Origin of the sequence: Bacillus cereus group sp. BfR-BA-01523 (genome assembly GCF_022662615.1) — a bacterium.
GTDB lineage: Bacteria > Bacillota > Bacilli > Bacillales > Bacillaceae_G > Bacillus_A > Bacillus_A mycoides.
The window spans coordinates 1-115,343 of sequence record NZ_JAKUDX010000003.1 but is presented as its reverse complement, the minus strand read 5'-3'; the positions used below and the strand labels follow the sequence as shown (position 1 = coordinate 115,343).

Sequence of the window (115,343 nt, the reverse complement as noted above, 5' to 3'; positions counted from 1 at the left end):
TCCAGAAGCTTGGGGCGGAGACACGATTTTCGTACCAATTTCTGCGATTCAAGGCGAGGGAATTGACAACTTACTAGAAATGATCCTTCTTGTGAGTGAAGTAGAAGAATATAAAGCAAATCCAAATCGCTATGCAGCTGGTACTGTAATTGAAGCACAGCTTGATAAAGGTAAAGGAACTATCGCGACATTACTTGTTCAAAACGGTACACTTCGAGTTGGAGATCCAATTGTTGTTGGAACATCATTCGGTCGTGTTCGTGCAATGGTAAGTGATATTGGTCGTCGTGTAAAAGTTGCTGGTCCGTCAACTCCTGTTGAAATTACAGGTTTAAATGAAGTGCCACAAGCGGGAGATCGTTTCATGGCATTCGCTGATGAGAAGAAAGCTCGTCAAATCGGTGAATCACGTGCACAAGAAGCGTTAGTTGCACAACGTGGTGAGAAATCTAAATTCAGCCTGGAAGATTTATTCCAACAAATCCAAGAGGGCGATGTAAAAGAAATTAACTTAATTGTGAAAGCAGACGTACAAGGTTCTGTAGAAGCAATGGCAGCATCACTTCGTAAAATTGATGTTGAAGGCGTAAAAGTAAAAATTATCCATACAGGCGTAGGTGCGATTACAGAATCTGATATTATTTTAGCTTCTGCATCTAATGCAATTGTAATTGGATTTAACGTACGCCCAGATGTGAATGCGAAGCGTACAGCTGAATTAGAGAAAGTTGATGTTCGTTTACACCGTATTATCTATAAAGTAATCGAAGAAATTGAATCAGCAATGCAAGGTATGCTGGATCCAGAATTCGAAGAAAAAGTAATCGGTCAAGCGGAAGTTCGTCAAACATTCAAAGTAACAAAAGTTGGAACAATCGCAGGTTGTTACGTAATAGACGGTAAAATTACACGTGATAGTGGCGTTCGTATTATCCGTGATGGCGTAGTAGTCTTCGAAGGAAAACTTGATACGTTAAAACGTTTCAAAGACGACGTAAAAGAAGTTGCACAAAACTATGAGTGTGGTATTACAATTGAGAGATATAATGATCTTAAAGAAGGGGACATCATTGAAGCATACGTTATGGAAGAAGTGAAGCGATGATTATCGCTTCACTCTCATTCGAGTGTATGATTTACGATGTGCATTCTTTAAAAGAGAAACGAGCAATTTTGCAACGTGTGTTAACTCGTGTGAAACAGCGCTATAATGTAGCTGTTTCTGAAGTTGGGCATCAAGATGTATGGCAACGTACAGAAATTGCAATTGTTTCCGTATCCTCAAATCGTGTTGTCTGTGAAAAAGAAATGAATCGTGTACTTGAGTATATCGATTCATTTCCTGAAATTGAACGTACGATAACACATTTGGAATGGTATTGAATGAGGTGAAGAGTTATGAAATTACGTGCGAACCGTGTGGGCGAGCAAATGAAAAAAGAATTAGGCGACATTATCAGTCGTAAAATTAAAGACCCACGTATTGGATTTGTTACAGTAACAGATGTACAAGTGAGTGGAGATTTACAAATTGCTAAAGTATACATTTCTGTTTTAGGTGACGAAGAACAGAAAGAAAATACATTAAAAGGTTTAGCGAAGGCAAAAGGCTTTATTCGTTCAGAAATTGGCCAACGTATTCGTCTTCGTAAAACACCAGAAATTACCTTTGAGTTTGATGAGTCTATCGGATATGGTCATCGAATTGATACACTTTTACATCAAATTAATAAAGACGGTAAACGTGAAGAATAATGGATAGACATTTGTCTATCCATTTTTTCAATGTAAAATAAGTTTTGCATAATTGCAATTACTACAAAAGAATAATGATGAGGTGAGTATATGGAAGGTGTAGTATTATTACATAAGCCAAAGGGAATGACATCACATGATTGTGTGTTCAAATTAAGAAAGATATTGCGTGAGAAACGAATTGGTCATACAGGGACACTGGATCCAGATGTAACAGGAGTATTACCTATTTGCGTTGGGCGTGCAACAAAAATTGCGCAATTTTTAACAAGTGAAACAAAAACATACGAAGGTGAAGTGACATTAGGATTTTCAACAACAACAGAAGATGCTTCTGGTGAAGTTGTGGAGAAACAAGATGTAAATCGTGTCATTACACGTAAAGAAGTAGAAGAGGTACTAGCGGAATTAACAGGGACAATTGAACAAATGCCGCCGATGTTCTCAGCTGTAAAAGTTAACGGAAAAAAACTATACGAATATGCAAGGGCAGGACAAGAAGTTGAACGTCCAGTTCGTACAATTACAATTCATGAATTTGTATTACTTGATGAACGTGAAGTTTTTGAAGGGGAAAATATTTCATTTCGTTTCCGTGTAACGTGTAGTAAAGGAACATATGTAAGAACACTAGCAGTAATGATAGGTGAAAAACTTGGATTTCCATCACATATGTCTCACCTTGTAAGAACAGCATCTGGTGAATTTTTACTAGAAGATTGCATATCATTTGAAGAAATTGAAGAAAACGTGCAAAATGGAACAGTAGAGTCTATTTTCATCTCAATTGATGAGGCGCTAAGTAAGTTTCCAAAAATGGTTGTAGATGAAAAGCAAGCTGAAAAAATAAAGAACGGTATGTTCTTAAACAATGAATTAGAAACAACAGCACCATTTATTACAGTATTTGATAAAAATGATCGTTGCTTAGCAATTTATGAGCATCACCCAAAACACCCTGGAATGCTAAAGCCAATGAAAGTACTTGTGAATAATCAAGAACTAAAGCTATAATGAATTATTGGAAGGATTATTACAGAAAAAGGTGAATTCAAGCGTGAAACTTATTCATTTAACTCATCCACATGAACAAAATAAAATAGAATTACCACCTACTGTAATGGCATTAGGATATTTTGATGGCATTCATTTAGGACATCAACGTGTGATTCGAACAGCGAAAAGAATAGCGGATGAAAGAGGATGTAAAAGTGCTGTCATGACGTTCCATCCACACCCATCTGTTGTATTAGGAAAAAAAGAAGCGCATGTGGAGTATATTACACCGATGCGCCTTAAAGAAGAAATCATCGCAAGTTTAGGAATTGATATCTTATATGTGGTGAAATTCGATGAGCCATTTGCTGGATTATTACCACAGCAGTTTGTCGATGAGTATATTATTGGTTTAAATGTAAAGCATGTAGTAGCAGGCTTTGATTATTCATATGGACGTTTAGGAAAAGGGAAGATGGAGACTTTACCATTTCATGCAAGAGGGGAGTTTACACAGACCGTGATCGAAAAAGTTGAATATCAAGAAGAAAAGGTAAGTTCTACTTCATTACGAAAGTTAATTCGAAACGGTGAAATGGAACAAATTCCATCTATTTTAGGGAGAGCTTACACGGTAGAAGGAACAGTTGTACACGGTGATAAGCGTGGACGTCAAATTGGTTTCCCAACTGCAAATGTAGGTTTAAGTGATGAATATTTGTTGCCACCTGTAGGTGTATATGCGGTAAGATTGAAGGTTCATGATGAATGGCATGATGGTGTATGTAATATCGGATATAAACCAACTTTCAAAGAGAATGAGCGTCAATTATCTATTGAAGTGCATCTATTTGAATTTAATAAAGACATATACGATCAAAGTGTTACAGTGGAATGGCACATGCGTATAAGAGAAGAAAAAAAGTTTAATGGAATTGATGAGTTAGTTGCTCAAATCGCTCAAGATAAAAAGGTTGCCCAAGAATATTTTGCGAGCGTAAAGAATATACTTGCTTTTTCAAATGAAAAGTAGTATTCTATGTTATGTACTTTATGACAACCATTACTTGGCATTGCGACTCACCGATGCTTGCTAGGTAACTGGGGGTTTAATTAATAGGAGGTGAAATAGGATGGCTTTAACACAAGAGCGTAAAAATGAAATCATTGCACAATTTAGAACTCATGAGACTGATACTGGTTCTCCAGAGGTTCAAATTGCTGTCCTAACGGAGCAAATTAACACTCTAAACGAGCACTTACGTACTCACAAGAAGGATCATCATTCACGTCGTGGTCTATTAAAGATGGTTGGTAAGCGTCGTAACTTACTTACTTACCTTCGTAATAGCGATATCACACGTTACCGTGAATTAATCACAAAGCTTGGCTTACGTCGATAGTCAAAGAAGCGGGAATATTCCCGCTTTTTTGTTAGGTAAAAATATATCTTCTACTCTTTATAGCTTACTTAATTTTCGGCAATACTAGAGGAAAGAATATTATGATATACTATCCATTTACATAGAAGAATTGAATATTTTAAATTGAGAGGGGTACTTAAATGAGTCAGGAAAAGCAAGTCTTCTCGATAGATTTAGCTGGTCGTCAGCTAACAATTGAAACAAGTCAGCTTGCAAAACAAGCAAACGGAGCAGTATTAGTAAGATACGGCGACACAGCAGTTCTATCTACAGCAACTGCATCAAAAGAGCCAAAAAATGTAGATTTCTTCCCGCTTACAGTAAACTATGAAGAGCGTTTATATGCAGTTGGAAAAATCCCAGGCGGTTTTATTAAGCGTGAAGGCCGTCCAAGTGAAAAAGCAATTTTAGCAAGTCGTTTAATTGACCGTCCAATCCGTCCACTTTTCGCAGATGGTTTCCGTAATGAAGTACAAGTTGTCAGCATCGTAATGAGTGTTGATCAAGACTGTTCTTCTGAAATGGCAGCTATGCTTGGTTCTTCATTAGCATTATCTATTTCAGATATTCCATTTGAAGGTCCAATCGCAGGTGCGACAGTTGGTCGTATTAATGGCGAGTTCGTTATTAATCCAACAGTAGAACAGCAAGAACAAAGTGATATGCACCTTGTTGTAGCTGGTACGAAAGATGCAATTAACATGGTTGAAGCAGGAGCGGATCAAGTACCTGAAGAAACAATGTTAGAAGCAATTATGTTTGGACACGATGAAATTAAACGTCTAATTGCATTCCAAGAAGAGATTGTACAAGCTGTCGGTAAAGAGAAAACAGCAGTGAAACTTTATGAAGTGGATGCTGATTTGAACCAAGCTGTACGTGAAATGGCTGAGACAGATATGCATTCTGCAATTCAAGTGCACGAAAAACATGCACGTGAAGATGCAATTAGCGTAGTGAAAAAGCGTGTAATTGAGCATTACGAAGCTGAGGAAGCTGATGCTGATACATTAGGACAAGTAAGTGAGATTTTATATAAAATTGTAAAAGAAGAAGTACGTCGTCTTATTACAGTTGAAAAAATCCGCCCAGATGGTCGTAAAGGTGACGAAATTCGTCCTTTAGCATCAGAGGTTGGCATTTTATCTCGTACACATGGTTCTGGTCTATTCACACGTGGACAAACGCAAGCATTAAGTATTTGTACATTAGGTGCATTAGGCGATGTGCAAATTTTAGATGGTCTAGGTGTAGAAGAGTCAAAACGCTTTATGCACCATTATAATTTCCCTTCATTTAGTGTTGGTGAAACAAGACCAATGCGTGGACCAGGTCGTCGTGAAATTGGTCACGGAGCACTAGGAGAACGTGCTCTTGAACCTGTACTTCCATCTGAAAAGGATTTCCCATATACAGTTCGTCTTGTATCTGAAGTATTAGAGTCAAATGGTTCTACTTCACAAGCAAGTATTTGCGGTAGTACATTAGCGATGATGGATGCGGGTGTACCACTTAAAGCACCAGTTGCTGGTATTGCAATGGGTCTAGTGAAATCTGGTGAGCATTACACAATTTTAACAGATATTCAAGGAATGGAAGACCATTTAGGTGATATGGACTTTAAAGTAGCAGGTACTGCAAAAGGTGTAACTGCACTACAAATGGACATTAAAATCGATGGTTTATCTCGTGAGATTTTAGAAGAAGCATTACAACAAGCGAAAGTTGGTCGTATGCACATTCTAAATCACATGTTATCTGTTATCGCTGAACCTCGCATTGAGTTATCTGCGTATGCTCCGAAGATTATTACAATGGCAATTAACCCAGATAAAATTCGTGATGTTATTGGACCAAGTGGTAAACAAATCAATAAAATCATTGAAGAAACTGGCGTTAAAATTGACATCGAGCAAGATGGTACAGTATTCATTTCATCAATTAATCAAGAGATGAATGAAAAAGCGAAGAAAATTATCGAAGATATCGTTCGCGAAGTACAAGTAGGCGAAATCTACTTAGGAAAAGTTAAACGCGTTGAAAAATTCGGTGCGTTCGTTGAATTATTTAGCGGTAAAGATGGACTTGTTCACATTTCTGAACTTGCACTTGAGCGTGTAGGTAAGGTAGAAGACGTTGTGAAAATCGGTGATGAGATTTCAGTTAAAGTTATCGAGATTGACAAACAAGGTCGTGTAAACTTATCTAGAAAAGTATTGCTAAAAGAAGAGCAAGAAAAAGAGGCAGCTAAAGAAGAAGCAGCTAAAGAAGAAAACGCACAAGAGCAACAATAAGTGAAAGCCAGTTTAGCTGGCTTTTTTTGTTATGTAAAAAATGTGATTCATTTAGATTTTTATGTGAGTATAGGTATAGTTTTCATCATAACGCTCAAATTAACAAAGATAAGAAGAAAATGGTTTCTTTTTTATAGTTAATGGGAGGGTTTATATGAAAGCTCGTATATTAGCGTACATATTTATATTTTCTTTATATATGGGTTGTGGCTCTTATTCCGTTTTTGCGCAGGATAACTTGTATGAAGAGATTCAAGAGCATGTAAAACAGTACGAGATTATGCCGCAAAATGCGATGATTGATAAGATTTGGAAGGCGACGCCTGGGTATAATGGAAAACAAGTGGATATAGAAGCGTCCTATAATAATATGAAGAAAATCAAGAAGTTTGATCAAAAACAACTTGAATTTAAGGAAGTATCACCGAGTGTTCACTTAGAAGATTTACCACCAGCTCCCATTTATCGAGGACATCCAAATAAAAAGATGGTGGGATTAACAATTAATGTGGCCTGGGGTAATGAGTATTTGCCACGTATATTAGAGATATTGAAAAAACATGATGTGAAGGCGACTTTCTTTTTAGAAGGACGCTGGGTGAAAGAAAACTTACGATTTGCCAAAATGATTGTCGATGCAAATCAAGAAGTAGGAAATCATTCTTACACACACCCTAATATGAAAACGCTGTCTACAGATGAAATACGAGATCAATTACAAAAAACGAATCGAATGATAGAAGCAGCTACAAATCAGAAAGTGAGATGGTTTGCTCCGCCAAGTGGAAGCTTTCGGGATGAGGTAGTAAAAATAGCGGATGATTTCCAAATGGGGACGATTATGTGGACTGTAGATACAATTGATTGGAAGCGGCCAGAACCGGGTGTGCTATTGCAGAGAGTAATGCGAAAAATACATCCAGGTGCTATTGTGCTAATGCATCCTACTTCATCTACAACAGAAGCGCTAGATACTATGATTAAAAATTTAAAGGAACAAGGATATAAAGTGGGGAATATTACAGAATTACTAGATGAAAAACGTGTGGATTAAATACATTTGCATGACATTCATCTCTAAACTTGTTATCATTAAATAATAGCAATTATTTAGAGAAACTGGCATTAGGAGGAAAGTTTTTGATTAAAAAATATACGTGTAAAAATGGTGTAAGAATTGTTATGGAGAATATACCAACTGTACGCTCGGTTGCGATTGGTATATGGATCCACGCAGGTTCAAGAAATGAAAATGAAAAAAATAATGGGGTTTCGCACTTTTTGGAACATATGTTCTTTAAAGGGACAGAAACGCGAAGTGCAAGAGAGATTGCAGAATCATTTGATAGCATTGGTGGACAAGTAAACGCTTTTACTTCAAAAGAATATACATGTTACTATGCGAAAGTGCTAGATGAGCATGCTAAATATGCATTAGATGTTTTAGCAGATATGTTCTTTAATTCAACATTTGATGAGGAAGAACTGAAAAAAGAGAAGAATGTTGTATGTGAAGAAATAAAAATGTACGAAGATGCGCCAGATGATATTGTGCATGATATGTTAACGAAAGCAACATATGAAACGCATCCGCTTGGATATCCTATTTTAGGAACAGAAGAAACGCTTGAAACATTTACAGGTGATACGTTACGTCAATATATGAAAGATCATTACACACCTGAAAATGTTGTTGTATCAATTGCAGGGAATATTGATGAAGCATTTTTACAAACTGTAGAGCAATATTTCGGTAGTTACGAAGGGACAACAAATCGTGAACAAGTACATAGCCCAATCTTCCATTTCAATAAAGTAGCACGTAAGAAGGAAACAGAACAAGCTCATTTATGTTTAGGATATAAAGGCTTGCAAATGGGACACGAAGATATTTATAACTTAATTGTATTAAATAATGTTTTAGGCGGTAGTATGAGTAGCCGTTTATTCCAAGAAGTACGTGAGCAACGCGGGTTAGCGTACTCAGTATTCTCTTATCACTCTTCTTATGAAGATACAGGAATGTTAACACTTTACGGTGGAACAGGTAGTAAACAATTAGATACACTGTATGAAACAATGCAAGAAACGTTAAATACGTTGAAAAATACAGGTATTACAGAAAAAGAGCTTGTTAACAGTAAAGAACAATTAAAAGGAAACTTAATGTTAAGTTTAGAAAGTACGAATAGTCGTATGAGCCGTAATGGTAAAAACGAATTGCTTCTTCGTAAACATCGTTCTCTTGATGAGATTATTGAAAGTGTAAACACTGTAACAAAGCAAAATGTAGACGAGTTAATTCGCAATATGTTTACCGATGAATTCTCTGCGGCACTTATTAGTCCAGATGGAAAACTGCCAAAAGGAATGAAACTTTAATCGATCTTGTAATTCATTCGCTTTCGGAAATAACCGTATCTCTTTTATATGAGATACGGTTATTTTTTTTATATATGCAGAATAAGTACTTATTATAGGATAACCTTCATAAAAAGTAGGATAGGGGGAGATTTAATGCGTTTAAGTGAATTAAGTGGCAAAGAGATTGTGGATTTAGAAAGAGCAGAAAAAATGGGAGTTTTAGGTCATGCAGATTTAGAAATTGATGAGAGAGATGGAAAAATACAAGCGCTTATTATACCTGCTGGGAAATGGGGAGGTTTTAAAAGAGAACAGCAAGAAGTGAGAGTAGAATGGAGCAAAATAAAGAAGGTTGGAAATGATATGATACTTTGCGATCTTACGAACCATTCAAGATCATAGTGAAAGATGACCATTTTGGTTGTCTTTTTTTTATCTTTATATAAAGAAGATAAATCACGTGTGCTTTTTGTTTTTCAATCACCTCAAACTCGTACATTACATATGATGTGGAGGAAAAAGAAAAAGTAGGCATTTTTCTTATAAATGAAAGAAAAAGAAGGTGAATTAGGGAATGTTGACTGAGATGCATATTGCTGTCATAGGAGGAGATGCACGGCAGCTAGAAGTAATTCGCAAGCTAGTCGAACTGGACGCGAAACTTTCATTAATAGGGTTTGAACAGTTAGATCATGGCTTCACAGGGGCAGCAAAGGAAAGTATACAAGATTTAAATTTCACTTCTTTAGATGCAATTATTTTGCCGGTTGCAGGGACGAATGCCAGAGGAGAAGTAGATACTATTTTTTCAAATGAGAAAGTTTCCATAACGAAAGAACAAATTGAAAAGACGCCAGAAAACTTCACTATATATTCAGGTATTGGTACACCTTACTTGGAAAATCTCGTAGCTACTACAAATCGCAAACTTGTAAAATTATTTGATCGTGATGATGTTGCAATCTATAACTCTATTCCGACCGTAGAAGGTACACTAATGATGGTTATTCAACATACTGATTACACAATTCATGGATCGAATGTAATGGTTTTAGGATTTGGTAGAACTGGTATGAGTGTTGCAAGAGCCTTTCAATCATTAGGAGCACATGTCAAAGTTGGAGCGAGACGTTCGGAACATATTGCTCGTATTACAGAAATGATGTTTTCTCCTTTTCATATGCAAGACATAGAGAAAGAAGTAGGTAATATCGATATTGTTATTAATACAATTCCGCATCTTGTTGTGACAGCGAATGTTCTTTCAAAAATGCCAGCTCATACGCTAGTTATTGATTTAGCTTCTAAGCCAGGTGGCACGGATTTTCGCTATGCGGAGAAGCGTGGAGTGAAGGCACTATTAGCACCTGGTCTTCCTGGGATTGTTGCACCGAAAACAGCAGGACAAATATTAGCGAATGTTCTTTCTCAGTTATTAATAGCAGATGCAATCGCAAAGGAGGATGATGAGAAATGAGTTTGAAGGGAAAACGAATTGGTTTCGGATTTACAGGGTCACATTGTACGTATGAAGAAGTTATGCCACATTTAGAGAAGTTAATTGCAGAAGGTGCAGAAGTACGTCCCGTTGTTTCTTATACTGTCCAATCAACAAATACTAGATTTGGCGAAGGGGAAGAATGGATTAAAAAGATCGAAGAAATAACCGGTTTTAAGGCAATTAATTCAATCGTTGGCGCAGAGCCACTAGGACCGAAAATTCCACTAGATTGCATGGTGATTGCACCACTAACAGGGAATTCGATGAGTAAATTTGCAAATGCAATGACAGACTCTCCAGTATTAATGGCAGCAAAAGCGACGCTTAGAAATGGGAAGCCTGTCGTATTGGCTGTTTCGACGAATGATGCTTTAGGGCTTAATGGAGTAAATCTCATGCGCCTAATGGCTACAAAAGACATCTACTTCGTACCATTTGGCCAAGATGCACCAGAGAAAAAACCGAACTCAATGGTAGCTCGTATGGAGTTACTTGAAGATACAGTATTGGAAGCGCTACAAGGAAAACAATTACAACCTGTTGTTGTAGAAAAATTCAGATATATGAATTAAAAAACGAAAAAAACGTACAATTTTTGTTGAAACCATCATTCTTACTGTAGAATATGATAAAATTAACGTTATTAAGATTAGAGGGGGCATTGTAAGCTCCTTCTAATTCTAAGTTATAGAAGGATTGGTATCTAGAAAGGGGCATAGTGATGGAAAAGCAAAAAACTTTTCATGTCGCTGTAGTTGGAGCAACCGGCGCAGTTGGTGAACAAATGTTAAATACTTTAGAGAAACGAGAATTTCCAATTGGGAAGTTAACGTTACTTTCATCTAAACGATCTGCAGGTAAGAAACTTGTATTTAAAGGCGAAGAATTTACAGTTCAAGAGGCAACTCCTGAAAGTTTTGAAGGAGTAGATATTGCACTATTTAGTGCAGGTGGATCTGTATCGAAACAATTAGCGCCAGAAGCAGCAAAGCGCGGTGCAATTGTTGTTGATAATACAAGTGCATTCCGTATGACAGAAAACGTGCCACTTGTTGTACCTGAAGTAAATGAAAATGATTTAAAAGAACATAATGGTATTATTGCAAATCCAAACTGTTCTACAATTCAAATGGTAGTAGCTCTTGAACCAGTTCGCCAGCAATATGGTTTAAAACGAGTAATCGTTTCCACATATCAAGCTGTATCAGGTGCTGGTGCGGCAGCTATTGAAGAACTTCATGAACAATCACAAGCAATCTTAAATGGCGAAGAAGTAAAGGCGAATGTTTTACCTGTATCAGGTGACGAAAAGCATTTCCAAATCGCTTTTAATGCTATTCCACAGATTGATAAATTCCAAGATAATGGATTTACATTCGAAGAAATGAAAATGATTAATGAAACGAAAAAAATTATGCATATGCCTGAATTAGAAGTAGCTGCGACATGTGTACGTTTACCAGTTGTATCGGGGCATTCCGAGTCTGTGTACATTGAAGTAGATAAAGAAGGCGTAACAGTAGAAGAAATGAAAAACTTACTTGCAAATGCAGAAGGTATTGTACTGCAAGATAATCCAGCAGAGCAGTTATATCCAATGCCAGCTACTGCAGTAGGTAAAAATGAAGTATTCGTTGGAAGAATCCGTAAAGATTTAAATAATGATAAAGGATTCCACCTTTGGGTCGTATCTGATAACTTATTAAAAGGCGCTGCATGGAATTCTGTTCAAATTGCAGAGCGCTTAGTAAAATTACAATTAGTGTAAACGGCTAAGAGAAGGTGCAAAATATGAAAATTATTGTTCAAAAATTTGGTGGTACATCAGTACGTGATGACAATGGGCGCAAGCATGCGCTTCACCATATAAAAAAATCGTTAGCTGCTGGTTATAAAGTAGTTACTGTTGTATCAGCAATGGGCCGTAAAGGTGAACCGTATGCAACTGATACGTTATTAAGTCTTGTAAATCAAGAGGAACCTAATATTTCTAAACGTGAGCAAGATTTATTATTATCATGCGGAGAATTAATCTCAGCAATTGTTTTCTCTAACATGTTGAATGAGAATGGTATAAAAGCAGCAGCATTAAATGGTGCGCAAGCTGGTTTTGTAACGAATAATGACTTTACGAATGCTAAGATTATTGAAATGAATTGCGATCGTATACATGAAGAGTTACAAAATGTAGATGTTATCGTCGTGACTGGATTCCAAGGTCAAACGAAAAATGGAGATACGACAACACTTGGGCGCGGAGGTAGTGATACCTCAGCTTCAGCATTAGGTGTTGCGCTTCATGCTGAATATATCGATATCTTCACAGATGTTGAAGGTGTTATGACTGCGGATCCTCGTATCGTAAAAGATGCACGTCATCTTCAAACTGTAACATATAACGAGATTTGTAACATGGCTTATCAGGGTGCGAAAGTTGTTCATCCGCGTGCGGTTGAAATTGCGATGCATGCAAAAGTACCACTTCGTGTACGTTCTACGTATTCTGATAGTGAAGGTACGCTTATTGCGGCATATGATGGTGCTACAAAAGGGCAGGATGTAGAAGAACGTCCTGTTACAGGGATTGCCCATGTGTCAAACGTAACGCAAATTAAAGTGCTTGCAAAAGAAACTGCATATGATTTACAACAACACGTGTTTAAAGAAATGGCTAATGAAGGGATTAGTGTGGACTTAATTAACATTTCTCCTACTGGTGTAGCTTACACAGTAAAGGATAGTGTATCAGCGCGTGCAGTTGAGGTTTTAAAGCAACTTGGATATGATCCAGTGGTGACAGAGCATTGTGCGAAGGTTTCTATCGTTGGTGCTGGAATGGCAGGTATTCCAGGGGTTACAGCGAAAATTGTCACAGCTTTAGCGGAAAAAGGTATTCAAATTCTGCAATCAGCAGATAGTCATACGACAATTTGGGTTCTTGTAAAAGAAGCCGATTTAGTGGAGGCTGTGAATGCATTACATAGTGCATTTGAGCTTTCAAAAGAAAAGCAACTGGAACAATAAGGAGTGAGATCATGATAGATTTTGGGACAATTGCAACCGCGATGGTAACACCGTTTGATAAAAATGGTAATATCGATTTTGCAAAGACAACGAAATTGGTAAATTATTTAATTGATAACGGTACAACAGCAATCGTGGTAGGAGGGACGACTGGAGAATCTCCTACATTAACATCAGAAGAAAAAGTAGCGTTATATCGCCATGTCGTATCTGTTGTCGATAAAAGGGTGCCCGTCATCGCTGGAACAGGTAGCAATAATACGCATGCTTCTGTCGATTTAACAAAAAAGGCAACTGAAGTTGGTGTTGATGCAGTTATGCTAGTGGCACCGTATTATAATAAACCGAGTCAAGAAGGGATGTACCAGCACTTTAAAACAATCGCTGAAAGCACTCCGCTTCCGGTAATGCTATATAATGTTCCAGGACGATCTATTGTACAAATCTCCGTTGATACAGTTGTTCGTTTATCAGAAATAGAAAACATTGTTGCGATTAAAGATGCAGGCGGCGATGTATTAACAATGACAGAAATCATTGAAAAAACAGCGGACGACTTTGCAGTATACAGCGGTGATGATGGTTTAACATTACCAGCTATGGCAATTGGAGCAAAAGGTATTGTTTCTGTAGCATCTCATGTTATCGGGAATGAAATGCAAGAAATGATTGCTGCATTCCAAGCTGGAGAGTTCAAAAAAGCGCAGAAATTACATCAATTACTAGTAAAAGTAACGGATGCACTATTTATGGCGCCGAGCCCAACACCAGTAAAAACAGCATTACAAATGGTGGGATTAGATGTAGGTTCTGTACGTTTGCCACTTCTTCCATTAACGGAAGAAGAAAGAATAACATTACAATCCGTAATGCAATCTATTCCTCGTTAATAAAAATGACCTAGTGTGAAACTAGGTCATTTTTATTTTGACTAACTATATGTAAGTGATGAAAATTAGCTATAGTTAATAGGCTGTAATAAGAAGGGGGTGGCAGGGGGGAGAATTAGTAAGAAACTGATTACAGAGATAAGATTTTTTTAGTGAATATCGTTTCATGTTTATGTAAAGAATTTACATGAATATTTTTCCATCAAACTCTTATTACGTAGGGAAAATAGTAAAACTGATATGAATTTTGCCCTCTTAAATTATAATCTCATTTTAGTGTCTTCTCTTGTCTTTCGCATAATTTAACTTGTGTTCTATTTCTTGTATCAGTTATAATATGGCTAAGTAGCTTAGTACGGGTATGCTTAGCAAAATTGGTAAAAATTAAGATTTAATGAAATTTTCATATCATATCGAATAAGATATTTGATTTATATAATGAAAGAGAGGTGAAACCTGGTTTAAAAAATTAACAAGGACATGATATCGCATAACGGTAAGGACATTCGTCTTGGACGGTGAATATATGGTGGTTGTAGAGTTTCCCCTGGTGTCTCTGCAATTTTAGTGAAATCAGTGTTTGCAAGATTTTTAAACCAGGCAACAACATGAAGAGAAAAGAGAATGAGTCTGTTAAAGTATTTGCTCTTGGCGGAGTAGGTGAAATCGGAAAAAACATGTACTGTGTTGAAATTGATTCTGAAATCTTTATTGTAGATGCCGGATTGATGTTCCCGGGAGATGAAATGTTTGGGATTGATATTGTTATTCCTGACATTACATATTTAGTAGAAAATCAAGAGCGAGTAAAAGGACTATTTATTACCCATGGTCATGAAGATCATATTGGTGGAATTGTTTATGTGCTTCGTAAATTATCTATTCCAGTATATGCGACGAAATTAACGGTAGGACTTATACAAGAAAAGCTTGGCGAAGCAGGAATGTTAGGCCGTGTAGACTTAAAAACAATTGACTCGAATTCAACAGTAGAGTTTAATTCAACAAATGTGTCATTCTTCGGAACGACACATAGTATTCCGGATTCTGTGGGTGTTTGTTTCCATACATCAAAAGGTGCTGTAGTATATACAGGAGACTTTAAATTTGATCAAACTCCAATCGGAAATAGTGGAGCAGATCTTGGGAAAATGGCGCAAATTGGAAATGAAGGCGTACTTTGCTTGTTATCTGATAGTACAAACGCTGAACGTCCTGGTTATACAGGTTCGGAAAAAGAAGTAGGTATAGAGATTTCTAAAGTATTCTATAGTTCAGAAGGACGTATTATTGTTGCTTCATTTGCATCGAATGTACACCGTATTCAACAAGTGTTTGATGCAGCTGCTGAAACTGGAAGGAAAGTAGCGGTAGTAGGACGTAGCATGGTGAAAGTGGTAGATATTGCAAGACGTCTTGGTTATTTAGATGTTCCAGAAGGTATGGTTATTTCATTACAAGAAATAGACAATTTCCCGGAAAAAAAGGTAGCTATCTTAACGACTGGTAGTCAAGGGGAACCGATGGCAGCCCTTTCTAGAATGGCGAAACAAGCTCATAAACAAATTTCAATTCGTAAAGGTGATACTGTTATTATTGCAGCTTCTCCAATTCCAGGAAATGAAGTATCTGTATCAAAAATTATTGACTTGTTATTTAGATCTGGTGCTGAGGTTATTTATTACGGTGAAAGAAAAGTTCACGTTTCAGGTCATGGTAGCCAAGAAGAATTAAAGCTGATGATAAATTTAATGAAGCCGAAGTATTTTGTACCCGTACATGGTGAGTTCCGTATGCAAAAAGCACATGCGTATTTAGCGGAAGATGTAGGTATTGCGAGAGAGAATATCTTTATCGTAGAAAAAGGCGATGTAATTGCTTTTGGTGACGATGAAGCAAAATTAGCTGGTAAAGTGCAAGCTGGTAATGTTTTAATTGATGGATTAGGTGTAGGTGACGTCGGTAACATCGTTCTTCGAGATAGAAAGATGTTATCTCAAGATGGAATTTTAGTTGTTGTTGTAACACTTGGTAAGGATGAAAAGAAAATAATCTCTGGTCCAGAAATTATTTCACGCGGCTTTGTATATGTTCGTGAATCAGAAGCATTAATCGAACGATCCACAGATATTGTACGTATGATTGTTGAACAATCAATTAAAGAATATACAATTGAATGGTCTATGTTGAAACAAAATATTCGTGAATTATTAGGGCAGTTCTTGTACGAAGAAACGAAGAGAAAGCCAATGATTTTACCGATTATTATGGAAGTATAAAGAAGGTCACCTTTACAGGTGATCTTTTTCTTTTTTAACCCTATCGAATGAAATTCATAACTTAAGAAATAATAGTTATATACGAGTGAAAGGGGATGCGATATGACAGAACGTGATCGTTATACAAATGAAGAAAAAGAAGCTGAGCCGAAAGAAGTTCCAAAAGAGGCTTCTATAGTGGAGAAAATTCAGCAACTTGGACAGACAAATGTACCACAAATGAATGAATCGCGTATTCATTGCTTAACAATTGTTGGGCAGGTGGAAGGTCATATTCAGTTGCCACCACAAAATAAAACAACAAAATATGAACACATCATTCCGCAAATTGTCGCGATTGAACAAAATCCAAAAATTGAAGGTTTACTGTTAATATTAAATACAGTTGGGGGTGACGTTGAAGCTGGATTAGCGATTTCTGAAATGGTGGCTTCGCTTTCAAAACCAACTGTATCTCTTGTTTTAGGAGGAGGGCATTCAATCGGTGTACCGATTGCGGTCTCAACTGATTATTCATTTATTGCCGAAACAGCGACGATGACAATTCATCCAATTCGTTTAACAGGTCTTGTTATAGGTGTGCCACAAACATTTGAGTATTTGGATAAAATGCAAGAAAGAGTCATTCGATTTGTGACAAAGCATTCGAAAGTAACGGAAGATCGTTTTAAAGAGCTTATGTTTGCAAAAGGGAATTTGACGCGAGATATTGGGACGAATGTAATAGGTGGAGATGCAGTGAAGTATGGTCTTATAGATGGTGTCGGTGGTATTGGTAGCGCACTTCGAAAATTAAACGAATTAATTGATGAACGCAAGGATAATAGTACAGAAGGGACAATGCTACAATGATTTTATATACAATTATGCCAGAGCAGCTTGTGTATCCGGCCGATTATTCACAATGCGAAAGCCAAAAAGTTGTGAATATAAATGGCGTGGAATTAGTGGTTTCTGAGGAGGATAATCAATGTTACTCTATTGTACGTGTATTAAGTACGAATCCGTCTCACTACCTAGAGTTTGAGCCTGGACAGAAAATTACCTTTTAGCAAAAAGAAGGATTTTGTTTAGGAGCTATGGTATAATATAAAAAACAAGACGGTTGAGCAGCCATGAGTAGGCTGCTTTCTTCTGTTTATTTAACATTTTACAAGAAGTGTAAAAATAGAAGATATAAAGACCTGAAAAATAGAGAGAAAGACATGTAAGTAGATCTTTTTTATAAGAAAGTTGTACTTAATTTCTAGAACACGAGGTGAAGAAATGGCAAAACAAAAGCAAAGAGGGACGAAGGCTAAGGCAAGACGTACGATAAAGCCAACTTTGTATTATGAAATCGTCGGGTTGACTCTTTTTGCACTTTCGATTATTACGATTTTACAGCTAGGTGTTGTAGGGAAATCGTTTGTGTTATTTTTTCGCTTCTTCTTTGGTGAGTGGTACATAATTGGTGTGTTAGGTGTAATAGCTTTATCTGTTGCGTTTGTAATAAAGCGGGGATGGCCCAACCTTTTAAATAAACGGCTAATAGGTGTTTATTTAATTGTACTAGCAATATTAATGTTTAGTCATATTACATTATTTAACCTGCTTACGAAAGATGGAGCTGTGCAAAATACTTCTGTAATTGTTAGTACAAAAGATTACTTCTTCCTTGAAATGAAAAAGGGCCCGGATAGTGTTCATTTAGGTGGTGGTATGTTCGGTGCATTGATGTTCGCAACGTGCTACTTCTTATTTGACGAAGTAGGGGCATATATCATTGGAATTATTTTAGTTATTCTTGGAATACTTTGTATAACAAATAAACATATTGGAGAAGTACTTGCTCCGGTAGGGAGAATTCTTAGAAGTCAGTTTCAAGTAATGCAAGGGGATTATAAAGATTGGAAATCTCAAAGGGTCGCCGAGCAAACTGAAAAGAAAAAAACAACAAGAAGCAAGAGGCGTGAACGTGTTGCTGAACAAGAAGAAGCTATTGAGCCAGTAGAAGAAATAGAAATTGGTCCACCAATTATTTCGAATTTTACTGAGAATTATCCAGTACGTGAAGAGACGGAAAAGCAGATAGAAGAAAATGATTTAATCACTCCTCCGTTTATTGAAGAGGCAGTTCCGCCTGCGCCAGAAGAACAACCTCACAAGAAACGAGGAGAAAAAATCGTTGAATCGCTAGAAGGTGAAACGAAAGCACCTCCTATGCAATTTTCTAATGTGGAAAATAAAGATTATAAGCTTCCTTCGCTTGATATATTAAAGTTTCCCCAAAATAAGCAAGTTACAAATGAAAATGCGGAAATTTATGAAAATGCTCGTAAATTGGAACGTACATTCCAAAGTTTTGGTGTGAAAGCGAAAGTAACAAAAGTACATAGAGGTCCTGCAGTTACGAAATATGAAGTGTATCCTGATATGGGAGTAAAGGTAAGTAAAATTGTTAGTTTAAGTGATGATTTAGCGCTTGCTTTAGCAGCGAAAGACATTCGTATTGAAGCACCTATTCCCGGGAAATCAGCTGTAGGGATTGAGGTTCCGAATTCAGAAGTTTCTATGGTAACGCTGAGAGAAGTTCTTGATTCAAAGGCGAATAACCACCCAGAAGAGAAGTTATTAATCGGTCTTGGACGTGATGTTACAGGAGAGGCTGTATTGGCACGTTTAAATAAAATGCCCCATTTATTAGTAGCTGGTGCGACTGGTAGTGGAAAGAGTGTATGTATTAATGGAATTATTGTAAGTATTTTAATGCGTGCAAAACCGCATGAAGTAAAATTAATGATGATTGATCCGAAAATGGTAGAGTTAAATGTATATAACGGTGTTCCGCACTTATTAACACCAGTCGTAACTGATCCGAAAAAAGCATCACAGGCTTTGAAGAAAGTTGTGAGTGAAATGGAGCGTCGTTATGAATTATTCGCGCATAGCGGTACGCGTAACATTGAAGGATATAATGATTATATTAAAGAACATAATAGCCAATCGGAAGCGAAACAACCTGAATTACCATATATTGTAGTAATTGTGGACGAGTTAGCTGATTTAATGATGGTTGCTTCTTCGGATGTAGAAGATGCGATTATGCGTTTAGCGCAAATGGCACGTGCTGCTGGTATTCATTTAATTATTGCGACTCAGCGCCCGTCAGTTGATGTTATCACAGGTGTTATTAAAGCGAATATTCCATCGCGTATTGCATTTGCTGTATCTTCCCAAATAGATTCTCGAACGATTCTTGACGGTGGTGGTGCAGAAAAGTTGCTAGGTCGTGGAGATATGTTATTCATACCAATTGGTGCATCGAAACCTGTTCGTGTACAAGGGGCATTTTTATCAGATGATGAAGTTGAGAGAGTCGTAGAATCTGTTATTGCGCAGCAAAAAGCGCAATATCAAGAGGATATGATTCCACAAGATGTTCCTGAAACAAAGCAGGAAGTAGAAGATGAATTATACGATGAAGCGGTTCAGCTTGTAGTAGAAATGCAAACAGCATCTGTTTCTATGTTACAACGTAGATTTAGAGTAGGATATACGCGAGCAGCTCGTTTAATTGATGCCATGGAAATGAATGGTGTAGTAGGTCCTTATGAAGGTAGTAAACCAAGGGGAGTACTCATTAAAGATGTGCAAGAAAAAAGTTCTTAAAAAAAGCCTAATTGTTTTTACAATTAGGCTTTTTTATATGCTGTTTTTGTTATATACTATAGTCATTGGCTAAGAAAGGGCTTACATTTTTAAGGGTCCTTTAGAATACGAATGCTTATCGTTTTGGTTTTCAAAACGTTCGATATTTAATGTAGAAAAATGTTGAAATCTGTTGACACATATGGGAGCAAGTGGTAAGATTACTTCGAAAAGAATCACTGCCTCATATAATCTTGGAGATAAGGTCCATAAGTTTCTACCTGGCAACCATGAATTGCTAGACTATGAGGGGAAAAGTGTGTAACAAAGGATGTAAGGAATCTTTGTGCCGAACTTTTTCTCTATATGAGAAATGTTTATGGTACAAAGTTTTTTTTATGGAATAAAGTGTGAAAATTTCATCTTGAAAAATTATTAATATTTATTCGATAATTACGCTTATTTTTAGTATTTAGTAATTTATACTATGTTGTAAGTTGAAAAAAGAGAAAAGAAGTCTTACATCAGAGGTCGAATAATTGAAATGCGGGGGAGTCTTATGTCAGTAAAATCCGATAGTCGTCACCTATATTTGCGGGTGATTGATCACATCAAAGGAAAAATTAAAGATGGGGCTTACAAAGAAAAACAAAAGTTACCTTCAGAGTTTGATCTAGCGAAAGAACTTGGTGTAAGTAGGGCAACTTTAAGGGAAGCACTACGTATTTTAGAAGAAGAAAATGTTGTTATTCGTAGACATGGTGTAGGGACATTTGTAAATGCGAAGCCGTTATTTTCTTCCGGAATAGAGCAACTTTCTAGTATTACAGATATGATTTCTAGTGTGGGGAAAACGCCAGGAACAATCTTTTTATCATCATCTACAACAACTTTAACAGAAGAAGAAAAAGAGAAATTTAATTGTGAAGATGCTTTTAGCGCAGTAATGATTGAACGTGTTCGTACAGCGGATGGGGAACCAGTTGTATATTGCATTGATAAACTGGCAAAAGAGATATTACCAGATTTATCGGGATACAATGAGGAATCGCTGCTTACAGTAATACATAATAATACGCACAAGCGTATCACATACGCAGTTGCTCACATTGAACCGATTGGTTATCACCCGAAAATTTCACCGATTTTAGAATGTGAACCTGAAACGGCACTGCTAGTTTTAAAACAAATGCACTATGATCAAAATGATGAGCCAATCTTATATTCTATTAATTACTTTAGAGCTGATAAGTTTAGCTTCCACGTATTAAGAAAACGTATGTAGGGAAGTTCCTTTTTAGGGAGGTGACAGCAAGAAGTAAGGGACAGCAGCGTATGAATCATTAGACAAAACATTTCAGGAGGGGTTTCTAGTATGAAGAAAAAAACAGGTCTTTTATTATCGTTAACGTTAGCAGCAAGTACAGTGTTAGGTGCATGTGGTAACTCGGATAAAGCGGATAGTGACAAAAAAGGGGATAAAGAGTTTAAGGTTGGTATGGTTACAGATGTTGGGGGCGTTGATGACAAATCATTTAACCAATCAGCTTGGGAAGGTTTAACGAAATTTGGTAAAGACAACGATTTAAAGAAAAATGAAGGATATCGTTACCTTCAATCAAGTAAAGATGCTGATTACATTCCAAATTTAACGAAATTTGCGAAAGATAATTATAACACAACATTTGGTATTGGATACTTAATGGAGAAATCAATTGAAAAGGTGGCTGAACAGTATCCAAAAGAGCAATTTGCGATTGTAGATACAGTTGTAAAGAAGCCGAACGTAACAAGTATTACATTTAAAGACCATGAAGGTTCATTCCTAGTTGGAGCTGTAGCAGCGATGACAACAAAATCAAATAAAGTTGGTTTTGTTGGTGGTGTGAAGAGCCCGTTAATTACAAAATTCGAATCAGGTTTTAAAGCTGGTGCAAAAGCAGTAAATCCAAATATCGAAATTGTATCACAATATGCTGATGCATTTGATAAGCCAGAAAAAGGATCTGTATTAGCTTCAGCAATGTACGGTCAAGGCGTTGACGTAATTTACCATGCTTCAGGTGCAACTGGTAACGGTGTATTCACAGAAGCGAAAAACCGTAAGAAAAAAGGTGAAAATGTTTGGGTAATCGGTGTTGACCGTGACCAAAATCAAGAAGGCATGCCTGAAAACGTAACTTTAACTTCAATGGTAAAACGTGTTGATGTTGCAGTAGCAAAAGTAGCGCAAGAAGCGAAAGATGGTAAGTTAAAAGGCGGTAAAGTAGAAGAGTTCGGCTTAAAAGATGATGGCGTTGGTATTGCGAAAACAACTGATAATGTGAAAAAAGTAAACCCAGAAATTTTAACAAAAATAGAAGAGTTTGAGAAGAAAATCACTGCTGGTGAAATTAAAGTACCTGCGACTGATGATGAATATAAAGCATACGAAGCTGCTCTAAAGAAATAATGATAGAGCAATAGCAAAGGTTAGTTCTTAGAACTAACCTTTGCATATATAAAAATACTTTTAATAGAGTGTAATTAGGGAGTGTTCCCTGCTAGAAGGAGGAACAAAATGGAATACGTAATTGAGATGAACAATATTACAAAAGTATTCCCAGGCATTGTAGCGAATGATGATATTACGCTGCAAGTAAAACAGGGAGAGATACACGCTTTACTTGGAGAAAATGGTGCAGGGAAATCAACGTTGATGAATGTACTGTTCGGTTTGTATCAACCAGAACAGGGCGAAATTAAAATTAAAGGAAACCCTGTAAAAATTACAAATCCGAATATTGCAAATGACCTTGGAATTGGGATGGTCCATCAGCACTTTATGCTTGTTCATAATTTTACAGTTACAGAGAATATCATTCTTGGAAATGAGCCGAAGAGAAAAGGGAAAATAGCTGTTGAAGAGGCTGCAAAAGAAATTAAACAATTATCTGAACAGTACGGTTTAGCTGTTGATCCAAATGCAAAGATTGAAGATATTTCGGTTGGGATGCAGCAAAGGGTTGAAATATTAAAGACGCTTTATCGTGGTGCGGAGATTTTAATATTCGATGAACCGACTGCAGTGTTAACTCCTCAAGAAATTCATGAGTTGATTCAAATTATGAAAAAGCTTGTGCAAGAAGGGAAATCTATCATTCTTATTACACATAAATTAAAAGAAATTATGGAAGTTTGCGATCGTTGCACAATTATTCGTAAAGGTAAAGGAATTGGTACAGTTGACGTTGCGGAAATGGATGAACATAAACTTGCAGAATTAATGGTCGGACGTCAAGTGAATTTTAAAACAGAAAAAATAGGGGCCAAACCGAAAGAGGAGGTTCTGTCTGTTGCGAATCTTGTCGTTCATGATGCACGCCAATTACCTGCTGTAAAAGGCCTTGACTTAACTGTTCGTGCAGGAGAAATCGTTGGTATTGCAGGGATTGATGGAAATGGTCAAAGTGAATTAATAGAGGCGATTACTGGTTTACGAAAAGTTGAGTCAGGTTCTATTGCAATTAAAGGAAAAGAAATAACGAATTGGCCTGTTCGAAGAATTACAGAGGAAGGAATAGGTCATATTCCAGAAGACCGTCATAAACACGGGCTAGTTCTTGATTTTTCTGTTAAAGACAATATAGTTTTGCAAACATACTATAAAAATCCATTTTCAAAGAAGGGGATTTTAAACTTTAGCAAAATCACAGAGAAAGCAAAGGCGCTTATTGAACAGTTTGATGTACGTACACCTAGTGAACAAACATTAGCGCGTGCTCTATCAGGTGGAAATCAGCAGAAAGCTATCATTGCACGTGAAGTAGATCGTAATCCAGATTTATTAATTGCAGCACAACCAACACGTGGTTTAGATGTAGGTGCAATTGAATTTATTCATAAAAAATTAATCGAGCAGAGAGATAACGGGAAAGCGGTATTACTTCTATCGTTAGAACTGGATGAAATTTTAAATGTAAGTGATCGAGTTGCTGTTATATATGAAGGGAAAATTGTAGCAATTGTCGATGCGAAAGAAACAAATGAACAACAGCTTGGTTTGTTGATGGCTGGCGGAACGGAGAAAGAGAAGGTGAATACAAATGGCTAAAAAATTTTTAACGGAGCGAACAATTAACATTTTAGTTCCTGTATTATCCGTTATTTTTGGTTTACTTGTTGGTGCCATTGTAATGTTAGTTAGTGGATATGATCCAATTGTTGGGTATGCAGCGCTTTGGGAAGGAATGGTTGGAAATCCGCAGGCTATCGGTGAGACGCTACGTACGATGATTCCACTCGTGTTAGCTGGTCTGTCTGTTGCATTTGCGTTTCGTACAGGTCTCTTTAACATTGGGGTAGAAGGACAATTATTAGTTGGATGGCTTGCCGCTGTCTGGTTTGGATATGCAGTATCGTTACCAGCATTTTTGCATATTCCGTTATCTATTTTAGTAGCCGCGATTGCCGGTGGTTTATGGGGATTTATACCTGGATATTTAAAAGGAAAGCTTAAAGTAAATGAAGTAATTGTCACAATTATGATGAACTACATTGCACTTTATGTTACGTATGATCTTATTAAACGTTTTATACATGAAGGTAATGAGAAATCTTATGATGTACAAGCGAGTGCTTCATTAGCTTCTGATTGGCTATCTTCATTGACAGATGGATCTCGTTTGCACTGGGGAATTGTTGTAGCTATTTTAATTGCTATTGTAATGTGGTTCGTATTAGATAGAACTACGTTAGGATATGAGTTAAAATCGGTTGGTTTTAACCAAAATGCATCGCAATATGCAGGGATGAAAGTCTCTCGTAATGTTGTATTATCAATGACAATTGCTGGCGCTTTTGCTGGAATTGGTGGGGCAATGGAAGGTCTAGGAACATTCCAAAGTATGACGGCAATGACATCGTTTACTGGTATTGGATTCGATGGGATTGCGGTAGCTCTTCTTGGAGGAAATAATCCGTTTGGTATATTATTATCGGCTTTACTGTTCGGTGGTTTGAAAAGTGCAGCCCCGCAAATGAATTTTGAAGCAGATGTACCTTCTGAGTTAATTAATGTTATTATCGCATGTATTATTTTCTTTGTTGCTTGCAGTTATGTTTTACGCTGGGCACTTACACGCATGAGCAAGGAGGGGAAATAAATGAGCTTTATAGATATTTTAGCCATTCTTGTGACTGGTACGTTATATACGGCAGCGCCACTTATTTTTACGGCGTTAGGTGGAGTGTTCAGTGAACGTTCTGGGGTTGTAAATATAGCCTTAGAAGGTTTAATGTTATTTGGTGCATTTACTGGTATCGTTACAACGTTATTAATGGGTGATACGTGGGGAGCAATGACTCCTTGGATTGCACTATTATTTGCAGCTATTGGTAGTGGATTATTTGCACTTCTTCACGCAGTAGCGTCCATTACATTCCGCGCGGATCAAGTAGTAAGCGGAGTAGCGATTAACTTTTTGGCGCTCGGTTTAACAGTATTTGCGATTAAGAAAATCTTTGGTAAAGGACAGACTGATTTTATTCAATACCGAATTGAAAAAATCGATGTTCCAGGACTTTCGGATATTCCGGTAATCGGGAAAATCTTTTTCTCAAATGTACCGTTAACATCGTATATTGCCATTATTTTAGCATTTGTTGTTTGGTACATTATTTATAAAACACCGTTCGGTCTTCGTCTTCGTGCTGTTGGTGAACATCCAATGGCAGCAGATACGATGGGAATTAATGTATATAAAATGCGTTATATTGCAGTTTGTATATCTGGAATGTTTGCAGGAGTGGGTGGTGCGGTCTTCGCAATGTCGATTTCTGGTAACTTCTCAGGTGCTACAATTACTGGACAAGGTTTCTTGGCACTAGCAGCTATGATCTTTGGTAAATGGAATCCACTTGGTGCTCTTGGAGCAGCGCTGTTCTTCGGATTTGCTCAATCACTTGGGATAACAGGTGGTACAATTCCTATATTAAAAGAAATTCCAAGCGTATTCTTAACGATATTACCGTATGTATTTACAATATTAGCACTCGTTGGTTTTGTAGGCCGATCTGAAGCTCCGAAAGCATTAGGAACGCCTTATGAAAAAGGAAAACGATGAGTATTTAGAACGTATAAAAAAAGCTCGCACATTAGTGCGGGCTTTTTTACATAGAATATATTTAATACGGAATTTTACTATGTTCCTTACATATTAAAGTTTTTAGAAAGACTCAAATGTAAGCATAATAAGGAAGAAAAGTTGATTTTTTATTTCTAAAAACTGTATATTGAAGAGGAATATTCCTACATACGTAAAGGAGGGCTATTAATGAAACTAATGGAACAGCAACTGCATGAATTAGGTGGCTTGCGAGTACATATTATTCCGACTGATAAATTTAAAACAAATACCTTTGTATTTCGTTTTAAAGCACCTTTAAATGAGGAGACGGTGACAGAGCGTGCCCTATTGCCGTACGTATTGCAAAGTGCGACAGAAAAACTGCCTTCTGTAATTCGTCTTCGTCAATATTTAGAAGAATTATATGGATCTTCTTTAGCGGTAGATGTAAGTAAAAAAGGGGAAGACCATATCATCTCTATTTATGTAGACATTGCAAATGAAACATATTTACACGATGCACCACCGTTATTTGAAAAAGCGCTTTCTATGTTATCTGATATTGTTTTACATCCAGCAACAGAAGGGGACGGTTTTCTATCTTCTATTGTAGAAAGTGAGAAACGAGCACTCTTGCAACGAATTGAAGCTACTTATGATGATAAAATGCGTTATGCAAATGAGCGTTTAATTGCAGAAATGTGCAAAGTAGAACCATATCGCTTAAGTGCAAATGGAAAAAAAGAAAGTGTTGCTTCTATTACAAATGAAAGTTTGTATCAATATTATCAAAAAGTGTTAGCTGAAGATGAAATGGATTTATATATCATTGGTGATATTTCAGAAGATGCTGTGAAGCTTGTAAATAAGTATTTTTCGATCTCACCTCGCGCTATGAAAGAGAGAAATGTACTTCTTCATAAACGAAATAATGAAGAAAAAGAAATTGTTGAAAAACAAGAACTAAAGCAAAGTAAATTAAATATCGGCTATCGCACATTCATTACGTATAAAGATGAAGATTATTTTGCATTACAATTGTTTAACGGATTATTTGGAGGGTTTTCTCATTCGAAGTTATTCGTAAATGTCCGTGAAAAAAATAGTTTAGCGTACTATGCAGCATCGCGATTTGAAAGTCATAAAGGTTTGCTCTTCGTTATGTCTGGAATTGAAGCGAAGAACTTTGAAAAAGCTGTTGAAATTATTAAAGAACAGATGAAAGCAATGCAAAGCGGTGATTTTTCAGAGGAAGAGATTCAGCAAACGAAAAGTGTAATTCAAAATCAAATCTTAGAGGCAATTGATACACCACGTGGTTTTGTTGAAATGCTTTATCACGGGGTGATTTCAGAGCGTACGCGTCCAGTTGAAGAATGGCTAACGGGCATAGAAAGCGTGACGAAAGAAGAGATTGTGAAAGTTGCTAATAATATTGAACTAGATACAATTTACTTTTTACATGGAACGGAGGGAGAATAAATGGAGAAAATTGTGTATGAGCAATTAAAAGAGACGCTATATTATGAAAAACTTCCGAATGGATTAGACGTATATATCTTACCGAAACAAGGCTTCAACAAAACATTTGCAACATTTACGACGAAGTACGGTTCTGTTGATAATACATTTGTACCGCTTGGAAAAGAAGACATGACTCGTGTACCAGATGGAATTGCTCATTTCCTTGAGCATAAATTGTTTGAAAAAGAGGACCATGACGCGTTTCAATTGTTTAGTAAACAAGGTGCTTCAGCGAACGCTTTTACATCTTTTACAAGAACCGCTTATCTCTTTTCCTGTACATCAAATGTAGAGAGAAATTTAAATACGTTGTTAGACTTTGTACAAGAACCGTATTTCTCTGAAAAAACGGTTGAAAAAGAAAAAGGTATTATCGGTCAAGAAATTCAAATGTACCAAGATAACCCAGATTGGCGTTTATACTTTGGGTTAATCGATAGTTTGTTTGTGAAACATCCAATTAAAATTGATATTGCAGGGACGATTGAGTCTATTAGTAAAATTACAAAAGACCTACTGTATGAATGTTATGAGACTTTTTACCATCCGAGCAACATGTTATTATTTGTTGTTGGAGCGATTGATCCTGAAAAAACAATGGATTTAGTTCGTGAAAATCAAGCGAAAAAAGATTACGAAAATCAACCAGAAATCGTTCGCTCTTTTGAAGAGGAACCAGAAGAAGTAAATGAAAAGAAAAAGATTATTTCAATGCCTGTTCAAACTCCAAAATGTTTAGTTGGTATTAAGGCAACGAATTTAAAAGAAAAAGGGCAAGCTCTGTTAAAACAAGAAATTGCACTTACATTACTTTTAGATTATTTATTTGGAAAAGGGTCAGTTCATTACGAATCTTTATATAATGAAGGTCTTATTGATGATTCGTTCTCGTATGACTATACAGAAGAAAATAACTTCGGTTTTGCAATGGTTGGTGGAGATACGAAGCACCCTGATGAATTGGCAGAGCGATTAAAAGGTATTTTACTACAAACGAATTATGATCAGTTAGATGAGACTGGGCTGGAACGGGTGAAGAAAAAGAAAATTGGCGGATTTTTACGATCGTTGAATTCACCTGAATATATTGCAAATCAGTTTACACGATATGCGTTTAATGAATCTAGTTTATTTGATGCTCTTACAGTGTTAGAAGGATTAACTGTTCAAGACCTACAACAAGCAGCAAAAACATTATTAATTGAAGAGAAAATGAGTGTCTGCCAAGTGTTACCGAAAAAATGAAGTAATATGTGAATAAAAAACGCAGTATCTATATCCCTCATTTAACGTTTGGTTATTGCCAAATGGTAAGATGAGGGTATTATTTATATATAAAAAGATAAGAGAGGGAATTTATGAAAAAGTATGCATTAGTAACTGGAGGAAGCGGAGGGATTGGCTCTGCTATTTCGAAGCAGTTAATCGAGGATGGTTATACAGTCTATATTCATTACAATAAAAGCGAAGAGAAGATAAGGGGGTTACAAAAGGAGTTTGATGCAGTGATTCCTGTGCAAGCAAATTTAGCTTCTATCGATGGAGCAGAGAAATTGTGGGGACAAATCGAACATCCTATTGATGTTATTGTATACGCAGCTGGAAAGAGTATATTTGGATTAGTAACGGATGTTACGAATGAAGAATTAGATTATATGGTGGAGCTTCAAGTGAAGAGTGTATATAGACTTTTATCGATGGCGCTTCCAACGATGATCGGGCGGAGAAGTGGTAATGTTGTTGTTATTTCATCCATTTGGGGGCAAATAGGAGCGGCTTGTGAGGTGCTGTACTCAATGGTGAAAGGTGCACAAAATTCATATGTGAAGGCTTTAGCGAAAGAAGTTTCTCTAAGTGGATTGCGCGTTAATGCGGTAGCGCCAGGTGCGATCGAAACAGAAATGTTAAATGTATTTTCAGAAGATGATAAAAATGAAATTGCTGAAGATATTCCATTAGGTAGAATAGGACTACCCGAAGAGGTAGCAAAAACAGTCTCCTTCCTCGTTTCGCCAGGAGCTTCTTATATTACGGGGCAAATTATCGGAGTGAATGGCGGTTGGCATTGCTAAAAAATTCTTACATAAAAAACAAGAAATTGTACAAATTAAGCATGATTCTATTACTAAAATAGTGAGGTGCTTAAACATGTCAGTGTTAGATAATTTTGATCAGTGGAAGAGCTTTTTAGGAGAACGTTTAGAACAAGCGGGGGGAAAAGGGCTTGATGGTGGTGCCGTATCAGATATGGCATTTCGTGTTGGTGATTATTTAGCAAATGAAGTAGAAGCGCGCAACGATCAAGAAAAATTATTGTCTGAGCTTTGGAAAGTTGCTGATGAACAAGAGCAACATACAATTGCAAATTTAATGGTGAAGTTTGTACAACATAAGTAAAAGTAGAGAGGAGCTTCTCCTCTCTACTTTTTTTGTATAGTAATTAGGAGGAATAGATTATACATTTAGCTTCCCTATTAAGGTGAAATCATATAATATAGTACGTAGGTGTAAAGTAAGCGTAGGGGAGTGATCTTGGATGATTGAATGGTATTTTGAATATGAAATACATAAAAACCGACCTGGCTTACTTGGTGACGTTTCTTCGTTAATCGGTATGCTTGGCATCAATATTGTCACAATTAATGGTGTAGATAATGCACGACGTGGACTTTTGCTTATGTGTGATAATCAAGAACAAATCTCTAGACTTGAATCAATTTTAAATACGATGGATAATATAACGGTAACGAAATATCGTCCGCCAAAGCTTAGAGATAAGCTAGCAGTTAGACATGGTAGGTACATACAACGAGATGCAGATGATAAGAAAACATTTCGATTTGTGCGTGATGAATTAGGATTGCTTGTAGACTTTATGGCGGAGATAATGAAAAAAGAAGGTCATAAATTAATTGGGATACGAGGAATGCCTCGTGTCGGAAAAACAGAATCTATTGTTGCCGCAAGTGTTTGTGCAAATAAGAGATGGTTATTCGTATCATCTACTCTCATTAAGCAAACTGTTCGTAGCCAATTGATTGAAGATGAGTATAGCGACGATAATATTTTCATACTAGATGGAATTGTGTCGACAAAGCGTGCAAATGAAAGACACTGGCAGCTCGTTCGTGAAATCATGAGATTGCCTGCAACGAAAGTTGTGGAACATCCGGATGTGTTTGTGAGTCAGTCAGAATACACATTGGATGATTTTGATTATATTATCGAATTGCGTAACGATTATGATGAAGAAATTCAATATAATTTAGTAGATGAAATTGAGCAAGGTACGCAAAACAATTTCTCTATGTTCGACTTTTAAAGAAATATTGAGGTGTTAGTAGTGACGGAATTAGGACAAAAGCTGACAGAAGCAAGAGAAGCGAAAGGCTTATCTATTGATCAGCTGCATGAGATTACAAAAATTCAAAAACGCCATTTAGTAGCGATTGAAGAAGGCAATTATGATGTGTTGCCAGGAGCTTTTTATGCGCGTGCATTCATTAAACAATATGCAGATGCTGTTGGATTAAATGGAGAGGAACTGCTTGTGGAATATCAGAGTACGATACCACAGTCTGAAAAACGTGAAGTTCCACAAGTATCAACTGGACAAAAAACACAAGAAACAATGCAAAAATCTTCATCATGGCCAATTGCGGATCATATGCCCAAAATTTTGATTGCGTTGTTAGTAATCGCATTTGGAGTGGTAGTCTGGTTTGTTATTCAAGCGTTAACTGGAAAAGATGATAGGCAAGTTCAAAATGCTCAAAGTGAGAAAATTGAGGTTCAAAAAGCAAAAAATTCTCCGTTAGATACGAAGAAAGATGAAGCGAAAGCGGAAGAACCAAAAAAAGAAGAACCAAAGAAAGAAGAACCAAAGAAAGAAGAGCAACCAGCGCAACCAACTGGACAACAAGAAGTGAAGGTAGTTGGAACGAGTGGTAAGGTATCTACTTTGGAAATTCATAATAATAAAACATTAGAACTGGAAATTTCAGCGAAGGGTGCAAGCTATGTAGATGTTAAAGATGATGCGGGTAACGAAATTCTAAACACTACAGTACAAAGTGGTCAAACAGAAAAACGTGATTTATCAACAGTAAAAGAAGTGCGGCTTAATATTGGAAGTGCACCGAATGTTGAAATTAAACTGAATGGCCAAGTGGTTACTTTCCCATTAGATCCAGCAAAAGAATATCACCAAAGATTGGTGATAAAAAACCAAGGGATAGGGCAAGCTGCGCAATAACAGTCATCGCTTCGATGACTTTTTTCAATGAACAAATGTTTTTGACATGATGGAGGAATAGCTGTGAATTTACCAAATAAAATTACAATATCTAGAATCTTCTTAATTCCAATTTTTATGGTAATTATGTTAGCGCCCTTTGAGTGGGGCTCATTTATAATTGGTGATGTAGAGTTACCAATTCAACATTTAGTAGGGGCACTTATCTTTATTATTGCTTCGGCTACAGATTGGATTGATGGACATTATGCAAGAAAGTATAATCTTGTAACGAATTTAGGGAAATTCCTTGACCCGTTAGCAGATAAATTACTTGTTTCGGCAGCACTTATCACATTGGTAGAAATGCAATATGTACCTGCTTGGATCGTTATTGTAATTATAAGCCGTGAGTTTGCAGTAACAGGTTTACGCCTTGTACTTGCTGGGACAGGGGAAGTAGTTGCAGCAAATCAGCTAGGGAAAATTAAGACATGGACACAAATTATTGCAATTGCAGCATACTTATTACATGATGTACCGTTAAATCTACTTCATATTCCAGTTGCAGATATTTTCATATGGATTGCATTATTCTTTACCGTTATTTCAGGATGGGATTATTTCTGGAAAAATAAAGATGCTTTTGTAAACTCAAAATAGAAGTTTATGGGGGAATTGGGATGAATGCTGAAATTATTGCGGTTGGAACGGAATTATTACTTGGACAAATTGCAAATACAAATGCCCAGTTTTTATCTGAAAAGTTAGCTTCAATCGGAATTAACGTGTACTACCATACTGTTGTTGGGGATAATAACAAGCGATTACAGAAGGCAATTGAATTGGCTGAAGAACGAGCTGATATGCTCATTTTTACAGGTGGATTAGGACCGACAAAAGATGATTTAACGAAAGAAACAATAGCGTCTAGTTTAGATGAAGAGCTTGTGTATGATGAAAAGGCATTAACATCGATAAGTGATTATTTTAAGCGTACAGGCCGTGAATTTACGGAGAATAATAAAAAGCAGGCGCTCGTTTTAAATGGATCGACTGTATTTGCGAATGATCACGGTATGGCGCCTGGTATGGGATTAAATACGAATGGAAAAGTGTATATTTTATTACCAGGACCACCAAAAGAAATGAAGCCGATGTATATAAGTTACGTAGAGCCTTTTTTATGTAAGTTTACAACGGGGGAAAATATTTATTCTCGTGTTCTTCGTTTTTTTGGTATTGGGGAATCTCAATTAGAGGTGAAAGTTCAAGATTTAATTGATGGACAAACGAACCCAACCATTGCACCACTTGCAAATGATGGAGAAGTGACATTACGTTTAACTGCCAAACATCATGATGCTGATGAGGCGGAGAAACTGATTCAGCATGTGGAAGATTTGATTTTAGAAAGAGTAGGAGAATTTTTCTACGGATATGACCAAGATTTCCTTCATTACAAGGCAATAAGGCTATTGAAGGAAAAAGGGTTAACTTTAGCGTGTGCAGAAAGTTTAACAGGTGGTCTTTTTGGAAATCAAGTAACAGAAAATGCTGGTGTTTCGTCTGTATTTAAAGGCGGTGTCATTTGTTATCAAAATGATGTGAAGCAACAAATTTTACATGTACCTGAAGAAGTGTTACGTACTGATGGCGCGGTTAGTAAACAGTGTGCTCGCTATCTTGCTGAAAATGTAAAGGAACTGTTAAAAGCAGATATCGGAATTAGTTTCACTGGGGTGGCAGGACCGGATGCTTCAGAGCATAAAGAACCAGGAACAGTATTTATTGGATTGGTGATTAAAGATGAACCAGCTGTAGTCTTCGCGCTTAATTTAAGTGGAAGTCGTCAACAAATTAGAGAACGCTCTACAAAATATGGATTTTATCATTTATTTAAAAAGCTAGAAGAGATATAAATTTCTTCTAGTTTTTTTTGTTGGAAAACCTAGTTTTATTCGATATAAAATAAAAAAATCGAATAAATGTTCGATTTTTGTTGGCAAATTGAATTGAAAATAGGTATAATAAGATTAGCAATTTAGTTAAGGAGGAATTTTGAATGAGCGATCGTCAAGCGGCATTAGATATGGCGTTAAAACAAATAGAGAAGCAATTCGGTAAAGGTTCAATTATGAAATTAGGAGAACAAGCGGAGCGTAGAATTTCTACAATTTCAAGTGGTTCTTTAGCACTTGATGTGGCACTAGGGGTAGGCGGATACCCACGTGGCCGTGTTATTGAAATTTATGGACCTGAAAGTTCAGGTAAAACAACAGTTTCATTACACGCAATCGCGGAAGTACAGCGTCAAGGTGGACAAGCAGCGTTCATTGATGCGGAGCATGCAATGGATCCTGTATATGCACAAAAATTAGGTGTTAACATAGATGAATTACTATTATCACAGCCTGATACAGGGGAGCAAGGACTAGAAATCGCAGAAGCACTTGTACGAAGTGGAGCGGTTGATATTATCGTAATTGACTCTGTGGCAGCTCTTGTACCGAAAGCTGAGATCGAAGGGGACATGGGTGACTCTCACGTTGGTTTACAAGCACGTTTAATGTCACAAGCACTTCGTAAACTTTCAGGTGCAATCAACAAATCAAAAACAATCGCAATCTTTATCAACCAAATTCGTGAAAAAGTTGGGGTTATGTTCGGGAACCCAGAAACAACTCCAGGTGGTCGTGCGTTGAAATTCTATTCAACTGTCCGTCTTGAAGTACGTCGTGCTGAGCAGTTAAAGCAAGGTAACGATATTGTTGGTAATAAAACGAAAGTAAAAGTAGTTAAAAATAAAGTAGCACCGCCATTCCGTGTTGCTGAAGTTGATATTATGTACGGAGAAGGTATTTCAAGAGAAGGTGAAATCTTAGATATGGCTTCTGAACTTGATATCGTTCAAAAGAGCGGTGCTTGGTACTCTTATAATGAAGAACGCTTAGGACAAGGTCGTGAAAATTCGAAGCAATTCTTAAAAGAGAATACGGATTTAAGAGAAGAAATTGCCTTCTTTGTTCGTGAACATCACGGAATTGGTGAAAACTCTGGTGTTGAAGACACGGAAGATTCAACTCGTCAAGATTAAAAAATAAAAGACACGGTCCCGTGTCTTTTATTTTTTAATCCACTATGAAAGCGTTATATATAGCTGGAGATAAAATATTTATTCTATCCAAAAGGCTATGTGTAAAGGGGAATATTCATATATTTTAAGTGAATGAATTGGGATTTTCTAAGGTTTTCCAGGATAATATGCTGTCTGTTTTTTAAATCCATATAAGATTCAGGGCTTAAGGTAAAGAAAGTAAAAGTAGACAACGCTTGACAATGAAAATTGCGATAGATACAATGAGAATGTATATTTTTTCTTATATACGATATACTCTTCTCAAGAAGAGAAGTAATATTCGGAGTAAGACTTAAATCTTGCCGAAATAATAATATGACATTTTAATTGTGAAATGAAGAAAGTCCCTTAAAAAAGCGGGACGACGGTCTTTGCTGTACGTTGTAATTCAATGTACATGCCGACAGTCTTTTTTCATTCATAGCAAGGGGAGGTGAAATCATGAGTAGTAGTACAGTTTGGATACTCATCTCCATTTTGCTTGCAACAGTCGGTGCAGTTGTTGGCTTTTTTGTTCGAAAGTCTATTGCTGAAGCGAAGATTAATGGTGCAGCTAATGAAGCAAAACGTATTCTAGACGAAGCGAATCGTGATGCTGAAGCACTTAAGAAAGAAGCGCTTTTAGAAGCAAAGGATGAAATTCATACACTTCGTACAGAAGCTGAATTAGAAATTCGTGACCGTAGAAGCGAATTACAAAAACAAGAAAATCGTTTAATGCAAAAAGAAGAGAACCTTGATCGTAAAGACGAAACGCTCGATAACCGCGAGCGACAGTTAGAAAAGAAAGAGGAATCTCTTGTAGCGAAACAACAACAGATTGAAGAGTTGGAAAGCAAAGTGGGAGAGTTAGTTCAAAAGCAACAAACAGAATTAGAGCGCATTTCCAATCTGACCCGCGAACAAGCGAAAGCAATTATTCTTGGTAAAGTGGAAAGTGAAGTTTCTCATGAAATTGCCGTTATGGTAAAAGAAAGTGAAGTTCGCGCGAAAGAAGAAGCGGATAAGAAGGCAAAAGAGATTTTATCTCTTGCAATGCAAAGATGTGCAGCTGATCATGTTGCTGAAACAACCGTTTCGGTTGTAAATCTTCCAAATGACGAAATGAAGGGACGTATTATCGGACGTGAAGGTCGTAACATTCGTACGTTAGAAACGTTAACAGGTATTGACCTTATTATCGATGATACACCAGAAGCTGTAATTCTATCTGGATTTGACCCGATTCGTCGTGAAACAGCTCGTATCGCTCTTGATAAACTAGTACAGGACGGACGTATTCACCCAGCGCGTATTGAAGAGATGGTCGAAAAATCAAGACGTGAAGTGGACGAGTATATTCGTGAAGTCGGAGAGCAAACAACGTTTGAAGTGGGTGTTCATGGCTTACATCCAGATTTAATTAAAATTTTAGGTCGTTTAAAATACCGTACAAGTTACGGACAAAACGTCTTAAAACACTCTATGGAAGTTGCATACTTAACTGGACTTATGGCAGCGGAGCTTGGTGAGGATGAAAAACTAGCAAGACGTGCTGGTCTATTACATGATATCGGAAAAGCAATCGATCATGAAGTAGAAGGTAGCCACGTTGAAATTGGTGTTGAACTCGCAACGAAATATAAAGAGCATCCTGTTGTAATAAACAGTATCGCATCTCACCATGGTGACACAGAACCAACTTCTATCATTGCAGTTCTAGTTGCTGCAGCAGATGCATTATCAGCTGCAAGACCGGGAGCTCGTAGTGAAACGCTTGAGAATTACATTCGTCGTCTTGAAAAGTTAGAAGAAATTTCAGAGTCTTATGAAGGCGTAGAAAAATCTTTCGCAATTCAAGCAGGACGTGAAGTTCGTATTCTGGTAAAACCAGATACAATTGATGATTTAGAAGCTCATCGTTTAGCTCGTGATATTCGAAAACGTATTGAAAATGAACTGGATTATCCAGGACATATTAAAGTAACTGTTATTCGTGAAACACGTGCAGTGGAATACGCAAAATAAAGTGGTGAAACACCACTTTATTTTTTTGTGTTGGAATTGGGTAAAATAAAGAAAATTATTTATGAGCAGTATGCAAGTGAAAGAAACTTATAATAGATAAATTGTAACTGTTGTAAGGAAATAGCTTTAAGGTTATAGTATGGTAATAAAAAATGTAGTACATAGAAAGGGTAAGACATATGAGAATATTATTTGTTGGGGATGTAGTAGGATCTCCTGGTAGAGACATGATTCAACAGTACGTACCGGCATTAAAGAAGAAATATACACCGACAGTAACAATTATTAATGGAGAAAATGCTGCGGGTGGACGTGGAATTACGGAAAAAATATATCGAAACTTTTTAGAGTGCGGGGCACAAGCGGTTACGCTTGGAAACCACGCTTGGGATAACCGTGAAGTATTTGAATTTATCGATGATGCAAAATATCTTGCAAGACCAGCTAACTTCCCAGAAGGAACGCCGGGAAAAGGGCTTATCTTTGTAAATTGTAATGGAACAGAAGTTGCAGTTATTAACTTACAAGGACGTACTTTCCTTCCTCCAATTGATTGTCCATTCCGTAAAGTGGATGAGTTAATCAGTATTGCAAAAAAACGTACAAACATTATCTTTGTTGATTTTCATGCTGAAACAACAAGTGAGAAGCAGGCGTTAGGTTGGTATGTAGACGGTCGTGCTACAGCGGTAGTAGGTACACATACACACGTTCCTACAGCTGATAATCGTATTTTACCAAGCGGAACAGCTTATATTACAGATGTTGGTATGACAGGCCCATATGATGGGATTTTAGGTATGGATCGCGAAGCGGTATTGAAGAAGTTTTTAACGAACTTACCAGTGCGTTTTGAAGTGACGAATGGTAGAACACAATTAAGTGCAGTGTTAATTGATGTGGATCCTAATACAGGGAAAGCAAAGAAAATTGAGCGCATTTTAATTAATGATGACCAGCCATTTTTTGACTGATTTTTAACGAAAAGTTAGAGAATTCGTTATATTTTAATTTTTTAGAAAAATTACAGAAATTTAGCAGGAATACGTGCCATTCCTCGTGAATATAAGTTAAAGTGAAATAATTGCTATTACTTTTTATAGAAACGAGGAGGAAACGCGGAATGGAAATATTAAAAGTTAAAGCAACGTCGGTCCCTAATTCTGTAGCTGGTGCACTTGCAGGTGTTATTCGCGAACGCGGAACAGCAGAAATTCAAGCTATTGGTGCAGGTGCATTGAACCAAGCGGTAAAGGCAGTAGCAATTGCAAGAGGATTTGTAGCGCCTAGCGGTTTGGACTTGATTTGTATCCCAGCGTTTACAGATATTATGATTGATGGTGAAGAGCGTACAGCGATAAAATTAATTGTAGAACCTCGTTAAGTTGAAACAACCTGTTTGCATGTATGCAAACAGGTTGTTTTTGTAATGGAGGAATGAAAATGAAAATTTTTGATGCACATTGCGATGTACTCTTTCAGTTATGGAGTGCAAAGGGAAAAAAAGACTTTCAAAACGATTCACAATTACATATTACATTTGAACAATTAATGAAAAGAAAAGGAAGTATACAATGCTTTGCTATATATATACCAGAAACAGTAGCGTATGAAAAGCGTTTTGAAGTTGCGCTGCAAATGATAGATATTTTTCATAATGAAATTCTATCGCTACCAGGAATGAAGTTTATTCAGACAAAAAACGATATTAACATGCTAAAACAGGACGAGATTGGAGCATTATTAACATTAGAAGGATGCGAAGCAATTGGAAAAGAAGAGATGAAATTACGTTTGTTTTATCGCTTAGGTGTACGTTCCTTTGGATTGACATGGAACTATGCCAATCTGTTAGCTGATGGAGCGCTAGAGGCACGTGGAGCAGGTTTAACTACATTTGGTAGACAAGTTGTACAAGAACTTAATACGTTACATTTATGGACCGATGTGTCTCACTTAAATGAAAGAAGCTTTTGGGATGTTATTGAAATTGCTAAAAACCCAATTGCATCTCATTCAAACTGTTATCAACTTTGTGGGCATCCACGCAATTTAACCGATGAACAAATAAGAGCCCTTATAAAGAAAAATAGCATTATTGGTATTACTTTCGTACCGCAGTTTTTAACGAATGAAAGACAAGCGAATATAGCAGATATATTAAGGCATGTGGAATATATTTGTTCATTAGGTGGAGAAAAAAATATAGGATTCGGTTCTGATTTTGATGGGATTTTAGAAACTGTTGTAGGTGTAGAAGTATATAGGGATTATGAAAATATAATTAATCAACTGTGTAAAAAGTATAATGAATCAACTGTAGAGCGATTTTTGTATAAAAATTTTGTTGACTGTATAACGTTCTAAAGAATGTATTTTAAAAATTCAGAAGAATTAAAATAAATTCACTTGAATTTATTGATTTTTTTAAGACCTAATACTAGAATGGTAAACGAAATAGCATTATACTAAAGATTCAGGGAAAACAGAAGAGGCATAATTTGCGTCCATTGTAGTTTATTTGCATAAAAAATGCTAAACTAATACTGTAAAAAAATACACTACAATGAATGCAGCCAAAAGGGGTGTAGGAGATGATTAGTCAACTTTCATGGAAAGTTGGAGGCCAACAAGGTGAAGGAATTGAAAGTACAGGGGAAATCTTCTGTATTGCATTAAACCGATTAGGATATTACCTATACGGTTACCGCCACTTCTCATCACGTATTAAAGGCGGCCATACAAATAATAAAATTCGTGTAAGTACAACAGAAGTACGCGCGATCTCAGATGATTTAGATATTTTAATTGCTTTTGATCAAGAAACAATTGATTTTAACTTCCACGAACTACGTCCGGGCGGAATTGTAGTTGCGGATGCGAAATTTAATCCGACAATACCTGATAATACAGATGTAAATCTATATGTGATACCGTTTACAGATATTGCTTCAGAATTAGGCACATCTTTAATGAAAAATATGGTTGCTGTTGGGGCATCTAGTGCGGTATTAGGATTAGACGAAACAGCTTATTTAGAGGTTGTTGAAGAAATCTTTGGTCGTAAAGGAGAGCAAGTCGTTCAAAAGAATATGGAAGCAATTAAACGCGGCTCTCAATACATGAAAGAATTGCTTGGTGAGAAAGTAAACATGATGCAGCTTGAAAAAGCTGACGGTAAGAAACGCATGTTTATGATTGGAAACGACGCAATCGCATTTGGTGCGGTAACTGGTGGCGCTCGCTTTATGTCTGCATATCCAATCACACCTGCATCTGAAATTATGGAATATTTAATTAAAAAGTTACCGAAAGTCGGCGGAACAGTAATCCAAACTGAGGATGAAATCGCAGCTTGTACAATGGCGATCGGTGCAAACTACGCTGGTGTTCGTACATTAACAGCATCTGCTGGTCCTGGTCTTTCTTTAATGATGGAAGCAATTGGTTTAGCAGGTATTACTGAAACACCGCTAGTTATCATTGATACACAACGCGGTGGTCCAAGTACGGGCTTACCAACAAAACAAGAGCAGTCTGACTTAATGGCTATGATTTACGGAACACATGGTGAAATTCCAAAAATCGTAATGGCGCCAAGTACAGTTGAAGAAGCTTTCTATGATATTGTAGAAGCGTTTAACTTAGCAGAAGAATATCAAGTGCCTGTTATTTTCTTAACAGATTTACAGCTTTCTTTAGGAAAGCAAACAGTAGAACCACTTAAGTTAGATAAAGTGGAAATTCGTCGTGGTAAGCTTGATTTAGAAGTAGAATTACCAGAACGTGAAAATAAAGCATACTTCAAGCGTTATGAAGTAACAGAAGATGGAATTTCACCACGTGTTTTACCTGGTATGAAAAATGGTATTCACCATGTTACAGGTGTAGAACATGATGAAACGGGTAAACCATCTGAATCAGCGTTAAATCGTAAAGATCAAATGGACAAACGTTTCCGTAAAATGGCGAATTTACAGTTTAATACCCCTATTTACAAAAATGCTAAGCATGATGACGCAGACGTATTGTTAGTAGGCTTTAACTCAACTCGTGGTGCGATCGAAGAGGCAATGCAGCGTTTAGAACAAGAAGGAATGAAAGTAAACCATGCCCATGTACGTTTAATTCATCCGTTCCCAACAGCTGAAATCGATCCACTTGTGAAAAAAGCGAAGCGTGTTGTAGTAGTAGAAAACAATGCAACTGGTCAGCTTGCTAACATTATGAAAATGAATCTTGGCAATGGCGAGAAAATTTCTAGTCTTTTAAAATACGATGGAAATCCATTCTTGCCGAAAGAGATTTACAACGAATGTAAAAAAGGGGTTGTATTAAATGGCAACATTTAAGGACTTTCGTAACAGTGTAAAACCAAACTGGTGCCCAGGTTGCGGAGACTTCTCGGTGCAGGCTGCGATTCAGCGTGCGGCAGCTAACGTTGGTTTAAATCCAGATGAGCTAGCTGTTATTTCTGGTATCGGCTGTTCCGGTCGTATTTCAGGGTATATTAATTCATATGGTTTGCATAGTATTCACGGACGTGCTCTTCCAATTGCACAAGGTGTGAAAATGGCAAATCGTGATTTAACAGTTATTGCATCCGGTGGTGACGGTGATGGTTTTGCGATTGGTATGGGACATACAATCCATTCTATTCGTCGTAACATTGATATTACGTACATCGTAATGGATAACCAAATTTACGGATTAACAAAAGGGCAAACTTCACCACGTAGTGAAGCTGGATTTAAAACGAAAAGTACACCACAAGGTTCAATTGAACCATCACTAAATGTTATGGAAATGGCTTTAACAGCTGGTGCGACATTTGTGGCGCAAAGCTTTTCAAGTGATTTAAAAGAATTAACGCAAATTATTGAAGCTGGTATTAACCATAAAGGCTTTTCATTAATTAATGTATTTAGTCCATGTGTTACTTATAATAAAGTAAATACTTATGATTGGTTTAAAGAGAATTTAACGAAACTAAGTACAGTAGAAGGATATGATCCATCTAACCGCATGATGGCTATGCAAACATTAATGGAAAAGAACGGGTTAGTAACAGGTTTAATTTATCAAAACACAAAGCAGCCTTCTTACCAAGAGCTTGTAAAAGACTATAGTGAAAAACCTTTAGTGCAAGCTGATTTGAATATGGATCAGAAAATGTTTGATGAGCTTGTTGCTGAATTTATGTAATAATCGGAGAGAAGGTTGCCGCTTGGTAACCTTCTTTTTGAGTGAATAAAAATAATTAATAGATTTGTTTACTTAGAAAATTCAGAATGATAAAATAATATATAAATCGTTGTATAAAAATAGCATGTTCAATAACTGTGAAATGAAATATAGGATAAGAAGCCTTCTTCGTTAAAGTTGGCTAAAGGCTCTATACTATGATAATGTGTATAGGGATAAAGCAATATACTTTTGGGTAGGACAAGATGAAATAAAAAAAGGGAATGTCTATTTGTGTGGGGAAGACTTCATTCTTACGGATGATTAGATCGATTACTCAAGTTTCAAAGGGCAAGTTATCTCTCATGCTATCTAACATCATTGAGATGGGTCTAAGCGCATTAAAATGGACTACAGAGTGTGTGTATAGTTAAGGGTGAAAGGAGATTACCGATGAACGAGCAACAACGATTAGCAAGTCGACAAGCAAATTCCTCTACGAAAAAAGAAGAGAAAGATTATAGTAAATACTTTGAAAGTGTATACCAACCACCTTCCTTGAAATTGGCGAAAAAGCGTGGGAAAGAAGAAGTTAAAATTGAAAGAGATTTTGGCCTACCTAAAGAGTTTCGCGATTTTGGCGCAGGAAGAAAGTTTTACATTCGTACATATGGCTGTCAAATGAATGAGCATGATACAGAAGTAATGGCTGGGATTTTTACAACACTTGGATATGAGCCAACCTTTTCAACTGAAGAGGCAGATGTGATTTTATTAAATACTTGTGCAATTCGTGAAAATGCTGAAAATAAAGTGTTCGGTGAACTTGGTCATTTAAAATCATTAAAGCGAAGAAATCCGGATCTTATAATTGGTGTATGTGGTTGTATGTCTCAAGAGGAATCTGTTGTAAATAAAATTATGCAAAAAAATCAGCATGTAGATATGGTGTTTGGTACACACAATATTCATAGATTACCGTATATCTTAAAGGACGCAATGTTCTCAAAAGAGACGGTAGTTGAAGTTTGGTCAAAAGAAGGGGATGTAATTGAAAACCTTCCGAAAGTACGTCGTGGTGATATTAAAGCTTGGGTAAATATTATGTATGGCTGTGATAAGTTTTGTACATATTGTATTGTACCGTATACACGCGGAAAAGAGCGTAGCAGACGTCCAGAAGATATTATTAAAGAAATTCGCCATCTAGCTGCGAACGGTTATAGAGAAATTACGTTACTTGGACAAAACGTAAACGCATACGGTAAAGACTTTGAAGATATACAATATGGTCTTGGCGATTTAATGGATGAACTTCGTAAAATCGATATCGCGCGTATTCGTTTTACAACGAGTCATCCACGTGATTTTGATGATCATTTAATTGATGTTCTTGGAAAAGGTGGTAACCTAGTAGAACATATCCACTTACCGGTTCAATCTGGTAGTACAGATATGCTTAAAATTATGGCGCGTAAATATTCGCGAGAACACTATTTAGAGCTTGTACGAAAAATTAAAGAAACCATTCCGAATGCAGTGCTAACGACTGATATTATCGTTGGTTTCCCAAATGAAACGGATGAGCAGTTTGAAGAGACGATGTCGTTATATCGTGAAGTAGGATTTGATACGGCATTTACATTTATTTATTCTCCGCGTGAAGGTACACCAGCTGCAAAAATGCAAGATAATGTTCCGATGGAAGTGAAGAAAGAGCGATTGCAACGCTTAAATACACTAGTGAATGAATATGCAGTTAATAAGAATAAGCGTTATATAGGTCAAATTGTAGAAGTATTAGTTGAGGGAGAAAGTAAGAATAATCCTGAAGTACTTGCGGGATATACACGTACGAATAAACTTGTGAACTTTGTTGCTTCAAAATCTTTAATTGGTCAGCTTGTGAAAGTAAAAATAACGGAAGCAAAAACTTGGTCTCTTAACGGGGAATTGGTTAAGGAGCCGATTGAGGTGAAATAATAGATGAAAGTATATACGAAAGATGAAATTGTTGAGCAAGCGAAAGAATTAGCGAAAATGATCTCTGAAACAGAAGAAGTCGATTTCTTTAAGCGAGCAGAAGCACAAATTCATAAAAATGAAAATGTAAAGCGAGCAATTGATGAAATAAAAGCTTTGCAAAAACAAGCAGTAAACTTGCAACATTATGGGAAATGGGAAGCTTTGAAAAAAGTAGAAGCTGAAATTGATGCACTTCAAGATAAGTTAGATAATATCCCAGTTGTACAGGAGTTTAAATCTTCACAAACGTATGTAAATGACTTACTACAGCTAGTTGCTAGTACCATTTCTAACAATGTAACAGATGAAATATTAGTTTCAACTGGCGGCGATGTGTTGAAAGGTGAAACTGGTGCAGCAGTAGAAAGTAAAAAAGGAAATTGTGGTTGTTAAAGAGATGTCTTATTGACATCTCTTTTTTTTAGTGGGTTATATCGGAAATTCTTCTCAAAAAAAAGAATGACACATTCCGCTATTGTCACGCATATGATTAAGTGAATAGTGATTGAGGAGGGTTACGAATGTCCGAATTTAGAGAGATTATTACAAAAGCAGTGGTTGGAAAAGGACGTAAGTATACAAAGTCAACGCATACATGTGAATCGAATAATGAGCCAACAAGTATTTTAGGGTGCTGGGTAATTAACCATTCGTACGAAGCGAGAAAGAATGGAAAACATGTGGAAATTGAAGGTTTCTATGATGTAAACACTTGGTATTCATTTGATGGAAACACAAAGACTGAAGTTGTAACAGAACGTGTTAACTACAATGATGAAGTAAGTATTGGGTATCGTGATAAAAACTTCTCTGGTGACGATTTAGAAATTATCGCTCGTGTAATTCAGCCGCCAAATTGTTTAGAAGCTCTTGTATCGCCAAATGGTAATAAAATTGTTGTGACGGTAGAACGTGAATTTGTAACAGAAGTAGTTGGGGAAACGAAAATTTGTGTAAGTGTAAATCCTGAAGGTTGCGTAGAATCAGACGAGGATTTCCAAGTCGATGATGATGAGTTTGAAGAATTAGATCCGAACTTTATCGTCGATGCAGAAGAAGAGTAAGAGAAAGCTAGGGAGAAGTTCTTCCTAGCTTTTTACAGTACATAAGTGGTTCTGCATGAACATGATTCCTTATGAAATGTGCTATAATGAGGAAAGACTCCTGGAATAGGAGATATGGATGTCCGTGAAGTGTGACATATATGAATATAGATTATTATGTAAGAATTATGGAGGAAAGACATGACGCAATATACGCCTATGATACAGCAATACTTAAAGGTTAAGGCAGACTATCAAGATGCCTTTTTATTTTTCCGATTAGGTGATTTTTATGAAATGTTCTTTGAAGATGCGGTTAAAGCAGCTCATGAACTTGAAATTACATTAACGAGCCGAGATGGTGGTAGTAGTGAACGTATACCGATGTGTGGTGTACCGCATCATGCAGCTAAAAATTATATTGAACAACTTGTTGAAAAAGGATATAAAGTAGCTGTTTGTGAGCAAGTGGAAGACCCAAAAACAGCTAAAGGTGTAGTACGTCGTGAAGTAGTACAACTAATTACGCCAGGAACGATGATGGAAGGGCGTACAATAGACGAGAAGGAGAATAACTTCTTAGCAGCATTAACACATTTCGAAGATGGATCTTATGCGCTAGCTTGTAATGACTTAACGACTGGACAAAATACAGTGACGTTATTAACTGGTTCAGTAGAAGATATTTTATTAGAAGTGTATGCGACTGGTTCAAAAGAAATTGTTGTAGATTCTACATTTTCAAAAGATGAATTAAATAAGTTAACTGAAACATTAAAAATGACGATTTCGTATGAAGATACAATAACTATTCCAGAAGGATTAGAACATCTTGTGAAAAGTGTTTCCCAAGCAAAATTAATTAAAGCAATTGGACGCTTATTTAACTATGTGATAAGAACACAAAAACGTTCGTTAGATCACTTGCAACCAGTAGAAATTTATTACACGAATCAATTTATGAAAATTGATGTGCATTCAAAGCGAAATTTAGAGCTGACAGAAACACTTCGAACGAAAGAAAAAACAGGATCATTATTATGGCTATTAGACAAAACAAAAACGGCTATGGGTGGTCGTATGTTAAAACAGTGGATGGAACGTCCGCTAATCCAAAAAGAAAAAGTAGAAGAGCGTTTAGAAATGGTTGAAACATTTGTAAATGATTACTTCTTACGTGAAGATTTAAAAGAAAAATTAAAGGAAGTATATGATTTAGAGCGTTTAGCAGGGAAAGTTGCATTTGGTAATGTAAATGCACGGGACTTATTACAATTAAGACGTTCTTTACTGCAAGTACCAGCTATTTTAGAAGCGATTAGTCTGTTAGATAATGCTTATGCTGCAAGGTTAATTCAAGGTGCGGATCCATGTGAGAGCTTAACTGAATTACTAGGAAGAAGTATTCAAGAAAACCCACCGCTTTCTATTAAAGATGGAGATATTATTAAAGACGGTTATAATGACAAGCTTGATCAATATCGTTACGTTAGTAAAAACGGGAAAACGTGGATCGCTGAGCTTGAAAAACGAGAGCGTGATATTACAGGAGTTAAATCGTTAAAAATCGGGTACAACCGTATTTTCGGTTACTACATTGAAGTAACGAAAGCGAATCTTGGAGCACTTCCAGAAGGGCGCTATGAGCGTAAACAAACGCTTGCTAATGCTGAACGTTTCATAACAGATGAATTAAAAGAAAAAGAAACATTAATCTTAGAAGCAGAAGAGAAAATTGTACAATTAGAATACGATTTATTTACAGCGCTTCGCGAAGAAGTCAAAGTATTCATTCCGAAATTACAGCATTTAGCGAAAGTAATTAGTGAACTAGACGTACTGCAAAGCTTTGCGACAGTTAGTGAAGAAGAGCAGTTTGTAAAACCTGTTTTAACAAATAAGCGCGAAATCTTTATTAAAGATGGTCGTCATCCTGTCGTTGAAAAAGTATTGAACGGGAAATTGTATGTACCGAATGATTGTATTATGCCGGAGAAGATGGATGTCTTTTTAATTACAGGACCGAACATGTCTGGTAAAAGTACGTATATGAGACAATTAGCACTTGTTACTGTTATGTCACAAATTGGTTGTTTTGTACCAGCGACAGAAGCAGTATTACCTGTCTTCGATCAAATCTTTACGAGAATTGGTGCAGCGGATGATTTAATCTCAGGTCAAAGTACATTTATGGTTGAAATGTTAGAAGCGAAAAATGCAATTGCAAATGCATCAGAGAGAAGTTTAATTTTATTCGATGAAATTGGACGCGGTACATCTACGTATGATGGTATGGCACTTGCGCAAGCAATCATTGAACATATTCATGACCAAATTGGTGCGAAAACATTATTCTCTACACATTATCATGAATTAACAGTGTTAGAAGAAAGTTTAGACCAACTAAAGAATGTACATGTTTCAGCAATTGAAGAGAATGGAAAAGTAGTTTTCCTTCATAAAATTCAAGATGGAGCGGCTGATAAAAGTTACGGAATTCACGTTGCTCAACTTGCCGAGCTTCCAGAGAGCTTAATCGCTCGCGCGAAAGAAGTGTTAGCACAACTAGAAGGACAGGAAGAAATTGTTATTCCGAAACGAGTAGAAGTGAAAGTGCCAGAAGTCGCTCCAGAACCAGTTGTTGTAAAAGAAGAACCAGCAGAAATACAAGAGACGAAAGTAGAGACTGAGGAAGAATCGCAATTATCATTCTTTGGTGGAGAACAGTCTTCGAAAAAACAAGACAAGTCAGTTCTAGATGCAAAAGAAACGGCAGTACTTGCACAAATTAAAAAGATTGATTTACTCGATATGACGCCTTTAGAAGCGATGAATGAACTGTATCGTTTACAGAAAAAGTTAAAGAAAGGATGAGTAAGTAGATGGGGAAAATTCGCAAACTCGATGATCAACTCTCTAACTTAATTGCGGCAGGGGAAGTAGTAGAGCGCCCTGCCTCAGTTGTAAAAGAACTCGTGGAAAATTCCATCGATGCGAATAGTACATCTATTGAAATCCACTTAGAAGAAGCTGGATTATCGAAGATTCGCATCATCGATAATGGAGATGGTATTGCTGAAGAAGATTGTATCGTTGCATTTGAACGACACGCAACGAGTAAAATTAAAGATGAAAATGATTTATTTCGTATAAGAACGCTCGGTTTCCGCGGAGAGGCCCTGCCGAGTATTGCCTCAGTGAGTGAATTAGAGTTAATTACGAGCACAGGTGATGCGCCTGGTACACACCTTAGTATTAAAGGTGGAGACATTATAAAACAAGAGAAAACGGCAAGCCGAAAAGGAACAGATATTACTGTACAAAACTTATTTTTTAATACACCAGCGCGTCTTAAATATATGAAAACGATTCATACAGAGCTTGGGAACATTACAGATATCGTGTATCGTATTGCAATGTCTCACCCAGAAGTATCGTTAAAACTGTTTCATAATGAAAAGAAATTGCTTCATACATCAGGAAACGGTGATGTAAGACAAGTACTTGCATCGATTTACAGCATTCAAGTTGCGAAGAAGCTTATTCCGATTGAAGCTGAATCTCTAGACTTTACAATTAAAGGATATGTAACATTACCAGAAGTAACGAGAGCGTCGCGTAACTATATGTCAACGATTGTAAATGGCCGTTACGTTCGAAATTTCGTATTAATGAAAGCAATTCAGCAAGGATATCATACGTTATTGCCAATCGGACGATACCCAATCGGCTTCTTATCAATTGAAATGGATCCAATGCTTGTTGATGTCAACGTACATCCAGCAAAATTAGAAGTACGCTTTAGTAAAGAACAAGAATTGCTAAAGCTTATCGAAGAAACATTGCAATCGGCATTCAAAAAAATACAACTCATTCCAGATGCTGGTGTAACAACGAAGAAAAAAGAAAAAGATGAAAGTGTGCAAGAACAGTTCAAGTTTGAGCATACAAAACCGAGAGAATCATCTATGCCTAACATCGTTTTACCAACAGGAATGGATGAGAAACAAGAAGAAACAACGACTGTAAAACAACCAGCACAACTGTGGCAACCGCCGAAGCAAGAATGGCAACCACCACAGTCACTCGTAAGAGAAGAGCAAAGCTGGCAGCCATCCTCTAAGCCGGAAACGGTTCGGGAGGAAAAGGAATGGACTAGCAACGATGACGATTTTGAATTAGAGGAATTGGAAGAAGAAGTTCACGAAATAAAAGAGATTGAAATGAACGGTAATGATTTACCACCGCTTTATCCAATTGGACAAATGCACGGAACATATATTTTCGCTCAAAATGATAATGGGTTATATATGATTGATCAGCACGCAGCGCAGGAACGTATCAATTATGAATATTTCCGTGATAAAGTAGGAAGAGTAGCACAAGAAGTACAAGAACTACTTGTACCGTACCGTATTGACTTATCTCTTACTGAATTTTTACGTGTCGAAGAGCAGCTGGAAGAACTAAAAAAAGTCGGACTATTTTTAGAGCAATTCGGCCATCAATCCTTTATTGTCCGCTCGCACCCAACGTGGTTCCCGAAAGGACAAGAAACAGAAATCATTGATGAAATGATGGAGCAAGTCGTAAAACTGAAAAAAGTAGACATAAAAAAACTACGTGAAGAAGCAGCCATCATGATGAGCTGTAAAGCATCTATTAAAGCAAATCAATACTTAACGAACGATCAAATATTCGCTTTACTTGAAGAACTTCGTACAACAACAAACCCATATACATGTCCGCATGGAAGACCGATTCTGGTGCATCATTCTACTTATGAGTTGGAGAAGATGTTTAAGAGGGTTATGTAGGGTTAATGTCCAAAGAGAAAAAGTTCGTTCCCAGTTATTTGAAACGGTTTGAAAGTGCCTAGTATTATTTATATGTGTTGAAAGAAAATAAAATAAATATGTAATAGCAATGTTCTCTACAGTTATTTTAATAAAATATAGAGAGAAATAAAAAGGGGCGATAGTAACAATTCGCTCCTTTTTAATATAATTCTTTTGCAACTATATTTTAAAAATTCATTTATAAACTAGAGATAACCTATTTGTAATTTATATGTGCTTTCTCATTTTTTTGTAAGGAAAGGGGCTTTTAATTTACAGATTTATCAGAATTATGTAAAGTGTAGATAAAACCATAAAATGGGGTGTTCTTTATGTGTACTAGTTTGACATTACAGACAAAAAACGGTCAGCATCTTTTTGCAAGAACGATGGACTTCACATTAGATTTGAATCAAGAAGTAATAATCATTCCTCGGCATTACCAGTGGAATAATATAACTGGTGAAATCATCAATACGAAACATGCTACGGTCGGAATGGGAATTAATCATCAAGGAAGGATTATTATGGCGGACGGAGTAAATGAAGCAGGTATGACATGTGCAACACTCTATTTTCCAGGATTCGCTACTTATAGTCAAAGCATAGATGACAACAAAACGAATTTGGCTCCATTTGATTTTGTGACTTGGAGTCTCACACAATTCAATTCTGTCAAAGAGTTAAAGAAATCTGTAGATAGCCTTACCTTTTTGGATATACCATTACCGGATTTAGGACTTACACCACCACTACATTGGATTTTAGCGGATAAATGGGGAGAGTGCATTGTACTGGAGCCGACAAATGAAGGATTAAAAATGTATGACAACCCACTAGGAGTGATGACGAATAGTCCGGAGTTTAATTGGCATTTACAAAATTTAAGACAATATATTGGCCTTAAATCGCAGCCATTCGCGCCAACAGAGTGGAGTAATGTACCATTAAGTGCTTTTGGTCAGGGCTCAGGTTCAATGGGACTTCCAGGGGATTTCACCCCACCATCAAGGTTTGTGCGGGCAGCATATGGCAAACAAAACATTCAAGATATAGATAGCGAAGAAGAGGGAGTATCAGCCCTTTTTCATATCTTATCAAATTGCGAGGTTCCTAAAGGCGGAGTAATAACAGAAGAAGGTACATTAGATAATACCATATATACAAGCGTAATGTGTATGGAGTCCGGAACATATTATTATCATACCTACGATTGTAGACAAATTATAGCTATTCATTTATTTCATGAAAATTTAGATACAGATGAGATTAAAGCCTATTCGTTCCAACGGAAACAAAAAATATTTTATGAAAACTAAGTAGCTTTGAAATAACGCTTAGTAAATTTTTAAATATATATAATAGAGCAATAATGACCTATAAAAAGTAGGAATCGGAAGGAATATAATTGATAATCTAATAAGTAACCCGAATAAATATCCCTTAAGAAAAAATAGACGCAAAATATTCAAGGTATTATATAAATTCAATACAACGATTTCTAGAAGGGCCATTAAAGTGCTATTAGGTAAAATAAACATGGACGTACTACTCCATTTATAAATAGCAAAGCACAAAAAAGGTGTGGAAAATATCCATACCTTTTTTGTGCTTCTATTATCTATGTATAAAAAAGCGCCGTATATCAGCACTTTTTAAAGGTACGTAAATTGTATAATAAGGATTTCTACATTATTAAACACATAACTATGCATGGCCAAATATTGATTCTTATTTGGTTAATTGTTATAAGGATCTATACGGTTATTTATTTTTATTATTATTAATTTTTTCAGTATATAAAACCTGCTCTTTATAATGCTTTTTAATTGGGAAGTTATGTGTACCAGAGCCGTTTTTGAAAGTTTTATTGATGGGGTTTTTTAGAGGGACTGTTGTAGTTTCAGTAAATTCATATGGGTAATTTATTTTAGATTTATCTTCAAACATGAAAATGCCTCCTTTTTAGGATTTCCTGAATTCTTTACTATAACATGATATGCATATAGATTTTTTTTGGACTAGTTATTTATATAGGTTAATGGAATTTAATTACGTAACTACTGAAATATTTCAAAGGAAAACAATGTGAGAAATATATTATAATGATTTCTTTTATTTATTAGCGAAGGGAATCTTGCATATATATTCGTTATAGATTGTTTTTATAATGTAATATATATATAGTTTTCCTGATAATATAATGTGGAATATTATAGTGTTATTAGGTTATTAGGAACATTTAATGTTGTTTCACAACTGAAAGCGAATTGAAAAAAAACTGAAACTTTTCTCATAAAAATTCAATCTTACTTGAAAAATGAAAGGAAAATGAAATTTTTCAAAAGGAATTCTTTGTTAAGATAAAAAGCATACATACAAAAAAGTATTGACATATCTCAAAAAATGTATTTTCGAGATATAGTGGGGGAAAAGATGAGATTAGAAAAACAATTAATAAAAAAGATGTATTATGAAACATTCCTAATGGAGAATGAAACACACCCACCTCTTCAAGTACTTGGAGAAGCTTATGTAAACGAAGAAAAAAATGAGATTTCTGATGGATCTTATATTCGTTTTGCACAAGGTGAATTTTATTATCACCATCAAGATTTTGAAGCAGCTATTTTTAAATGGGAGAAAGTTAGTAATGAATTAGCGCCATGGGCACAAAAAAATATTGCGGATGCTTACTTCGAACTTAACCAATTATCAGTTGCTGAAAACGTGTATACTTCCATTACTACTGATAATAAAATACTTATGACTGAAATTGTACTGCAATTACTGTCTCTTTACATCGAGCAAAATAATTTTGATTCAGCTTTCGCTGTTATAAAAGAAGCGGTTTCTTTAAATCCCGATTATCCAAACGTCACAACAATTGCCCGTTCCTTTTATGAAGAACAGCAAGATTTGGATAGTGCAGTAGAGCTTGCTGTGAACGAGTTAATTCGAACAGAATCTTATCCGTGGTTTGAGGTTCTAAAAGAATATATCGATAAAGGATTTACTAAAAATATTTCACCAGACTATTTTTATAAAGTATTAGTTACATTAAATAATGTAGATCAAGTACAATTTACGCAAATTGTTTCATCACTTTGGCACAGCTATAAAGATGAACAAAATTACTTATTATGGCTCAACACAATAAATGAATTTTTCATACATATCGAAATACATTCGTCCGATATATGGGACGAAATTTCTTCTCTTTACGAAGAAACATACTTTGAATTAATTCAAGGTCAATATATGCTTAGACAATTACACGATATCATTCCAAACCTGTTAACAAATTGGTTAAAGGTAGTCAATCCATCTCATGCTGTATTTCCATCTGCAGCAGTATTGGCATGGGATGAGATTTTTCCTTCTAAAATAGATTCAGCGGATATAAAAGATGCAGAAGACCTACTGTCATATTCTATTAATCATGTGAATGGCTTAGAGTATAGTTTACATCTTTTTGAATCTATTACACACTGGGCACAAGAACATGATTTAGAAATGGGTAACCGATTTAGCTGGTTAGTTGGTGAGCTTGCAGATTTAAGAACAAATCGCCTATTAGTAACTGGAACTTCAGGGAACGGAAAAGCTTCATTTATTAACTCTATTTTAGGAGAGAATATATTAGAAAACTCAATCTCAAATGTAGTTGTTTTTAAAAATGACGCTTATACAGAAATTAACGCTATAACAGATTCGGAAATTACAACAACTGAGAATTTCTCTGATTTCCATAACATGATGGCAGTGCATCGTCAAACATATAGAGATAGAGCGTGTGTTGAATTTAAATTACCATGCAGGTTTTTAAGTAAAAATAAACTTACATTCGTTGTTACACCTAGCTTTAATAGGAACAATGACGCGAGAGATGAGGTGTTTGAATATTTAAACTCTGTAGATGAATTATTATTCGTATTGAATACGGATTCACCTTTTACTGACAAAGAACGTGACATTCTATTAAGTATCCAAGAACATACACCAAATCTACAAGTTCATTTCTTATTAAATAAAATCGATAACATTTACAATGAAGCAGAAGCAAAAAGAGTTATACAAGATACGCAAGTGAGAATAAATACATATTTCCCTAATGCAAGAGTTTTCCCTTATTCTTCGTTATATACAAATAGTAAACAACTAAACGATTTAACTGAGTTTATTCATTTTAACTTTAACCATAAAAATATCGATGCAGAACGTACTGAAAAGCTATTGTTTTTCATTCGAAAAACAATTACATATCTTTTGGATAAACGCGTCGAGAGGGAAAATAATCTAGTGGATTCTATTAATTGGAATGAAGATATGTTAGTTAAACTAAATGCTTGTATTAATAACCTTACTGCTTTTGAGAAGGAAAAAATTCATTTAATTACAGAAACATATCGTACAATGAAAAACGAAATTACTAATGATCTTACAGAACATATTCCGAAATTATTGCAGAGTTGTTCCGATTTAATTAGTGAAGAAAGTGATTTTGGGCACATTGATATTGAACTAAATACAGCGATGAATGAAAGGGTGCAACAATATCTAGAACAAACTGTATTACCTAATCTTGCTCGCTCGATGCAAAATTGGATTGCGACTTCTAATAACGAGCTCCTTCAAAGTCAATTGTACTTAGCAGAAACCAGTGAAGGACTTAATTCTTTATTTGGAGAAAATCGAATACAGTTAGAATGTGACTTTAAAGTAATTGATGACTGGCGAAGAGATACTGATAGAATGACAACTAGAATACAAATGGAAGAAGTAAATATTTTACGCCGATTTACGCCAGCACAATTTTTACTGAAAAGTGCTGGTAAATTATTTGGAGTTCTTCCTAAAAATAAAGCTATGCTATATAACAAATACAAACAGTATTTAGAAAATGAAGATTATACCGATGTAACGGCTTCTATTATGAAGAAATTTTTCTTGCAGTTTGAGCTATTTGAAAACACACAAGAGCGGGATATTAATATGTTCTTTAGAAATCCATTTGGCTCGTTGGAACAAGCTGTAAAAAACACTCATTTAGAAATAAAAGAAAAACAAGATAAACTGCATAAAATGAAATCAAACCCTGAAGTTTATCATGATCCTATAACGCTCTTTGAATTGAGATTACGTCAATGTGAAGTAATCTTAAATATAGGTGAGGATAATGCCTATACAGATTTAACTTTAGAAACAAGCGTAGAATAAAAGTAAAATATATCAAGTTTTTTATATAAAATTGCATCATGTGTTATAAGAGGGGAAAAGGGAGCAACCGTAATGAGTTGCTCCCTTTCTTTATATAGATTACTTTTCAGTTTCTTTAATTTTAGTTTTTACTTCTCCAGTTTTAATTTTATTACTTTCTGAGAAACGTAATAAATCGCCTTCAATAATTTTGTCAGACATTCGTAACTCATTTTGTGCACGGTTAATCATTTCTTGAGCTTCTTTTTTTTGTAAATCTACAACCTCACCTGTTTCTCGATTATAAAAAGTATGATTTGTATATGCATACTTGTCTGTAACGAAGCTGCCATCACGGAAAACAACAAATCCGTTATATTCATCTGAAAACATATCATGACCAAAACGGATATCGTTAGTAGTATCAACCCCTAATAAATTTAGAATAGTAGGTTTCATATCAATTTGTCCCGTAGGCTTTGAAATAGTTTGACCTTCTGTTTGGCCAGGGATATGAATATATAAAGGTGTGCGTTGTAAATTTAAAGTATCAAATTCTGTTATTTGATCTTTTTCTAAAAACTGTGCCATTGCGCGATTATGTTTTTCAGAAATGCCATAATGATCACCATATAACACAATAATAGAATCATCATACATTCCCTCGGCTTTTAAACGCTCAATAAATTTTTTAATTGATTCGTCTAAGTAACGTGCTGTTACGATGTAGCGATCAAATACGCCATTACCAGAGTTGTATGGTTCAATGAATTTTGTATCTTCATCATACGTAAATGGATAATGGTTTGTTAAAGTAAGGAAACGAGCGTAAAATGGTTGATCAACAGTTTTTAATATATCTACGGATTGATCAAAGTATTCGATATCTTTTAATCCCCAATTTAAATTTGTTTCGGGTGTAATTTTGTAATCAAGTTCATTATAGTAACGATCATAACCGAGAGCAGAGTACATAATGTTACGATTCCAAAATGTTGCGTTATTCGCATGGAATACAGAAGTGAAATAACCTTGCTGACGTAAAATTTCTGGAGTCGCAGTATAATCGTTGTTACCGTGCGTGAAGAATACAGCTCCTCGATTTAATGGATACAACGATGTATCTATTAGAAATTCAGAATCTGATGTTTTTCCTTGACCAGTTTGGTGGAAAAAGTTATCAAAGTAATAGCTTTCATTTATGAATTCATTCAAGAACGGTGTAACTTCTTGACCATTGACGGATGCACCTATTAAAAAGGTTTGCAAGGATTCAAGAGTAACGACAATTACGTTTTTTCCTTTAGCTGCACCAAACATGTTAGGATTCGGCTCGCTATGGTTTGCCTTTACGTAGTTTTCAGTTTCTTGTAATTTACTACTATCTGCAAGTGCCTTTTGGGATCCAGCTTTTACTTGTAGTGTTAAATCATATACTTGATGAGTGTATAGTCCTAAATTTTTCACAAGCATTACGCGGTCGAAGGATCTCGTTAATAATTCAGGTCGTTCTTTTTCTGCAAGCTGTAGATTTGCAAAAAATACACCAATCGTTAAGAGAAAATATAACAAGCGTGCAGAATGAGTTACACGTCCTGTTTTAAAGACTATCGATTTCTTCTTTAACAAAATAAAGAAGAAAATAATGTCTACGAATGCGAGTATAATTTTGTAGTTTAATATTTCTTTAATACTGCCGCCTAACTGTGTAAAGTTAGATGTTTGTCCAAGTACTGGTAACGTAACAAAATCGCTATAAAAATCATAGAACATTACATTTCCAACGAGAACTATAGTTAATAAGAAATTAATACATAGCGCTATATAATTTCGCTTTTCACCAGTTGCAAATAATGCTAATCCAACAAATGCTAATGATGCAGCTAGAGGGCTAATAAACAAAATAAGTTCTTGTGTGGAAGACTCAATTTTCAAATCAAAACTGAATCGCGTAATAAGATATGTTTTTAACCATACTGCTAAAGCAATTATTAAAACAAAGCTTATATTTTGCATTTGTAAATTTATTTTATTCTTCATTTTTACACCTTCTTTATAGAGTTTATTTAACTAAGGTTATATATTATGTTTTTATAACTATTAGAGTGTGGTGAACCATTTAGATTATATTTTTCTAAAGGTAATAATTTGAAGTATTCATATACATACAATGGAGAATTTTAAAGCAAAGTAACATACATCTAATTTTTTTGAAACAGAGCAGAAAAAGTCATAGTCGTAGTAAAAAATACTTATAGACATCCTAACATATTAAACACTACGGCGATGTTACAAAATATCGAACAAATGAAAGTGAAAATGAATAGATGGTTTTTAAACCATTGACATTCAATAAGTTTGAAATTTCAAAAAAGTCAACTTAAAGAAAACGGTTATATTAATTAGTAGAAAACTACATTCTATATAGAATGTAGTTTTTCATGTGTTTTTAATATATCCCGTAAAATCCTGATTCTTTGTGGCTTAATCATCAGCGGGGGAGGGATAATAATTTCGTTAAAGCTATTATTAGATAAGTAAAGTGTTGGTGAAACTTAAAACATTTGACTGGCATCTTAATTAAAAAGTTTAAATACCTGATAAATATTTTCCAACATACAGACCACTTGCAGCTGCTTGAGATAATGAGTGAGTGACGCCTGAACAATCTCCAATTAAAAATAGCCCATTCATACTTGTTTCAAAGTGGTTATTGATTTTTATTGTAGGAGCATAGAACTTTCCATCAATTCCATATAATAAAGTATCTTTATCGATAGGTTCTTGGATAAATTGTTCTAAACGTAATAAAAATTTTTTGATTCCTTCAATATATAATTGAGGAATTTCTTCATTCAAATCTCCATAATCTCCGTGTAGTGTAGGCTGTATACGATTATGTTTCATGTTGTTCTCCGCTGTAGGTTGTTTCTTTATTAAGTCCTCTAAACGCTGTATAACAATCCGATCTCGTCCTTGGTTAATGCTTTTAATAATTGAACTTGCGTATACATTTGCTTCTTTGAGAGTTGGAAAATAGCGCGGGATAAATAAAGTGAAATTTAAGTTAGAAGTGCCAGTTCCTTGCTCTCGAAAATTTTGACCGTCAGGCATAACTAAACCTTCTTCATACTTTCGAATAATGCGTCCTTTTGGATTCATACAGTAAGTAGTAGCCGTGAAATGTTCATGCTGATAAGAAAGTTTCGTCTCAAATGTATCTTTTAATATAGAACGTAATTGATGTTCTTTCATCTCTACCCTAATACCTAAATCTATACGGGTTTGTTCCTGTGCAATTTCAAGGGAAGAGCACATTTCTTTTAACCAATCCGTTCCAGAACGCCCAGTTGCAAATACTAATTGCTTAGAATGGACAGTTCCTTGATTTGTAGATATTTTAAAATGGTCTTGCTGCTTAACGACATGTTGTACATCTATATGAAATCGGATATCTATTTTGTTAAGTAAAAATTCATAGAGCTGCTGAAAAATGTTACTTGAAAGTGTAGTGCCAAGATGCCTTACTTCTGTTGTGAGCATTTGTAAACCACACGTTTCAGCTCTCTTATTAAGAGTTGGATTTTCTGTAGAATATTTTGAAACAGAATTTCCTCCGAACTGACATAGAATCTCATCTACTTCAGCCATAAGTTGTAAAAAGCCTTCTTTACCGACTTTTTGCTCAAGTTCTCCGCCAAATCCGTTTGTATAATTAAATTTTCCTTCAGATTTTCCTAAACCACCAAACCCGAAATATTTATCACATGTAGTACAATTACACACTTTTCCTTGGTCTAAAGGACAATGGCGATCTTCTAGCGCTTTACCTTTATCAAGAATTAAAACCTTTTTATTACTTTTAGCTAGTGAATAAGCCATAAAAATGCTACTTACTCCAGCTCCGATAATTGTAACATCATACATATTCTTTCACCTGCTAACGAATAGTTTGTTTTTTATTTTCTTAGTGTATAACACTTTTATGAAGTTAAGAAATAGCTTTTATTAATAAAGAGGGAGTTTTTGAACTTGATACTTTTCTAATTTCTCCGAGTGGTGGAGTAAATACAAATGTTTTTATTTGAAAGAAGAAATAGTTTTAAATGATCACTATGTCATATGATTAATAAAATCTTACATATAAAAAACAGACCTTTTAAGTGAAGAGGTCTGCTAATCATTTGAAATAGTTGTTAAGTGCATAAATTTGAAGAGAATTATAGTTTTATTTAGCGAAGACGTGGTTACCGATTACCGCTACTGTTTGACGTGTCGTAATCCATTTGTTTGTTGAAGTTTTTGGATTGTAAAAATAAAGCCAATCAGAATGTATTCCATTTGTAGAGATAGCCTCTTCTACTGCCATTTTTGCTTCTGCGCTTGCAGGCTGATTAATTCTACCATCGGTAACAGGAGTAAATGCATATCCGCGTTTAATAGGTTCATAAATAACACCTGTTATTGTATTTGGAAAACCATTTGCATTTACACGATTCAAGATAACTTTCGCCACCGCTACTTTTCCTTTATATGATTCGCCACCTGCCTCAGCAGTAACTAAGCGTGCCATTAAGTCTTTTTCTTTTTCTGAAATACTTGAATTGATTTTTAAATGTTGTCCTGTATAAAGCTTGTTTCCGACTGTATTGTTAATTTGTTTTATAGATTGAACGGTAACATTGTAACGCTTTGCTATAATTTCTAATGAATCTCCCGGCTGTACTTGATAAATAATTTGTCCAGAAGTGTTCGTAGTTTTTTCGTTTTGATGAACTGTAACCTCATTTGATTTCATAGATCCTGGAATATGTAACTGTTCTCCAATAAAAGCTTGATCGTTTCCTTTATTATTCGCTTGTTTAATGGCTTGTATGGAAACGCCATATTGCTTACTGATGCCCCAAAGTGTATCATTCTTTTTTACTGTATGTGTGGTGGAAGCTTCGGCTGTACTTTGATTACATACGAATGTAAGTGCTACTGCAGATAAAGGAATTATATGTTTTATTTTTAATAATTTCATTGTAAATCCCCCTAATAAAAAATTAAGTTTTAACTGTTGAATAATGTAGTTCAGAGTATATAAGGTATGTATTTACATTTTAATATAAATATATTAGCACGTATGGAATAAATAATCATCATAAGTTTTTTATTTATATCATGTAGGACCCAAATATGAAATATTGCATATGAAAGCCCATTGAAGTTTATGTTGTTGATTACTATAATTTATCTAGTAGAAAGGGACTTTAAATTTTCCTAATGCATTGAGAATATTTTTTTATTAACTACCCTATATTACATTCAATAAGTTTGATATAAAAACAGAAAAAGAGAGGAATAATAATGAGCAATAAGAAACTTTTTTTGAAATTATTCATATGTAGTACTATATTTAGTACATTTGTATTTGCTTTAAATGATAAGCAAGTAGTTGCAGCTAGCTCTATTAATGAACTTGAAAATTGGTCAAGATGGATGCAACCTATACCCGATAACATACCGTTAGCACGAATTTCAATTCCAGGAACACATGATAGTGGAACGTTCAAGTTGCAAAATCCGATAAAGCAAGTATGGGGAATGACGCAAGAATATGATTTTCGTTATCAAATGGATCACGGAGCTAGAATTTTTGATATAAGAGGGCGTTTGACAGATGATAATACGATAGTTCTTCATCATGGGCCATTATATCTTTATGTAACACTGCATGAATTTATAAATGAAGCGAAACAATTTTTAAAAGATAATCCAAGTGAAACGATTATTATGTCTTTAAAAAAAGAGTATGAGGATATGAAAGGGGCAGAAGATTCATTTAGTAGTACGTTTGAAAAAAATTATTTTCTTGATCCTATCTTTTTAAAAACAGAAGGGAATATAAGACTTGGAGATGCTCGAGGGAAAATTGTGCTACTAAAAAGATACAGTGGTAGTAATGAATCTGGAGGATATAATAATTTTTATTGGCCAGATAATGACACGTTTACGACAACTGTAAATCAAAATGTAAATGTAACAGTACAAGATAAATATAAAGTGAGTTATGATGAGAAAGTAACATCTATTAAAGATACTATAAATGAAACGATTAACAACAGTGAAGAGTGTAATCATCTATATATTAATTTTACAAGCTTGTCTTCTGGTGGTACAGCATGGAATAGTCCATATTATTATGCGTCCTACATAAATCCTGAAATTGCAAGCTATATGAAGCAAAAGAATCCTACGAGAGTGGGCTGGGTAATTCAAGATTATATAAATGAAAAATGGTCCCCAATACTTTATCAAGAAGTTATAAGAGCGAATAAGTCACTTGTAAAAGAGTAAAGATTGTCATAGTAAGAAGCGATGAAATACGTCGCTTCTTTTTTGTTTTCTAAAAATTAACATCAAATATAGTTTTACATATCGTACGTTCATGATAGAAAAAAATCGAAACTTAAGCTATAATTACTACATATAAAATTTGTACCTATAAATTTTATATGTAGTAATGAATTTGATTTATTGTAATGAAACGGAGGTATATATTATGAAGTTTCCACATGATTTTTTATTCGGGTCTGCTTCAGCTTCTTATCAAGTAGAAGGTGCATGGAATGAGGATGGAAAAGGTGTTACGAATTGGGATGAGTTTTCAAAAATTCCTGGCAAAACATACGATGGAACAAATGGTGATGTAGCGGTTGATCATTATCATCGATATAAGGAAGATGTTCGTTTAATGGCTGAGATGGGATTGGAATCGTATCGTTTTTCGATTTCTTGGGCGAGAATATTGCCGACTGGAGATGGAGAGGTAAATGAAAAAGGAATTGAATTTTATAATAATTTAATTGATGAATGTTTAAAATACGGGATTGTACCGTTTGCCACTTTATATCATTGGGATCTACCATTACCGTTAGAAAAAGATGGTGGGTGGACGAATAAACGAACAGCAGAGGCTTTTGTAAAGTATGCAGAAATTTGCTTTAAGGCATTTGGTGATAGAGTGAAACATTGGATTACTTTTAATGAAACAGTAATGTTTTGTGGATTAGGCTATTTAAAAGGTGCACATCCACCAGGAATACAAAATGATGTTCCAAAGTATTTTCAAGCGACTCATTATGTATTTTATGCGCATGCGAAAACAGTTGCGGTGTACAAGCAGCTGAAACAGTATGGGGAGATAGGGATTACACATGTTTTCTTACCTGCTTATAGTGTGGATGATCAAAAAGAAAATATACTAGCAGCAAATCATGCGAATGAATATGAAACGTATTGGTACTACGATCCAGTTTTAAAAGGTGAGTATCCGTCTTATGTTGTACAACAATTAAAGGAAAATGGGTGGACTCCTAATTGGACGGTTGAAGAATTAGAAATCATTAAACAAAATGCCGAAAAAAATGATTTTATCGGCTTGAATTATTATCAGCCAATACGAGTAGAAAGATATGATATGGATATAAAGAGCGAGGAGCATTCTCGAGAAAACTCAACACTTGCTCCAGGTAATCCTTCTTTTGATGGTTTTTATCGAACAGTAAAAATGGATGATAAAACATATACCAAATGGGGTTGGGAAATATCTCCCGAAGGTTTCTTAGATGGATTGCATATGTTGAAAGCGCGTTACGGTGACATAAAGATGTATGTAACGGAAAATGGACTTGGTGATGAAGATCCAATCATTGGCGGAGAAATTGTAGATGTTCCGCGAATTAAATTTATTGAAGAGCATTTAAAAGTAATGAAGTGTGCAATTCAAGAGGGAATTAATTTAAAAGGTTATTATGCATGGTCAGTTATTGATTTGTTAAGTTGGTTAAATGGATATAAAAAGCAATATGGCTTTATTTTTGTCGATCATAATGATAACTTAAAACGTAAGAAGAAACTCTCGTTTCATTGGTATAAACATGTGATCGAAACGAGAGGAGAAGAGTTATAACAGATAAAAGAGTATTTTAGGAGAAAGTGTATGAGTGCAAAGTATAAACAAATTGCAGATGTGTTAGAGCAAAACATTCGAGATGGGCTTTTTAATGAAACGAAAAAATTACCTACAGAAGAAGCGTTGATGAATCGATTTGAAGTAAGCCGTAATACGATACGTAAAGTAATTAGTCAACTTGTGAATAGAGGTTATATTTTTCAAGTGCAAGGTAGTGGTATGTTTTTACGTGAAACTTCTGTAACAGATTACATTAATTTAGGAAGTTTACGTGGATTAACGAAAAATCTCGTTTCACAAAATATTGAAACGAAAGTGCTAGAGATTGAAGTAATAGAGGCAAATGAAGAGATAGTAGAACGGATGCAATGTGAGATTGGAACTAGACTATATTTTTTGAAGCGTTTAAGAATTGTAGACGGTAAACCATTCTCTATTGAAGTAAGTTATTTCAAAAAAGATATCATTCCTTATTTGAATGAAGAAATAGCATTAAGTTCTGTATACAGTTATTTCATTGAGGATTTACGATTAAATATTGGCTTTGCCGATAAAGTTATTAGTTGTGAAAAAATAAATAAAGAAAATGCAAAGCTTTTAGAACTAAATGAAGGTGATCCAGCGCTTCTTATTGAAAATACAGTTTATCTTGTAAATGGAACAATTTTCGAGCTATCTCAATCAATGTTTCATTATGAAAAGACCAAACTTTTAAATCGAATTAATTTTAATTGAAAATGAATATAAGTAGCCTTGTAAAAAAGCAACTGGTCCTAAGTGAGCAGTTGCTTTTTATTTTTAAAGTGGATGAGCAAAAAAACACAAAAGTGGTTGGTCCGTTTTTTGCAAACTTCTATTATGATAAGAGAAGAAAGGTAGTATTTTATTCATGCTTTAAAACAGACTGGCCTTAGAGAGGTGGAAGACAATGAGTTTTGCGATTTCACTAGTTGTTATTATTGTAGTTGTATCACTATTTGGGACCGTGCTAGTCGCACGAAATGTAGAAGAGAATTACGGTAAGTCTACAAAGAGGAATGTGAAAAACTTATCCGCTATCTATATCATTCTTCTTTTAGTGCTTCTTGTAGGAGTTACTTGGTATGCGGTCGTTATTTTATAAAGTTTGTATATGATGAAGGAGTTAATATATTGATGAAAAATGAGCGCCACGTTTTAGTTGTTTTCCCGCATCCGGATGATGAGTCGTATTGCGTGGCTGGAACAATTTTGGCTTATACTGAGCAGAAAGTCCCTCTTACTTATGTTTGCTTAACGTTAGGTGAAATGGGGAGAGCGATGGGAAATCCTCCTTTTGCAACACGTGAATCCTTATATGCTATAAGAGAGAAAGAACTAAAGAGCGCTACTAATATTTTAGGGATTAAAGATTTACGTATGATGGGATATCGTGATAAAACGCTTGAATTTGAAACTCCTGGAGAATTAAGAAGTGTAATACAAAAATATGTGGAAGAATTGAATCCTTCGTTAGTCATTTCTTTTTATTCGGGATATGCAGTGCATCCAGATCATGATGCAACAGGAGAAGCGGTAGCCGGGGCGTTAGCTAATATTCCAGAAAATAAAAGGCCAACATTTTATGCTGTAGCTTTTTCAAATAATCATGAAGCAGAAATAGGACCTCCAAGTTTTAAAAATGAAGTAAAAGAATATGTTCCAAAAAAGCTCGAGGCATTGCAAGCACATGCATCACAATTTGCGACTAAGGTAACGGAACTGAAAAGAGAGTATGAAGATGGTGTTCCAGAAACAGTTGAGTGGTTAGAGAGAGAGCCGTTTTGGATATATCCATTTAAAGATAAGAACATGTGATGCTACATCTGAAGGTGATGAATATGTATTTTGAATATAAGAATCGAAAGGTTTTTTACAATATAGAAGGATCTGGTCCTGTCATATTGTTTTTACATGGTCTTGGAGGGAATTCGAATAATTGGTTATACCAAAGAAAATACTTCAAGGAAAGATGGACAGTAATCTCACTCGATTTACCTGGGCATGGGAAATCCGAAGGGATGGAAATTAGTTTTAAAGAATATTCAAATGTTTTATATAAGCTATGTAATCATTTAAAGCTAAAATCAGTAACAATTTGTGGTCTTTCAAAAGGAGCTAGAGTGGGTATCGATTTTGCTATTCAATATCCACGTTTTGTTTCTAGCTTAATTGTTGTAAATGCATTTCCCTATTTAGAACCGGCAGATCGTAAAGAACGACTTGAAGTATATGATTTACTTAGCTTGCAGGATAAAGGGAAAACTTGGGCTGATACGTTATTGAGAGCAATGGGAGTAGAAGATAATGATGCAATTGTCCGAGGATTTCATCAATCCCTACAAACGATTCATCCGATTCATATTCAAAGGTTATTTGCTGAATTAGTTGATTACGATCAAAGACCATACCTCTCTAACATTGCATGTCCTGTATTAATAATACGAGGAGAGAATGATTATTTTGTTCCGGAAAAGTATGTGAGAGCATTTGAAAAACACCTGAGAAACGTGACTTTCGTTGAGTTGAAAAATAGTGGACACTTGCCTTATTTAGAACAGCCTACTAGCTTTAATGTGACGGTAGAGGCATTTTTAAATCATGCGCTTGATTAATACCATTTTTGCAGTGAATACTGTTATTAATGAGTTCAGGACACCAGCTTGGAGAGGAGGGAACTAAATGGAATGGCAACCGAATCGTGAAGATAAGATACCAGTTTATAAACAAATTGCTGATTACATTGAAAGAGGCATTTCTACCGGTGAATTCCCTTCTGATAGAAAATTACCTTCCGAGCGTATGTTAGCACAGAATTTACAAGTGAACCGGAGTACGGTCGTAGCTGCTTATGAGGAATTGAAATCACTTGGGGTAGTAGAACGGAAAAAAGGAAGTGGCACTCGGGTGAATACAGATATATGGGGTGTGTCACATAAACGAATACCGAACTGGGGTAGGTACGTTGAGGATGGATCGTTCTTACCTAATGTACCACTTGTTCAACAAATTCGAACGGAAACACAAAAAGATGATTTAATCAATTTAGCGAGTGGTGAATTGTCATCAGATTTAATTCCGAGTGATAGATTTCGAACAATTTTGTCGGAGAAAACATTTATGGGAAATCTCGGTTATGACCATCCGCTTGGAAATGAAATGTTGCGAAAAACCATTGCGGCACATGTCGAGCAATATAAACAAATAGAAGCAGATTCAAGCTCTATTCTTATTACATCTGGAGCTCAGCAAGCACTTAATCTTATCGTTCAATGTTTGTTAAAGCCTGGAGATGCGATTGCAATTGAGGATCCCTCCTATTGTTATTCACTTCCAATGTTTAAATCAGCAGGTTTAAAAATATTCCGTTTACCAGTTGATCAGCATGGTATGAATCCAGATGACTTAATCGATTTGCACAAAAAGCATCGCATTCGTATGGTGTTTTTAAATCCGGATTATCAAAATCCAACTGGAACGGTACTTTCATTGGCAAGACGTAAAAAGGTTTTAGAACTATCTTCTGGATTTGGTATACCGATTGTAGAAGATGATCCGTATAGTTTGACTTCTTTTAATGGAGAAGTGAATCCAACATTGAAATCGATGGATCAAAATGGGAATGTTCTTTATGTGAGCTCATTATCAAAAATTGTTGCATCAGGATTACGTATTGGTTGGGTAATTGGCCCCACGCGCGTAATTGAGAGATTGGCAGATGCGAAGCAGCAAGTTGATTTCGGTCATAGTGTATTTACACAGTGGGTAGCGAACCAATTTTTAGAATCTGAGGATTTTCATACGCATATTACGATGCTTCGTGGACAACTGAAACAAAGAAGAGATGAGTTAATTAGAAAGCTTGAAGAAATATTAGGGGACCAGATTGAATTTTTTGTTCCTGAGGGCGGAATACATTTATGGTGCAAAGTGCAAGGAACGTTTGATGAATATCATTTACTAGGTGAATCTATACAAAATGGTGTAGCATTTGTCCCAGGAAGCGTCCTAGGTTCGAAAAGTGAATATATCCGATTTACTTTTGGTAGATCGAATGTAGAACAAATTCAGCTTGGAGTTACAAGGTTTGCGGAAACATTAAATGAGATTTCATAATAGTGAAGCGTAATATGGAAATGAGGGAAAGAAATGAAGTACGTGACGCTTTTACTTCAAGTAGGCGTGCTATATGTGTTTAGCTTAGCTGGTACGTGGATTCAAGGAGTATTCCATCTGTCGATGCCAGGAAGTTTAATAGGGATGTTAATATTGTTTCTACTCCTTTCTACTCGTGTTTTTCCATTAAAGTGGTTTGAGGTAGGTGCAGAAAAGTTAATAGTATTTTTACCGTTATTTCTAATTCCTTCGACAACAGGATTAATGGAATATGGATCTTTTCTTTTAAGTAAGGGGAGTGTTATATTCCTTTTAGTAGTTGCAAGTACGGTAGTAACATTGATTGTTTCAGGGTATGTAAGTCAATTATTAGTAACATCAAAAAAATAAAATCGACAAGGTGCACGATTCAAATGGTCTTAATTATTATTACTGTAGTAATTTATTTATTGGCGACAAAGTTATATAAAAAATTTACGTTTCCATTTACGTTACCGGTATTAACAGTTACAGCAATTATGATTTGCTTATTTTTGATATTTGGTATTTCTCATCATGAGTATAAGGAAAATGGGGGAGACATTCTTTCAGGTTTTTTGAGTCCTGCAATTGTAGCGTTAGCCATACCTCTATTTAAAGAGCGAAAGATACTTATGAAAAACTTTTTAGCGATACTAATCGGCGTAGTGATAGGTATAGTGGCTTTAACGAGTATGAATGTAGTGATTGGTGGAATTTTAAATATAGATAAGGAACTTATATTAACAACTTTACCACAATTAGCGACAATGCCTATTGCCATTTCATTAGCGGATCAAATTGGTGGCATTCCATCTATGACTTCTAGTTTTGTAGTTGTTGCAGGAATAACAGGTGCTATTATCGGACCGACAGTACTTAAGTTTTTCCGTATAACAAGTACGATTGGAAAAGGAGTGGGGATGGGCTGCGCATCACATATTATTGGTGTGAGCCGTCTAGTGAAAGAAGGAGAGAAAGAGGCAACTATCGGTTCGGTAACGATGATTGTAACAGGGATACTTATTAGTATATTAGTACCTTATGGAGTGAAATTTTTATTTTGAAAATTAATGAATCGTAATAAGGAGTATAACACTACTCATTTTAGAGCGTAATGGAGATGATGAAAATGACAACATGGTTTATAGTTACATTATGTATTTTTGGTGCTCTTAAAGTACTAGTTTCTAGTATGCCAACTTCTGTTGTAGAATCAATTATTAGTAGATTTGAGTTACACCAAAAACTTGATGAGGAAAATACTACTGTAACGGTAGATGGGGAAAGTATAGAAGGAGAAATGAAACTTCAAGTTATTCATGAATTTAACGAGGCTTTATTTTTAGATAAACATTATTTTCCGCCGCAAGGGAATGGTACACCGATAGTCATGGAGACGAAGAAAGGAAAAAGAGAGATTAGATTTTCTATATATAGCTACGAGGAACACGTTGATGTGGTAAAGCAATATAAGAAGAAAGTAGTTGCATATCGTTTGCGATCAAAAAGCCTTCAAAGTCGTTCAGTAGCAGTAACTGAAGGTTATGCTTAAGAAGAGGCCGTTGTAAAAACGGTCTCTTTATTATAGGTAGGATGTATATAATTAATTATTCATATCGTAGTCCATTGGAAAGTTCTTCAATAGCTTTCCAATGGACTACGATAATTTGTTTGTTATTTTTATGAATTATATCGTTAGCTATTAGTTTTTCAATGACTCGATTAAGATGACGGGTAGTAGTCCCGATTAATGAGGCGATCTCATGATGATCTTTAGTATGAATTTCTCGCCCAAATAAATTAGAAGGATTTCGGGCTGTACATAAATAACTAGCAAAGCGTGTCTCCACAGAAGCCAGTAAATTGATACGTGAAGCTGTTGTGCAAGTTTGGAGTTTATAAGTGACATGATGAATTAGCTCTTGAAGAAAGACTACATCGTGTAATAAGTAACTTGTTACATAATTTTTATCGATAAAAAGAAAATCAGACTGTTGTTCGGAAATTACATGAGATTGTATGTCTACGGATTGAATTAATTCAATATCCCCCATGATAGAAACTGCAGAACAAAATCGTAGTAATAATACTTTACCTGTAATTACACTTGAAGTTATTTTTATACGTCCTGACATTTGAATGTAAAGGCCGTCGATAGCTGCACCTTCTTGTAGTATAGTTTCTTTTGCTGTATATCTGCGAATCTCAAATGGATGATTGAATTGTTGGAATAGCTTCTTTATGTACTCATTATTTAAGTAGCTTAATAATAAGGTATTATCTGCAATCTTTTGCATAATGTTTCTCCTTTTGGGACATCTGTCCTATCTATTATAAAATAATTCATATACATTAAAAAGAAAGGAGTGATGTATATGAAATTTATTTTTGATATTGATGGTACTATTTGTTTTAAAGGAAACGCAGTAACGAAAGAGATTATTCAAGCGCTAGACGTTTGTCATAGTATAGGACATGAGATTATATTTGCATCTGCTAGACCAATTAGAGATTTATTACCTGTTCTACCAACTCATATGCATCATTATGCAATGATTGGTGGAAATGGTGCTTTTATCGCAAAGGATAGAGAAATTGTTGAAGTTATACGTTTTGACATTGAAACAGTAAGTGCTATGCGTTCAATCATAGAAAAGTATAGTCTTTCCTATTTGGTAGATAGTCAATGGAACTATGCTTATACAGGAAGTGAGAGTCACCCTATCTACAAAAACATAGATCCTAATCAATTGGCTATTAATATGAATATTGATGAAATTGGTGAAGTAGTAAAAGTGGTTTTATTTCCTGATAATATAAAAAAAGAATTAATCATAAATGCGTTGGAAGAACTTCCTATAAGAATATATGAGCACGATAAAGAGGGGATTATTGATATAAGTCCGCCACATATTGATAAATGGGAAGGTTTAAAACGATTAGGTATAAAAGAGGGAGAATTCGTAGTGTTTGGTAATGATTCGAACGACTTATCAATGTTTATACATGCTAAGGAAAGTATTTGTGTTGGGAGTCATGAAGTATTAATAAATCATGCGTCCGTATGTTTAAAGGTTGACGAGCAAAGTATTGTTGATAAAATTATTGAGTTAGCAGAGTCATATGCATAAAAATGTGTATGTGAAACATAATAAAAACGGGTACTAAAAGGATTGTTAGCCTTTTAGTACCCGTTTTTATTAATGATTGACTGATAGACTTTCCATATGAAAAATAAAAACAACATATATCCAAACAAAGAATAACTATGCTGCCAATCCGTACTATGTACAAATAAGCCTAGCCTCTCAGCAATTTGTTCAAAAATGCTAGCGCAAACGCCTATTGAAATAATAAATAGAGTTCTAGAAACGGTAGATAATTTCTTTGAAATTTGAATAAAAGAGGCTGTTAAAATCGGTAGTACGAGTAACGTGAAAGCTATGTTAACTGAAAATGTGGATGAGAAGGGTCTAACCGGAAAAGAATATATTTGTTTATTAACAAAGAAAGCATCTAAACAAGTTCCAATAATAGCAGAGAAAAAAACTGTAATTATTAAAGCTAGAAAATCATTCTTCTTCTCGAAGGAGGACATTTTTCTTTGCGAGAATTGCGAGTTCAATTTTTTCGAGTGTTTTGCAGTAGTCTTCTGTAATTTGTCCATTTATATTTTCCTCCTTATCAACTAAATAATTTACAACTTGCCAATCAGTAAACCAATCTTCATTTTCAACTTCTTCATGTTTCATATCCCGCCATGCATAGATGAGTGCAGGGCTGTATATACGATACGCGTCACTACGTAACTGGCATTTCTTTATTCGGCGTTTATAAAACTCACGCGAAAAAGATTCATTTACACTAGAAAATAAATGAGGCCAGTAATCTTTTCTTGAGCCTGTATGTGGATGGTGATGGACCCAGTTTATTATTTGGGATAAAATATGTGTATCCCGAAATAACAATGAATACAACCGTTTTCCAAGTAAAATTCGTTCATGCAAAGAAGTGAAATGTTTCATTGTATCACCAAATAGTAATACTTTTTGCTTTTTATCATTTTCGTAAAATGGGAAAAGGATATGATTGAACTGAAAAAAATCAAAGAGTTTAAATCCAATACTATTTAATACAGTCTTTTTAAAGTGTGCATTTTGAATAACTCTTTTTTCTAAGTAGTTTTGTTCATTAACAATAGTTGCGATCGCTAATGTTTTTTTGTTACCTGTTTTCCAAAAATCGTTCCACATTGTTTCCATAAATGTAGAAACATTTAAGTGAGTGAGAAGGTGAAATAGCTTTTTTGATTTTTTTACACTTTGCTCATATAGTAAAAATTGAGGATATACATCTTGGAAAATGAGCCAATTTCCTCTTTCTAAAAAAGAGAAAAATGTAATTTGATCTTTCTCGGATAAAAGCCTCGTATATAAATCTCCCTTTAAATCTGTCATATTCCAGCCACCGTTACGTGATACGATATGCCCAAGTAGTGCCCAATGTATTTCTGGATATTGAATGTAAAATTGGTAGTATGCACGTGTTCTTGTGACGTTATTTTTATTTAGTTCTTTTGTCTGAGCTTTAATTTTATCGATGATAAGTTGCTCTTCTTTCGTTAATTTATATATGGTAACAGAAGAGATGAGATCGCTTTTTTGTTGTAACTCGTTTTTCACGTCGAATAGGGAGAGAGGGAGTGCTTTTGAGAATTCTTTAGATGTATTGTTTGAATTGCTTTGGTACATTCCATTACCTCCCTTTGCTATGAGTTTAAATGTGGTATTGGTTATGAATCATTCCATTTATCCCGCTATTAACGAGCAGTAAGACTCCCATCTCAAAAGTCGGCTAAAGCAAAGAAGTTAGGTGAGGGTGGGGCTGCTCGTAAAAGCCCGATTGATTCAACTAATAATTAGTGGGGGATGGACAAAATCCCCACTAATTAAAGTTTCACTTTATTTTATTACGAGTATAAGAAATAAATGAGCGGTGTTTTTTAAATCAGTAATATAGTGATCATTCAAACAGTATAAAGAAAATCTAATTGCTAAGAAGTGAAATGAAAAACAGAAACTATAAAAAAATAGTTTCTGTTTTTTTATTTTGTCAATTAAATGTAACAAACGACGATTATGATTTGAATCAATTGAAAATAATTCAATAACCTTAATAAATACAATTTGAATTGAAATGTATGGTAGGAGGAAAAGGAATGCTTAATAAAATAATTTTAATTACTGGTGGTACAGGTTCGTGGGGACATGAACTTATAAAACAACTATTAGAAAAATCACCGAAAGAAATTAGAGTTTTTTCAAGGAATGAAACGGTTCAGTTTGAAATGCAGCAACAGTTTATAAATGAAGAGAGATTAAAATTTATTATTGGAGATATTCGTGATAAAGAGCAACTAGTATATGCTTGCCAAGGTGTACATTATGTATTTCATCTTGCAGCTTTAAAGCATGTTCCAGTATGTGAATATTATCCTTATGAAGCTATAAAAACAAATATACATGGTACGCAAAATGTAATTGAAGCATCTATCCAGAATGAAGTTGAGAAAGTTATATATGTTTCAACTGATAAAGCGGCCGATCCATCAAATACGTATGGGATGACAAAAGCAATTGGTGAAAAATTAATGGTTCATGCGAATGTGCAAACGAAGAAAACAAAATTCATTTGTGTTCGTGGCGGAAATGTTTTAGGAACGAGTGGAAGTGTGGTACCGCTTTTTAAAAAGCAAATTAAGCAATCTTCAAAAGTAGGGATTACCGATGCAAATATGACTAGATTTTTCTTAACCATTGAAGATGCTGTTGGATTGTTATTTAAAGCAGCATCTGAAGGAAGAGGAGGAGAAATCTTTGTTATGAAAATGCCAGCATGTAAAATAACGGATTTAGCGAAAGTATTGATTGAAGATTCGAAAAAAGAAAACGTGAAGATAAAAGAGGTAGGAATAAGACCTGGTGAAAAATTAAGTGAAATGCTTTTATCTGAGGTAGAGAGTAAAACAAGTATTAGTTTTGATCAAAATTATTTTGTGGTACTACCGACTATTCCTATAGAAGGACTTCAAGAATATTATGCTAGTTATCCGCTTGTGGATGTGAATAGTTTTAGTTCTCAACAAGACTTACTTACAAAATATGAGGTGAAACAAATGTTAGAAAAAGGAGGGTTTTTACGATGAAAAAAAATGCGAGCCTTTTAATAACTGGTGCAAATGGCTTCACAGGACGTCATGCTTACCAATATTTTTTAGAGCAGGGCTTTCATGTAATTCCTATGTTTCAAAATCGTTCACATAGAGAAAAAATCGAAAATGGTATTACTTGTGATTTAACAAATAAGAGTGAAGTAATGAAGGTAATTAAACAAATAAAACCAGACTATGTATTGCATTTAGCAGGAAGAAACTCAGTTAATGAGTCTTGGACAGCTTCTCTGGAATATATAGAGATTAACGTAATAGGGACTTTATATTTATTAGAAGCCATTAAGCAGGAAGCCTCGCATTGTAAAACATTAGTTATAGGATCTGCATTGCAAGCAGATAGTATGAAAAACATAAAAGTTTCAAATCCATATAGTTTAAGTAAAACTATGCAAGTCATTATTGCGGAGGCTTGGGGCGGATTAATGGATTCAAATATTATCATTGCAAAGCCCTCAAATTTAATTGGTCCAGGAGTATCGAATGGTGTTTGTTCAATTCTCGCAAAAAAAATGATAGATATAGAATCGGGTAGAAGTAAAGCGATTATTGAAGTAAACAGTTTGAAAGATAGTAGAGACTTTCTAGATGTACGTGATGCAGTTAAAGCGTATCATGTGTTATTACGTGATGGTATAAATGGAAAACAATATAATATTGGATCAGGAGTAAAACGTTCTTTATTAGATGTATTGGAACAATATAAAGGATTAACACAGTTGAATTTTACTATAAAAGAAACAGAGAATAGTGAGAGCGGCTTAAATGAAAGTTTAGTATTAGAGGATATAAAAAAGTTAGGTTGGGTTCCAGAAATCCCATTTCAGCAATCATTAAAAGATGTACTTGAGTATGCGAAGTGTAGTGACATCTGCATTTAATGAAAAATATAAAAGGATGTAAGAAATATATGAATTGTTATGAGACTATAAATAATCAAAATATGCTATCGCTTTCGATTGTTGATACGCTGGATTGGAAAGATGAAGAAGAACATGTTTTGCGCATCTATGAGGCGATAAATACATGTCGAGCATATGTGGAAAAGGTTAATCGAAAACCCAAAACAATATATACAGGAACTAGTCCTGTAATCCAAGTCTTTACTCAGTATGAATGTAGTGAGTATGGAAATGATTTTTATGAACTCATCAAAGATCTTTTGCAAGACATAGGTCTGGAGTTAAAGATTTATATAAATCATAGTAAGTTAATGTACATTTGAAAGATTACTATAAAGCTAGACTTTAAATGATAAAGGTGGGATATAAGTTATGAATAAAAAGATTCTCTTTACTGGGGGCGGTACAGCCGGACACGTAATGATTAATATGGTATTGATTCCTAAATTTATGGAAAAAGGATGGGGAGTTGAGTATATTGGATCTCAAAATGGAATTGAAAAATTATTAGTTCAAAATGTTAAGTACAATAGTATTTCAACGGGGAAGCTCCGGAGATATTGGGATTGGGAGAACTTTAAAGATCCTTTTAAAATTATAAAAGGCTGCTTACAAAGTTATAAATTAATTAAGAAAATAAAGCCTGACGTTATCTTTTCGGCAGGAGGATTTGTTTCAGTTCCTGTAGTAATAGGGGCATGGTTAAATAGTGTACCTATCGTAATACGTGAACCAGATAGCACGTTAGGACTTGCAAATAAAATAGCATTACCTTTTGCTACAAAACTATGCACAACATTTCCTCAAACAGGGGGTAATGTAAGTAATGAGAAAAAGGTTTATGTAGGACCAATTGTAAGGGAAGAAATTGAGAGAGGTAACGTATTACGAGGAAGAAGGTATTGTGAATTTCAGCAAGATAAACCGGTATTGTTAATAATGGGTGGGAGTCAAGGTGCTAAGTGGATAAATGATATGGTAAGGAAAAGTTTAGATACATTATTATTAAGTTTTAATATTGTTCATATGTGTGGTAAAGGGAAGGTGGATCCTTCTATCGGAATGGAAGGTTATATGCAATTTGAATATATAGGAGAAGAGTTGCCACATATACTGAATATGGCAAGTGTTGTAGTTTCCAGAGCGGGTTCTACTGCTATTTCAGAATTGTTATATTTGAAAAAACCGATGTTACTTATTCCGTTAACTAATGGTTCCAGTAGAGGGGATCAAGTTTTAAATGCTGACTATTTTTCTAGGCAAGGGTATGCGGAAGTATTACTTCAAGATAGAATAAGCACCAGTACATTTACAGATGCGGTAAATAAGTTGTATATAAATAAGGAGAGGTATATTCAAAACATGAATGGATATAAGAAAACAAATGATGAGGGGATTCATCAATTAATAGATATAATAAATGAAGTGGTGAAGTAATAGAAATTTAAATAGAAAAACAAAACAAAAGGAAAGAAGGTATCTTCTTTCCTTTTTACTATAGTTGCTCAAATTCATTATTACTTATACCGATTAGCTATGTACTATTGGTGAATACCGATTTCTAATAGCTCAGTAAATGCATTAGTATGAATAGGTTTACTGTAATAGTAACCTTGAATAAACTGACATTTATTTTTTTGAAGGAAATTTACGTGTTCTTTCGTTTCTACGCCTTCAGCAATGACGGACATTCCTAATGTATTTGCTAATGTGATGATTGTTTTAATGATTTCCATTCCATCTTCACACGTTTCAGACATTGTAATAAATTCTCTTGGGATTTTTAACGTATCGATTGGATATAAAGGTAAGTAGGCTAGGGAAGAATAGCCTGTACCAAAGTCGTCGATTGAAATGTGAATCCCTAAACTTTTTAGTGTACGCAGTTTTATCAATGTTTCTCTCTCATCCATCATTGCAATTCGTTCTGTTAATTCTAGATCAAGGGAACTTGCTGGTAAGCCTGTAGTTGCTAAAGTAGAAGAAATAGATTTTACAAATCCTTCTTGTTCAAATTCTTTAGCAGATAAATTTACCCCTATTTTTAAATGCGAATATCCGAGTGCGTGCCAACGTTTCATTTGCTCACAAGCCTGCTGTAATGTCCATTTTCCTATTGGAATAATTTGTAGTGTTTCTTCTGCAATCGGAATAAACTCGTATGGAGAAATAACACCTAATTCAGGATGATTCCACCTGATTAAAGCTTCTGCACCGATAATTTTATTAGATTCACTATCAACTTGAGGTTGATACAAAAGGAACAATTCTTCATTTTGTATTGCGTTTGGTAAATCTTTTTCTAATCGTAATCGTCTTTCGATTTTTTTAGCGATTACATCGTCATAAATAGAGACAGAGTTAAGCTCTTTTGCCTTTGCATCATACATTGCAACATTAGCGTTTTTCAGAAGTGTAGCGGTATCGATTCCGGAATGTGGATAAATGGAGATACCGATACTCAGTGATAAAGTTAATTTATGCTCATGTATGACAAACGGCTTTTCCATGCTTTCAAATAATTGGTTACATAACTCGAATAAGGAATCTTCGTCAGTATAGTTTTCAATTAAGATTGTAAACTCATCACCACCGATTCTTGACAGATGAGTATGTGATGGAAGACATGATTGGAAACGTTTTGCTACTTCTTCTAATATGTAATCACCTGACGAATGTCCAAGTGTATCGTTAATTACTTTAAAGCGATCTAAATCTAAATATAATAATGCAAACTCACTTTGTGTTGTTTGAGCATTTTTTATAAATTTTCTTAACTTCCTATGGAAAAAGGATCGGTTCCCAATTTTCGTTACAGTATCGTGGAATGCTAAATATTTTATTTCTTCTTGTTGTTTTTTTAGTGCGGTAATATCCTTTACCATAATATAGCTTCCTGAAATTTGTCCATCTATCATAATAGGAACGATGGTAACGTATAAAAAATAAGTAAAGCCATCTTTATATTGAGAACTAAGTTGTAAGGATGCTGATTCTTGTTGTTTAACTTTTTCTAATGCAGATATCAGTTTATGTTTATCTGCATCTAAAATAATAGAAAAACATGTCTCACCAAGTAACTCGTTCGTTGGTGCTCCAAGTAGTATGCTTCCTGCTTTATTTACATTTAAGAATATTCCATTTAAATCAATCGTAAAAATGGGATCAGGATGATATTCATATAATGATTTGAATTTTTGTTGTTTCTGAGATAGGGCCTCTGATTTATGGACTAAATCAGAAGTTCTTAAAGTAACTTTTTCTTCTAGTTGAGCATTAAATACTTGTAAACGTTTTGTTAGGGTGTCGTTTTGCATACGCACAATAGAATGGCGAATAAGTACGAAAACAAAAGCGATACAATTTCCTGTAATGAGAGTTGAAGACGATGTTTGTTCTTTTAATGTAAACCCGATTAGTATTGCAACAGCAAGATAGGGAAATACGACTAATACTTTTTTTCCTAGTATAGGGTTTACAATGAAATAATTTTTATGGCTATTATCATCTTCTGAAATAGACCCAGCTATTGCGATAAGCAATATAGGTATTCTATATAAAAGACGTAAAAATGTTATAGTGTCAGTTGATAAATGGGTATTTAAGTAAAAATAAATATAGTTAAAAGTTGCAGAACTAATCAATACAAAAATAAAGATATAAATTTTCCGCTTGGACTTAAAAATTGTTGGGCGGAAAAAGAGACTAACACCTAGTAGAAGAAATAATAGATCTGCAATTGGATATAGAAATGAAAGGAAAATATCTCCGAGTGAAAGTGAGAATATATTTAAATTTGGCTGATTAAATAAATACCATTCTAATGTGAATATGGAAGTAAGTACTATACATATATCACAAATAAAGAAAGCTCTTTCCCATTTAGTGCATTCTTTTAAGATCTTATAGCAGAAAGCGATAAGGCAGAAGAATAGAAAAAACATGTAAAATACATCAGAAATAGTAAAATGATGTATTGGAAGTTCGAAAAAGGTATCTTGATACGTATATACTACTTTTCCTAATAAAAAACTACCAATTGCAATTGTGATACATATCCAAAAAGGATTTGAACTAACTTTTTTAGAGTATATAGAGTAAATTAGCGATATAAATGTAATGACTTCAACGATGAGTGAAGCGAAGCGTACATTGAAATTTGAAAAATTAGTAGGGAACAGAAAGAAAAACATAAAATAGATTGAATAGCATATTAATGTTGTGATTAATATACATAGCTGTAAATTTTTATTTAATTTCAAAAAAATCACCTTCTTTAAGTATGTACTATATTCGTAATATCTATACGTAATAATATTACTTAAGGATTGTATCAGATTTCCTTATAAAAAGCATGCTTATAAGGAAAAAAACAAGAGTGCAATAATTCTTAAAAATGAAAAAACAATACATTTAATGATTTTTAGTGTATCAAGATTTTAGATGGGAATTGTATATTTAGTCATCCAGTATATTTTAAAGGTTTTTTAGTGCTTTGCAAGTGGAGATGCAAATTTGCATATAAAATGATGGGATTTTCTTTCTAGGTGAGTTTTTGATTGTTATAGGCTAGTAAGTAACACCTTTGTATGTATCTATTTTCATACTAATGAGGGATTTCAAAAATGTTTTAAGAATATACAATAAAATATAGTCATTCATTACGTTTTTAGTATGGGAGGAAAAGCATGAAAAATTGGGTGAAGTTTCGAATAGCACGTCCAACAGATAAGTTTGAAGAGGTTATGGCATTCTATGAAAAAGGATTAGGTTTAAAGCGTATAGGTGAATTTTACGGTCATGAAGGTTACGATGGCGTCATGTTTGGACTACCAGATGAAGAATATCATTTAGAATTTACAAGATATATAGATGGGAGCCCATGTCCAGCTCCAACAAAAGATAACTTACTTGTATTTTACATGCGAGAAGATAGTGAAATGAAAAAAGTGAGTAAAAGGCTGCATACAATGGGGTATGGTGAAGTAGAACCAGAAAATCCGTATTGGAAAGAAAAGGGGATAACGATAGAAGATCCGGATGGTTGGAGAATTGTATTGATGAAAATAGAAGAATGAGGTGTGGCGAAACTAGAGGAGAAAGACGTTTCGAGTTTTGATAGTGTAAAAGAAAATATATATAAGCTTCCTTGAATGGGATAAAATCAAGGGGAAGCTTTTTTGTGAATTTATCTGAAAATTAACATTTGATAATTTGTTCTGGAAAGATATGAAATAAGAGCGTATATTCTTATGGGTTGATAGTCATGTCTTTAAAGAGGGATATAGAAAAGGGAGGAATTATGAATACATATATCTATATGGTTAGGCATGGTGAATCGCCAAAATTAGAAGGAAATGAAAGAACACGTGGATTAACTGAGAAGGGAATTTTAGATGCTCAAAGAATAACTGAGATATTAGAAACAGAGGGAATTAATACTTTCATTTCAAGTCCGTATAAGAGGGCTATGTTAACGATAGAAGAGTCAGCGAATCTCCATGAAAAAGAAATGTTAGTATATGAAGATCTTAAAGAGTGTAAGTTTTCAAATGAAAATAAAATTATATCGGATAAGGAAGTGTACCCACTTGTAAAGGAGATGTTTTTTAATCCAGAATATGCACTGACAGATGGAGAGTCATATGCGGATTGTCAGCGAAGAGTAGTGAGAGTGTTAAAAGAAATATTAATGAATTTTCAAGGACATAAAATTGTAATTGGTACACATGGGCTTGTAATGACACTAATGATGAACTATTTTGATAATCAATATGGACTTGAATTTTTAATGAATACATCCAAACCGGATATATATAAGCTAGAATTTAAAGAAGAGCAATTAATGAATGTAGAGAGATTATGGAGAGAAGAATGAAATGGGGTATATGGAGTGTGTTTTAAAAATTACTTTTAAAACACACTCTTTTGCATTAAGTTGAGTTTTAAATATTTTCACTAACACGTTCTTTGTTTTTGTTATTTAAAGTATGTAAGAGTTTTTGAAATACCTTAAATGAATGCTGGAATATTGGACTTTGAATAAAAGTGTATAGAAAAGTTACGATAAAAACAGGACCTCCTAGCATATATCCAATAACTAGTACAACGCATTCTACAATAATTCGAGCACGACTAATAGATAACCCAGTTTTGTCAGAAATGGTAAGCATGAATCCATCGCGGGGTCCAGCACCAATGCCAGCCGCAACGTACATGCCGCCCCCAATGCCTGTAATTGCAATACCAGAAAATAAAATGAGTAAGTTTATCCATAAATAATCACTAGCGTTTGGAAGGATTTTTGATTGTAAGAAAAAGTCCATAATAGGACCGATAAGTAGTGCATTTAAAAATGTGCCCACGTTTATATATTTTCGATCTACTAGTAAAGAGATAAGAACGAGACATAATCCACATATGACACTCCAAGTGCCAATTGTCCACCCAAATCGTTGGTAGAGAGCCATATTTAAAACTTCCCAAGGATGTAAACCGAGGAATTTAACTTTGACTGCGAGAGCATTTCCAAGTCCAAAAAAAATTAATCCTAGGAAAAATAGAAAATAGCGAAAGAGAGTTAGCCTCATCTTTAAAACCTCCCAATATATAATGATGTATATTACATGTTTGAATTTAAATGTACAAATGTTATGTCTTTTTATGATTTATTAAAAATGTAAATGGATATATATTTTCACAGTCAAAAAAGTTAAAATATTTCGTTATAAGGATTATAATAGAGAGAGAACTATAAAAGGAGTGAACGAATTTGAAACAAGAACTTATTGAAAGATTTACGAGATATGTAAAGATTGATACACAATCAAATGAAGAAAGTCATACAGTGCCTACAACACCAGGGCAAATTGAGTTTGGTAAGTTATTAGTGGAAGAGTTGAAAGAGATTGGGTTATCAGAAGTGACGATGGATGATAATGGTTACGTAATGGCAACACTGCCTGCTAATACAGATAAGGATGTTCCTGTAATCGGCTTTTTAGCTCATTTAGACACAGCAACAGATTTCACGGGGAAAAACGTAAAACCACAGATTTATGAAAATTTTGATGGAAAAGCAATTACGTTAAATGAAGAGTTAAATGTTGTGTTAACACCTGAACAGTTCCCAGAATTGCCATCATATAAAGGCCACACAATCATTACAACTGATGGTACAACACTTCTAGGAGCTGATGATAAAGCTGGTCTAACAGAAATCATGGTAGCAATGAACTATTTAATACATAATCCGCAAATTAAACATGGGAAAATAAGAGTAGCATTCACACCAGATGAAGAGATTGGCCGTGGACCATCGCATTTTGATGTAGAAGAGTTTGGTGCATCCTTTGCCTATACGATGGACGGAGGTCCATTAGGTGGTTTAGAATATGAGAGTTTTAACGCTGCAAGTGCCAAATTAACTTTTAGAGGGACAAATACACATCCTGGAACAGCGAAAAACAAAATGCGTAACGCAAGTAAACTCGCTATGGAATTCGATAGACAGTTGCCAGTAGAAGAGGCGCCAGAATATACAGAGGGATATGAAGGGTTTTATCATTTACTCTCTTTAAATGGTGATGTCGAGCAAAGTAAAGCTTACTATATTATTCGAGATTTTGATCGTAATCATTTTGAAGCGCGTAAAAATAACATTAAAGATATTGTGAAAAACATGCAAGAGAAGTACGGCGAAGATGCAATCGTTTTAGAGATGAATGATCAGTATTATAATATGCTTGAAAAAATTGAACCGGTGAGAGAAATTGTTGATATTGCGTATGAGGCAATGAAAAGTTTAAATATTGAACCGAATATTCATCCAATTCGCGGTGGAACAGATGGATCGCAATTATCATATATGGGATTACCAACGCCAAATATTTTCACTGGTGGTGAAAACTATCACGGTAAATTTGAGTATGTTTCGGTAGATACTATGGAAAAAGCTGTTCAAGTAATTGTAGAAATCGCAAGACGATTTGAAGAACAAGCTTAAAAAGAGAACCAAGTAGTAATGAAGTGCTACTTGGTTCTTTTCTATAGTAAAACATACAAAGTGAAACTTGTTACAAGACGTTTGTAAAAGGGGGAAATGTTATGAGTGAAAATCAGTTTCATGATTATATAGGGACATATACAAAAGCAGAGAGTAAGGGGATTTATAAATTTATACTTGATACGAACATCGGAGAACTTAAAGGGATTGAATTAGCAGCTCATATAGGAAATCCGACATATGTAACGATTAGTCATAACAACGAGTACCTTTATTCTGTTGCGAAAGATAATGGGTTAGGTGGAATTGCTAGTTTTTCTATTCATAATAAATCCGGTAATCTAAATTCGATTAGCATGCAAGTTTTAGAAGGGGCATCGCCGTGCTATGTAAGTGTGAATCGGGAGAATAGTATAGTAGTAGCAGCTAATTATCATAAAGGAACAGTAGAGTCCTATTTAGTGAAAAAGGATAATGGAAGTTTAAATGCTGCTACGGTAATTGTAGAACATAAAGGGTCAGGACCAAATAAGGAAAGGCAAGAAAAGGCACATGCTCATTATATAGATTTTACTCCTGATGAAAAATATGTAGTAGCAGTTGATTTAGGAATAGACAAGGTGATTACATATAAAGAAAGTGATGGAGAACTGATAGAAGTTACACGGTTATCTGTAAAACATGGTAGTGGTCCAAGGCATCTTATATTTCATCCAAGTGCGCAGTATGCATATGTTATGACAGAATTAAGTTCAGAGATTATTGTACTTCAATATGATGCAAAGAGTGGCAGTTTTAAAGAAAAACAATACATTTCTACATTACCTGAAGATTTTAGAAAAGATAGTTACGGAAGTGCAATTCACATTTCTTCTGATGGCAAGTTTGTTTACGCAGCAAATAGGGGAAATAATAGTATCGCGGTTTTCCGAGTGAATGAGCACAATGGAGAGCTCGCTTTTATTGAAACAGTATCGACAGAAGGTGATTGGCCACGTGACTTTTCTTTAGATCCGGATGAAAAATTTTTAATTGCAGCGAATGAAAGATCTAATACTTTGACTTTATTTGCTAGGGATGAAATGACAGGGGAGCTAACGCTTGTACAGACGGACGTAAATGTTCCAGAGCCAGTATGTGTGAAGTTTTTATATGTGAAAAAATAGATAGGTTTCCCTATCTATTTTTTATTAGGAAATTTTAATATAGCACCCGCCACAAATAAAAAGTCGCGTAAGACTCCCAATTTGTCCAATTTGATGCAAATTCTTTTATTTCATTTTTAGTCGGTTTCTTTTCGGAACCTGCTATAAATTTAATTGCATTATGCAAACCAACATCATCAATTGGAAAGGCTGAAGGGAATCGTAAGCAACGCATTAAAACATAGTGAGATGTCCATGGCCCTATACCGCGAATGCTAGTTAATTGTTTTTCAGCTTGCTTCACATCTTGTATTTGTAATAGAGATTCTTTTGATAATTTACCTTCTGTAATGAGCTGCGCGACGTCAATTAAGTATTCGCACTTTCTTGTAGTCATTTTTAATGTTGCGAGATCTTCTACATCTAAATTTGCTATTACTTCAGGTGATGGGAATATCCAATGTTTTCTACCGTTCCAATCTACATAATCGCCAAAATTTTCGACTAATCTTCTTTTTAGAGTATAGGCATATGTGAGGTTGATTTGTTGACCTAGAATCCCCCAGCATAGTGCTTCAAATAAATCCGGAATTCCCAAAGTACGAAGACCGTAAAATTCTTTAATGGGTTTTTGAAGGAGTGGGTCGTGTTTAGCTAATTTATAGAAGGGAGCTAAATCAGTAGTTAAATCAAACCACTCTTTTACATAGTTAGATACGGCATCGTGTGCCCATTTTTCAGAGACATATGATTCTCCTAAAAAACGTATTTGAATATTACTATCGGCATTAAAACCAATTTCAACTAATGGATTTATGTTTTGAACAGGAATGACTTTATAGATTTTATTATTTTCAATATGAAACATACATTCATTTTTAGAACGCGATAGATAGCGTAAGTTTTCTTGAAAACTGAATTCTTTTGGAACGACTAAAGACAATATTTCATTACAATCCTCTGTCATATTTACTCCTCCCGAAGCGCTTCTAATTTGAGCAATTCTTTTTTCATTTCTAAACCACCTCTAAAACCGGTAAGTTTACCATTTTTCCCAATAACGCGGTGACAAGGAATAGTGATAAGCAGAGGATTTGCCCCAACGGCAGTCCCAACTGCACGTACAGCGTTAGGTTTTTGAATTCTTTCCGCAATCTCTGAATAAGAATGTGTCTCCCTATAAGGAATTTCACGTACCGTATTCCAAACAGCTAATTGAAATGCAGTTCCGTAAACATCGATAGGAATTGTAAAGGTTTCTAGTTTGGTTTCCAAATACTCGATAAGTTCTTTTGTATATGTTTGCAGATAATCTGGATTTTGGATTAATGTATGTTGTGGCAGTTTTTTGCTAGCCCACGTATTTAGTTCTTCAAAAGTTTCATTTTGCGATCCGATGAAGCATAATCCATTTGAAGTAGCTGCAATATGCATACGCCAATGTTTATGAATAAGCAATGTCCAATATATAGTTTTATTTTCATATGGTTTCATTATTTCATACCTCTTTTATTCCGTTCTTTTTTCGATATTCAGTAGGGGTAAATCCTGTCTTCTTTTTAAATAAAGTCGCGAAATACTCCGGATTTTCTATCCCGACATCAGTACTAATTTCCATAATGGATTGATTTGTATGTGAAAGGTATTCTGTCGCTTTTTTAATTCTGAATTGCTGTATATATTCTATTGGACTAATCCCTACAATTTTCTTGAAAGTGCGTTGTAGATGATAAGGGCTACCATGGCATATTTCTGCGAGTAAGTCGAGGGTTAGCACGTCACAATAATGTTTTTGGATATATTCTTTAATTTGCTCTACCCATTCTTCATTAGGTAAAGTTAGCCCGTTTGGTTTACAACGTTTACACGGACGAAAATTTTCATGTAATGCTTGCTCTGCCTTAAGAAAAATACGTACATTGTTTTTATTCGGTATTCTCGATTTACATGATGGTCGGCAAAAAATACCGGTTGATTTTACAGCGTAAAAGAATTTGTCATCATATGTGGAGTCATTATGAATAATTGCTTGCCAATACTCATTTGTTACTGTGAACTCTTCATTATGCACAGAACATCACCTCTGGCATTAGTATAACCTGAATAAAGTACGTATGTACGTATTTACGAATGTAAGAGCAAGATTACAAAGATGAAACTATGATAGGGTATCTATTTTGTGTTAGCATGAAAATTGAAAATGCACATCAAGAGGAGGAACATAGATGAAGTTGATTTCATGGAATGTAAATGGTTTGCGAGCAGTTATTGCAAAAGGTGGATTTCTAGAATATCTAGAAGAATCTAATGCAGATATATTTTGTTTACAGGAAATTAAATTACAAAGTGGACAAATTGATTTAAATCCCGAGGGATATTATACATATTGGAATTATGCTGTGAAAAAAGGCTACTCAGGAACGGCTATTTTCACGAAAAAAGAACCGATTTCTGTTACATATGGTTTAGGGATTGAAGAGCATGATCAAGAAGGACGAGTTATTACGTTAGAATTTGATGATTTTTATATGATAACGCTGTATACACCAAATTCTAAACGGGGATTAGAACGTTTAGATTACAGAATGGAATGGGAAGATGATTTCAGGGCCTATATTAAGCGATTAGATGAAAAGAAACCAGTTATTTTTTGTGGAGATTTAAATGTTGCCCATAAAGAAGTAGATTTAAAAAATCCGAAAAGTAATCGGAAAAATCCTGGTTTTTCGGATGAAGAAAGAGAGAAATTTACATGTGTTTTAGAGGCGGGATTCATTGATACGTATCGCTATCTTTATCCCGATCAAGAAGGAGCGTACTCATGGTGGTCATACCGTATGGGTGCAAGAGCGAAAAATATCGGTTGGCGTTTAGACTACTTTGTGATTTCTGAAAGGCTAAAACATAAAATTACCGATGCGAAAATTAATAGTGAAGTGATGGGATCGGACCATTGTCCAGTTGAATTACATATAGATTTCTAAAAAAAGAAGTATCTTCCTGAAAAAAGGAGATACTTCTTTTTTGTTCAGTTTGTTAAAATTTTTCAAATCATTCTTGAAATAATCTGATATTAAATATATACTTAGTAACGATAATCATTATCACTGGTAGTGATTATCGTAGGATGAGGGTTGTAAAGAATTTAATACTAGGGGAAGTGAACGAGAATGGCTCTCCATTTTACGTAGATTTATTAATGATGTGAAATATAGATGAGGATTATGTTTCATATAATTAAGTTTCATTGTTGAAATAATATATTTGAAGATTTCGAGAGGAGATATATAAAGATGAACAAGAAGTTATTTACATTAGGGATGGTTACAGTTTTAAGTGTTGGTTTAGCAGCATGTAATAGTGCAGACAAAACTTCTGGGGAACAAAAACAACAGACAAAGGCTACGGAAACGAAAAAAGACGAAAAGCGAAAGATTACATATTTAGGTAAAGAATATACAGTACCAGCAAAAGTAGATAAAATTGCGACAGCTAGTTTAGAGTCAATGGAAGATGCGGCAGTACTTGGAATTAAACCGGTAGGTGCAATTACGGTTGGTGGGAAATTACCAGGGAACGTTGCAAAAGATTTAGAAGGTGCGAAATCTGTCGGTGAGAAAATGGAACCCAACTTTGAAACATTACTTCAATTAAAACCTGATGTTATTACATCAAGTACGAAATTCCCAGCAGAAGCGGCTGAGAAATTTACGAAGGTAGCTCCAACAATCCCAATATCACATGTTTCTACAGATTGGGAAGAAAACTTGAAATTAATGGGAGAACTATCTGGTAAAAAAGACAAAGCAGAAAAAATTATTAAGGATTATAAAGCAGACGCTGAAAAAGCGAAAGCAAAAATTGGAGATAAGTTAAAAGATAAAAAGGTACTTGTAATAAGATTAAGAGCGAATACATTATTCGTTTATCCAGAAGGAGTATACTTCAACCCTGTAATTTATAAAGACCTTGGATTAACTGCTCCAGAACAACTTAAAAATGTAAAAGCGCAAGAGAAACTCTCTTTAGAACAACTGGCTCAAATAAATCCAGATTACGTATTTTTACAATATGAAGCAAGTGAAAATAATAAACCAAAAGTACTAGAAGAAATAGAAAGTAATCCAATTTGGCAAAGTGTAAATGCTGTAAAAGAGAAGAAAGTATTTGTAAATACTGTAGATCCTATTGCGCAAGGTGGTACTGCTTGGAGCAAAACAGTATTTTTAAAAGAAGCAGTGAAAAATTTGACTAAATAATAAAATTAGTAAGGTGCGTTGAATGATATGCGGAAAATAAATTCACTTCCAATGATAATCTTATGCTTAGCACCCATATGTATTTTACTTACTGTTATTTTATCTATCTTATATGGGACAAAAAATATCGATTTTGAAACGACGTGGAATGCATTGTTTCATTTTGATTCGAGTAATGTAAATCATAATATTATTGTTACATCTCGTTTACCAAGGGTAATTGGAGCTCTTTTAGTTGGAGCTTTTCTAGCCATATCAGGAGCACTTATGCAGGGGATGACAAGGAATTATCTTGCATCCCCTTCTATTATGGGTGTGACGGATGGTTCTGCTTTTGTTATTACAATGTGTATGGTATTCCTTCCGGGAATGTCTTCAGTCAACATGATTTTATGTTCTATGCTGGGTTCAGCATTAGGTGCGGGAATTGTTTTTGGATTTGGTTCACTGCTTAGAAACGGATTGTCACCTGTAAGATTAGCAATTATAGGAACCGTGATAGGGACATTCTTAAGTAGTCTTTCTGCCGCAATTGCTTCTTATTTTCAAGTCTCTCAAAATATTAGTTTTTGGTACAACGCGAAATTAGATCAAGTAGATCCCAATATACTTAAATTAGCAATTCCTTTTGGTATAGTTGGTATTATTTTAGCACTTCTCATTTCAAAATCTATTACAATCCTTTCACTGGGAGAAGAAGTGTCTATTAATTTAGGGCAGCGTACGAAAATTATAAAAGTGACTGCAATTTTATCCGTTGTATTTCTGACTGGTACAGCAGTTGCTTTAGTAGGGAAAATAGGTTTTGTAGGACTAATTATTCCTCATATTACTCGCTTTTTAATCGGTGTAGATTATAAATGGATTGTGCCTTGTGCTGGAGTAATTGGTGGTGTGTTTCTTGCTTTATGTGATGTGTTAAGCAGATTTGTAAACTATCCATTTGAAACACCAATAGGCGTTGTTACGTCTCTAATTGGAATTCCTTTCTTCCTTTATTTAATTCGTACAAGAGGGGGAGAGAGACATGCTTAAAGGCTCAAGTCAGCGTTTTGTAATGACTATGGGGACTATTATACTTTTAATTTTATGTACCATTTATATTAGCTTAACGAATGGTACATTTGATATTACAATTATGGACGTCTTTCGAACAATTTTTCGGATTGATCCAGTCCCAGAACATGATTTAGTTATATTTGATTTTAGACTGCCGCGAATCATAATTGCTGGCCTAGTAGGATTAGGTCTAGGGATAGCTGGCGCTGTTATTCAAGGGATTACGAGAAATGGTTTAGCAGATCCGGGTATTTTAGGAGTAAATGCTGGTGCAGGAACTGCAATCGTAATTTTTATGTTCTTTTTCCAAGGACAAATAAAGAGTACGGATTGGATTTCTATAATGATGATGCCGATGTTTGGCTTAGTTGGAGGGTTAGGCGCGGCTATATTAATTTATATATTTTCTTGGCGAAATGGAAAGTTAGATTCACAGCGTCTGTTACTAACAGGGATCGCAATAGGGTCAGGTTTCGGAGCGTTTTCTATGTATTTATCATTGAAAATGAAAGCAACTGACTTTGAAATGGCAGCTGTCTGGGTTTCAGGTAGCATATATAATGCAAACTGGAAATACATTATTGCAATGTTGCCATGGCTTATTATATTAATTCCAATTATAAAAAAGAAAGCTTATTTGCTAGATTTATTTCAATTGGAAGAAACGAGTATTACAAGTCTAGGTGTTTCAGTAGAAAGAGAGAAGTCTATTCTATTATTAAGCAGTATTGGACTTGTAAGTGCATGTGTTGCTGTTTCAGGAAGTATTGGATTTATTGGTCTAATGGCGCCACATATAGCCAAAAGACTTGTTGGCATTCAACATAAATATGTAATTCCTACATGCGGAGTAATTGGGATGCTACTTGTAATTGCTTCAGATTTTATCGCAAAAACAATTTTTATGCCTGCAGAATTGCCTGTAGGGATTGTTATTGCTATTGTCGGTGTACCGTATTTCTTATATTTACTTTATAAGGCGAAAGCGTAAGAGGAGGAAACACAAGTGAATATTTTAAGTGCAAAAAACTTGGAAGCAAATTATGAAAAACTTACAGTGTTTCGCGATTTAAATGTGGAAATACAAAAGGGAAAAGTAACGACAATTATAGGTCCAAATGGATGCGGAAAATCGACATTATTAAAAACGATGGGAAGAATTTTAAAACAAAAAAGTGGTAAAGTATATTTACAAGGACAAGATTTAAATACGATTTCAACGAAAGAAATCGCGAAACAGTTAGCTTTGCTTCCGCAAAATCCGATTGCCCCGGGAGAGATTAAGGTAGAAGAGTTGGTTTCTTATGGGCGTTATCCACATCGTAATAACGTGAATAAGTTAACTTCAAAAGATAAAGAAATGATTGATTGGGCATTAGATATTACCAAAACATCAGCGTTTCGAACGAGACAAATTGCGAATTTATCAGGTGGACAAAGACAAAAAGTATGGCTAGCAATGGCCTTAGCGCAAGAGACGGAAGTTTTATTATTAGATGAGCCAACGACATACCTTGATATGTCACACCAATTAGATGTACTGCAAATCGTTGAGAAACTGAATAAAGAACATAATTGTACGGTCGTAATGGTATTACATGATATTAACCACGCAGCTAGATTTTCAGATGAAATTATCGCAATGAAAGAAGGAAACATTATTACAACTGGTAGTCCTATAGAAATTATTACAAACGAGGTGCTAAAAGAAGTATTTCATATCGATGCGCGTGTCATGATAGATCCATATAACGGAGCTCCCGTTTGCTTCGGTTATGATAGTGTATTTCAAGAGGAAAAAGTAGAGATGTATGTAACGAGTTAAGGGGGGATGTGCATAATGAATACTGCTATTGAAAAACAACAAATTATTGTATCTAATACCGAACAGTGGAAAATGTATTCGACATTAGAGAATCGTGAGTATCAAATTCATATTTCAAAACCGAAGCAGCCAGCACCGGATTCTGGTTATCCTATTATATATGTATTAGATGGGAACGCCTTTTTCCAAACGTTCCATGAAGCTATTAAAATACAATCGGTAAGAGCAGAAAAAACAGGTGTGTCACCAGCAATTATAGTAGGTATTGGTTATCCAATTGAAGGCGCATTTTCAGGAGAAGAAAGATGTTATGATCTTACACCTGTCGTAATTTCAAAAGATGCCCCGTTAAAACCGGACGGTAAACCGTGGCCTAAAACAGGGGGAGCACATAATTTCTTTACTTTTATTGAAGAAGAATTGAAACCACAAATTGAAAAAAAATTTGAGATTGATAAAGGAAAGCAAACGTTATTTGGACATTCTTTAGGTGGTCTATTTGCTTTACATATACTATTCACAAACGTAAATGCCTTTCAAAATTATTTTATAAGTAGTCCATCTATTTGGTGGAATAACCAATCGGTGCTTGAAAAAGAAAAGAATCTTATAAATGAATTAAACAATGCTAAAGTTGAAACGGGAGTATTCCTTACAGTTGGGTCATTGGAACGAGAGCATATGGTTGTAGGGGCAAACGAATTGTCAGAGCGCCTTCTCCAAGTAAAACACGATCAGTTTAGATTTATGTTTTATGAAGCTGAAGGGGAGAATCATGCATCTGTTGTGCCGACTTCTTTAAGTAAAGGATTGAGATTTATTAGTCAAGTGTAGAAGACGTATATGAAAAAAGGTAAGCAATTGCTTACCTTTTTTCATTATTGTTTTATTGCTACGTATCCATCAATTAAAAAGCTTGTGAAAAAGCGATTGATTTGAGTAAATCCACATTCCTCCATGACAGCTAGTAGATTCGTTTCGGAAATAGGAAATATTTCTGTTTCAAAAGAATTTTCAAATCGGTTCCAATCTTCTAATGGAATTTGATTTTGCATCATGTGGTTGCGCCAAGCATTCAATTGTGCAGAAAACATACTTGTATGGGGTACACCATTTATTGTAGAGAGAAAGAATGGAGCACCAGGTTTTAAGCGACTACTAATTTCATTAAGAAGCTCTTTTTTCTCCTTAATAGTTGGGATGAAATGAAGAACAAGCATACAAGTAGCAGCGTCAAATAATGGATTGGTTAATAATGAATGGACAGTTCCATGTACAAAGTGAATTTGATTTTGTATGCCTTCGCTTTCAATTCTTTTTTTAGCTAGCTGTAGCATGCTTTCAGATGGATCAACACCTGTAAAAGATAAGTTGCTATTTTGTTTGCCTATTGAGAGAATTTCTTGTCCACCACCAGCACCTATAACTAGAAAATTTGGATTCATATTTTCTTTAGGGAGTGTAGTAAACAAGAAATGATTCATCATTTCATATAGGTTGTAGTAGCCTGGGATTTTACATGGAATTCTTTGTTCATATGAATTTACGGTAGTATCATTCCAATTCATTTTTAACCTCCTAAGTATGTGTGTTATAGGTTTATTATGGAATGAAATTATGAAGGGCAACAATCCCGTAAATCTGGGGGGAAGAGGATGTATGAAAAAATAACGAAAGAAATTACAATGGTAGCGAATCGTATAAGTTCTATAAGGACATTTCAAGAGTCATTTCTCCACTTAATACGTAAAGTCATTGATTTTGACGCCGCTTGTTTTACAGCTATAGACCCAATTTCTTTTTTATCTACTGGGGCATTTACGGATGAAAGTGTTGAAAAGATTCATCCACAATTGTTTATGAATGAATTTCTAGAAGATGATTTTAATAAATTTAAATATTTATCAGAACACTATCCTCATGTTGCTTCTCTTAGTATGGTGACAAATGGTGAACAAAAGAAAAGCTCTAGATACCGAAATATTTTAAAACCAGCAAGTTTTGGAGATGAATTAAGGGGCGTTTGTATGAGTAAGGGGAACTGTTTTGGGCATCTTAGTTTATTTCGAGGGAGTACAAGTCCCGCTTTTCATATAGATGATTGTAAGTATTTGGCAACGGTAGTCCCGATTGCTGGAGAGGCTTTAAAAAAGGCATTTCCTAAACCTTTTTCAGAAGAGAAGGTAATAGGGACAGGCACGATTATATTAAGTGAGGATTTTAATTTATTATATTGGAATCAAGATGGCAGCGATTGGCTCTCAAATCTTAGAAAGTATGAACAGTTAAATATAAAAGAAATACCAAGGCCAATACGTGCGGTTTGTTCGAAAGTAAAGGCTAACGAATATAATGTAGGTTGTATGAATAGAGAAGAAAAAGTTTGTATACCTTTAGCCTATGGACATTTTTTAATCATTCGGGCCAGTAAGTTAGAACGTACAAGTAGTTTTCAGGGTGGTTATGTTGTTCTATTCGAAAGAGCAAGACCGGGAGAAATCTTTCCGCTTATTACGGAAGTGTATAGTTTTACAACACGTGAGAAGCAAGTAATACGTAAAATTCTTACAGGTATGTCGACAAAGGAATTGGCCCATGAACTTTGTATATCTATATACACGGTACAAGATCATTTAAAATCCATTTTTGAAAAGACTCGGGTAAGTAGTAGAAATGAACTCGTGTGGGAAGTTTTTTCAAGATTTTGTTTTGATGGCGATGAATAAAAATAAAATAACTCTACAAAAATCACATGGAGTACGGTGGATGAGTTGTAGAATAGGGCTGAAAAAAGGTTATGGATGAAACATTCCATAACCTTTTTTTATAAGTAGAATTGTCCTTTTTGAAAGTTTTGTTTCAACTTTTCGTCTAAATAGACAAAAAGTTGTCACAATTCGGTCACAATTAGCATAAACATAAAATAGACGAAATGAACTTATTTCCAAAAAGGCTTGATTCATTCCATTCATGATTAGTAGAGCTGAAAAAGCATGGATTAAAAGTTCACTATATTCTCAAGGAGGTAGATCGTATGAAAACTATTCTTGCTATCGCTGGGTTTATTTGGGTTTTATCACATGGCATTCCAATTTATGAAGGAGAACAAATTCGCAGTGCTCTGAATAAAAATTTTAATGAATACCATATCATTGATCGGCAAGATAATGTTGTGACAGTTCGTGTAAATGACTGTTTTCATACGGTAACCGTTGAAGGAACTTCAGTAGTGAATGATACAAAAGTATGTGATCAGCAATAATTATATATAGGAAGAAAAAAGTCTCAATTTACACGTGTGAAAATTGAGACTTTTATATTTGTGGATGAATAATAAGCGGGGATGGACAATCCCTGCTTATTATTGTTTTTTTGAAAAAAAGAAAGGGTATCATATTAATTGAGACTGAGAAGCTAATGATGTGTTAAGAATAATCATAAAGCGAAAATATACTCATATGGGGTATCCTACATAGATATTTGATGATATAATTGGTATACTCATAAAAGCAATTGTTTTATTGGATGAAGAGAAACTTTAAGAAGGTGATAATATGGATCATAAGGACCATGAATCAGTAACACATAGATCAGAAAAAGAAAAAGAACAAATTATAAATAGATTAAAGAGAATTGAAGGCCAAGTCCGTGGTATTCAAAATATGATTGAAAATGATCGTTATTGCGTGGATATTTTAGTTCAAATTTCTGCGATTAATGCAGCGATGAAAAAAGTAGGAATGGGTGTCTTAAAAAATCATACGAGTCATTGTGTTTCAGGAGCTATTAAAAATGGTAATGGTGACGAAGCAATTGAAGAATTAATGACAGTATTTGAACGTTTTTCAAAAGCATAAAAGCCAAGCTAGTATTTGACTAGCTTGGCTTTTGTTTATATAGGAGAAGATATATAAATTCATAATTGGAGCAAAAAAATAAAGATTTTAGAAAAAAATAAAAATCATGATACAAAACCATTGATTACCTTAGGGGGGTATGGTAAGATGTAGTTGTGATTAATAAACAATGAATAAACAAGAGGAGGATTTTAAATGGAACAGTTAACATTAAAAGTTGAGGGTATGTCTTGTGGGCATTGTGTAAATTCTATTGAAAGTAATGTGAAAGAACTAAACGGCGTTGAACAAGTAAAAGTTCAATTAGCAGAAGGAACTGTTGAAGTTACTATCGACTCATCAGTTGTAACGTTAAAAGATATCGTTGCTGTAATTGAAGATCAAGGCTATGAAATTCAATAATAATTTTTAATATAGAAATAAATCGTACTTTATATGGAGTACGATTTATTTTGCTAAAAATTATACCTTATAAGGGTATATAGAGGTGAGAGACATGAATGAACAAAAAGAGGCCAATCTCCAAATATCAGGCATGACATGTGCAGCCTGTGCAAATAGAATTGAAAAAGGCCTGAAAAAAGTAGAAGGTGTTCATGATGCAAATGTAAATTTTGCACTTGAAAAAACAAAAATAATGTATGATCCCCATAAAACAAATCCACAACAATTTAAGGAAAAAGTTGAGTCGCTAGGATATGGAATTGTAAGTGATAAGGCTGAGTTTACTGTTTCAGGGATGACATGCGCAGCATGTGCGAATAGAGTAGAAAAGCGTTTAAATAAGTTAGAAGGTGTGAACGGAGCGACAGTAAATTTCGCTTTGGAATCAGCTACAGTAGATTTTAATCCTGATGAAATTAATGTAAATGAAATGAAGAGTGCAATCACGAAATTAGGATATAAATTGGAAGTGAAATCAGATGAGCAAGATGGATCAACTGATCATCGCTTACAAGAAATTGAACGACAAAAGAAGAAATTTATCATTTCGTTTATTTTATCATTCCCGTTACTGTGGGCAATGGTAAGTCATTTCTCATTTACATCATTTATTTATTTACCTGATATGCTTATGAACCCTTGGGTGCAGCTAGCTCTTGCAACTCCAGTACAGTTTATAATTGGAGGCCAGTTTTATGTTGGGGCTTATAAAGCGTTACGTAATAAAAGTGCAAACATGGATGTTCTTGTGGCACTTGGAACGTCCGCAGCTTATTTCTATAGTGTGTATTTAAGTATTAGGTCGATTGGTTCTTCAGAACATATGACAGATTTATATTTTGAAACGAGTGCGGTACTTATTACTTTAATTATTTTAGGTAAATTATTTGAGGCGAGAGCAAAAGGGCGTTCATCAGAAGCTATTAAAAAGTTGATGGGACTACAAGCGAAAACTGCCACAGTTGTGCGAGATGGAACAGAGATGAAAATTTTAATCGAAGAAGTGGTAGCTGGTGATGTTGTCTATGTTAAACCCGGTGAAAAAATCCCAGTAGATGGAGAAATTGTAGAAGGAAAATCAGCGATAGATGAATCGATGTTAACAGGCGAGAGTATTCCTGTTGATAAAACAATTGGGGATGTAGTAATTGGCTCTACAATGAATAAAAATGGATTTTTAAAAGTTAAAGCAACTAAGGTAGGAAGAGATACTGCATTAGCTCAAATTATTAAAGTAGTAGAAGAGGCTCAAGGTTCAAAAGCTCCTATTCAAAGGGTAGCAGATCAAATTTCAGGTATTTTCGTACCTGTTGTAGTTGTAATTGCTATTATTACATTTGCGGTGTGGATGCTATTTGTTACACCTGGTGATTTTGGCGGAGCACTTGAGAAAATGATAGCAGTACTTGTTATCGCTTGTCCGTGTGCATTAGGTCTTGCAACACCTACATCTATTATGGCGGGATCAGGAAGGTCAGCTGAATACGGTATTTTATTTAAAGGTGGAGAGCATTTAGAAGCAACGCACCGATTAGATACAGTTATTCTAGATAAAACAGGTACTGTGACAAACGGGAAGCCTGTTTTAACAGATGTAATTGTAGCAGATGGATTCCATGAAGAAGAAATACTACGTTTAGTAGGTGCGGCAGAAAAAAATTCTGAACATCCACTTGCAGAAGCGATTGTAGAAGGAATTAAAGAAAAGAAAATTGATATCCCAAGTTCAGAAACGTTTGAAGCGATTCCAGGATTCGGTATCGAATCAGTCGTAGAAGGGAAACAATTATTAATTGGTACACGTCGACTAATGAAGAAATTCGATATTGATATTGAAGAAGTTTCTAAATCGATGGAAGCGCTAGAACGAGAAGGAAAAACAGCAATGCTTATTGCGATCAATAAAGAATATGCTGGTATAGTTGCCGTTGCAGATACTGTAAAAGATACTTCAAAAGCAGCTATCACAAGACTTAAGAAAATGGGTCTAGACGTTGTTATGATTACAGGAGATAATACACAAACTGCTCAGGAAATCGCTAAGCAAGTTGGTATTGATCACGTAATTGCAGAAGTATTACCTGAAGGAAAAGCAGAAGAAGTGAAAAAACTTCAAGCGCAAGGTAAGAAAGTAGCAATGGTTGGAGATGGAATAAATGATGCTCCTGCACTTGCTACGGCGGATATCGGTATGGCAATTGGAACAGGTACGGATGTAGCGATGGAAGCGGCAGACATTACGTTAATCCGTGGTGATTTAAATAGTATTGCTGATGCAATTTTTATGAGTAAAATGACGATTAGAAATATTAAGCAAAATCTATTCTGGGCGTTAGCTTATAACGGCCTAGGAATTCCAATTGCGGCGCTCGGTTTCTTAGCTCCTTGGGTTGCAGGTGCAGCAATGGCATTTAGCTCTGTATCAGTCGTATTAAATGCATTAAGATTACAAAGAGTTAAATTGAAATCTTAAACACTTTCAGCTATAAAGCGAATTTAATATGCTTTTTTACAATAAACAATACTTTGTATGAGTATTGTTTATTGTTCGTTTAGAAGGAAAAGTCGATATAATATAGAAAGAGCAGAAGTAGAATCATATATAGTGGAAGAAACTGTTTCGAAAATAAACACGAAATAATTATCCGGATAACCGAAATAAAAGAGTTAGTTTGATAAGGAGTTTTACATATGTTTAAAGATATTAAAATTAGAACATTCCAGAAGGAGGATTTAGAGCAAGTATTACAATTGTTCTATGAAACGGTTCATACGGTGAATGCAAAAGATTATAACGAGTTACAGCTACAGGCGTGGGCCCCAGAGCGACTAGATAGAGAGAGATGGCTACAGTCTTTAGAAAAGAATATTTGTTACGTTGCTGATTATAAAGGTGTGATAGTGGGATTTGGGGATTATAATGATGAGCATTACGTAGATCGCTTATTTACGCATAAAGATTATCAAGGAAAAAGGATAGCATCATACATACTACAGAAGTTAGAAAAAGAAGCAGTGAACTTGCAGCATAGGGATATATATACAGAGGCGAGTATTACAGCAAAACCTTTCTTTGAAAGCAAAGGTTTTATTTGCATAAAGGAACAAAATAAGCAGCATAATGGTCAAATTTTTACTAATTATGTCATGAAAAAAACAGCCTTCTCATAAATGAGAAGGCTATTTTTCATTATTTTACAGCTTCTTTTAGTTCTTTACCAGCTTTAAAAGCAGGTACTTTAGAAGCTGCGATTTGCATTTCTTCACCCGTTTGTGGGTTACGGCCTGTACGAGCAGCTCTTTCACGAACTTCGAATGTACCGAATCCGATAAGTTGTACTTTTTCGCCAGCAGCTAAAGAGTTAGTGATTGATTCTACTACAGTTTGTAAAACTACAGTAGCTTCTTTTTGAGAAATCTCAGCGTTTTGTGCTACGTTTTTAATTAATTCTGTCTTATTCATGTTTTTCACCTCATATGTAAATAATGCTATTTAAGTTGTTATTATAACGTATAAAACATTCGAGAACAAGTGTACGTACGTATATTCGCAAAAAAAATGAAATTTGTAATATTTTTTAGGACCAATTTATAGACATTCAATTTAAGCGGATACAGATTTTTTCTTTAATACAGTTTGCTCTTTATTGGAAGGTAGTTTCTTATTATAAGATATGAAATAAGGTAATGCTACAAATAACATACCCCCTACTAAGTTTCCGAAGAAAACAAAAATGAAGTTTGGAAAATATTCAACCCAAGTTAAATGACCAGAAAAAATTGCAGCTGGGATGACAAACATATTGGCTACAACGTGTTGAAATCCAATCGCAACAAAAGTCATAACAGGGAACCAAATACCGACAATCTTTCCGATAAATTCTTTACTTCCCATACTGAGCCAAACAGCTAAACAAACGAGCCAATTACACCCGATTGCAGAAATGAAGGCTTGCAGTGGTGTATCTTGTAGTTTAGCTTGTGCAATAGAAACTGTTTTTGCTAAAAAAGCTCCCTCCGTTAAGCCGACGATATGACCAAAAAAATAAGCGACGAATATAGCACCTATGAAGTTGCTAAACGTAACAATAACTAAATTTCGTATGAAGTGAAATAAGTCGATTTTTTTGTGAAGCCATGCCATTGAAACGGTCATCATGTTGCCAGTTACTAATTCACCGCCTGCAAGGATAACGAGTATAAGACCGATAGGGAATACGGCAGCACCTAAAAAGCTAGTAAATGATCCCCAAGATTTTGGCATTGTTCCGATAACATGGATATCAAGTAAATATCCTAATGCTATGAAAGCACCACCAAAAAAACCGAGAATTAGCATAGGGAGCAATGATAAATGAGCTTTTTTTCTTCCAGAATTAGCAGCAAGTTCCGTAATTTCTTCTGGTGTAAATACAGACATGAATAACCTCTCCTTAATAGAATGAATAGAAGAAACATTTTAAAGAATCTATGTATGATAAAAATATGATATGACTTCTGTATAAATTTGTCAAAGTGAGTGGGGATGAAATTGGATATAACGAACATTGTTCATGTTGTCACATTAATGTAACAATAAGGATTTAAAGTGATTTTAGAGGTGAAAACATGAATACGCATCATGTAAAAAAAGAACGAAAAAAATCAATCGTAAAGATATTTATTATTAGTTTCATAAGTATAATAATGATACCAGTAAGTTTGTATTTCTATGCGACTGAAATAGAAAGAAGACTAGTAACAGTTACGTGGAATGAAATAGAAGCTCCTACAATTCCTAAAGAGTTTAATAATAAAAAAATATTGCAGTTCTCAGATGTACATTTAGGACCAGATTTTACATTGAAACAACTAGAAAATTTGGTGGAGAAGATGAATGAATTACATCCAGATATAGTAGTTTTTACAGGAGATTTAATAGATAAGTTTGGATCCTATAGTGCGGAAAGAGAAGAAGCAAAGGTTATTTTGCAGAAAATTAAAGCTCCCCTAGGAAAATATGCTGTGTTTGGGAATCATGATAGAGGTGGGGGTGGTAGTTTATTTTACAAAAAGTATATGGAGGAAGCAGGTTTTTCTGTGTTAGTAAATGAAGTGCAGAAAATTAAAGGGGAAAACGGCAAGTATATTACAATATCAGGTTTGGATGATTTTTTATTAGGGAAGCCACAAATAGACTCGACTTTAAAAAACTTAAGACAACAAGATTTCAATATGCTATTAATACATGAGCCGGATGTTGTAGATAAAGTATCTCGTTATCCAGTCGATTTTCAAATGTCAGGACATAGTCACGGAGGACAAGTTCAAATTCCTTTTGTAGGTCCTTTAATTACTACAAAACTAGCTGAGAGTCATGTTGAAGGTATGTATGAATTAGAAGGGAAGAGTAAGCTGTTACATTTATACGTAAATCGTGGTATTGGGACAACCCGAATGCCTGTTAGATTTTTGAGTGTACCGGAACTTTCACTATTTGTATTGAAGCAAAGTAGTGACTGAAGTAGAACGTTTAATATTTTGAAGAATTAAGAGTACTTTTAAAGAAAGTTCTCTTTTTTTATTGATTAAATACAGAATATTATGTATTTTTTATTTAAACTGTTAAAAAGAAAGGGGAATTTCTATGATAGAAACATGGCATAAAGAATTGGAAAGTTTATACAATCAAATGGTTTCGTGGCGAAGAGATTTTCATCAATACCCAGAGCTATCGTTTCAAGAAATAGAAACACCGAAAAAAATAGCTGGAATTTTAAAAAGTTTTCATATTGATGTGAAAACAGATGTCGGGGGAAGAGGGGTAATCGGCGTAATTGAAGGTGGAATACCTGGGAAGACGATGGCGCTACGTGCTGATTTTGATGCACTACCTATTCAAGATGAAAAGAAAGTTTCATATAAATCAAAGGTTCCTGGTGTAATGCACGCTTGTGGCCATGATGGACATACAGCAACACTTTTAGGAGTTGCAAAAATATTAAGTGATAACAGAGACCAACTTTCAGGAAAAATAGTCCTTATTCATCAACATGCAGAAGAGAAAGAACCTGGCGGAGCAATTGCCATGATTGAGGATGGTTGTTTAGAAGGAGTAGATGTTGTTTTTGGTACACATTTATCTTCTCAGATGCCTTTAGGAATTGTTGGAACGAAAGCTGGAGCAATGATGGCGGCAGCTGATACTTTTGAAGTGAAGATTCAAGGGCGAGGCGGTCACGGCGGTATGCCACATCATACTGTAGATGCTATTATCGTTGCAACACAAGTTATTAATCAGTTGCAACTTTTAGTGAGTAGAAAAGTCGATCCACTTCAATCAGCAGTTTTAACAGTTGGTACATTCCATGCCGGGCAAGCCGATAATATTATTGCGGATACTGCTACGTTTACAGGAACCATTCGAACGTTAGATCCTGAAGTGAGAGAATATATGGAGAAGGAATTTAGACGAGTTGTTGAGGGGATTTGTCAGTCCCTTCATGCTGAAGTTAATATTCAATATAAACGAGGCTATCCAATATTAATAAATCATGTAGCTGAAACACGTCATTTTATGACGGTCGCGGAACACGATCTTGGCAAAGAAAGGGTCATGGAAGTACCACCTATTATGGGCGGAGAAGATTTTGCATACTACTTAGAACATGTTCCAGGAGCATTTTTCTTCACAGGTGCCGGTAATGAAGAAATAGGGGCAACATATCCACACCATCATCCTCAATTCGATTTTGATGAACGTGCGATGTTGGTTGGTGGGAAGTTGCTTTTAAGTCTTGTGAATAGTTATTCAAGAGATGGAAAAGAATTTCTTCATCATGTAGAAGTGAAAAAGTAATTTACATAAATAAAAAACAACAATAGGTCATATAAAACCTATTGTTGTTTTTTATTATTTTTGCAAGGAAAGACTATCAAAATATGTTCTATAGTTATTAGAGAATTCAAAGTTGTTTTTTGCATCCCAATTAATAGACCAAGACATTAGGCCACGGAATGCAGGATAGCCACTCTGACTTGAAAGTTTATACTTTCCTCCGAAAGGAATTCCTTTAATGATATAATCTAAAGCTTTTTTCATTTCAGTTGGAGAAATATATCCGCCACTTGGAGCGGCCGCTGGTGCTGCAGGAAGTCCTATCATGACTTGATCCGAACGAAGAGGCGGGAAAATGTTATTTGCATTACCACCTACAGGAAAACCATGTAAGAGCATATCTGCCATAGCGACTTCGTAGTCTGCAGTACCTTGATTGTAGTTATTACCGTCCATTCCAATCCCGCTACCAGCGTTGTAGTGTTGAACGTGAATGTATGTTAATTTGTCTTTCACTCCGTAAATAATCGGTAAATATGCACCCCAGATGCTTCCATATGCGCTATAGCCGCCTTGAACATAAGCTGTTTCAGGAGCCATGCTTAATAGAAAATTTGGACCATAATGATCTGAGATTGTCCGAATAGCCGAAATAAGATTTACGATTTGAGGAGTCGTTGGGTTTTTGAAATTAGTGTCATTACCGTTTAAGTAAATTCCTGATTCAAGGTCAATATCTATTCCATCAAAACCGTATTTATCAATTAGAGATTGTATAGAATTAATAAAACGTTGCTTAGCGGCATTATCAGGAAGTAAAACGACCCCATTTTGTCCACCTATTGAAAGAACTACTTTCTTTCCTTTACTTTTTAAATAAGCAATATCTGATTTGAATTCTGCATCTGTACCATACACAGGAGAAAATTCAACAGTGGAACGATCACCACCAGTTTCACCGAAAGATACATTGAGTACATCCCATTTTGGTGAAACGTCTCTTAATTTAATAATGCCAGTACCGTTATCAAAGTTATGCCAGTATCCAACGAGTAATTTTGATCCTAAATTGTTTGCTGCTTGTGCTTGAAAGGGAGCTAGCGGTAGCAGTAAGAAAATTACTAAAGTACAACAAATGAATTTGAACTTGTTTAACATATCAACACTCCTATACAAAAAGTTGTCTAGATGTATAATCTTGTTTATTTAATGATATCTGAAAATTCTTTCTCTTGTAAGGTGACTATAATTTTCTCAACAATTGTGTATGGGAAATTATTAAACCTAATGAAATAATTTTTGAAGGAGGTCGAATTGCGATTGTTAAATTCAGAATATTTTGATATATTTTAAAGTATAGGATAAGATTTTTCACATAGTACTCTTACATAAAGTGAAACTTTAATCAGTGGGGGGTGTTCATCCCCGCTGATTATCAGCCCTCACCAATCGGGCTTTTACGGGCAGTAGATTCCCGCCTAACTTCTTTGCTTCCGCTGAATTTTGAGGTGGGGATCTTACTGCCCGTTAATGCGGGGTAAATTTCAAAATTAAGTTTGGAAGGGGATGTACAAGAGTTGGATAAAAATCTTAAGAAAGACCTCAAAATACGCCACATTACAATGATTTCCATTGGTGGCGTAATAGGAGCTGGTTTGTTTGTTGGAAGTGGTGCGGTTGTGCATTCAGCAGGTCCAGGTTCTATCGTTTCATATGCATTAGCAGGACTTCTAGTTATTTTCGTTATGAGAATGCTAGGAGAAATGGCAGCTATTAATCCGACAAGTGGTTCATTTGCAACATATGCAAGAGAGGCAATTGGTCCATGGGCAGGTTATACAATTGGGTGGCTATATTGGTTTTTCTGGGTAATTGTTATTGCAATAGAAGCTACAGCAGGTGCTGGTATTATTCAATACTGGATTCCAGAAATCCCACTCTGGTTATTAAGCTTAATATTAACGATTTTATTAACGTTGACGAATGTTTTCTCGGTGAAATCATTTGGAGAATTTGAATATTGGTTTTCATTTATTAAAGTAATAAGTATTGTTTTGTTCCTTTGTCTTGGACTAGCTGTTATTTTAGGATTTGTACCAGGAACGGAAGCGCCTGGCACTTCGAATCTGGTAGGTCAAGGAGGATTTATGCCAAATGGTATAAGTTCGGTGTTACTTGGAATCACCGTCGTTATATTTTCATTTATGGGATCTGAGATTGTTGCAGTGGCCGCTGGAGAGTCTGCCGAACCTGTAAAGGCAGTCAAAACAGCAACAAATAGTGTAATTTGGCGTATTTTCGTATTTTTCATTGGATCGATCGCTGTAGTTGTTACACTCCTTCCGTGGAATTCGGCGAACATACTAAAAAGCCCATTTGTGGCGGTACTGGAACATATAGGGATACCAGCGGCAGCGCAAATTATGAATTTTATCGTTTTAACAGCTGTACTTTCTTGTTTAAATTCGGGTTTATATACGAACTCAAGAATGCTTTTTTCAATGGCAGAAAGAGGAGATGCGCCAAAGGCATTTTTGAAATTGAATAGTAGTGGTGTTCCAGTTCGGGCGGTTTTATTTGGAACTTTCTTTGCTTACATTGGAGTTGTTTTTAGTTACATATCTCCAGATAAAGTATTTTTATTTTTAGTGAATGCATCTGGCGGGATTGCGTTACTCGTTTATCTCGTTATAGCAGTTTCACATTTCAAGATACGTAAAAAAATGGGGAAAGCGGAACAACAAAATTTGAAAGTGAAAATGTGGCTTTTTCCATATGTAACATATGTTACAATTGCTGCGATTATAGCAGTTTTAGTTGCCATGCTCGCAATTGAATCTTTACGTTCACAAGCGCTTTTAACAATGCTTGTTACTGTTCTTATAATAATTTCTTATTTTATTTTTAATAGAAATAAAAATAGTACATTGTTGAATCCTAAAAGTAAGAATGAGGAATCTGTTCGATTCTAATTTCTTGTTTTAGAAGAGAGTTACACCCAATCATTGCTATAAAAGAATCATATATAATCATAGAAACAAGTAATTACTATTGTCATAGTGAATATAAACTTTTTTCTTGACTTTTTATATGAAGGCGAGCAAAATGGTAAAAAAGGAAGGGGGGATGACGATGGAAGAGTACGTATTAGAGCTGTATAACTTTTTATATACGACAGAATGGCAAGATATTGTTTCATTTCTAGGAATAATGTTTTGTATGAAAATTGTAATTGTATATATGGAAGAGCAAGGTATGTTCTATTCCTTCTCATCTCCGTTCGATGTGCAGCGCGAGCCGTTGCCAAACTATGCCAAGGTAAATTATGAACAATTTCCTTTTGTGATTTTCTTTATGATTCGATTTATAACAGCAATTGTAAAGAAAAAGGAAAGTGACGATGAAGAGTGCCACTCAACTTGTAATATAGCGACTGCTTTTTAAGCTAAATACAAGGAGGAGATTTATATGTGGTTTCGATTTCTTATGATTGGTTTCTTTTCATTAACAGCAATTTCATTAATGGGATATCAAGTGTCTGAAATATATCAAGCGTATAGCAGTACGTTTTTTAACAAAAACTAATTACATTGCTATTTAAATAATAAAGCGATAAAATCCTTCTTAAGAAGTTTTATTAAGAAGGATTTTTTTCTTTGCTTTGTCTTACTGTGTCAAACTATTGTCACATTTACACTGTGAATAATATGTTAAAATAGTGAGGTTACGTATACATATTTGAAGGAAGAGGAGTGACCATTTTGGTGGATCAATCAACGAATCAGAAAAGCTATGCTCCTATTGTGATAACGCTTTCTGTAATTGTAAATGCGATTATTTTATTTTTGTTCTTTGGACCTGTTGGCTATGAAGGAGAAGTACATTTTGATGTAACAATTTTACCAATGTTAAATGCAATTTTTAATAGCTTTACGTTCGTATTCTTATTAGCAGCTTTATACTCTATTATTAAGAAGAATGTGAAAATGCACCGTGGTTTCATCCTAGCAGCATTTACAACGACGTTGCTATTTTGTGTTTCTTATTTATCGTATCATTACTTGGCGCCGGCAACACATTTTGGTGGGGAAGGATTCATTAAATATGTGTACTTCATTATTTTAATTACACATATTATCCTGGCGGCTATTATTGTACCACTTGCATTGTTTGCACTTGTATTTGGTTTTACAAATCAATTAACACGTCATCGTAAAATTGTACGTTGGACGATGCCAATTTGGTTATATGTAAGTTTATCTGGTGTTATTGTTTACTTAATGATCTCACCTTATTACCAATAAAAAAATCTCAGCCTGTAGGCTGGGATTTTTTTGTTAGGCAAATATTTTTGTGAAATGAAAAAAATATGGTATACAAAAGTATAGTTGCTTTTCATATAGAAGGGATGGTAAAGAAATATGCAAAATTTTGTATTTCGTAATCCAACGAAAATTATTTTCGGTAAAGGTCAATTAGAACAGTTGAAAACTGAAATTCCACAGTTCGGTAAAAAAGTTCTTCTCGTATACGGGGGAGGCAGCATTAAAAGAAATGGTATTTATGATAATGTGATTTCTATTTTAAAGGATATAAATGCGGAAGTATTTGAGTTGACAGGAGTTGAACCGAATCCTCGTTTATCAACAGTAAAAAAAGGGATTCAAATTTGTAAAGACAATGGAGTCGAATTTATTTTAGCGGTTGGCGGAGGAAGTGTAATCGACTGTACGAAGGCGATTGCTGCTGGTAGTAAATATGATGGAGATGTATGGGATATTGTAACGAAAAAATCATTTGCTAGCGAGGCGTTACCGTTCGGTACTGTACTCACTCTTGCGGCAACAGGTTCTGAAATGAATGCTGGTTCTGTCATTACAAACTGGGAAACGAATGAAAAATATGGCTGGGGTAGCCCAGTTACTTTCCCGCAGTTTTCGATTTTAGATCCAGTTCATACTGCGTCTGTGCCGAGGGATCAAACAATTTACGGTATGGTAGATATTATGTCGCACGTATTAGAGCAATATTTCCACCATGGAACAAATACAGAACTACAAGATCGTTATTGTGAATCTGTTTTAAGAACAGTAATTGAAACAGCTCCTAAGCTTTTAAGTGATCTAGAAAATTATGAGCATAGGGAAACAATTTTATATTGCGGTACTATGGCGTTAAACGGCATTTTAGCGATGGGAGTAAAAGGAGACTGGGCAACTCATAATATTGAGCATGCAGTTTCTGCTGTTCATGACATACCGCATGGGGGCGGACTCGCGATTCTATTCCCAAATTGGATGAAGCATGTTATAGATGAAAATGTGAGTCGCTTTAAACAGTTCGCTATTCGTGTATTCGATGTAGAAACAGATGGGAAGACAGATAAAGAGGTTGCATTAGAGGGAATTGAGGTGTTACGTCAATTTTGGACTTCAATTGAAGCTCCAGTAACATTAGCTGATTACTCTATTAGAGAAAGTGAAATTGACTTAATGGCGGATAAAGCGATGGCTTATGGTGAATTCGGTAACTTTAAAAAATTAAATAAAGACGATGTTTTAAGTATATATAAAGCTTCTTTATAAGTGAATCGAAAAAAGAAACCCATTTGATATAACAATCAAATGGGTTTCTTTTTTGTTGTCTATAACCGTTTGTGACTGGTTTTGATTATTTATGAATGTTTATGGTTGATTTTTGTGATCGTTTTCATTATACTGTAATCAAAGAAGAGGTGAATAAAATGTTAACTCCTGAACGTCATCAAATGATATTGCAACTTGTAAAAGAGCAGAAGGTTGTTAAATTACAGCAATTAGTGGAAAGAACAGAAAGCTCTGAATCAACAATTCGTCGTGATTTAGCGCAATTGGAAAAGCAAAGGTTATTAAAAAGAGTTCATGGTGGTGCCTCTGTTTTAACAGGAAAAGGACAAGAGCCAACGATGGTTGAAAAATCATCCAAAAACATTCAAATAAAACAACAAATTGCCAAGTATGCCGCTAGCATTGTTGAACAAGGTGATTGCGTTTATTTAGATGCAGGAAGTACAACATTTGAAATGATTCCATTTTTAATAAACAAAGATGTTACTGTCGTAACGAATGGACTTATGCATATTGAAGCTTTAGTTGAAAATAATATTCGTGCGTATTTACTAGGCGGGATGATGAAGAGTAGGACGAAAGCTTTAATTGGTGCTATGGCACAGGAAAGTATGCAGAAGTATCGCTTCGATAAATCTTTTTTAGGAGCGAATGGTGTACACGAACAGCTTGGTTTTACAACACCAGATCCAGAAGAAGCGCTCTTGAAGCAACTGGCATTAACATTAGCAAATGAAGGATATTTCTTAATTGATGAAAGTAAGTTTTCAGAAGTTGCATTTGCAAAAATTGCAAATGTTGAAGATGCAAGTATTATTACAAACCATTTAGAAATTGATTTAGAAAAATATAGAAGACAAACAAATGTGATTGAGGCTGATAAACAATGATCTATACAGTTACTTTAAACCCATCTATTGATTATGTAGTACAAGTTAATTCTTTCGATTTAGGAACAGTAAATCGAGCAGAGAAAGATATAAAGTTTCCTGGAGGGAAAGGGATTAATGTTTCTCGCGTTCTTCATCGTTTAGGTGTCGAAAATGTAGCGCTTGGATTTACGGGTGGATTTACCGGTCAATTTATTAAAGGTGTATTACATGATGAAGGTGTAACAACAAACTTCGTCCAAGTAGGTGGAGATTCTCGAATTAATGTGAAAATAAAAGGGCAAGAAGAAACGGAGTTAAATGGACAGGGTCCTATTGTGACAAATGAGCAATTTGAACAATTGATGAAAAAAATCGAAAGTATGCAATCTGGAGATTGTGTTGTACTAGCTGGAAGTGTACCAGCTTCTATTCCAAATACCTTTTATGAATCAATCGCAGCGTTTGGAGCCGAAAAAGGTATTCGTGTAGTAGTAGATGCAAGTGGAAGTGCACTGCAGCATGTAACTAAAAATAAGCCATTTTTAATAAAGCCAAATCATCATGAACTTGGTGAGTTATTCGGAGTGGAGCTTTCAACAGTAGAAGACATTTTACCGTATGGAAGAAAATTAATCGAACAAGGTGTAGAGCACGTTATCGTATCAATGGCAGGAGATGGAGCTTTATTATTTACGGCACAAGGTATATATGAAGCAACTGTTCCAAAAGGTGTTGTTATTAATTCGGTTGGGGCAGGAGATTCTCTCGTTGCTGGATTTGTAGGTAAATATGAACAGACAAAAGATATTGAAAAAGCATTTCAATATGGTGTTGCAACAGGAAGTGCAACAGCATTTTCGGCGGATTTATGTACAAAGGAAAAAGTAGAAGAATTATTGTCGCAAGTAATTGTAGCTAAGCGATAGGGGGAAGCAACATATGAAAATTACAGAACTATTAAAAAGGGATACAGTCATTATGAATTTGACAGCTTCAAATAAAGAAGCTGTCATAGATGAATTAGTTGAGAAATTAAATGGTGCTAATCGTCTAAATAGTAAAGCTGAATTTAAAGAAGCTATTCTAAAGCGGGAGTCACAAAGTACAACTGGAATTGGTGAAGGTATTGCTATACCTCATGCGAAGACGAATGCTGTTAAACAACCATCGATTTGTTTTGGTAGAAGTGTAAGCGGTATCAACTATGAGTCGCTTGATGGACAGCCTGCACATCTGTTTTTTATGATTGCTGCAAGCGAAGGCGCGAATAATACGCATTTAGAAACGTTGTCTCGTCTTTCTACATTATTAATGGATGAAGGGTTTCGTAAGCAATTATTAGAAGCAAAGGATGAGGATGAGCTACTTCGTTTATTTGATGAAAAAGAGAATGAAAAAGAAGACGAAGTTGAAGTAGCAAAGCCGGAAGGGAATGAGCCATACGTATTAGCTGTTACAGCTTGTCCAACTGGTATCGCTCACACATATATGGCTGCGGATAGTTTAAAAGCAAAAGCAGCAGAGTTAGGAATAGCGATTAAAGTTGAAACGAATGGATCAACAGGTGTTAAAAACGATTTAACGAAAGAGGACATTGAACGCGCAACGGCTATTATTGTAGCTGCAGATAAACAAGTAGAAATGAATCGTTTTGCTGGGAAGCATGTCATTCAAGTACCAGTCGCCGACGGGATTAGAAAAACTGAAATCCTTCTTAATCGAGCTATAAAACAAGATGCACCAATCTTTAAAGGTGTAAAAGAGGATGGGAAGGCAGAAAATGTAGAGAAAGAAAAAGGGCTAGGAATTTATAAGCATTTAATGAGCGGTGTAAGTAATATGCTTCCATTCGTTGTTGGTGGCGGAATTTTAATTGCATTAGCATTTATGTTCGGTGGAATTAAGGCGGAAGGTCCTATTGCTGAAATATTAATGAATATTGGCGGTGGAGAAAAAGGAGCCTTTTTATTCCTTGTACCAATTTTAGCTGGATTTATTGCAAGTTCTATTGCTGATCGACCTGGTTTTATGCCTGGCGTTGTCGGTGGTTTTTTAGCAGCACAAGCGAATGCGGGATTTTTAGGTGGATTAATTGCTGGTTTCTTAGCTGGATATGTTGTTTTAGGATTGAAAAGATTATTTTCAGGATTACCAGTACAGTTAGAAGGAATTAAACCTGTTTTGTTATATCCAGTCTTTGGATTGTTGATTACAGGAGTTGTTATGCAAAAAGTAGTAAATCCGCCTGTTGTAGCATTAAATGAAATGTTAACAGGATGGTTAAATGGTTTGAGTGGTACGAATGCTATATTATTAGGACTTATTTTAGGTGGTATGATGGCAATTGATATGGGTGGTCCAATTAATAAAGCGGCATTTACATTTGGTATTGCTGCAATAGAAGCACAGAATTTTGGAGTGCACTCAGCAGTTATGGCTGGTGGTATGGTACCGCCACTTGCGATTGCATTCGCAACCACATTCTTTAAAACAAAATTTACAGAAGCAGAACGTAAATCTGGTTTAACAAATTATATTATGGGAGCATCGTTTATTACAGAAGGTGCGATTCCATTTGCAGCTGCCGATCCGGTTCGAGTAATAGTAAGCTGTGTTGTTGGTTCAAGTATCGCGGGTGCCTTATCTATGTTATTCCAAATTACATTGCCGGCACCGCATGGTGGATTGTTTGTTATCGCATTAGTGAATAAACCGTTGCTATACATTTTCTCTATATTAATTGGGACGATTGTTTCAGCTATTATGATAGGTGTTTGGAAGAAGAAAGTTAAATAAAAGATAAAAAGGGACAGCTAATAGGAGTTGTTCCTTTTTCGTTACAAAAAGTAATTTAATAATTGGATTATGATGGATTTTGGTAAAAGATGTAATGAAAAGTGATTTTTTTGTAACAAAAAAGTAATACTGTAATTTTTTCTGGAAAAAAATTCTTATACTAATTTGTGAGAAATATATGAAAACTATTGCTAATTTTGGTAGAAATACAATTTTTAAATATGGAAATTTATGTTACAAATCATTAATCGTTTATTACGAATGCTTTGTAATTGTGTGATTTTCGAAATTCTACAAAAAACTGTTGCTATAATGAGAACACGAAAACAAAGCAAATGGAGGCTATTCATGAAAAAATTATTAGGTATAGCAACAGCAGCAGTTTTTGGTCTTGGGATTTTTGCAGGTTCTGCTAAAGCGGAAACGATTGTAACAACAGATGTATTAAACGTTAGAGAAAACCCAACTGTAGAATCAAAACTTGTAGGTAAAATGTTAAGTGGAAATAAATTAGATGTTATAAATACAGAAAACGGATGGTCCAAAATTAAATTAGATGGTAAAGAAGCTTTTGTAAGTGCTGAGTTTACGAAAAGTTCTTATTATGTAACAGCAAACGTATTAAACATTCGTGCTGGAGCGAATACTGATTCAGAAATTCTTGGCACGCTTAAAAAAGATGACTTGATTGAAACGACAAATCAAGTACAAAACGAATGGTTACAATTCGAATATGGCGGGAAAGCGGCGTATGTTCACATACCATTTTTAACAGGTACAGCACCTGTTATTGAAAGAAAAGAAGTTCCAGCTCAAGATGAAGCGCCAACTAAGGTGAAAACGGCGGTTAAAAATGATACATCAGTTAAGGAGAAAGCGCCGGCTAAAAATGATACGGCAGTTAATGGAAAAGAATCAGTTAAAAGTGGAGCATCAAGTAAACCAGTAGCGCAAGCGAAGCCGGCAACTAAGCCAGTGGCAAAACCTACTGAAACAAGTGAACCTGCTGGTCGTGAAATAACAGTAGAAGCGACAGCTTACACAGCTCACCCGAGTGAAAATGGCACATATGGTGGTCGTGTGTTAACTGCGATGGGGCATGATTTAACAGCGAATCCAAATATGAAAGTTATTGCTGTTGATCCGAAAGTAATTCCTCTCGGATCAAAAGTGTGGGTGGAAGGATATGGAGAAGCAATTGCTGGAGATACTGGTGGCGCGATTAAAGGAAACCGTATTGATGTTTTAGTTGGTTCAGATAGCACTGCTGATAGTTGGGGTCGTAAATCCGTTAAAGTGAAAGTTATAAAATAATTTATTAAAATAAAAAACGGCTGCTTAAAAATGTCTAAGCGGCCGCTTTTTTTATATAAGAATTATTGAAAAGGGTAAATTGTTTTACCTGTAATAATTTTATACGCGGTGCAAAATTGAGTTTGCATATACTCTGTATTTTTATTTTCTGGATGTAACGTTGTTTCTTGAAGAGTAGAATGAAAGGAACGTAGTAAACAATTTAGTGCGAAGTATAATTCTTCTTGTGAACAATTTTGTTCTTTTGTAGCAGTAGCTAAAATAAGGTCTTTTATTAATAATGGAAAATCGATAGTCGCTTGTTTCATAGTCATTGCACCCTCTCCGAGCTATTTTTTATCATGTATATGCAGAATTGGACAAGCTATGCTCTTTTTTTGTGTAATTTCATGTACTGGATTCAAAGAACTTGCAATCATGCCGTTAAAATTGGTAAGATTGGGTATAATCAATAGATGGAGTATATTACATAAAGAGAGTTGAATGATATGGGAGAAGTGCAACGTGAAAAAGTTGCTGTCATCATTGGGCCAACTGCTGTCGGAAAGACGAAATTAAGTATCGATCTTGCAAAAGCGTTGAATGGTGAGATTATTAGTGGTGATTCCATGCAAATTTATCGTACGATGGATATCGGGACTGCAAAGGTGACGACAGATGAGATGGACGGAATTCCACATTATATGATTGATATAAAAGATCCGGAAGATTCATTTTCTGTGGCGGAATTTCAAGAAAGTGTCCGTAAGTGCATTCGAGAAATTACAGAGCGCGGGAAATTACCAATTATTGTTGGTGGAACCGGTCTCTATATACAATCTGTTCTATTCGATTACCAGTTTACAGATGAGGCTGGGGACGCTACATACCGAGAACAGATGGAAAAGTTAGCATTAGAACACGGTGTGGAATATGTACATAAAAAGTTGCAAGAAGTAGATCCAGAAAGTGCGGAGCGTATTCATGCCAATAATGTAAGGCGTGTTATTCGGGCGTTAGAAATTTTTCACACGACCAGTGAAAAAATGAGTAACCAGCTCGAAAAACAAGAAAATGAGTTACTCTACGATGTTTCATTAATTGGCTTGACAATGGATCGAGAAATGCTATACGATCGCATTAACTTACGTGTTAACCTAATGATTGAACAAGGTTTATTAGAAGAAGTAAAAGGTTTACATGAAAGAGGAGTGCGAGATTGTCAATCCATTCAAGCGATTGGTTATAAAGAGATATATGATTATTTTGAGAATCGTGTATCTTTAGAAGAAGCGGTATCACAATTAAAGACGAATTCACGCCGTTATGCAAAACGTCAATTAACGTGGTTCCGTAATAAGATGGATGTCACGTGGTTCGATGTTACTGATGGTGAAAAAACGTCAGAAATTTTACGATACATAGAAGGAAAGCTACAACTAAAGTCGAATAATAGTAAGTAGAGAAAAAGAGGAGGATTCGACATGAAGCAATCAATCAATATTCAAGATCAGTTTTTAAATCAACTCCGTAAAGAGAATACGTTCGTTACGCTGTACTTATTAAATGGTTTCCAGCTTCGTGGATTAATTAAAGGATTTGATAATTTTACAGTCCTGCTGGAAACAGAAGGTAAGCAACAGCTTATTTATAAACATGCAATTTCTACATTTGTACCACAAAAAAATGTTTCAATTGAATTAGAGTAGTAATGAATTATTGTACATAAAAAAAAAAGAGCGAGTTTCTCGCTCTTTTTTTTTATTTGTCATAAACAATAAATAGTGAAATTTAAGCGATTCTAAATACAGTAAGACGAATGTTAGTGTTTCCTGTTGCTGGGATCGTAATCTCGTTAAGAGTAGATTGGACAGAAATGTTTGCTCCAGCAGCTAATGTTTCGATTGTAGTAAATGAAAGTGAGTCGCCTATTAGATTTGAAGAGAAGTTGTCAGTAGCAACTGCTCCATTAATTGAAATTCCTACTCCAAATGGAGCGCATCCTGGCGCAGTTGTAGAAATAGATACGCTAATTACATAAATACCAGCGTTAATAACAGTAACTGTATTTGTGCCGTTAAAGATAATATTGTTTACGTTAATTGCAGTACTAAAAATAAAGTTATTAAATTGGATTACTGTTTGTTGGATGTTGTTTGTTACAACGATTGTTGCTACTGGGAAGCTAGGTCCAGTAGGTCCGGTAACTCCTATACCAGTCGCACCCGTTGGTCCTTGAACACCTTGAGGTCCAGTCGCACCTGTGTTACCTTGAACACCTTGAGGTCCGGTAGCACCCGTGTTACCTTGAGCACCTTGAGGTCCGGTAGCACCCGTGTTACCTTGAACACCTTGAGGTCCGGTAGCACCTGTGTTACCTTGAATACCTTGAGGTCCAGTAGGTCCAGTAGGCCCACCAGAAGGTCCGGTAGGTCCGGTAACTCCTATACCAGTCGCACCTGTGTTACCTTGAGCACCTTGAGGTCCGGTAGCACCCGTGTTACCTTGAACGCCTTGAGGTCCAGTGGCACCTGTATTACCTTGAATACCTTGAGGTCCAGTGGAACCGGTAGCACCTGTGTTACCTTGAACGCCTTGAGGTCCAGATGATAAAGAGATCACAGGCTCACCAAGAAGTACAGTGGGTACAGGTCGGGGTGGG

107 protein-coding genes and 1 riboswitch (1 of these 108 running past the window's edge) are annotated in these 115,343 nt (G+C 35.2%); of the genes, 89 read left to right on the top strand and 18 right to left on the bottom strand.

Annotation, left to right across the window (positions count from 1 at the left end; translation table 11 throughout):
* The 45 genes from infB to MR066_RS08655 form a co-directional block, all read left to right on the top strand.
* Positions 1-1,105: the 3' portion of a translation initiation factor IF-2 gene (infB, locus tag MR066_RS08875; protein WP_002014558.1), read on the top strand. It extends 962 nt beyond the left edge of the window; 1,105 of the gene's 2,067 nt are visible here — the last part of the coding sequence; its start codon lies off the left edge, out of view; the stop codon is at positions 1,103-1,105.
* Positions 1,102-1,383 carry a DUF503 domain-containing protein gene (locus tag MR066_RS08870; protein ID WP_002088157.1) on the top strand — a complete coding sequence of 94 codons (282 nt, stop codon included), beginning with the start codon at positions 1,102-1,104 and terminating at the stop codon, positions 1,381-1,383. The genes infB and MR066_RS08870 overlap by 4 nt, the downstream gene beginning before the upstream one ends.
* A 15-nt stretch (positions 1,384-1,398) precedes the next feature.
* Positions 1,399-1,755: a 30S ribosome-binding factor RbfA gene (rbfA, locus tag MR066_RS08865; RefSeq protein WP_061674410.1), complete on the top strand. Its 357-nt coding sequence runs from the start codon at positions 1,399-1,401 to the stop codon at positions 1,753-1,755.
* A gap of 90 nt (positions 1,756-1,845) precedes the next feature.
* Positions 1,846-2,769, top strand: a complete 924-nt coding sequence (gene truB, locus MR066_RS08860; protein WP_002014562.1) for a tRNA pseudouridine(55) synthase TruB — start codon at positions 1,846-1,848, stop codon at positions 2,767-2,769.
* Between the two features lie 43 nt (positions 2,770-2,812).
* Complete coding sequence (gene ribF, locus MR066_RS08855) at positions 2,813-3,784, top strand: bifunctional riboflavin kinase/FAD synthetase (protein ID WP_061674409.1); 972 nt, start codon at positions 2,813-2,815, stop codon at positions 3,782-3,784.
* Between the two features lie 100 nt (positions 3,785-3,884).
* Positions 3,885-4,154 (top strand): 30S ribosomal protein S15, encoded by a 270-nt coding sequence (gene rpsO, locus MR066_RS08850; protein WP_001229392.1) that lies wholly within the window; start codon positions 3,885-3,887, stop codon positions 4,152-4,154.
* A gap of 161 nt (positions 4,155-4,315) precedes the next feature.
* Complete coding sequence (gene pnp, locus MR066_RS08845; RefSeq protein WP_002033682.1) at positions 4,316-6,469, top strand: polyribonucleotide nucleotidyltransferase; 2,154 nt, start codon at positions 4,316-4,318, stop codon at positions 6,467-6,469.
* 154 nt (positions 6,470-6,623) lie between these two features.
* A complete protein-coding gene (locus MR066_RS08840; protein ID WP_242246879.1) occupies positions 6,624-7,523 on the top strand; it encodes a polysaccharide deacetylase family protein in 900 nt (299 codons plus the stop codon).
* Between the two features lie 86 nt (positions 7,524-7,609).
* Positions 7,610-8,851 (top strand): M16 family metallopeptidase, encoded by a 1,242-nt coding sequence (locus MR066_RS08835; RefSeq protein ID WP_002088150.1) that lies wholly within the window; start codon positions 7,610-7,612, stop codon positions 8,849-8,851.
* A gap of 135 nt (positions 8,852-8,986) precedes the next feature.
* Entirely contained in the window at positions 8,987-9,235 is a 249-nt protein-coding gene (locus tag MR066_RS08830; protein WP_002014571.1) for a YlmC/YmxH family sporulation protein, read from the top strand.
* A 172-nt stretch (positions 9,236-9,407) separates the two neighbouring features.
* Entirely contained in the window at positions 9,408-10,310 is a 903-nt protein-coding gene (dpaA, locus tag MR066_RS08825) for a dipicolinic acid synthetase subunit A (RefSeq protein ID WP_002088148.1), read from the top strand.
* Positions 10,307-10,906 carry a dipicolinate synthase subunit B gene (gene dpaB / locus MR066_RS08820; protein WP_002111357.1) on the top strand — a complete coding sequence of 200 codons (600 nt, stop codon included), beginning with the start codon at positions 10,307-10,309 and terminating at the stop codon, positions 10,904-10,906. The genes dpaA and dpaB overlap by 4 nt, the downstream gene beginning before the upstream one ends.
* Before the next feature lie 149 nt (positions 10,907-11,055).
* Positions 11,056-12,102, top strand: coding sequence for an aspartate-semialdehyde dehydrogenase (gene asd, locus MR066_RS08815; RefSeq protein ID WP_002014577.1), 1,047 nt, complete (start codon positions 11,056-11,058; stop codon positions 12,100-12,102).
* 23 nt (positions 12,103-12,125) lie between these two features.
* Positions 12,126-13,358: an aspartate kinase gene (gene dapG / locus MR066_RS08810; RefSeq protein ID WP_002088068.1), complete on the top strand. Its 1,233-nt coding sequence runs from the start codon at positions 12,126-12,128 to the stop codon at positions 13,356-13,358.
* Between the two features lie 11 nt (positions 13,359-13,369).
* A complete protein-coding gene (gene dapA, locus MR066_RS08805; RefSeq protein WP_002014579.1) occupies positions 13,370-14,248 on the top strand; it encodes a 4-hydroxy-tetrahydrodipicolinate synthase in 879 nt (292 codons plus the stop codon).
* A 608-nt stretch (positions 14,249-14,856) separates the two neighbouring features.
* Positions 14,857-16,527: a ribonuclease J gene (locus tag MR066_RS08800; RefSeq protein WP_002014581.1), complete on the top strand. Its 1,671-nt coding sequence runs from the start codon at positions 14,857-14,859 to the stop codon at positions 16,525-16,527.
* Between the two features lie 102 nt (positions 16,528-16,629).
* Entirely contained in the window at positions 16,630-17,379 is a 750-nt protein-coding gene (gene tepA / locus MR066_RS08795; RefSeq protein WP_002014582.1) for a translocation-enhancing protein TepA, read from the top strand.
* Positions 17,376-17,579 carry a YlzJ-like family protein gene (locus tag MR066_RS08790; RefSeq protein ID WP_002088064.1) on the top strand — a complete coding sequence of 68 codons (204 nt, stop codon included), beginning with the start codon at positions 17,376-17,378 and terminating at the stop codon, positions 17,577-17,579. Before tepA ends, MR066_RS08790 begins: the two co-directional genes overlap by 4 nt.
* A gap of 214 nt (positions 17,580-17,793) precedes the next feature.
* Complete coding sequence (locus tag MR066_RS08785) at positions 17,794-20,178, top strand: DNA translocase FtsK (RefSeq protein ID WP_002014584.1); 2,385 nt, start codon at positions 17,794-17,796, stop codon at positions 20,176-20,178.
* A gap of 203 nt (positions 20,179-20,381) precedes the next feature.
* Positions 20,382-20,483, top strand: a riboswitch (purine riboswitch).
* Between the two features lie 233 nt (positions 20,484-20,716).
* Entirely contained in the window at positions 20,717-21,442 is a 726-nt protein-coding gene (locus MR066_RS08780) for a GntR family transcriptional regulator (RefSeq protein ID WP_002088063.1), read from the top strand.
* Positions 21,443-21,532: 90 nt separating this feature from the next.
* Positions 21,533-22,609 (top strand): BMP family lipoprotein, encoded by a 1,077-nt coding sequence (locus MR066_RS08775; protein WP_002066754.1) that lies wholly within the window; start codon positions 21,533-21,535, stop codon positions 22,607-22,609.
* Between the two features lie 108 nt (positions 22,610-22,717).
* On the top strand, positions 22,718-24,250 hold the full coding sequence (locus tag MR066_RS08770; protein ID WP_002066755.1) for an ABC transporter ATP-binding protein: 1,533 nt from the start codon (positions 22,718-22,720) through the stop codon (positions 24,248-24,250).
* Positions 24,243-25,301 carry an ABC transporter permease gene (locus MR066_RS08765; RefSeq protein ID WP_002088061.1) on the top strand — a complete coding sequence of 353 codons (1,059 nt, stop codon included), beginning with the start codon at positions 24,243-24,245 and terminating at the stop codon, positions 25,299-25,301. Before MR066_RS08770 ends, MR066_RS08765 begins: the two co-directional genes overlap by 8 nt.
* Complete coding sequence (locus MR066_RS08760; protein WP_002066758.1) at positions 25,302-26,261, top strand: ABC transporter permease; 960 nt, start codon at positions 25,302-25,304, stop codon at positions 26,259-26,261.
* 210 nt (positions 26,262-26,471) lie between these two features.
* A complete protein-coding gene (gene yfmF / locus MR066_RS08755) occupies positions 26,472-27,746 on the top strand; it encodes an EF-P 5-aminopentanol modification-associated protein YfmF (RefSeq protein ID WP_242246877.1) in 1,275 nt (424 codons plus the stop codon).
* Entirely contained in the window at positions 27,747-29,033 is a 1,287-nt protein-coding gene (gene yfmH / locus MR066_RS08750; protein WP_242246875.1) for an EF-P 5-aminopentanol modification-associated protein YfmH, read from the top strand.
* 113 nt (positions 29,034-29,146) lie between these two features.
* On the top strand, positions 29,147-29,860 hold the full coding sequence (gene ymfI / locus MR066_RS08745) for an elongation factor P 5-aminopentanone reductase (RefSeq protein WP_242246873.1): 714 nt from the start codon (positions 29,147-29,149) through the stop codon (positions 29,858-29,860).
* A gap of 76 nt (positions 29,861-29,936) precedes the next feature.
* Positions 29,937-30,185 (top strand): DUF3243 domain-containing protein, encoded by a 249-nt coding sequence (locus MR066_RS08740; RefSeq protein ID WP_000114449.1) that lies wholly within the window; start codon positions 29,937-29,939, stop codon positions 30,183-30,185.
* 139 nt (positions 30,186-30,324) lie between these two features.
* Entirely contained in the window at positions 30,325-31,110 is a 786-nt protein-coding gene (locus tag MR066_RS08735) for a DUF3388 domain-containing protein (protein ID WP_000574107.1), read from the top strand.
* Between the two features lie 21 nt (positions 31,111-31,131).
* Positions 31,132-32,043 carry a helix-turn-helix domain-containing protein gene (locus tag MR066_RS08730; protein WP_002142844.1) on the top strand — a complete coding sequence of 304 codons (912 nt, stop codon included), beginning with the start codon at positions 31,132-31,134 and terminating at the stop codon, positions 32,041-32,043.
* A gap of 63 nt (positions 32,044-32,106) precedes the next feature.
* Positions 32,107-32,685: a CDP-diacylglycerol--glycerol-3-phosphate 3-phosphatidyltransferase gene (gene pgsA, locus MR066_RS08725; protein ID WP_002014596.1), complete on the top strand. Its 579-nt coding sequence runs from the start codon at positions 32,107-32,109 to the stop codon at positions 32,683-32,685.
* A 20-nt stretch (positions 32,686-32,705) separates the two neighbouring features.
* Positions 32,706-33,944 carry a competence/damage-inducible protein A gene (locus MR066_RS08720; RefSeq protein WP_242246872.1) on the top strand — a complete coding sequence of 413 codons (1,239 nt, stop codon included), beginning with the start codon at positions 32,706-32,708 and terminating at the stop codon, positions 33,942-33,944.
* Positions 33,945-34,087: 143 nt separating this feature from the next.
* Complete coding sequence (gene recA, locus MR066_RS08715; protein ID WP_002014599.1) at positions 34,088-35,119, top strand: recombinase RecA; 1,032 nt, start codon at positions 34,088-34,090, stop codon at positions 35,117-35,119.
* A 483-nt stretch (positions 35,120-35,602) separates the two neighbouring features.
* Entirely contained in the window at positions 35,603-37,168 is a 1,566-nt protein-coding gene (rny, locus tag MR066_RS08710) for a ribonuclease Y (RefSeq protein WP_002014600.1), read from the top strand.
* 179 nt (positions 37,169-37,347) lie between these two features.
* Positions 37,348-38,142, top strand: a complete 795-nt coding sequence (locus MR066_RS08705) for a TIGR00282 family metallophosphoesterase (RefSeq protein WP_002014601.1) — start codon at positions 37,348-37,350, stop codon at positions 38,140-38,142.
* Between the two features lie 149 nt (positions 38,143-38,291).
* Positions 38,292-38,552, top strand: a complete 261-nt coding sequence (gene spoVS, locus MR066_RS08700) for a stage V sporulation protein SpoVS (protein WP_000404341.1) — start codon at positions 38,292-38,294, stop codon at positions 38,550-38,552.
* 59 nt (positions 38,553-38,611) lie between these two features.
* Positions 38,612-39,535 (top strand): dipeptidase, encoded by a 924-nt coding sequence (locus MR066_RS08695; RefSeq protein WP_012261534.1) that lies wholly within the window; start codon positions 38,612-38,614, stop codon positions 39,533-39,535.
* 227 nt (positions 39,536-39,762) lie between these two features.
* Positions 39,763-41,520: a 2-oxoacid:acceptor oxidoreductase subunit alpha gene (locus MR066_RS08690; RefSeq protein ID WP_002014603.1), complete on the top strand. Its 1,758-nt coding sequence runs from the start codon at positions 39,763-39,765 to the stop codon at positions 41,518-41,520.
* Entirely contained in the window at positions 41,507-42,373 is an 867-nt protein-coding gene (locus tag MR066_RS08685; protein ID WP_002088040.1) for a 2-oxoacid:ferredoxin oxidoreductase subunit beta, read from the top strand. Before MR066_RS08690 ends, MR066_RS08685 begins: the two co-directional genes overlap by 14 nt.
* A gap of 432 nt (positions 42,374-42,805) precedes the next feature.
* Positions 42,806-44,335, top strand: a complete 1,530-nt coding sequence (gene miaB, locus MR066_RS08680) for a tRNA (N6-isopentenyl adenosine(37)-C2)-methylthiotransferase MiaB (RefSeq protein WP_002014605.1) — start codon at positions 42,806-42,808, stop codon at positions 44,333-44,335.
* 3 nt (positions 44,336-44,338) lie between these two features.
* Positions 44,339-44,770: a YlbF/YmcA family competence regulator gene (locus MR066_RS08675; protein WP_002033698.1), complete on the top strand. Its 432-nt coding sequence runs from the start codon at positions 44,339-44,341 to the stop codon at positions 44,768-44,770.
* Between the two features lie 128 nt (positions 44,771-44,898).
* Positions 44,899-45,441, top strand: coding sequence for an outer spore coat protein CotE (gene cotE, locus MR066_RS08670; RefSeq protein WP_002014610.1), 543 nt, complete (start codon positions 44,899-44,901; stop codon positions 45,439-45,441).
* A 180-nt stretch (positions 45,442-45,621) separates the two neighbouring features.
* Positions 45,622-48,294: a DNA mismatch repair protein MutS gene (mutS, locus tag MR066_RS08665; protein ID WP_016100771.1), complete on the top strand. Its 2,673-nt coding sequence runs from the start codon at positions 45,622-45,624 to the stop codon at positions 48,292-48,294.
* A gap of 8 nt (positions 48,295-48,302) precedes the next feature.
* Positions 48,303-50,237, top strand: coding sequence for a DNA mismatch repair endonuclease MutL (gene mutL, locus MR066_RS08660; RefSeq protein WP_201052803.1), 1,935 nt, complete (start codon positions 48,303-48,305; stop codon positions 50,235-50,237).
* A gap of 353 nt (positions 50,238-50,590) precedes the next feature.
* Positions 50,591-51,577, top strand: coding sequence for a choloylglycine hydrolase family protein (locus tag MR066_RS08655; protein WP_002088033.1), 987 nt, complete (start codon positions 50,591-50,593; stop codon positions 51,575-51,577).
* 445 nt (positions 51,578-52,022) lie between these two features.
* On the opposite strand, the gene MR066_RS08650 is transcribed toward MR066_RS08655, so the two are convergent.
* The gene (locus tag MR066_RS08650; RefSeq protein WP_000461142.1) at positions 52,023-52,208 is read right to left on the bottom strand and encodes a hypothetical protein; all 186 of its coding nucleotides are present in this window, start codon (positions 52,206-52,208) and stop codon (positions 52,023-52,025) included.
* A gap of 486 nt (positions 52,209-52,694) precedes the next feature.
* Between MR066_RS08650 and MR066_RS08645 the strand changes: the two genes are divergently transcribed.
* Positions 52,695-55,478 carry a dynamin family protein gene (locus tag MR066_RS08645; RefSeq protein ID WP_242246870.1) on the top strand — a complete coding sequence of 928 codons (2,784 nt, stop codon included), beginning with the start codon at positions 52,695-52,697 and terminating at the stop codon, positions 55,476-55,478.
* 99 nt (positions 55,479-55,577) lie between these two features.
* Here the strand turns inward: MR066_RS08645 and MR066_RS08640 are convergent, their stop codons facing one another.
* From MR066_RS08640 to MR066_RS08630, 3 genes are all read right to left on the bottom strand, one after another.
* Positions 55,578-57,497: an LTA synthase family protein gene (locus MR066_RS08640; protein WP_242246868.1), complete on the bottom strand. Its 1,920-nt coding sequence runs from the start codon at positions 57,495-57,497 to the stop codon at positions 55,578-55,580.
* Positions 57,498-58,046: 549 nt separating this feature from the next.
* A complete protein-coding gene (locus MR066_RS08635) occupies positions 58,047-59,384 on the bottom strand; it encodes an NAD(P)/FAD-dependent oxidoreductase (RefSeq protein WP_242246866.1) in 1,338 nt (445 codons plus the stop codon).
* A 301-nt stretch (positions 59,385-59,685) separates the two neighbouring features.
* On the bottom strand, positions 59,686-60,483 hold the full coding sequence (locus MR066_RS08630) for a cell wall hydrolase (RefSeq protein WP_242246864.1): 798 nt from the start codon (positions 60,481-60,483) through the stop codon (positions 59,686-59,688).
* Positions 60,484-60,809: 326 nt separating this feature from the next.
* On the opposite strand from MR066_RS08630, the gene MR066_RS08625 reads away from it, so the two are divergent.
* From MR066_RS08625 to MR066_RS08580, 10 genes are all read left to right on the top strand, one after another.
* Positions 60,810-61,799, top strand: a complete 990-nt coding sequence (locus tag MR066_RS08625) for a phosphatidylinositol-specific phospholipase C (RefSeq protein WP_242246856.1) — start codon at positions 60,810-60,812, stop codon at positions 61,797-61,799.
* Between the two features lie 205 nt (positions 61,800-62,004).
* Entirely contained in the window at positions 62,005-63,414 is a 1,410-nt protein-coding gene (locus tag MR066_RS08620) for a glycoside hydrolase family 1 protein (protein WP_242246854.1), read from the top strand.
* Positions 63,415-63,444: 30 nt separating this feature from the next.
* Positions 63,445-64,152 (top strand): GntR family transcriptional regulator, encoded by a 708-nt coding sequence (locus tag MR066_RS08615; RefSeq protein ID WP_002033710.1) that lies wholly within the window; start codon positions 63,445-63,447, stop codon positions 64,150-64,152.
* 193 nt (positions 64,153-64,345) lie between these two features.
* Complete coding sequence (locus tag MR066_RS08610; protein ID WP_002066705.1) at positions 64,346-64,540, top strand: hypothetical protein; 195 nt, start codon at positions 64,346-64,348, stop codon at positions 64,538-64,540.
* Between the two features lie 32 nt (positions 64,541-64,572).
* On the top strand, positions 64,573-65,253 hold the full coding sequence (gene bshB2 / locus MR066_RS08605; protein ID WP_242247260.1) for a bacillithiol biosynthesis deacetylase BshB2: 681 nt from the start codon (positions 64,573-64,575) through the stop codon (positions 65,251-65,253).
* A complete protein-coding gene (locus tag MR066_RS08600) occupies positions 65,253-66,050 on the top strand; it encodes an alpha/beta fold hydrolase (protein ID WP_242246852.1) in 798 nt (265 codons plus the stop codon). The genes bshB2 and MR066_RS08600 overlap by 1 nt, the downstream gene beginning before the upstream one ends.
* A gap of 67 nt (positions 66,051-66,117) precedes the next feature.
* A complete protein-coding gene (pdxR, locus tag MR066_RS08595; protein WP_242246850.1) occupies positions 66,118-67,551 on the top strand; it encodes a MocR-like pyridoxine biosynthesis transcription factor PdxR in 1,434 nt (477 codons plus the stop codon).
* Positions 67,552-67,584: 33 nt separating this feature from the next.
* Complete coding sequence (locus MR066_RS08590; RefSeq protein ID WP_113936857.1) at positions 67,585-67,941, top strand: CidA/LrgA family holin-like protein; 357 nt, start codon at positions 67,585-67,587, stop codon at positions 67,939-67,941.
* A gap of 23 nt (positions 67,942-67,964) precedes the next feature.
* Positions 67,965-68,636 (top strand): LrgB family protein, encoded by a 672-nt coding sequence (locus tag MR066_RS08585; protein WP_002088016.1) that lies wholly within the window; start codon positions 67,965-67,967, stop codon positions 68,634-68,636.
* Positions 68,637-68,701: 65 nt separating this feature from the next.
* Positions 68,702-69,124, top strand: a complete 423-nt coding sequence (locus tag MR066_RS08580; RefSeq protein ID WP_242246835.1) for a YfmQ family protein — start codon at positions 68,702-68,704, stop codon at positions 69,122-69,124.
* 55 nt (positions 69,125-69,179) lie between these two features.
* Here MR066_RS08580 and MR066_RS08575 read toward each other — a convergent pair whose 3' ends face one another.
* On the bottom strand, positions 69,180-69,869 hold the full coding sequence (locus tag MR066_RS08575) for a Crp/Fnr family transcriptional regulator (RefSeq protein ID WP_242246834.1): 690 nt from the start codon (positions 69,867-69,869) through the stop codon (positions 69,180-69,182).
* Between the two features lie 78 nt (positions 69,870-69,947).
* Between MR066_RS08575 and MR066_RS08570 the strand changes: the two genes are divergently transcribed.
* Positions 69,948-70,703 carry an HAD-IIB family hydrolase gene (locus tag MR066_RS08570; RefSeq protein WP_242247259.1) on the top strand — a complete coding sequence of 252 codons (756 nt, stop codon included), beginning with the start codon at positions 69,948-69,950 and terminating at the stop codon, positions 70,701-70,703.
* 53 nt (positions 70,704-70,756) lie between these two features.
* Here MR066_RS08570 and MR066_RS08565 read toward each other — a convergent pair whose 3' ends face one another.
* Both MR066_RS08565 and MR066_RS08560 read right to left on the bottom strand, forming a co-directional pair.
* Positions 70,757-71,170 carry a CBO0543 family protein gene (locus MR066_RS08565; RefSeq protein ID WP_242247257.1) on the bottom strand — a complete coding sequence of 138 codons (414 nt, stop codon included), beginning with the start codon at positions 71,168-71,170 and terminating at the stop codon, positions 70,757-70,759.
* Positions 71,145-72,323 (bottom strand): DUF2515 domain-containing protein, encoded by a 1,179-nt coding sequence (locus MR066_RS08560; RefSeq protein ID WP_242246826.1) that lies wholly within the window; start codon positions 72,321-72,323, stop codon positions 71,145-71,147. Before MR066_RS08560 ends, MR066_RS08565 begins: the two co-directional genes overlap by 26 nt.
* Positions 72,324-72,790: 467 nt before the next feature.
* Between MR066_RS08560 and MR066_RS08555 the strand changes: the two genes are divergently transcribed.
* From MR066_RS08555 to MR066_RS08540, 4 genes are read left to right on the top strand one after another with little or no spacing between them, the layout of a single operon-like run.
* Positions 72,791-73,777: a UDP-N-acetylglucosamine 4,6-dehydratase family protein gene (locus MR066_RS08555; protein ID WP_242246823.1), complete on the top strand. Its 987-nt coding sequence runs from the start codon at positions 72,791-72,793 to the stop codon at positions 73,775-73,777.
* The gene (locus tag MR066_RS08550; protein WP_242246821.1) at positions 73,774-74,682 is read left to right on the top strand and encodes an SDR family oxidoreductase; all 909 of its coding nucleotides are present in this window, start codon (positions 73,774-73,776) and stop codon (positions 74,680-74,682) included. The genes MR066_RS08555 and MR066_RS08550 overlap by 4 nt, the downstream gene beginning before the upstream one ends.
* The gene (locus MR066_RS08545; RefSeq protein WP_181462974.1) at positions 74,682-75,026 is read left to right on the top strand and encodes a DUF6572 domain-containing protein; all 345 of its coding nucleotides are present in this window, start codon (positions 74,682-74,684) and stop codon (positions 75,024-75,026) included. The genes MR066_RS08550 and MR066_RS08545 overlap by 1 nt, the downstream gene beginning before the upstream one ends.
* A gap of 49 nt (positions 75,027-75,075) precedes the next feature.
* Complete coding sequence (locus MR066_RS08540; protein ID WP_242246819.1) at positions 75,076-76,140, top strand: undecaprenyldiphospho-muramoylpentapeptide beta-N-acetylglucosaminyltransferase; 1,065 nt, start codon at positions 75,076-75,078, stop codon at positions 76,138-76,140.
* Positions 76,141-76,244: 104 nt separating this feature from the next.
* Here MR066_RS08540 and MR066_RS08535 read toward each other — a convergent pair whose 3' ends face one another.
* The gene (locus MR066_RS08535; RefSeq protein ID WP_242246818.1) at positions 76,245-78,965 is read right to left on the bottom strand and encodes a putative bifunctional diguanylate cyclase/phosphodiesterase; all 2,721 of its coding nucleotides are present in this window, start codon (positions 78,963-78,965) and stop codon (positions 76,245-76,247) included.
* A 426-nt stretch (positions 78,966-79,391) separates the two neighbouring features.
* Between MR066_RS08535 and MR066_RS08530 the strand changes: the two genes are divergently transcribed.
* Together MR066_RS08530 and MR066_RS08525 are read left to right on the top strand one after the other, a co-directional pair.
* The gene (locus MR066_RS08530) at positions 79,392-79,781 is read left to right on the top strand and encodes a VOC family protein (protein ID WP_242246816.1); all 390 of its coding nucleotides are present in this window, start codon (positions 79,392-79,394) and stop codon (positions 79,779-79,781) included.
* Positions 79,782-80,005: 224 nt separating this feature from the next.
* On the top strand, positions 80,006-80,581 hold the full coding sequence (locus MR066_RS08525; RefSeq protein WP_002142816.1) for a histidine phosphatase family protein: 576 nt from the start codon (positions 80,006-80,008) through the stop codon (positions 80,579-80,581).
* A 67-nt stretch (positions 80,582-80,648) separates the two neighbouring features.
* Here MR066_RS08525 and MR066_RS08520 read toward each other — a convergent pair whose 3' ends face one another.
* Positions 80,649-81,293, bottom strand: coding sequence for a YczE/YyaS/YitT family protein (locus MR066_RS08520; protein WP_242246814.1), 645 nt, complete (start codon positions 81,291-81,293; stop codon positions 80,649-80,651).
* A 182-nt stretch (positions 81,294-81,475) separates the two neighbouring features.
* Between MR066_RS08520 and pepT the strand changes: the two genes are divergently transcribed.
* Positions 81,476-82,708 carry a peptidase T gene (gene pepT, locus MR066_RS08515; RefSeq protein ID WP_242246812.1) on the top strand — a complete coding sequence of 411 codons (1,233 nt, stop codon included), beginning with the start codon at positions 81,476-81,478 and terminating at the stop codon, positions 82,706-82,708.
* A 101-nt stretch (positions 82,709-82,809) separates the two neighbouring features.
* Entirely contained in the window at positions 82,810-83,874 is a 1,065-nt protein-coding gene (locus MR066_RS08510; RefSeq protein WP_242246810.1) for a lactonase family protein, read from the top strand.
* A 34-nt stretch (positions 83,875-83,908) separates the two neighbouring features.
* Here MR066_RS08510 and MR066_RS08505 read toward each other — a convergent pair whose 3' ends face one another.
* Genes MR066_RS08505 through MR066_RS08495 form a run of 3 tightly spaced genes read right to left on the bottom strand, consistent with a single transcriptional unit; the run spans position 83,909 to position 85,924 of the window.
* Positions 83,909-84,820: a DNA-3-methyladenine glycosylase 2 gene (locus MR066_RS08505; protein ID WP_242246808.1), complete on the bottom strand. Its 912-nt coding sequence runs from the start codon at positions 84,818-84,820 to the stop codon at positions 83,909-83,911.
* A 2-nt stretch (positions 84,821-84,822) separates the two neighbouring features.
* On the bottom strand, positions 84,823-85,347 hold the full coding sequence (locus MR066_RS08500; RefSeq protein WP_242246799.1) for a methylated-DNA--[protein]-cysteine S-methyltransferase: 525 nt from the start codon (positions 85,345-85,347) through the stop codon (positions 84,823-84,825).
* A gap of 4 nt (positions 85,348-85,351) precedes the next feature.
* Complete coding sequence (locus MR066_RS08495; protein WP_002014656.1) at positions 85,352-85,924, bottom strand: bifunctional transcriptional activator/DNA repair enzyme AdaA; 573 nt, start codon at positions 85,922-85,924, stop codon at positions 85,352-85,354.
* Positions 85,925-86,078: 154 nt separating this feature from the next.
* On the opposite strand from MR066_RS08495, the gene MR066_RS08490 reads away from it, so the two are divergent.
* The 6 genes from MR066_RS08490 to MR066_RS08465 all read left to right on the top strand — a co-directional run bounded on the left by MR066_RS08490 (position 86,079) and on the right by MR066_RS08465 (position 91,830).
* Positions 86,079-86,837: an exodeoxyribonuclease III gene (locus MR066_RS08490; RefSeq protein ID WP_193665083.1), complete on the top strand. Its 759-nt coding sequence runs from the start codon at positions 86,079-86,081 to the stop codon at positions 86,835-86,837.
* 309 nt (positions 86,838-87,146) lie between these two features.
* Complete coding sequence (locus MR066_RS08485; protein WP_002087985.1) at positions 87,147-88,112, top strand: iron-hydroxamate ABC transporter substrate-binding protein; 966 nt, start codon at positions 87,147-87,149, stop codon at positions 88,110-88,112.
* 27 nt (positions 88,113-88,139) lie between these two features.
* Entirely contained in the window at positions 88,140-89,147 is a 1,008-nt protein-coding gene (locus tag MR066_RS08480) for a FecCD family ABC transporter permease (protein WP_002087983.1), read from the top strand.
* Positions 89,140-90,162: a FecCD family ABC transporter permease gene (locus tag MR066_RS08475; protein WP_002087982.1), complete on the top strand. Its 1,023-nt coding sequence runs from the start codon at positions 89,140-89,142 to the stop codon at positions 90,160-90,162. The genes MR066_RS08480 and MR066_RS08475 overlap by 8 nt, the downstream gene beginning before the upstream one ends.
* A 15-nt stretch (positions 90,163-90,177) precedes the next feature.
* The gene (locus MR066_RS08470) at positions 90,178-90,996 is read left to right on the top strand and encodes an ABC transporter ATP-binding protein (protein WP_061688527.1); all 819 of its coding nucleotides are present in this window, start codon (positions 90,178-90,180) and stop codon (positions 90,994-90,996) included.
* Between the two features lie 15 nt (positions 90,997-91,011).
* A complete protein-coding gene (locus MR066_RS08465; RefSeq protein ID WP_061688526.1) occupies positions 91,012-91,830 on the top strand; it encodes an alpha/beta hydrolase in 819 nt (272 codons plus the stop codon).
* Positions 91,831-91,874: 44 nt separating this feature from the next.
* Here the strand turns inward: MR066_RS08465 and MR066_RS08460 are convergent, their stop codons facing one another.
* The gene (locus MR066_RS08460; protein WP_215586752.1) at positions 91,875-92,564 is read right to left on the bottom strand and encodes a class I SAM-dependent methyltransferase; all 690 of its coding nucleotides are present in this window, start codon (positions 92,562-92,564) and stop codon (positions 91,875-91,877) included.
* A gap of 87 nt (positions 92,565-92,651) precedes the next feature.
* On the opposite strand from MR066_RS08460, the gene MR066_RS08455 reads away from it, so the two are divergent.
* From MR066_RS08455 to MR066_RS08430, 6 genes are all read left to right on the top strand, one after another.
* Complete coding sequence (locus MR066_RS08455) at positions 92,652-93,722, top strand: helix-turn-helix transcriptional regulator (protein WP_242246797.1); 1,071 nt, start codon at positions 92,652-92,654, stop codon at positions 93,720-93,722.
* 308 nt (positions 93,723-94,030) lie between these two features.
* Entirely contained in the window at positions 94,031-94,258 is a 228-nt protein-coding gene (locus tag MR066_RS08450) for a hypothetical protein (protein WP_002014667.1), read from the top strand.
* A 292-nt stretch (positions 94,259-94,550) separates the two neighbouring features.
* Entirely contained in the window at positions 94,551-94,853 is a 303-nt protein-coding gene (locus tag MR066_RS08445; protein WP_002014668.1) for a metal-sensing transcriptional repressor, read from the top strand.
* A 195-nt stretch (positions 94,854-95,048) separates the two neighbouring features.
* Positions 95,049-95,255 carry a copper chaperone CopZ gene (gene copZ, locus MR066_RS08440; protein ID WP_002033654.1) on the top strand — a complete coding sequence of 69 codons (207 nt, stop codon included), beginning with the start codon at positions 95,049-95,051 and terminating at the stop codon, positions 95,253-95,255.
* A gap of 94 nt (positions 95,256-95,349) precedes the next feature.
* The gene (locus tag MR066_RS08435) at positions 95,350-97,770 is read left to right on the top strand and encodes a heavy metal translocating P-type ATPase (RefSeq protein WP_242246794.1); all 2,421 of its coding nucleotides are present in this window, start codon (positions 95,350-95,352) and stop codon (positions 97,768-97,770) included.
* Between the two features lie 218 nt (positions 97,771-97,988).
* Positions 97,989-98,468 (top strand): GNAT family N-acetyltransferase, encoded by a 480-nt coding sequence (locus tag MR066_RS08430; RefSeq protein WP_242246785.1) that lies wholly within the window; start codon positions 97,989-97,991, stop codon positions 98,466-98,468.
* A 19-nt stretch (positions 98,469-98,487) separates the two neighbouring features.
* Here MR066_RS08430 and MR066_RS08425 read toward each other — a convergent pair whose 3' ends face one another.
* Together MR066_RS08425 and MR066_RS08420 are read right to left on the bottom strand one after the other, a co-directional pair.
* Positions 98,488-98,760: an HU family DNA-binding protein gene (locus MR066_RS08425; RefSeq protein WP_002033657.1), complete on the bottom strand. Its 273-nt coding sequence runs from the start codon at positions 98,758-98,760 to the stop codon at positions 98,488-98,490.
* A 141-nt stretch (positions 98,761-98,901) separates the two neighbouring features.
* On the bottom strand, positions 98,902-99,717 hold the full coding sequence (locus MR066_RS08420; RefSeq protein ID WP_242246777.1) for a formate/nitrite transporter family protein: 816 nt from the start codon (positions 99,715-99,717) through the stop codon (positions 98,902-98,904).
* A 188-nt stretch (positions 99,718-99,905) separates the two neighbouring features.
* Here MR066_RS08420 and MR066_RS08415 point away from each other — a divergent pair, with 188 nt between their 5' ends.
* Together MR066_RS08415 and MR066_RS08410 are read left to right on the top strand one after the other, a co-directional pair.
* Positions 99,906-100,799: a metallophosphoesterase gene (locus MR066_RS08415; protein ID WP_088039980.1), complete on the top strand. Its 894-nt coding sequence runs from the start codon at positions 99,906-99,908 to the stop codon at positions 100,797-100,799.
* Between the two features lie 124 nt (positions 100,800-100,923).
* A complete protein-coding gene (locus tag MR066_RS08410) occupies positions 100,924-102,135 on the top strand; it encodes a M20 metallopeptidase family protein (RefSeq protein WP_002033660.1) in 1,212 nt (403 codons plus the stop codon).
* Between the two features lie 54 nt (positions 102,136-102,189).
* Here MR066_RS08410 and MR066_RS08405 read toward each other — a convergent pair whose 3' ends face one another.
* Positions 102,190-103,272, bottom strand: coding sequence for a chitinase (locus MR066_RS08405; RefSeq protein WP_002128633.1), 1,083 nt, complete (start codon positions 103,270-103,272; stop codon positions 102,190-102,192).
* 419 nt (positions 103,273-103,691) lie between these two features.
* Here MR066_RS08405 and gabP point away from each other — a divergent pair, with 419 nt between their 5' ends.
* The 8 genes from gabP to MR066_RS08365 all read left to right on the top strand — a co-directional run bounded on the left by gabP (position 103,692) and on the right by MR066_RS08365 (position 112,702).
* Positions 103,692-105,086, top strand: coding sequence for a GABA permease (gene gabP, locus MR066_RS08400; protein ID WP_242246775.1), 1,395 nt, complete (start codon positions 103,692-103,694; stop codon positions 105,084-105,086).
* Positions 105,087-105,219: 133 nt separating this feature from the next.
* The gene (locus MR066_RS08395; protein ID WP_078175321.1) at positions 105,220-105,558 is read left to right on the top strand and encodes a hypothetical protein; all 339 of its coding nucleotides are present in this window, start codon (positions 105,220-105,222) and stop codon (positions 105,556-105,558) included.
* A gap of 317 nt (positions 105,559-105,875) precedes the next feature.
* The gene (locus MR066_RS08390; RefSeq protein WP_000228316.1) at positions 105,876-106,418 is read left to right on the top strand and encodes a DUF420 domain-containing protein; all 543 of its coding nucleotides are present in this window, start codon (positions 105,876-105,878) and stop codon (positions 106,416-106,418) included.
* Positions 106,419-106,535: 117 nt separating this feature from the next.
* Positions 106,536-107,699, top strand: coding sequence for an iron-containing alcohol dehydrogenase (locus MR066_RS08385; protein ID WP_242246773.1), 1,164 nt, complete (start codon positions 106,536-106,538; stop codon positions 107,697-107,699).
* Between the two features lie 158 nt (positions 107,700-107,857).
* Positions 107,858-108,610, top strand: a complete 753-nt coding sequence (locus MR066_RS08380) for a DeoR/GlpR family DNA-binding transcription regulator (protein WP_219303363.1) — start codon at positions 107,858-107,860, stop codon at positions 108,608-108,610.
* Positions 108,607-109,518: a 1-phosphofructokinase gene (gene pfkB / locus MR066_RS08375; RefSeq protein WP_242246771.1), complete on the top strand. Its 912-nt coding sequence runs from the start codon at positions 108,607-108,609 to the stop codon at positions 109,516-109,518. The genes MR066_RS08380 and pfkB overlap by 4 nt, the downstream gene beginning before the upstream one ends.
* A 13-nt stretch (positions 109,519-109,531) precedes the next feature.
* Positions 109,532-111,388: a PTS fructose transporter subunit IIABC gene (locus tag MR066_RS08370; RefSeq protein WP_242246769.1), complete on the top strand. Its 1,857-nt coding sequence runs from the start codon at positions 109,532-109,534 to the stop codon at positions 111,386-111,388.
* 348 nt (positions 111,389-111,736) lie between these two features.
* Entirely contained in the window at positions 111,737-112,702 is a 966-nt protein-coding gene (locus MR066_RS08365; protein ID WP_078185574.1) for a 3D domain-containing protein, read from the top strand.
* A gap of 62 nt (positions 112,703-112,764) precedes the next feature.
* On the opposite strand, the gene MR066_RS08360 is transcribed toward MR066_RS08365, so the two are convergent.
* Positions 112,765-113,010 carry a hypothetical protein gene (locus MR066_RS08360; RefSeq protein WP_002014695.1) on the bottom strand — a complete coding sequence of 82 codons (246 nt, stop codon included), beginning with the start codon at positions 113,008-113,010 and terminating at the stop codon, positions 112,765-112,767.
* A 180-nt stretch (positions 113,011-113,190) separates the two neighbouring features.
* Here MR066_RS08360 and miaA point away from each other — a divergent pair, with 180 nt between their 5' ends.
* On the top strand, positions 113,191-114,144 hold the full coding sequence (gene miaA, locus MR066_RS08355) for a tRNA (adenosine(37)-N6)-dimethylallyltransferase MiaA (protein ID WP_242246767.1): 954 nt from the start codon (positions 113,191-113,193) through the stop codon (positions 114,142-114,144).
* Positions 114,145-114,165: 21 nt separating this feature from the next.
* Positions 114,166-114,390, top strand: coding sequence for an RNA chaperone Hfq (hfq, locus tag MR066_RS08350; RefSeq protein WP_000813896.1), 225 nt, complete (start codon positions 114,166-114,168; stop codon positions 114,388-114,390).
* Between the two features lie 82 nt (positions 114,391-114,472).
* On the opposite strand, the gene MR066_RS08345 is transcribed toward hfq, so the two are convergent.
* Positions 114,473-115,343: Gly-Xaa-Xaa repeat protein (locus tag MR066_RS08345; RefSeq protein WP_242246765.1), on the bottom strand; the 871-nt coding region annotated here is incomplete at its 5' end.

Coding starts and splice junctions, on each gene's coding strand:
- MR066_RS08870 (WP_002088157.1), top strand. CDS start 1,102: ATGATTATCGCTTCACTCTCATTCGAGTGTATGATTTACGATGTGCAT.
- rbfA (WP_061674410.1), top strand. CDS start 1,399: ATGAAATTACGTGCGAACCGTGTGGGCGAGCAAATGAAAAAAGAATTA.
- truB (WP_002014562.1), top strand. CDS start 1,846: ATGGAAGGTGTAGTATTATTACATAAGCCAAAGGGAATGACATCACAT.
- rpsO (WP_001229392.1), top strand. CDS start 3,885: ATGGCTTTAACACAAGAGCGTAAAAATGAAATCATTGCACAATTTAGA.
- pnp (WP_002033682.1), top strand. CDS start 4,316: ATGAGTCAGGAAAAGCAAGTCTTCTCGATAGATTTAGCTGGTCGTCAG.
- MR066_RS08840 (WP_242246879.1), top strand. CDS start 6,624: ATGAAAGCTCGTATATTAGCGTACATATTTATATTTTCTTTATATATG.
- MR066_RS08830 (WP_002014571.1), top strand. CDS start 8,987: ATGCGTTTAAGTGAATTAAGTGGCAAAGAGATTGTGGATTTAGAAAGA.
- dpaA (WP_002088148.1), top strand. CDS start 9,408: ATGTTGACTGAGATGCATATTGCTGTCATAGGAGGAGATGCACGGCAG.
- dpaB (WP_002111357.1), top strand. CDS start 10,307: ATGAGTTTGAAGGGAAAACGAATTGGTTTCGGATTTACAGGGTCACAT.
- asd (WP_002014577.1), top strand. CDS start 11,056: ATGGAAAAGCAAAAAACTTTTCATGTCGCTGTAGTTGGAGCAACCGGC.
- dapG (WP_002088068.1), top strand. CDS start 12,126: ATGAAAATTATTGTTCAAAAATTTGGTGGTACATCAGTACGTGATGAC.
- dapA (WP_002014579.1), top strand. CDS start 13,370: ATGATAGATTTTGGGACAATTGCAACCGCGATGGTAACACCGTTTGAT.
- MR066_RS08800 (WP_002014581.1), top strand. CDS start 14,857: ATGAAGAGAAAAGAGAATGAGTCTGTTAAAGTATTTGCTCTTGGCGGA.
- tepA (WP_002014582.1), top strand. CDS start 16,630: ATGACAGAACGTGATCGTTATACAAATGAAGAAAAAGAAGCTGAGCCG.
- MR066_RS08790 (WP_002088064.1), top strand. CDS start 17,376: ATGATTTTATATACAATTATGCCAGAGCAGCTTGTGTATCCGGCCGAT.
- MR066_RS08785 (WP_002014584.1), top strand. CDS start 17,794: ATGGCAAAACAAAAGCAAAGAGGGACGAAGGCTAAGGCAAGACGTACG.
- MR066_RS08780 (WP_002088063.1), top strand. CDS start 20,717: ATGTCAGTAAAATCCGATAGTCGTCACCTATATTTGCGGGTGATTGAT.
- MR066_RS08775 (WP_002066754.1), top strand. CDS start 21,533: ATGAAGAAAAAAACAGGTCTTTTATTATCGTTAACGTTAGCAGCAAGT.
- MR066_RS08770 (WP_002066755.1), top strand. CDS start 22,718: ATGGAATACGTAATTGAGATGAACAATATTACAAAAGTATTCCCAGGC.
- MR066_RS08765 (WP_002088061.1), top strand. CDS start 24,243: ATGGCTAAAAAATTTTTAACGGAGCGAACAATTAACATTTTAGTTCCT.
- MR066_RS08760 (WP_002066758.1), top strand. CDS start 25,302: ATGAGCTTTATAGATATTTTAGCCATTCTTGTGACTGGTACGTTATAT.
- yfmF (WP_242246877.1), top strand. CDS start 26,472: ATGAAACTAATGGAACAGCAACTGCATGAATTAGGTGGCTTGCGAGTA.
- yfmH (WP_242246875.1), top strand. CDS start 27,747: ATGGAGAAAATTGTGTATGAGCAATTAAAAGAGACGCTATATTATGAA.
- ymfI (WP_242246873.1), top strand. CDS start 29,147: ATGAAAAAGTATGCATTAGTAACTGGAGGAAGCGGAGGGATTGGCTCT.
- MR066_RS08740 (WP_000114449.1), top strand. CDS start 29,937: ATGTCAGTGTTAGATAATTTTGATCAGTGGAAGAGCTTTTTAGGAGAA.
- MR066_RS08735 (WP_000574107.1), top strand. CDS start 30,325: ATGATTGAATGGTATTTTGAATATGAAATACATAAAAACCGACCTGGC.
- MR066_RS08720 (WP_242246872.1), top strand. CDS start 32,706: ATGAATGCTGAAATTATTGCGGTTGGAACGGAATTATTACTTGGACAA.
- recA (WP_002014599.1), top strand. CDS start 34,088: ATGAGCGATCGTCAAGCGGCATTAGATATGGCGTTAAAACAAATAGAG.
- rny (WP_002014600.1), top strand. CDS start 35,603: ATGAGTAGTAGTACAGTTTGGATACTCATCTCCATTTTGCTTGCAACA.
- MR066_RS08705 (WP_002014601.1), top strand. CDS start 37,348: ATGAGAATATTATTTGTTGGGGATGTAGTAGGATCTCCTGGTAGAGAC.
- spoVS (WP_000404341.1), top strand. CDS start 38,292: ATGGAAATATTAAAAGTTAAAGCAACGTCGGTCCCTAATTCTGTAGCT.
- MR066_RS08695 (WP_012261534.1), top strand. CDS start 38,612: ATGAAAATTTTTGATGCACATTGCGATGTACTCTTTCAGTTATGGAGT.
- MR066_RS08690 (WP_002014603.1), top strand. CDS start 39,763: ATGATTAGTCAACTTTCATGGAAAGTTGGAGGCCAACAAGGTGAAGGA.
- MR066_RS08685 (WP_002088040.1), top strand. CDS start 41,507: ATGGCAACATTTAAGGACTTTCGTAACAGTGTAAAACCAAACTGGTGC.
- miaB (WP_002014605.1), top strand. CDS start 42,806: ATGAACGAGCAACAACGATTAGCAAGTCGACAAGCAAATTCCTCTACG.
- MR066_RS08675 (WP_002033698.1), top strand. CDS start 44,339: ATGAAAGTATATACGAAAGATGAAATTGTTGAGCAAGCGAAAGAATTA.
- cotE (WP_002014610.1), top strand. CDS start 44,899: ATGTCCGAATTTAGAGAGATTATTACAAAAGCAGTGGTTGGAAAAGGA.
- mutS (WP_016100771.1), top strand. CDS start 45,622: ATGACGCAATATACGCCTATGATACAGCAATACTTAAAGGTTAAGGCA.
- mutL (WP_201052803.1), top strand. CDS start 48,303: ATGGGGAAAATTCGCAAACTCGATGATCAACTCTCTAACTTAATTGCG.
- MR066_RS08655 (WP_002088033.1), top strand. CDS start 50,591: ATGTGTACTAGTTTGACATTACAGACAAAAAACGGTCAGCATCTTTTT.
- MR066_RS08650 (WP_000461142.1), bottom strand. CDS start 52,208: ATGTTTGAAGATAAATCTAAAATAAATTACCCATATGAATTTACTGAA.
- MR066_RS08645 (WP_242246870.1), top strand. CDS start 52,695: ATGAGATTAGAAAAACAATTAATAAAAAAGATGTATTATGAAACATTC.
- MR066_RS08640 (WP_242246868.1), bottom strand. CDS start 57,497: ATGAAGAATAAAATAAATTTACAAATGCAAAATATAAGCTTTGTTTTA.
- MR066_RS08635 (WP_242246866.1), bottom strand. CDS start 59,384: ATGTATGATGTTACAATTATCGGAGCTGGAGTAAGTAGCATTTTTATG.
- MR066_RS08630 (WP_242246864.1), bottom strand. CDS start 60,483: ATGAAATTATTAAAAATAAAACATATAATTCCTTTATCTGCAGTAGCA.
- MR066_RS08625 (WP_242246856.1), top strand. CDS start 60,810: ATGAGCAATAAGAAACTTTTTTTGAAATTATTCATATGTAGTACTATA.
- MR066_RS08620 (WP_242246854.1), top strand. CDS start 62,005: ATGAAGTTTCCACATGATTTTTTATTCGGGTCTGCTTCAGCTTCTTAT.
- MR066_RS08615 (WP_002033710.1), top strand. CDS start 63,445: ATGAGTGCAAAGTATAAACAAATTGCAGATGTGTTAGAGCAAAACATT.
- MR066_RS08610 (WP_002066705.1), top strand. CDS start 64,346: ATGAGTTTTGCGATTTCACTAGTTGTTATTATTGTAGTTGTATCACTA.
- bshB2 (WP_242247260.1), top strand. CDS start 64,573: ATGAAAAATGAGCGCCACGTTTTAGTTGTTTTCCCGCATCCGGATGAT.
- MR066_RS08600 (WP_242246852.1), top strand. CDS start 65,253: ATGCTACATCTGAAGGTGATGAATATGTATTTTGAATATAAGAATCGA.
- pdxR (WP_242246850.1), top strand. CDS start 66,118: ATGGAATGGCAACCGAATCGTGAAGATAAGATACCAGTTTATAAACAA.
- MR066_RS08590 (WP_113936857.1), top strand. CDS start 67,585: ATGAAGTACGTGACGCTTTTACTTCAAGTAGGCGTGCTATATGTGTTT.
- MR066_RS08585 (WP_002088016.1), top strand. CDS start 67,965: ATGGTCTTAATTATTATTACTGTAGTAATTTATTTATTGGCGACAAAG.
- MR066_RS08580 (WP_242246835.1), top strand. CDS start 68,702: ATGACAACATGGTTTATAGTTACATTATGTATTTTTGGTGCTCTTAAA.
- MR066_RS08575 (WP_242246834.1), bottom strand. CDS start 69,869: ATGCAAAAGATTGCAGATAATACCTTATTATTAAGCTACTTAAATAAT.
- MR066_RS08570 (WP_242247259.1), top strand. CDS start 69,948: ATGAAATTTATTTTTGATATTGATGGTACTATTTGTTTTAAAGGAAAC.
- MR066_RS08565 (WP_242247257.1), bottom strand. CDS start 71,170: ATGTCCTCCTTCGAGAAGAAGAATGATTTTCTAGCTTTAATAATTACA.
- MR066_RS08560 (WP_242246826.1), bottom strand. CDS start 72,323: ATGTACCAAAGCAATTCAAACAATACATCTAAAGAATTCTCAAAAGCA.
- MR066_RS08555 (WP_242246823.1), top strand. CDS start 72,791: ATGCTTAATAAAATAATTTTAATTACTGGTGGTACAGGTTCGTGGGGA.
- MR066_RS08550 (WP_242246821.1), top strand. CDS start 73,774: ATGAAAAAAAATGCGAGCCTTTTAATAACTGGTGCAAATGGCTTCACA.
- MR066_RS08545 (WP_181462974.1), top strand. CDS start 74,682: ATGAAAAATATAAAAGGATGTAAGAAATATATGAATTGTTATGAGACT.
- MR066_RS08540 (WP_242246819.1), top strand. CDS start 75,076: ATGAATAAAAAGATTCTCTTTACTGGGGGCGGTACAGCCGGACACGTA.
- MR066_RS08530 (WP_242246816.1), top strand. CDS start 79,392: ATGAAAAATTGGGTGAAGTTTCGAATAGCACGTCCAACAGATAAGTTT.
- MR066_RS08525 (WP_002142816.1), top strand. CDS start 80,006: ATGAATACATATATCTATATGGTTAGGCATGGTGAATCGCCAAAATTA.
- MR066_RS08520 (WP_242246814.1), bottom strand. CDS start 81,293: ATGAGGCTAACTCTCTTTCGCTATTTTCTATTTTTCCTAGGATTAATT.
- MR066_RS08510 (WP_242246810.1), top strand. CDS start 82,810: ATGAGTGAAAATCAGTTTCATGATTATATAGGGACATATACAAAAGCA.
- MR066_RS08505 (WP_242246808.1), bottom strand. CDS start 84,820: ATGACAGAGGATTGTAATGAAATATTGTCTTTAGTCGTTCCAAAAGAA.
- MR066_RS08500 (WP_242246799.1), bottom strand. CDS start 85,347: ATGAAACCATATGAAAATAAAACTATATATTGGACATTGCTTATTCAT.
- MR066_RS08490 (WP_193665083.1), top strand. CDS start 86,079: ATGAAGTTGATTTCATGGAATGTAAATGGTTTGCGAGCAGTTATTGCA.
- MR066_RS08485 (WP_002087985.1), top strand. CDS start 87,147: ATGAACAAGAAGTTATTTACATTAGGGATGGTTACAGTTTTAAGTGTT.
- MR066_RS08480 (WP_002087983.1), top strand. CDS start 88,140: ATGCGGAAAATAAATTCACTTCCAATGATAATCTTATGCTTAGCACCC.
- MR066_RS08475 (WP_002087982.1), top strand. CDS start 89,140: ATGCTTAAAGGCTCAAGTCAGCGTTTTGTAATGACTATGGGGACTATT.
- MR066_RS08465 (WP_061688526.1), top strand. CDS start 91,012: ATGAATACTGCTATTGAAAAACAACAAATTATTGTATCTAATACCGAA.
- MR066_RS08460 (WP_215586752.1), bottom strand. CDS start 92,564: ATGAATTGGAATGATACTACCGTAAATTCATATGAACAAAGAATTCCA.
- MR066_RS08455 (WP_242246797.1), top strand. CDS start 92,652: ATGTATGAAAAAATAACGAAAGAAATTACAATGGTAGCGAATCGTATA.
- MR066_RS08450 (WP_002014667.1), top strand. CDS start 94,031: ATGAAAACTATTCTTGCTATCGCTGGGTTTATTTGGGTTTTATCACAT.
- MR066_RS08445 (WP_002014668.1), top strand. CDS start 94,551: ATGGATCATAAGGACCATGAATCAGTAACACATAGATCAGAAAAAGAA.
- copZ (WP_002033654.1), top strand. CDS start 95,049: ATGGAACAGTTAACATTAAAAGTTGAGGGTATGTCTTGTGGGCATTGT.
- MR066_RS08435 (WP_242246794.1), top strand. CDS start 95,350: ATGAATGAACAAAAAGAGGCCAATCTCCAAATATCAGGCATGACATGT.
- MR066_RS08430 (WP_242246785.1), top strand. CDS start 97,989: ATGTTTAAAGATATTAAAATTAGAACATTCCAGAAGGAGGATTTAGAG.
- MR066_RS08425 (WP_002033657.1), bottom strand. CDS start 98,760: ATGAATAAGACAGAATTAATTAAAAACGTAGCACAAAACGCTGAGATT.
- MR066_RS08420 (WP_242246777.1), bottom strand. CDS start 99,717: ATGTCTGTATTTACACCAGAAGAAATTACGGAACTTGCTGCTAATTCT.
- MR066_RS08415 (WP_088039980.1), top strand. CDS start 99,906: ATGAATACGCATCATGTAAAAAAAGAACGAAAAAAATCAATCGTAAAG.
- MR066_RS08410 (WP_002033660.1), top strand. CDS start 100,924: ATGATAGAAACATGGCATAAAGAATTGGAAAGTTTATACAATCAAATG.
- MR066_RS08405 (WP_002128633.1), bottom strand. CDS start 103,272: ATGTTAAACAAGTTCAAATTCATTTGTTGTACTTTAGTAATTTTCTTA.
- MR066_RS08395 (WP_078175321.1), top strand. CDS start 105,220: ATGGTAAAAAAGGAAGGGGGGATGACGATGGAAGAGTACGTATTAGAG.
- MR066_RS08385 (WP_242246773.1), top strand. CDS start 106,536: ATGCAAAATTTTGTATTTCGTAATCCAACGAAAATTATTTTCGGTAAA.
- MR066_RS08380 (WP_219303363.1), top strand. CDS start 107,858: ATGTTAACTCCTGAACGTCATCAAATGATATTGCAACTTGTAAAAGAG.
- pfkB (WP_242246771.1), top strand. CDS start 108,607: ATGATCTATACAGTTACTTTAAACCCATCTATTGATTATGTAGTACAA.
- MR066_RS08370 (WP_242246769.1), top strand. CDS start 109,532: ATGAAAATTACAGAACTATTAAAAAGGGATACAGTCATTATGAATTTG.
- MR066_RS08365 (WP_078185574.1), top strand. CDS start 111,737: ATGAAAAAATTATTAGGTATAGCAACAGCAGCAGTTTTTGGTCTTGGG.
- MR066_RS08360 (WP_002014695.1), bottom strand. CDS start 113,010: ATGAAACAAGCGACTATCGATTTTCCATTATTAATAAAAGACCTTATT.
- miaA (WP_242246767.1), top strand. CDS start 113,191: ATGGGAGAAGTGCAACGTGAAAAAGTTGCTGTCATCATTGGGCCAACT.
- hfq (WP_000813896.1), top strand. CDS start 114,166: ATGAAGCAATCAATCAATATTCAAGATCAGTTTTTAAATCAACTCCGT.